This window comes from Citrobacter sp. MGH110 (genome assembly GCF_001037515.1).
Lineage (GTDB): Bacteria > Pseudomonadota > Gammaproteobacteria > Enterobacterales > Enterobacteriaceae > Citrobacter > Citrobacter portucalensis.
The window spans coordinates 3,371,226-3,458,368 of the sequence record NZ_KQ089830.1 but is presented as its reverse complement, the minus strand read 5'-3'; the positions used below and the strand labels follow the sequence as shown (position 1 = coordinate 3,458,368).

Annotated in this window: 78 protein-coding genes and 1 pseudogene (1 of these 79 only partly in view); 47 read left to right on the top strand and 32 right to left on the bottom strand. The window is 53.3% G+C overall.

The genetic code is table 11. The annotated features are described in order from the left end of the window. Positions 1-257 precede the first annotated feature (257 nt). Positions 258-695 (bottom strand): acetyltransferase, encoded by a 438-nt coding sequence (locus SK38_RS16200; RefSeq protein WP_003826501.1) that lies wholly within the window; start codon positions 693-695, stop codon positions 258-260. Between the two features lie 157 nt (positions 696-852). Here SK38_RS16200 and metA point away from each other — a divergent pair, with 157 nt between their 5' ends. The 4 genes from metA (at position 853) to aceK (ending at position 6,872) form a co-directional block, all read left to right on the top strand. Beyond that, positions 853-1,782: a homoserine O-acetyltransferase MetA gene (gene metA / locus SK38_RS16195; RefSeq protein WP_043018036.1), complete on the top strand. Its 930-nt coding sequence runs from the start codon at positions 853-855 to the stop codon at positions 1,780-1,782. A gap of 268 nt (positions 1,783-2,050) precedes the next feature. Continuing rightward, a complete protein-coding gene (aceB, locus tag SK38_RS16190) occupies positions 2,051-3,652 on the top strand; it encodes a malate synthase A (RefSeq protein ID WP_048236380.1) in 1,602 nt (533 codons plus the stop codon). Between the two features lie 31 nt (positions 3,653-3,683). Then, positions 3,684-4,988 carry an isocitrate lyase gene (gene aceA / locus SK38_RS16185; protein WP_003826506.1) on the top strand — a complete coding sequence of 435 codons (1,305 nt, stop codon included), beginning with the start codon at positions 3,684-3,686 and terminating at the stop codon, positions 4,986-4,988. Between the two features lie 102 nt (positions 4,989-5,090). After that, a complete protein-coding gene (gene aceK / locus SK38_RS16180) occupies positions 5,091-6,872 on the top strand; it encodes a bifunctional isocitrate dehydrogenase kinase/phosphatase (protein ID WP_003826508.1) in 1,782 nt (593 codons plus the stop codon). Positions 6,873-6,958: 86 nt separating this feature from the next. Here the strand turns inward: aceK and iclR are convergent, their stop codons facing one another. Next, on the bottom strand, positions 6,959-7,783 hold the full coding sequence (gene iclR / locus SK38_RS16175) for a glyoxylate bypass operon transcriptional repressor IclR (protein ID WP_003826510.1): 825 nt from the start codon (positions 7,781-7,783) through the stop codon (positions 6,959-6,961). Positions 7,784-7,978: 195 nt separating this feature from the next. On the opposite strand from iclR, the gene metH reads away from it, so the two are divergent. Both metH and SK38_RS16165 read left to right on the top strand, forming a co-directional pair. Continuing rightward, on the top strand, positions 7,979-11,662 hold the full coding sequence (gene metH, locus SK38_RS16170; RefSeq protein ID WP_048236378.1) for a methionine synthase: 3,684 nt from the start codon (positions 7,979-7,981) through the stop codon (positions 11,660-11,662). Positions 11,663-11,882: 220 nt separating this feature from the next. Further along, positions 11,883-13,514 carry a Na/Pi cotransporter family protein gene (locus SK38_RS16165; protein WP_048236377.1) on the top strand — a complete coding sequence of 544 codons (1,632 nt, stop codon included), beginning with the start codon at positions 11,883-11,885 and terminating at the stop codon, positions 13,512-13,514. Positions 13,515-13,576: 62 nt separating this feature from the next. Here the strand turns inward: SK38_RS16165 and pepE are convergent, their stop codons facing one another. The 12 genes from pepE to SK38_RS16105 all read right to left on the bottom strand — a co-directional run bounded on the left by pepE (position 13,577) and on the right by SK38_RS16105 (position 22,811). After that, positions 13,577-14,266, bottom strand: coding sequence for a dipeptidase PepE (pepE, locus tag SK38_RS16160; protein WP_048236375.1), 690 nt, complete (start codon positions 14,264-14,266; stop codon positions 13,577-13,579). Between the two features lie 110 nt (positions 14,267-14,376). Further along, on the bottom strand, positions 14,377-14,655 hold the full coding sequence (locus tag SK38_RS16155; protein ID WP_032942057.1) for an addiction module antidote protein: 279 nt from the start codon (positions 14,653-14,655) through the stop codon (positions 14,377-14,379). After that, on the bottom strand, positions 14,648-14,965 hold the full coding sequence (locus SK38_RS16150; protein WP_032942059.1) for a type II toxin-antitoxin system RelE/ParE family toxin: 318 nt from the start codon (positions 14,963-14,965) through the stop codon (positions 14,648-14,650). The genes SK38_RS16155 and SK38_RS16150 overlap by 8 nt, the downstream gene beginning before the upstream one ends. 263 nt (positions 14,966-15,228) lie before the next feature. Continuing rightward, positions 15,229-15,780 (bottom strand): AAA family ATPase, encoded by a 552-nt coding sequence (locus SK38_RS16145; RefSeq protein ID WP_008786891.1) that lies wholly within the window; start codon positions 15,778-15,780, stop codon positions 15,229-15,231. A 485-nt stretch (positions 15,781-16,265) separates the two neighbouring features. Further along, the gene (locus tag SK38_RS16140) at positions 16,266-17,078 is read right to left on the bottom strand and encodes a shikimate 5-dehydrogenase (protein ID WP_048236373.1); all 813 of its coding nucleotides are present in this window, start codon (positions 17,076-17,078) and stop codon (positions 16,266-16,268) included. 1 nt (position 17,079) lies between these two features. Beyond that, positions 17,080-18,303, bottom strand: a complete 1,224-nt coding sequence (sorE, locus tag SK38_RS16135) for an L-sorbose 1-phosphate reductase (RefSeq protein WP_048236371.1) — start codon at positions 18,301-18,303, stop codon at positions 17,080-17,082. A 68-nt stretch (positions 18,304-18,371) separates the two neighbouring features. After that, the gene (locus tag SK38_RS16130) at positions 18,372-19,196 is read right to left on the bottom strand and encodes a PTS system mannose/fructose/sorbose family transporter subunit IID (protein WP_003031641.1); all 825 of its coding nucleotides are present in this window, start codon (positions 19,194-19,196) and stop codon (positions 18,372-18,374) included. Between the two features lie 11 nt (positions 19,197-19,207). Beyond that, a complete protein-coding gene (locus tag SK38_RS16125) occupies positions 19,208-20,005 on the bottom strand; it encodes a PTS mannose/fructose/sorbose transporter subunit IIC (RefSeq protein WP_048236370.1) in 798 nt (265 codons plus the stop codon). Between the two features lie 65 nt (positions 20,006-20,070). After that, complete coding sequence (locus SK38_RS16120; protein WP_048236368.1) at positions 20,071-20,565, bottom strand: PTS sugar transporter subunit IIB; 495 nt, start codon at positions 20,563-20,565, stop codon at positions 20,071-20,073. Continuing rightward, on the bottom strand, positions 20,565-20,972 hold the full coding sequence (locus SK38_RS16115) for a mannose/fructose/sorbose PTS transporter subunit IIA (RefSeq protein WP_003031647.1): 408 nt from the start codon (positions 20,970-20,972) through the stop codon (positions 20,565-20,567). Before SK38_RS16115 ends, SK38_RS16120 begins: the two co-directional genes overlap by 1 nt. 9 nt (positions 20,973-20,981) lie before the next feature. Next, on the bottom strand, positions 20,982-21,788 hold the full coding sequence (locus tag SK38_RS16110) for an SDR family oxidoreductase (protein WP_048236367.1): 807 nt from the start codon (positions 21,786-21,788) through the stop codon (positions 20,982-20,984). 69 nt (positions 21,789-21,857) lie between these two features. Beyond that, complete coding sequence (locus SK38_RS16105; protein WP_032942077.1) at positions 21,858-22,811, bottom strand: sugar-binding transcriptional regulator; 954 nt, start codon at positions 22,809-22,811, stop codon at positions 21,858-21,860. A gap of 469 nt (positions 22,812-23,280) precedes the next feature. Here SK38_RS16105 and rluF point away from each other — a divergent pair, with 469 nt between their 5' ends. After that, positions 23,281-24,156 (top strand): 23S rRNA pseudouridine(2604) synthase RluF, encoded by an 876-nt coding sequence (gene rluF / locus SK38_RS16100; protein WP_008786901.1) that lies wholly within the window; start codon positions 23,281-23,283, stop codon positions 24,154-24,156. On the opposite strand, the gene SK38_RS16095 is transcribed toward rluF, so the two are convergent. Next, positions 24,153-24,425, bottom strand: a complete 273-nt coding sequence (locus SK38_RS16095; RefSeq protein WP_003826541.1) for a YjbD family protein — start codon at positions 24,423-24,425, stop codon at positions 24,153-24,155. The genes rluF and SK38_RS16095 overlap by 4 nt on opposite strands. A 191-nt stretch (positions 24,426-24,616) precedes the next feature. Here SK38_RS16095 and SK38_RS16090 point away from each other — a divergent pair, with 191 nt between their 5' ends. Further along, positions 24,617-24,973: a type II toxin-antitoxin system RelE/ParE family toxin gene (locus tag SK38_RS16090; protein ID WP_008786902.1), complete on the top strand. Its 357-nt coding sequence runs from the start codon at positions 24,617-24,619 to the stop codon at positions 24,971-24,973. Then, complete coding sequence (locus SK38_RS16085) at positions 24,970-25,308, top strand: helix-turn-helix domain-containing protein (RefSeq protein ID WP_008786903.1); 339 nt, start codon at positions 24,970-24,972, stop codon at positions 25,306-25,308. The genes SK38_RS16090 and SK38_RS16085 overlap by 4 nt, the downstream gene beginning before the upstream one ends. A gap of 13 nt (positions 25,309-25,321) precedes the next feature. Here the strand turns inward: SK38_RS16085 and rtcR are convergent, their stop codons facing one another. Beyond that, positions 25,322-26,908 (bottom strand): RNA repair transcriptional activator RtcR, encoded by a 1,587-nt coding sequence (gene rtcR, locus SK38_RS16080; protein WP_048236366.1) that lies wholly within the window; start codon positions 26,906-26,908, stop codon positions 25,322-25,324. A gap of 450 nt (positions 26,909-27,358) precedes the next feature. Between rtcR and SK38_RS16075 the strand changes: the two genes are divergently transcribed. Then, entirely contained in the window at positions 27,359-28,486 is a 1,128-nt protein-coding gene (locus tag SK38_RS16075; protein WP_048236364.1) for a slipin family protein, read from the top strand. 5 nt (positions 28,487-28,491) lie between these two features. Then, complete coding sequence (locus SK38_RS16070; protein ID WP_048236363.1) at positions 28,492-29,277, top strand: nucleotidyltransferase domain-containing protein; 786 nt, start codon at positions 28,492-28,494, stop codon at positions 29,275-29,277. Positions 29,278-29,319: 42 nt separating this feature from the next. Here the strand turns inward: SK38_RS16070 and lysC are convergent, their stop codons facing one another. Further along, positions 29,320-30,669 carry a lysine-sensitive aspartokinase 3 gene (gene lysC / locus SK38_RS16065; protein ID WP_032942084.1) on the bottom strand — a complete coding sequence of 450 codons (1,350 nt, stop codon included), beginning with the start codon at positions 30,667-30,669 and terminating at the stop codon, positions 29,320-29,322. Positions 30,670-30,983: 314 nt separating this feature from the next. Here lysC and pgi point away from each other — a divergent pair, with 314 nt between their 5' ends. The 5 genes from pgi to SK38_RS16040 all read left to right on the top strand — a co-directional run bounded on the left by pgi (position 30,984) and on the right by SK38_RS16040 (position 36,854). After that, entirely contained in the window at positions 30,984-32,633 is a 1,650-nt protein-coding gene (gene pgi, locus SK38_RS16060; protein WP_003826559.1) for a glucose-6-phosphate isomerase, read from the top strand. Positions 32,634-33,024: 391 nt separating this feature from the next. Next, positions 33,025-33,267 (top strand): exopolysaccharide production protein YjbE, encoded by a 243-nt coding sequence (yjbE, locus tag SK38_RS16055; protein WP_048236361.1) that lies wholly within the window; start codon positions 33,025-33,027, stop codon positions 33,265-33,267. 118 nt (positions 33,268-33,385) lie between these two features. After that, positions 33,386-34,024, top strand: coding sequence for a YjbF family lipoprotein (locus SK38_RS16050; RefSeq protein WP_048236359.1), 639 nt, complete (start codon positions 33,386-33,388; stop codon positions 34,022-34,024). Then, a complete protein-coding gene (locus SK38_RS16045; RefSeq protein ID WP_048236357.1) occupies positions 34,021-34,758 on the top strand; it encodes a capsule biosynthesis GfcC family protein in 738 nt (245 codons plus the stop codon). The genes SK38_RS16050 and SK38_RS16045 overlap by 4 nt, the downstream gene beginning before the upstream one ends. Continuing rightward, positions 34,758-36,854 (top strand): YjbH domain-containing protein, encoded by a 2,097-nt coding sequence (locus SK38_RS16040; RefSeq protein WP_048236355.1) that lies wholly within the window; start codon positions 34,758-34,760, stop codon positions 36,852-36,854. The genes SK38_RS16045 and SK38_RS16040 overlap by 1 nt, the downstream gene beginning before the upstream one ends. Before the next feature lie 97 nt (positions 36,855-36,951). Here the strand turns inward: SK38_RS16040 and SK38_RS16035 are convergent, their stop codons facing one another. Continuing rightward, complete coding sequence (locus SK38_RS16035) at positions 36,952-37,404, bottom strand: acyltransferase (RefSeq protein WP_008786912.1); 453 nt, start codon at positions 37,402-37,404, stop codon at positions 36,952-36,954. Between the two features lie 138 nt (positions 37,405-37,542). On the opposite strand from SK38_RS16035, the gene psiE reads away from it, so the two are divergent. Beyond that, complete coding sequence (psiE, locus tag SK38_RS16030) at positions 37,543-37,953, top strand: phosphate-starvation-inducible protein PsiE (RefSeq protein ID WP_003031674.1); 411 nt, start codon at positions 37,543-37,545, stop codon at positions 37,951-37,953. A gap of 45 nt (positions 37,954-37,998) precedes the next feature. On the opposite strand, the gene xylE is transcribed toward psiE, so the two are convergent. From xylE to malE, 4 genes are all read right to left on the bottom strand, one after another. Continuing rightward, entirely contained in the window at positions 37,999-39,474 is a 1,476-nt protein-coding gene (gene xylE, locus SK38_RS16025; RefSeq protein WP_032942091.1) for a D-xylose transporter XylE, read from the bottom strand. 324 nt (positions 39,475-39,798) lie between these two features. Further along, complete coding sequence (malG, locus tag SK38_RS16020) at positions 39,799-40,689, bottom strand: maltose ABC transporter permease MalG (RefSeq protein WP_003826575.1); 891 nt, start codon at positions 40,687-40,689, stop codon at positions 39,799-39,801. 14 nt (positions 40,690-40,703) lie between these two features. Continuing rightward, positions 40,704-42,248, bottom strand: coding sequence for a maltose ABC transporter permease MalF (gene malF, locus SK38_RS16015; RefSeq protein ID WP_008786914.1), 1,545 nt, complete (start codon positions 42,246-42,248; stop codon positions 40,704-40,706). Positions 42,249-42,380: 132 nt separating this feature from the next. Beyond that, a complete protein-coding gene (gene malE / locus SK38_RS16010; protein ID WP_003031680.1) occupies positions 42,381-43,571 on the bottom strand; it encodes a maltose/maltodextrin ABC transporter substrate-binding protein MalE in 1,191 nt (396 codons plus the stop codon). 360 nt (positions 43,572-43,931) lie between these two features. On the opposite strand from malE, the gene malK reads away from it, so the two are divergent. From malK to ubiA, 5 genes are all read left to right on the top strand, one after another. Further along, the gene (malK, locus tag SK38_RS16005; protein WP_048215134.1) at positions 43,932-45,041 is read left to right on the top strand and encodes a maltose/maltodextrin ABC transporter ATP-binding protein MalK; all 1,110 of its coding nucleotides are present in this window, start codon (positions 43,932-43,934) and stop codon (positions 45,039-45,041) included. Positions 45,042-45,132: 91 nt separating this feature from the next. After that, complete coding sequence (locus tag SK38_RS16000; protein ID WP_048236354.1) at positions 45,133-46,473, top strand: maltoporin; 1,341 nt, start codon at positions 45,133-45,135, stop codon at positions 46,471-46,473. A 113-nt stretch (positions 46,474-46,586) separates the two neighbouring features. After that, on the top strand, positions 46,587-47,534 hold the full coding sequence (gene malM, locus SK38_RS15995; RefSeq protein ID WP_048236352.1) for a maltose operon protein MalM: 948 nt from the start codon (positions 46,587-46,589) through the stop codon (positions 47,532-47,534). Between the two features lie 180 nt (positions 47,535-47,714). After that, on the top strand, positions 47,715-48,212 hold the full coding sequence (ubiC, locus tag SK38_RS15990; RefSeq protein WP_042313004.1) for a chorismate lyase: 498 nt from the start codon (positions 47,715-47,717) through the stop codon (positions 48,210-48,212). 13 nt (positions 48,213-48,225) lie between these two features. Then, positions 48,226-49,098 carry a 4-hydroxybenzoate octaprenyltransferase gene (gene ubiA, locus SK38_RS15985; RefSeq protein WP_003826589.1) on the top strand — a complete coding sequence of 291 codons (873 nt, stop codon included), beginning with the start codon at positions 48,226-48,228 and terminating at the stop codon, positions 49,096-49,098. A 55-nt stretch (positions 49,099-49,153) separates the two neighbouring features. Here the strand turns inward: ubiA and plsB are convergent, their stop codons facing one another. Continuing rightward, positions 49,154-51,574: a glycerol-3-phosphate 1-O-acyltransferase PlsB gene (plsB, locus tag SK38_RS15980; protein WP_008786919.1), complete on the bottom strand. Its 2,421-nt coding sequence runs from the start codon at positions 51,572-51,574 to the stop codon at positions 49,154-49,156. 170 nt (positions 51,575-51,744) lie between these two features. Between plsB and SK38_RS15975 the strand changes: the two genes are divergently transcribed. From SK38_RS15975 to SK38_RS15960, 4 genes are all read left to right on the top strand, one after another. Further along, positions 51,745-52,113 carry a diacylglycerol kinase gene (locus SK38_RS15975; RefSeq protein WP_003826594.1) on the top strand — a complete coding sequence of 123 codons (369 nt, stop codon included), beginning with the start codon at positions 51,745-51,747 and terminating at the stop codon, positions 52,111-52,113. 109 nt (positions 52,114-52,222) lie between these two features. Further along, on the top strand, positions 52,223-52,831 hold the full coding sequence (gene lexA / locus SK38_RS15970) for a transcriptional repressor LexA (RefSeq protein WP_003826596.1): 609 nt from the start codon (positions 52,223-52,225) through the stop codon (positions 52,829-52,831). A 131-nt stretch (positions 52,832-52,962) separates the two neighbouring features. After that, positions 52,963-54,282 carry an MATE family efflux transporter DinF gene (gene dinF, locus SK38_RS15965; protein ID WP_048236351.1) on the top strand — a complete coding sequence of 440 codons (1,320 nt, stop codon included), beginning with the start codon at positions 52,963-52,965 and terminating at the stop codon, positions 54,280-54,282. Positions 54,283-54,418: 136 nt separating this feature from the next. Next, positions 54,419-54,628 carry a CsbD family protein gene (locus SK38_RS15960; RefSeq protein ID WP_003031706.1) on the top strand — a complete coding sequence of 70 codons (210 nt, stop codon included), beginning with the start codon at positions 54,419-54,421 and terminating at the stop codon, positions 54,626-54,628. Positions 54,629-54,676: 48 nt separating this feature from the next. Here the strand turns inward: SK38_RS15960 and zur are convergent, their stop codons facing one another. Further along, positions 54,677-55,195: a zinc uptake transcriptional repressor Zur gene (zur, locus tag SK38_RS15955; protein ID WP_003031709.1), complete on the bottom strand. Its 519-nt coding sequence runs from the start codon at positions 55,193-55,195 to the stop codon at positions 54,677-54,679. 115 nt (positions 55,196-55,310) lie between these two features. Between zur and SK38_RS15950 the strand changes: the two genes are divergently transcribed. From SK38_RS15950 to pspG, 3 genes are all read left to right on the top strand, one after another. Beyond that, positions 55,311-55,799 carry a cupin domain-containing protein gene (locus SK38_RS15950; RefSeq protein WP_003031710.1) on the top strand — a complete coding sequence of 163 codons (489 nt, stop codon included), beginning with the start codon at positions 55,311-55,313 and terminating at the stop codon, positions 55,797-55,799. Between the two features lie 107 nt (positions 55,800-55,906). Further along, positions 55,907-56,905: a tRNA dihydrouridine(20/20a) synthase DusA gene (dusA, locus tag SK38_RS15945; protein WP_048236349.1), complete on the top strand. Its 999-nt coding sequence runs from the start codon at positions 55,907-55,909 to the stop codon at positions 56,903-56,905. A 133-nt stretch (positions 56,906-57,038) separates the two neighbouring features. After that, on the top strand, positions 57,039-57,281 hold the full coding sequence (gene pspG, locus SK38_RS15940) for an envelope stress response protein PspG (RefSeq protein WP_048236348.1): 243 nt from the start codon (positions 57,039-57,041) through the stop codon (positions 57,279-57,281). 179 nt (positions 57,282-57,460) lie between these two features. On the opposite strand, the gene SK38_RS15935 is transcribed toward pspG, so the two are convergent. Continuing rightward, complete coding sequence (locus tag SK38_RS15935) at positions 57,461-58,444, bottom strand: quinone oxidoreductase (RefSeq protein ID WP_008786924.1); 984 nt, start codon at positions 58,442-58,444, stop codon at positions 57,461-57,463. A 64-nt stretch (positions 58,445-58,508) separates the two neighbouring features. On the opposite strand from SK38_RS15935, the gene dnaB reads away from it, so the two are divergent. The 5 genes from dnaB (at position 58,509) to SK38_RS15910 (ending at position 63,922) form a co-directional block, all read left to right on the top strand. After that, a complete protein-coding gene (gene dnaB, locus SK38_RS15930; protein WP_003826610.1) occupies positions 58,509-59,924 on the top strand; it encodes a replicative DNA helicase in 1,416 nt (471 codons plus the stop codon). 214 nt (positions 59,925-60,138) lie between these two features. Next, on the top strand, positions 60,139-61,218 hold the full coding sequence (alr, locus tag SK38_RS15925; RefSeq protein ID WP_048236346.1) for an alanine racemase: 1,080 nt from the start codon (positions 60,139-60,141) through the stop codon (positions 61,216-61,218). Positions 61,219-61,346: 128 nt separating this feature from the next. Next, positions 61,347-62,540, top strand: coding sequence for an aromatic amino acid transaminase (tyrB, locus tag SK38_RS15920; protein WP_048227486.1), 1,194 nt, complete (start codon positions 61,347-61,349; stop codon positions 62,538-62,540). Positions 62,541-62,724: 184 nt separating this feature from the next. Next, positions 62,725-63,438 carry an acid phosphatase AphA gene (aphA, locus tag SK38_RS15915; RefSeq protein WP_003826615.1) on the top strand — a complete coding sequence of 238 codons (714 nt, stop codon included), beginning with the start codon at positions 62,725-62,727 and terminating at the stop codon, positions 63,436-63,438. A 127-nt stretch (positions 63,439-63,565) separates the two neighbouring features. Further along, positions 63,566-63,922, top strand: a complete 357-nt coding sequence (locus SK38_RS15910) for an MmcQ/YjbR family DNA-binding protein (protein WP_008786927.1) — start codon at positions 63,566-63,568, stop codon at positions 63,920-63,922. Positions 63,923-64,203: 281 nt separating this feature from the next. Here the strand turns inward: SK38_RS15910 and uvrA are convergent, their stop codons facing one another. Further along, complete coding sequence (uvrA, locus tag SK38_RS15905) at positions 64,204-67,026, bottom strand: excinuclease ABC subunit UvrA (protein ID WP_003826619.1); 2,823 nt, start codon at positions 67,024-67,026, stop codon at positions 64,204-64,206. Positions 67,027-67,277: 251 nt separating this feature from the next. Between uvrA and ssb1 the strand changes: the two genes are divergently transcribed. Next, entirely contained in the window at positions 67,278-67,802 is a 525-nt protein-coding gene (ssb1, locus tag SK38_RS15900; protein ID WP_003826621.1) for a single-stranded DNA-binding protein SSB1, read from the top strand. A gap of 66 nt (positions 67,803-67,868) precedes the next feature. Here the strand turns inward: ssb1 and SK38_RS15895 are convergent, their stop codons facing one another. Further along, a complete protein-coding gene (locus SK38_RS15895; protein ID WP_003826625.1) occupies positions 67,869-68,150 on the bottom strand; it encodes a YjcB family protein in 282 nt (93 codons plus the stop codon). 552 nt (positions 68,151-68,702) lie between these two features. On the opposite strand from SK38_RS15895, the gene SK38_RS15890 reads away from it, so the two are divergent. Then, positions 68,703-70,289, top strand: coding sequence for an EAL domain-containing protein (locus tag SK38_RS15890; protein WP_048236344.1), 1,587 nt, complete (start codon positions 68,703-68,705; stop codon positions 70,287-70,289). A 2-nt stretch (positions 70,290-70,291) separates the two neighbouring features. Here the strand turns inward: SK38_RS15890 and soxS are convergent, their stop codons facing one another. Beyond that, a complete protein-coding gene (gene soxS, locus SK38_RS15885) occupies positions 70,292-70,615 on the bottom strand; it encodes a superoxide response transcriptional regulator SoxS (RefSeq protein ID WP_003031731.1) in 324 nt (107 codons plus the stop codon). Between the two features lie 86 nt (positions 70,616-70,701). Between soxS and soxR the strand changes: the two genes are divergently transcribed. The 4 genes from soxR (at position 70,702) to SK38_RS15865 (ending at position 75,602) form a co-directional block, all read left to right on the top strand. Beyond that, on the top strand, positions 70,702-71,160 hold the full coding sequence (soxR, locus tag SK38_RS15880) for a redox-sensitive transcriptional activator SoxR (protein ID WP_003826630.1): 459 nt from the start codon (positions 70,702-70,704) through the stop codon (positions 71,158-71,160). Positions 71,161-71,768: 608 nt separating this feature from the next. Further along, positions 71,769-73,118 (top strand): guanine/hypoxanthine transporter GhxP, encoded by a 1,350-nt coding sequence (gene ghxP / locus SK38_RS15875; RefSeq protein ID WP_003826632.1) that lies wholly within the window; start codon positions 71,769-71,771, stop codon positions 73,116-73,118. 157 nt (positions 73,119-73,275) lie between these two features. Then, the gene (locus tag SK38_RS15870; RefSeq protein ID WP_003826634.1) at positions 73,276-74,922 is read left to right on the top strand and encodes a Na+/H+ antiporter; all 1,647 of its coding nucleotides are present in this window, start codon (positions 73,276-73,278) and stop codon (positions 74,920-74,922) included. A 188-nt stretch (positions 74,923-75,110) separates the two neighbouring features. Then, a complete protein-coding gene (locus SK38_RS15865) occupies positions 75,111-75,602 on the top strand; it encodes an REP-associated tyrosine transposase (RefSeq protein ID WP_032942104.1) in 492 nt (163 codons plus the stop codon). A 75-nt stretch (positions 75,603-75,677) separates the two neighbouring features. Here SK38_RS15865 and SK38_RS15860 read toward each other — a convergent pair whose 3' ends face one another. Continuing rightward, positions 75,678-76,568, bottom strand: a complete 891-nt coding sequence (locus SK38_RS15860) for a LysR family transcriptional regulator (protein WP_032942105.1) — start codon at positions 76,566-76,568, stop codon at positions 75,678-75,680. Positions 76,569-76,669: 101 nt separating this feature from the next. On the opposite strand from SK38_RS15860, the gene SK38_RS15855 reads away from it, so the two are divergent. Together SK38_RS15855 and SK38_RS15850 are read left to right on the top strand one after the other, a co-directional pair. Beyond that, positions 76,670-77,080, top strand: coding sequence for a CidA/LrgA family protein (locus tag SK38_RS15855; RefSeq protein WP_003826638.1), 411 nt, complete (start codon positions 76,670-76,672; stop codon positions 77,078-77,080). After that, a complete protein-coding gene (locus SK38_RS15850) occupies positions 77,073-77,762 on the top strand; it encodes an LrgB family protein (protein ID WP_003031745.1) in 690 nt (229 codons plus the stop codon). The genes SK38_RS15855 and SK38_RS15850 overlap by 8 nt, the downstream gene beginning before the upstream one ends. A 45-nt stretch (positions 77,763-77,807) precedes the next feature. Here SK38_RS15850 and actP read toward each other — a convergent pair whose 3' ends face one another. From actP to acs, 3 genes are all read right to left on the bottom strand, one after another. After that, on the bottom strand, positions 77,808-79,457 hold the full coding sequence (gene actP / locus SK38_RS15845; protein ID WP_008786931.1) for a cation/acetate symporter ActP: 1,650 nt from the start codon (positions 79,455-79,457) through the stop codon (positions 77,808-77,810). Then, positions 79,454-79,768, bottom strand: coding sequence for a DUF485 domain-containing protein (locus SK38_RS15840; protein ID WP_003031750.1), 315 nt, complete (start codon positions 79,766-79,768; stop codon positions 79,454-79,456). Before SK38_RS15840 ends, actP begins: the two co-directional genes overlap by 4 nt. Before the next feature lie 242 nt (positions 79,769-80,010). Then, on the bottom strand, positions 80,011-81,969 hold the full coding sequence (gene acs, locus SK38_RS15835; protein WP_003826645.1) for an acetate--CoA ligase: 1,959 nt from the start codon (positions 81,967-81,969) through the stop codon (positions 80,011-80,013). A 434-nt stretch (positions 81,970-82,403) separates the two neighbouring features. On the opposite strand from acs, the gene nrfA reads away from it, so the two are divergent. From nrfA to nrfF, 5 genes and pseudogenes are all read left to right on the top strand, one after another. Further along, positions 82,404-83,840: an ammonia-forming nitrite reductase cytochrome c552 subunit gene (gene nrfA, locus SK38_RS15830; RefSeq protein WP_003826647.1), complete on the top strand. Its 1,437-nt coding sequence runs from the start codon at positions 82,404-82,406 to the stop codon at positions 83,838-83,840. A gap of 44 nt (positions 83,841-83,884) precedes the next feature. Next, positions 83,885-84,451 carry a cytochrome c nitrite reductase pentaheme subunit gene (gene nrfB, locus SK38_RS15825; protein ID WP_003826649.1) on the top strand — a complete coding sequence of 189 codons (567 nt, stop codon included), beginning with the start codon at positions 83,885-83,887 and terminating at the stop codon, positions 84,449-84,451. Beyond that, positions 84,448-85,119, top strand: coding sequence for a cytochrome c nitrite reductase Fe-S protein (gene nrfC / locus SK38_RS15820; RefSeq protein ID WP_003031761.1), 672 nt, complete (start codon positions 84,448-84,450; stop codon positions 85,117-85,119). Before nrfB ends, nrfC begins: the two co-directional genes overlap by 4 nt. Then, the gene (gene nrfD / locus SK38_RS15815; RefSeq protein WP_048236342.1) at positions 85,116-86,072 is read left to right on the top strand and encodes a cytochrome c nitrite reductase subunit NrfD; all 957 of its coding nucleotides are present in this window, start codon (positions 85,116-85,118) and stop codon (positions 86,070-86,072) included. The genes nrfC and nrfD overlap by 4 nt, the downstream gene beginning before the upstream one ends. A gap of 8 nt (positions 86,073-86,080) precedes the next feature. Further along, a pseudogene (gene nrfF / locus SK38_RS15810) lies at positions 86,081-87,143 on the top strand (heme lyase NrfEFG subunit NrfF); it runs 1,167 nt beyond the window's last position.

Genomic DNA, 87,143 nt, shown 5'->3' with positions numbered 1-87,143 from the left:
TGCATACTGCCGGATGCGGCGTGCTGCCTTATCCGGCCTACAGGGGCTGGGCTGAATGTATTTTGTAGGCCTGATAAGCGCAGCGCATCAGGCAACACGTCTGCATACTGCCGGATGCGGCGTATCGCCTTATCCGGCCTACAGAGGCAGAGCTGAATGTATTTTGTAGGCCTGATAAGCGCAGCGCATCAGGCAACACGTCTGCATACTGCCGGATGCGGCGTATCGCCTTATCCGGCCTACAAAAGCTAGTCCTGCTACCCGCGTACGAGGTTGAGTAACGGGTACGGTCGTCCGAGATCGTCCACCTCTGTACGTCCCGTCACGCTAAATCCCATCTTCTTATAGAATCCAACCGCCTGCTCATTCTGCTCGTTAACGTTGGTTGTTAGCGTTGAACTCATTGATAAAGCATGTTCAATCAGCAGTTTACCAACACCACTACCACGCACATCCGGATCGACAAACAAAGCATCAATATGCTGGTCGGTCAGGAGCATAAAAGCGACGGGCTCATCCTGTTCTGTCACTGCAACCCACAGAGGGGCTTCTGGTAAAAATGAACGTACCAGCTCCTCCAGCTCAATCCGATAATCCGCAGAGAGGAAATGGTGCGTGGCATCTACTGAGCGACACCAAATAGAAACTAACTTATCTCCTTCGTCCTGACGCGAACGACGAATGGTAAGGTTCATAGCATTCTCCTTTTTTCTTTACTGCACTATTCTACAGCAAGGAGCCGTGAAACTTTCTCAACTTGAGGATGCAAGCTCGACATTCGCATGATTCCTGGGTATCTTCAGCTATCTGGATGTCTAAACGTTTAAACGTATGTTATGAGGTTATCAGGTTATGCCAATTCGCGTGCAGGACGAGCTACCCGCCGTCAATTTTTTGCGTGAGGAAAACGTCTTCGTGATGACGACATCCCGCGCTTCCGGTCAGGAAATTCGTCCACTGAAGGTGCTCATCCTTAACCTGATGCCCAAGAAGATTGAAACGGAAAACCAGTTCCTGCGCTTACTGTCTAACTCACCGCTGCAGGTAGATGTTCAGCTATTGCGCATCGATGCCCGCGAGTCACGCAACACCCCAACGGAGCATCTGAATAACTTCTACTGTAATTTCGAGGATATCTGCGATCAGAACTTTGACGGATTGATCGTGACCGGCGCGCCGTTGGGCCTGGTTGAATTTAATGATGTGGCTTACTGGCCGCAGATTAAACAAGTGCTTGAATGGGCCAAAGATCACGTTACCTCGACGCTATTTGTCTGTTGGGCGGTGCAGGCCGCGTTGAATATCCTGTACGGAATTCCTAAGCAAACCCGCACGGATAAACTCTCAGGCGTCTATGAGCACCATATTCTGCACCCTCATGCGCTACTGACGCGTGGATTCGATGATGCGTTCCTGGCCCCGCATTCCCGCTATGCTGATTTCCCTGCAGCGCTTATCCGCGACTACACCGATCTCGAGATTTTTGCTGAAACCGAAGAGGGAGATGCTTACCTGTTTGCCAGCAAAGATAAACGTATTGCCTTCGTGACGGGTCATCCTGAGTATGACGATCACACACTCGGCAGCGAATATTTTCGTGACGTCGAAGCGGGCTTAACGCCGGAAGTTCCCTATAACTATTTCCCGAAAGATGACCCACAAAACAAACCGCGGGCAACCTGGCGTAGCCACGGCAATCTGTTGTTCACCAACTGGCTCAACTATTACGTCTACCAGATCACGCCATATGATCTGCGTCACATGAATCCAACGCTGGATTAATCTTCTGTAGCAGACGATCCTTAAGCGTTTCAGCATGTTGAATCAGGCACCTTCGGGTGCCTTTTTTATTTCCGAAACGCACCTCATCGTGTAATTAAATTTTATTTATATTGTTATCAATAGGTTAATTGATAATTAAATTAAAAATGGAAATTGTTTTTGATTTTGAAATTTAAATGAGTAGTCTTAGTTGTGCTGAACGAAAAGCGCACAACGATCCTTCGTTCGCATTGGGGATGTGTTTGGATCAATGACGAGGAACTACGCAATGAATCAACAGGCAACGACAACCGATGAACTGGTCTTCACCAGGCCGCGTGGCGAACAGGAACAGCAAATTCTGACCGCTGAAGCAGTGGAGTTTCTGACTGAACTGGTGACAAGATTTACGCCAAAGCGGAATAAACTTCTGGCTGCACGTATCCAGCAGCAGCAGGATATTGATGACGGTAAGTTGCTTGATTTTATTTCGGAAACAGCTTCCATTCGTGAAGGTAACTGGAAAATTCGCGGAATTCCTGATGATTTACTGGATCGCCGCGTAGAGATCACCGGACCCGTTGAGCGCAAGATGGTCATCAACGCGCTGAACGCGAACGTCAAAGTCTTTATGGCTGACTTCGAAGATTCACTGGCTCCTGAGTGGAGCAAAGTTATCGACGGGCAGATCAACCTGCGCGATGCGGTCAATGGCACCATTAGCTACACCAACGAAGCGGGTAAAATTTATCAGCTCAAGCCTAATCCGGCTCTGTTGGTATGTCGCGTTCGTGGTCTGCATCTGCCGGAAAAACACGTCACCTGGCGTGGCGAATCTATCCCGGGCAGCCTGTTCGACTTTGCCCTCTATTTCTTCCACAACTACAAAACGTTGCTGGCGAAAGGCAGCGGCCCTTATTTCTATCTGCCAAAAACGCAGGCCTGGCAAGAAGCGGCATGGTGGAGCGAAGTGTTCAGCTATGCAGAGGACCGCTTTAACCTGCCGCGCGGCACCATTAAAGCGACCCTGCTGATTGAAACGCTGCCTGCCGTCTTCCAGATGGACGAAATTCTGCACGCCCTGCGTGACCACATTGTGGGTCTGAACTGCGGTCGTTGGGACTACATTTTTAGCTATATCAAAACGCTGAAGAACCATCCGGATCGCGTGCTGCCGGACCGTCAGGTGGTGACGATGGATAAACCATTCCTCAGCGCCTATTCGCGTCTGCTGATTAAAACCTGTCATAAACGTGGCGCATTCGCGATGGGCGGCATGGCAGCGTTCATTCCCAGCAAAGATGCGGAACGTAACAACCAGGTTTTGACCAAGGTAAAAGCGGACAAAGCACTGGAAGCAAATAACGGTCATGACGGCACATGGATTGCCCATCCGGGACTGGCAGATACCGCCATGGCGGTGTTCAACGACGTACTCGGTGAAAACAAAAATCAGCTGTTCGTGACCCGTGAAGAAGATGCCCCGATTACCGCAGAGCAACTGCTGGCACCTTGTGAAGGTGAGCGTACTGAAGAAGGCATGCGCGCCAATATCCGTGTCGCGGTGCAGTACATCGAAGCGTGGATCTCCGGTAACGGCTGCGTACCGATTTACGGTCTGATGGAAGACGCGGCCACCGCCGAAATCTCCCGTACCTCCATCTGGCAGTGGATCCACCACGAGAAGACGCTCAGCAACGGCAAGCCGGTTACCAAACCGCTGTTCCGTCAGATGCTGGCCGAAGAGATGCTGGTGATTCAGGACGAGCTGGGCGAACACCGCTACAGCAGCGGGCGTTTTGACGATGCCGCGCGCCTGATGGAGCAAATCACTACCTCTGATGAACTGATCGATTTCTTGACCCTGCCAGGCTACCGCCTGCTGGCGTAATCCACCACATAACAATATGGAGCATCTGCACATGAAAACCCGTACTCAACAAATCGAAGAATTACAGAAAGAATGGACTCAACCGCGCTGGGAAGGCATCACCCGTCCATATAGCGCGGAGGAAGTGGTGAAATTACGTGGCTCGGTCAACCCGGAATGCACGTTGGCGCAGCTTGGCGCGGCTAAAATGTGGCGTCTGCTGCACGGCGAATCGAAGAAAGGTTATATCAACAGCCTCGGCGCGCTGACCGGCGGTCAGGCGCTGCAGCAGGCGAAAGCCGGTATTGAAGCGGTCTACCTTTCAGGCTGGCAGGTGGCGGCAGATGCCAACCTGGCATCCAGCATGTACCCGGACCAATCGCTGTATCCGGCGAACTCCGTCCCGGCGGTGGTTGATCGGATCAACAACACATTCCGTCGCGCCGATCAGATCCAATGGTCAACCGGTATTGAGCCGAACGATCCTCGCTATGTCGATTACTTCCTGCCGATCGTTGCCGATGCGGAAGCAGGGTTTGGCGGCGTACTGAACGCGTTTGAACTGATGAAATCGATGATTGAGGCTGGTGCAGCGGCCGTTCACTTCGAAGATCAGCTCGCATCGGTGAAAAAATGTGGTCACATGGGCGGCAAAGTGCTGGTTCCGACGCAGGAAGCTATCCAGAAACTGGTGGCCGCCCGTCTGGCAGCCGACGTCATGGGTGTGCCGACGCTGGTGATTGCACGTACCGATGCCGACGCAGCCGATCTGATTACGTCTGATTGCGACCCATACGACAGCGAGTTCATCACTGGCGAACGTACCAGCGAAGGGTTCTACCGTACGCATGCGGGTATTGAGCAGGCGATCAGCCGTGGTCTGGCCTACGCACCGTATGCGGATCTGGTGTGGTGTGAAACCTCCACGCCGGACCTTGAGCTGGCGAAGCGCTTTGCCGATGCGATCCATGCGAAATACCCTGGCAAACTGCTGGCTTACAACTGTTCGCCGTCGTTTAACTGGCAGAAAAACCTGGATGACAAAACTATCGCCAGCTTCCAGCAGCAGCTGTCGGATATGGGTTACAAATACCAGTTCATTACCCTGGCGGGTATCCACAGCATGTGGTTCAACATGTTCGACCTCGCGCACTCCTATGCGCAGGGTGAAGGCATGCGCCATTATGTTGAGAAGGTTCAGCAGCCAGAATTTGCGGCAGCTAAAGACGGTTACACCTTCGTCTCCCATCAGCAGGAAGTGGGCACAGGTTACTTCGACAAAGTCACCACCATCATTCAGGGCGGAGCTTCCTCGGTGACCGCGCTGACCGGCTCGACCGAAGAATCGCAGTTTTGATTAATGCCCGGTGGCGCTGCGCTTACCGGGCCTACGAAGGGATGTAGGCCGGATAAGCGAACGCGCCATCCGGCATGACGTTGTGCCGGATGGGAGACATTGATGACGCGTGGCCTGGAATTACTGATTGCTCAGACTATCTTGCAAGGTTTCGACGCCCAGTACGGGCGTTTTCTGGAAGTCACCTCCGGCGCGCAGCAGCGTTTTGAACATGCCGACTGGCATGCGGTTCAGCAGGCGATGAAAAGCCGTATTCACCTTTACGATCATCACGTAGGTCTGGTGGTGGAGCAGTTGCGCTGCATTACTGACGGCAAAAGTACCGACGCGGATTTTTTACTTCGCGTGAAAGAGCATTACACCCGGCTACTGCCGGATTACCCGCGCTTCGAGATTGCGGAGAGTTTCTTTAACTCCGTTTACTGTCGGTTATTTGACCACCGCTCGCTGACTCCCGAGCGGCTGTTTATTTTCAGTTCTCAGCCAGAGCGCCGTTTTCGCACGATCCCACGTCCGCTGGCGAAAGACTTTTTTCCGGATACCGGCTGGGAGTGGCTGCTGACGCGTGTCCTTAGCGATCTGCCCCTGCGTCTGCCGTGGCAGAACAAACATCGTGATATCCACTACATCATCGAACACCTGACCGAAACCCTGGGAGCGGATGTGTTGTCGGGCTGCCATTTACAGGTGGCGAACGAACTGTTTTATCGCAACAAGGCCGCCTGGCTGGTCGGTAAGCTGATTACTCCTTCGGGGACGCTACCGTTTTTACTGCCAATCCACCGGACTGATGAAGGCGAATTGTTTGTCGATACCTGTCTGACCACGACGGCGGAGGCGAGCATTGTGTTTGGCTTCGCCCGCTCCTATTTTATGGTTTACGCCCCTTTGCCCGCGGCGCTGGTGGAGTGGCTGCGCGAGATCCTGCCCGGTAAAACCACCGCCGAACTGTACATGGCGATTGGCTGTCAGAAACACGCGAAGACCGAAAGTTACCGCGAATATCTGCTCTATCTTGCCCATTGCGATGAGCAATTTATTGAAGCGCCAGGGATCCGCGGCATGGTGATGTTGGTGTTTACGCTGCCGGGTTTTGACCGGGTGTTTAAAATCATCAAAGACAAATTTGCCCCGCAAAAAGAGATGTCTGCCGCCCACGTCCGCGCCTGCTATCAACTGGTCAAAGAACACGATCGTGTTGGGCGGATGGCTGACACCCAGGAATTCGAGAATTTTGTGCTGGAGAAACGGCAAATCGATCCGGCGCTGATGGCGCTGTTATTGCAGGAAGCCCCGGAAAAAATTACCGATCTCGGCGATCAGATTGTCATTCGCCATCTGTATATTGAACGACGGATGGTACCGCTGAATATCTGGCTGGAGCAGGTCGAAGGTCAGCAACTGCGCGATGCCATTGAAGAGTATGGCAACGCCATTCGTCAGCTGGCCGCCGCCAATATTTTCCCCGGCGATATGCTATTTAAGAACTTCGGCGTGACCCGTCACGGGCGTGTGGTGTTCTACGATTACGATGAAATCTGCTACATGACGGAGGTGAATTTCCGCCATATCCCGCCGCCACGCTACCCGGAAGATGAGATGAGCGCTGAGCCGTGGTACAGCGTATCGCCGGGAGATGTCTTCCCGGAAGAATTTCGTCACTGGCTATGTGCCGACCCGCGTATAGGGCCGCTATTTGAAGAGATGCACGCTGACCTGTTCAGCGCTGACTACTGGCGCGGCCTACAGACGCGCATCAAAAACGGTCACGTGGAAGATGTTTACGCCTACCGGCGTCGGCAGCGGTTCAGCGTGCGTTATGAAACCGACCGTAGGCCGGATAAGGCACTTGCGCCGCCATCCGGCAATGTGCGCCGTGCCTGATGCGCTACGCTTATCAGGTCTACAAATCAGCCCTAACCTTGGATAGCAGGCCGGGTAAGGCGTAGCCGCCACCCGGCAACCCCATCCTAGCGAAATCCACCGTACGCCAGCGTCACTTCTTTCGCCGCTTTGATCGCCATGGCGCCAAACTCGGTCACGCGATCGTCGGTAATACGAGAAATGGGTCCGGAAATGGAAATCGCAGCGAACGGCTCGCGGTGCTCGTCATAAATGCACGACGCCACGCAGCGCAGACCCAGCGCATGTTCCTCATCATCAAAGGAATAGCCGCGCTTGCGCGTCTGGGCCAAATCCTCTTTCAGATGCACTGGCGACACCAGCGTGGCGTGTGTATAAGCATGCAGGCCTTTACGGTGCAGCAGGCCAGTCACTTGTTCTTCGCTCAGTTGGGATAAAAACGCCTTACCCGCACCGGAGGCGTGCATCGGCAGTTTGCCGCCGATAGGCGCGGACATGCGCATCAGTTGGGTGCACTGCACCTGGTCGATAATAATGGCCTGATGATCGCTTTGATCCAACACGGCCAAGTTTACCGTCTCACCGGAATCTTCCATCAGCTTGCGCAGGATCGGATGGACAATCGCCAGCAGATTACGGCTTTGCAAAAAGCTGCTGCCGACGATGAACGCATGCGCACCTACGGCCCAGTGGCCTAATTCACCCACCTGACGGACAAAACCCTGCTGCTGCATGGTGGTCAGCAAACGGTGAGTCGTGGAGTTTGGCAGGCCAGCCTGCTGCGCCAGCTCGGTCAACGCCACGCTGCCGTTGGATTCCGCAATCCACTCCAGCAGCTTCAGACCGCGGGTCAGAGACTGAACCTGCCCGGTTGCAGGCGCAGTAGCGGCGGCGGGTTTTCTACCGCGTTTCGCGGGGACAGTGGCTACCATGGCAGACTCCTTTTCTGTATCGTGGAAATCATTTTCGTTTTATTCAATTATAATGCAAGAATTCCTGTACTGATCGGATGAGTGAAGCTGAACATGTCTCATGTTGGCCGTTGTTCTCTTTTCCGCCTCTCAGGTTTGTGCCAGTATGACCTGTTGAGTTTTTTTCGGTCTGGTTGAGCGTTGTCGGGAGCGAGTGTGAGCAGCAAAGTAGAACAATTACGTCAGCAGTTAAATGAACGTATTCTGGTGCTGGACGGCGGTATGGGCACCATGATCCAGGGATATCGTCTGAGCGAAGAGGATTTCCGCGGCGAACGCTTTGCCGACTGGCCGTGCGATCTGAAAGGTAACAACGACTTGTTGGTGCTCAGCAAACCGGAGGTCATCGCCGCCATCCATAACGCCTACTTTGAGGCGGGCGCGGATATCATCGAAACCAACACCTTTAACTCGACGACTATCGCCATGGCGGATTACCAGATGGAATCCCTGTCGGCGGAAATCAACTTTGCGGCAGCCAAACTGGCGCGTGCGGCGGCTGACGAATGGACGTCGCGCACGCCGGAAAAACCGCGCTACGTCGCGGGCGTGCTCGGCCCAACGAACCGTACGGCGTCTATCTCGCCTGATGTTAACGACCCGGCTTACCGCAACATTACCTTTGATCAGCTGGTGGCCGCCTACCGTGAATCCACCAAAGCGCTGGTGGAAGGCGGCAGTGACCTGATCCTGATTGAAACCGTCTTCGATACTCTGAACGCCAAAGCCGCTATTTTCGCGGTTAAAACTGAATTCGAAGCGCTGGGCGTTGAGCTGCCGATTATGCTCTCCGGCACCATCACCGATGCTTCCGGGCGTACGCTCTCCGGCCAGACTACCGAAGCATTCTACAACTCCCTGCGCCACGCCGATGCGCTGACCTTCGGTCTGAACTGCGCGTTAGGCCCGGACGAATTGCGCCAGTACGTGCAGGAACTGTCGCGCATTGCTGAATGCTACGTCACCGCGCACCCGAACGCCGGTCTGCCGAACGCCTTTGGTGAATACGATCTCGACGCCGACACCATGGCGGCGCAGATTCGCGAGTGGGCTGAGGCCGGTTTCCTGAATATCGTCGGCGGCTGCTGCGGCACCACGCCGGAACATATCGCCGCCATGAGCCGCGCAGTGGATGGCTTACCGCCGCGCCGCTTGCCGGAAATCCCGGTTGCCTGCCGCCTTTCCGGCCTTGAGCCGCTGAACATCGGCGACGACAGCCTGTTTGTGAACGTTGGCGAGCGTACCAACGTCACCGGTTCTGCCAAGTTTAAACGCCTGATCAAAGAAGAGAAATACAGCGAAGCGCTGGACGTCGCCCGTCAGCAGGTGGAAAGCGGCGCGCAGATCATCGATATCAACATGGATGAGGGGATGCTCGACGCCGAAGCGGCAATGGTGCGTTTTCTCAACCTGATCGCCGGTGAGCCGGATATCGCCCGCGTGCCGATTATGATCGACTCCTCGAAATGGGACGTTATCGAGAAAGGGCTGAAGTGCATTCAGGGTAAAGGCATCGTTAACTCCATCTCGATGAAAGAGGGGGTTGAGACCTTTATCCATCACGCGAAGCTGCTGCGTCGCTACGGTGCCGCGGTGGTGGTGATGGCCTTTGACGAGCAAGGGCAGGCCGACACCCGCGCACGTAAAATTGAGATCTGCCGTCGGGCGTACAAAATTCTTACCGAAGAGGTGGGCTTCCCGCCGGAAGACATCATCTTCGACCCAAACATCTTTGCTGTCGCGACCGGTATTGATGAGCACAACAATTACGCGCAGGACTTTATCGGCGCGTGTGAAGACATCAAACGCGAGCTGCCGCACGCACTGATCTCCGGCGGCGTTTCTAACGTTTCATTCTCGTTCCGTGGCAACGACCCGGTACGTGAAGCCATTCACGCGGTATTCCTCTACTACGCCATTCGCAACGGCATGGACATGGGGATCGTCAACGCCGGACAGCTGGCTATTTACGACGACTTGCCCGCCGAGCTGCGCGATGCTGTTGAAGATGTGATCCTCAACCGTCGTGACGATGGCACCGAACGACTGCTGGAGCTGGCAGAGAAATATCGCGGCAGTAAAACCGACGACACGGCGAATGCCCAGATGGCGGAGTGGCGCACCTGGGACGTGAAAAAGCGCCTCGAATACTCGCTGGTGAAAGGCATTACCGAGTTTATTGAGCTGGATACCGAGGAAGCGCGCCAGCAGGCTGCGCGTCCGATCGAAGTTATTGAAGGACCGCTGATGGACGGCATGAACGTCGTTGGCGATCTGTTCGGCGAGGGCAAAATGTTCCTGCCGCAGGTGGTGAAATCCGCCCGCGTGATGAAGCAGGCGGTGGCGTACCTCGAACCGTACATTGAGGCCAGCAAAGAGAAAGGCTCCAGCAACGGCAAAATGGTCATCGCGACTGTGAAGGGCGATGTGCACGATATCGGCAAAAACATTGTCGGCGTGGTGCTGCAATGTAACAACTACGAAATCGTCGATCTTGGCGTGATGGTGCCCGCGGAGAAAATCCTCAGAACGGCGCGTGAAGTGAATGCCGATCTGATTGGCCTGTCTGGGCTGATTACCCCGTCGCTGGACGAAATGGTCAACGTGGCGAAAGAGATGGAGCGTCAGGGATTCACTATTCCGCTGCTGATTGGCGGCGCGACCACCTCAAAAGCGCACACGGCGGTGAAAATCGAGCAGAACTACAGCGGCCCGACGGTGTACGTGCAGAACGCCTCGCGTACCGTTGGCGTGGTGGCTGCGCTGCTCTCTGACACCCAGCGCGATGACTTTGTCGCCCGTACGCGTAAAGAGTACGAAACCGTGCGTATCCAGCATGCGCGTAAGAAACCGCGTACCCCGCCAGTAACGTTACAGGCTGCCCGCGACAACGATCTGGCCTTCGACTGGGAAAACTACACCCCGCCGGTGGCGCACCGTCTGGGCGTGCAGGAAGTGGAAGCCAGCATCGAAACTCTGCGCAATTACATCGACTGGACGCCGTTCTTTATGACCTGGTCGCTGGCCGGGAAATACCCGCGCATTCTCGAAGATGAGGTAGTAGGAGAAGAGGCGAAGCGCCTGTTCAAAGACGCTAACGACATGCTGGATAAACTCAGCGCCGAGAAGACCCTGAATCCGCGCGGCGTAGTGGGGTTATTCCCGGCAAACCGCGTGGGTGACGATATCGAGATCTACCGTGACGAGACGCGTACGCACGTTATCAACGTGAGTCATCATCTGCGCCAGCAGACGGAAAAAGTCGGTTTCGCCAACTACTGCCTGTCTGACTTTGTTGCGCCGAAACTGAGCGGCAAAGCGGATTACATCGGTGCTTTCGCGGTGACCGGGGGGCTGGAGGAAGATGCGCTGGCGGACGCCTTCGAAGCCCAGCACGACGACTACAACAAGATCATGGTGAAAGCGATCGCCGACCGTCTGGCGGAAGCGTTCGCAGAATATCTGCATGAGCGCGTGCGTAAAGTCTACTGGGGCTATGCGGCGAATGAGAACCTCAGTAACGAGGAGCTGATCCGCGAAAACTACCAGGGGATTCGCCCGGCACCAGGCTATCCGGCGTGCCCGGAACACACCGAAAAAGCCACCATCTGGGAACTGCTGGATGTGGAAGCGCACACCGGGATGAAGCTCACCGAATCCTTCGCCATGTGGCCAGGCGCGTCGGTTTCCGGCTGGTATTTCAGTCATCCGGACAGCAAGTACTACGCCGTGGCGCAAATCCAGCGCGATCAGGTTGAAGATTATGCCTTCCGTAAAGGGATGAGCGTGGCGGAAGTGGAGCGCTGGTTAGCGCCGAACCTCGGCTATGACGCCGACTGATTCACAAAACTGTCATCTTTCTTTACAACAAACAGGGCGCTCAATGAGTGCCCTGTCTCTTTATTACGTTTAAACCCTTATACTGAAAGGGGGCCGTTGCCGGATGGCGGCGTAAACGCCTTATCCGGCCTACATAGGGATGATTTGTAGGCCTGATAAGCGCAGCGCCATCAGGCAAATGAGCCTCAAAAAACCATAAAAATAAGGAGAACCTGATTCCGTGTTAACTCTGTTACACCTGCTTTCTGCTGTATCTATGCTGGTTTGGGGTACGCATATTGTGCGTACCGGCGTGATGCGCGTCTTCGGCGCCCGTTTGCGTACCGTGCTCAGCCGTAGTGTTGAAAAGAAGCCGCTCGCCTTTTGTGCGGGTATCGGCGTAACGGCGCTGGTGCAAAGCAGCAACGCCACCACCATGCTGGTGACCTCGTTTGTTGCACAAGATCTCGTGGCGCTTACCCCTGCGCTGGTCATAGTGCTGGGTGCCGACGTGGGGACCGCGCTGATGGCGCGTATCCTGACCTTCGATCTCTCCTGGCTGTCACCACTGCTGATTTTTATCGGCGTGATCTTCTTTCTCGGCCGTAAGCAGTCCCGCGTGGGGCAACTGGGGCGGGTCGGTATTGGGCTGGGGTTGATTTTGCTGGCGCTGGAGCTGATTGTGCAGGCGGTAACGCCGATCACCCAGGCTAATGGTGTACAGGTTATTTTTGCCTCGCTCACCGGCGATATTATGCTCGATGCGCTGATTGGCGCCATGTTTGCGATTATCAGTTACTCCAGCCTGGCGGCGGTGCTGCTGACGGCCACGCTGACCGCGGCAGGCATTATCTCGTTCCCGGTGGCGTTGTGTCTGGTGATTGGCGCCAACCTCGGGTCCGGCCTGCTGGCGATGTTGAATAACAGCGCCGCTAACGCCGCAGCACGCCGTGTGGCGCTCGGTAGCCTGCTATTTAAGCTGGTGGGGAGCCTGATTATCCTGCCGTTTGTTCATCCGCTGGCCAATCTGATGGATGAACTGCCGCTGCCGAAATCTGAACTGGTTATCTATTTCCACGTCTTCTACAACCTGGTGCGCTGCGTGGCGATGGTGCCGTTTGCCGAACCGATGGCGCGTTTTTGTAAGCGCATCATCCGCGATGAGCCGGAGCTGGATGCACATCTGAAACCCAAACATCTGGACGTCAGCGCGCTGGATACGCCGACGCTCGCGCTGGCCAATGCCGCCCGTGAAGCCCTGCGTATCGGCGACGCGATGGAGCAGATGATGGACGGGCTGAAGAAAGTAATGCACGGCGAGCCACGTGAAGAGAAAGAGCTGCGCAGGATGGCGGACGACATTAACGTGCTGTACACGGCAATTAAGCTCTATCTGGCGCGGATGCCAAAGGATGAGCTAGCTGAAGAGGAATCGCGCCGTTGGGCGGAGATTATCGAAATGTCGCTCAACCTTGAACAGGCTTCCGATATTGTCGAACGTATGGGCAGCGAGATAGCCGATAAGTCGCTGGCTGCTCGCCGGGCATTCTCTGTCGAAGGGCTGAAAGAACTGGATGCGCTCTACGATCAGTTGCTCAGCAATCTGCAACTGGCGATGTCGGTGTTCTTCTCAGGAGATGTGACCAGTGCCCGTCGTCTGCGCCGCAGCAAGCACCGCTTCCGTATTCTCAATCGTCGTTATTCGCATGCGCACGTTGACCGTTTGCATCAGCAGAATGTGCAGAGCATCGAAACCAGCTCCTTGCACCTGGCGCTGTTGGGCGATATGCAGCGTCTGAACTCGCTGTTTTGTTCCGTGGCTTACAGCGTGCTGGAACAGCCGGATGAAGACGATGGACGGGATGATTTTTGAGTGAGGTGAAGCAGTAGGCCGGATAAGGCGAAGCCGCCATCCGGCATCAGACAACAAATCAACTAAAAGCAGTGGCCTGCTTCAACGGCAACCGCCTCTTCACCCGCTTTAAAGATGTACGTGGTGTTCGGGCCGCCGAGCACGGCCTGACCGTTACTTACCTTAATCCAGTTCCCCTCCGGCAATCCAATCACCGTCAGTTCCGGTGCCACAACCAGCAGCTCGCGAATCCGCTGTTCACGCGTTTCGCCTTTGTGGCCTTCCGGCAGCGCGTTGGTGAAGTGTGGGTTAATCTGCAGTGGGAACAGACCCAGCGCATCAAAGCCTTTTGGATCGACAATCGGCATGTCGTTGGTAGTGCGGATGGTCTGGCAGGCAAGGTTGGAACCTGCGCTCCAGCCGATGTACAGCGCACCGCGTTTGACGACATCCACAATCGGGGCCAACAGACCGCGCTCGCGGCTTTCTTTCAGTAACTGGAAGGTATTACCCCCGCCGACAATCACCAGCTCTGCGTTTTCAATAGCGGCAATCGGGTCGGCAACGGTATGAATACCCGTAACGTTGACGCCCATTGGCGCAAAGATGGCTGCCGTTTTCGCCGTGTACTCATCCCAGGTTTGCGTCACGCCAGCGAACGGAATAAACACCGCCGTACGGCGACCATTCAGTTGTTCAGCAATCAGCGGCAGCGCATGTTCCATCCAGCCTTTGCCCGGCAGCGTCGAGTTACTCAATAAAAGCAGTTCCATCATTTCTCCATGTAATCAGAAAATTACAAACCGCGCTAATGCTACCACTATCAGGCTAACGCCTTACTGATATGGCTCACGATGTTGGAAGGGGGAGACAGAAGCTGAGGCTATTTTTTAAGTGTCAATTCAATGCCGAGTACCTTCATCACTGCAAGGGTGGTTTTCAGCGTCGGGTTACCTTTCTCACTAAAAGAGCGATAAAGCTGCTCGCGGGATAATCCCGTTTCTGCCGCAATGTTCGCCATTCCCTTAGCGCGAGCTACCACGCCCAGTGCTTTTGCAATGTATGCTGCATCGCCTGTTTCGAGGGCATCGGCCATAAACACGGCAATTTCTTCATCATCAACCAGCGCAGTCGCGGGATCGTAGTGAGTAAGTTTATTCATGGCAGAAGATCTCCTGTGAATCCAGTGTACGGGCGAGCATTTTTGCAAGAGTAATATCGTTGGCTTGTGAGCTTTTATCGCCCCCACATAACAAAATGATGATGCGGCAACCTTGCTGTTTAAAGTAAATCCTGTAGCCAGGACCGTAAGAAATGCGCATTTCGCTGACGCCTTCCCCAACAGGTTTAACATCACCAGCTAAACCATTAGCCAGACGAAAAAGGCGTGTGGCAATGAGCGTTTTAGCTCTCCTGTCCCGTAGGTTTTGCTCCCAACGCCGGAAAACCATTGTCTGAAGAATTTCCATGATGACGTTCCATGTATTTTATAAACTACATTATGAATTGACAAGTTGAGACTAGAGAGTAAAAAAATGGGGAGTAAGGGGAAATGCTTGCTGGAGGAAACAGGAAAGTGTCTCGCAATAATACGTAGTTTTTCAGGATGCTGCGGTTGATACGAGAATCGATGATAGGGGATTGGGAGGGCTTTGTGCCAGGGGCGGAAGCTATATGTCCACTAGAATATGACAGATTCATGCATGGTGATTCACCACTACACGTAGTTGCCGTCTTAGCAGGGTTTTATCCTGGAAAGAATAAAATCCACTCGCTCTTCTACAGAAACACATGGTAATTCAATCAACTGATAGTCATACATACGGTATGTTTTTACCATTGCGTGATATGTCGCGATGGCAACATCGAAAGATTGTTTGCGCTCTGTGTCCTGTACATATATTTCACGCCAGGGTGGTGCAATAAATACGATTCGGTTATAGCGAAATTTCTCGATGGCGTTTTCCAGATGCCTCGGTATGGTAAGTTCAGAAAGACGTAAATAACCTACAACATCAGGAACACCACGATCAAAGAAGCAGGGTTGTGTATGCCCTTCCGCTTCATGCCACGAACGCATTTCCCAGGATAGCATCAGCTCTGCAAATGCAGTCTGGTTGGCCCACGGTAATGCATCGCCGCCGATGTTAACCTGGTCTTGGATCACACCTCTTCCAGCTTCTTTAGAACACCAAAACCCTCGTTTTATAATCGTATCAATTATCGTGCTTTTGCCTGACCCTGGGCCACCAGTCAGAATGAATCGATGCTGAAACGCTGAAGACATTGAACTCTCCCAAACCTTCTTAGACGCGATGATTTAGCAATTGATGGCGTACTTTTTGCGTATCGTCATATTACCTGCTGATGGCATGACTAACTACGTTTTATCCCCATTTTAATGTCCGCTATTCTCTCATTTCACAGGCCGATCTACTTTATTTCTCACTCGCCGAGGCGTTCCGCCATCTTGATTGTAGCCATCTCACTACTGAAGAAAATCTGGCGCTATCGTTTGGCTGTGAAGAGGCGCTGGCAGGGTTGTACCAGACGCTGAATTTTATGGGCGAAAGCCTGCTGACCATGGGGGGGAAGGTCAGGAACATTTTGCGTATGAGAGCATATGCCAGTTAGGACACAGTCTGGTCAACATCAGCCAATTGATTCCCGCGCTGGCGCAGTTGGAAGCGAAAGCTGACCAGCAACTGTTCGCTGTTGCATAGTACCTAAAATAGACAGAGCGCCCATCCCTGGCGCTCTGTTCCTGCTTCTTTACCCCGCCCGCGCAAATTCTGCCGCTTCGGCGATTAGCTCGTCATCCGGGCGTACGCCGGTGTACATGGCGAACTGCTCCACGGCCTGTAAGGCAATCACCTCTGCACCGCTGATGGTCTTTTTACCTAATTGCTGTGCCAGTTTGATTACCGGTGTTTCCGGCGGCAGGGCGACGACGTCAAACACCACGCTGGCGGCAGCGACCATCGCTTCGCTGTAGGCCAGTTCATCGCTCTCTTTACCGCCAGCCATGCCGACGGGCGTCACGTTGACCAGAATATCGCAGGTAATTCCTTCCGGCTGCGGCTGCCACTGGAAACCGTACTGTTTTGCCAGCGCCGGGCCGCTCTCCCGGTTACGGGCGGCGACGATCACATCGCGAAAACCGGCATCGCGAAATGCGGCGATAACCGCTTTACCCATTCCACCGCTGCCGCGGATCATGACGCGCGCGTGGTTATCAAGCTGGTGGCTTGCAATCAGGCTTTTTACCGCAATGTAGTCGGTGTTAAATCCTGTCAGCGTACCGTTGTCATTGACGATGGTGTTGACGGAATCAATGACTTTTGCGGAAGGATCGATGGCATCCAGAAACGGCATGCAGCTCTCTTTAAACGGCATAGAGATCGCACAGCCGCGAATCCCGAGTGCGCGAACGCCTTTCACTGCGGCCTCAATATCCTGCGTAGTAAAGGCTTTGTAGATAAAATTTAACCCTAACTTTTCATACAGATAGTTATGAAAGCGTGTGCCAAAGTTGCCGGGGCGACCGGCAAGCGACATGCACAACTGGGTGTCGCGGTTAATCATGTTAAATTTCCTCGGCGTGAGACAATATGTACTGTTCGGCTTCCTGCGACCAGATCCCCTGATGACGCTCCAGGATAGCGCGCAAGGCCGGATCGTCAATCTGGGTGAGCGCAGTTAACGGCAATGCTTTTCCGGTGTAAACCAGTTTTTTACCTCCACCGACCTGCGGCAGTTCCAGCGTTGTTTCACCTGCCGCATTCAATCCCAGAATGTGCGTCACCACTTTTGCCGCCTGAACTTTCTTCTCTTCGATCAGTTTTACCGCCGTGCGCATGTCGTCGGTATTGCCGCCAGATGTCCCAACATAATGGGTGAAGGCATAGTGCACGTCGTAGAAGTTAATCGGCGCGCTAAACTGCTTATCCTGCGGACCGGCAAAGAAGTTCATGCAACCATCGGCAGCCAGCAAAGAAGAGGCCAGCGTAACCAACTGTTCGTTGGGCACAAACACAAAGATGTCATCAAACCCGTGCCCGCCGCTCAGCGCCATCAAGGTGTCATAACCTGCATCCTGGGCGTGGAGATAATGGATCAACGTTTGTGGTTCTGATGGATAGTGCTTGCGGGCGTAGCTCAGCTTGTCGTTATTGGTGTCGGTCACCACCAGCAGCGCCGGGTTAACCGGACCATGCAGCGCGTAGTCGATCGCCAGTAGTCCCATCGGCCCGGTGCCGCCGAGTATCAGTGTACGCCCCTGCGGACGAATGCCCATATTGTGGTTATAAGTGCCTTCCTGTAGGTGATAGTTGGCGTTGAATGCGCCAATCACGCAGGACAGCGGCTCAACCAACGAGCCTTCAAAATAGGTTTCACCTTCGTAGGCTAACAGGCAGTCCTGCTCCATGACTTCATCAGGAATGATGACGTGCGTGGCTTCACCGCCTACCCACGGGAAGGAGTAGCCGGGGCAGTCCGGGCGATCCGGCAGTTGCAGGTTAGCCTGAATGACATAGCGCTGGCCGGGCTGAAACTTATGCTGCCATTTTTTGCCTACGGCAATGATATCGCCGCAAAACTCGTGGCCGATGATGATCGGGTTTGTAGCCACATCGTCCGGCACCTTTTTGTGGTTCTCGCCCTGGTTAGCCTCTTTCCAGGAAGAAAGGCACAGGCTGTCGGTTACGACTGAGGCCAGAATTTCATCGTCCTGCATTTCAGGAAGATCGAAGGTTTCCAGGCGCAGATCGCGTTTACCATAAAGGCGTAAAGCTGTTGTTGTTTGCATTGTTACCACCTCTTCCTCTTTCGAGGACTATTTGTTGAAGTTGCCCCGGCATCGCCGGGGCGAAAAAATCAGGACAGGAAGCCCAGCGCGTTACCGATAATTCCCAGCGCAAACAGGGCGAAGATCAGCCATACCGGGTTAATTTTCTTGTTGAGCAGACGCACCATCAGCAGCGTCAGACCCAGCGCCAGCAGGCCGGGGCAGAGTTGGTCGAGAATGTTCTGCACGGTCATGGTGACGGTGGTGCCGTCTGCGCCAGGCGTTTGCGATACCACCAGCGGCACGTTGATGCTGGTCCATTTGGTGACCAGTACCCCCATGACAAACAGGCCGAGAATCGATGCGCCTTCGGTCAGTTTCTGCAGCAGGTTGCCGCCCATGTCGCTGACGATATTGACCCCTTTACGAAAGCCAAGCTGTAAGCCGTACCACTTCATGGCAAGACGTACTGCATTGAAAATAAAGAAGAACAATAGTGGGCCGAGAATGTTTCCGGACAGCGCCAGCGATGCGCCGAGCGCGGCGGTAATCGGGCGCAATGTTCCCCAGACCAACGGGTCGCCAACACCGGCCAGCGGGCCCATCAGCCCAACTTTGATGCCGTTGATGGCACCGTCGTCAATTTCCGCACCATTGGCGCGAGCTTCTTCCATCGCGGCGGTCACGCCAATCACCGGGCCGCACACGGCAGGCGTGGTGTTGAAAAACACCAGGTGGCGTTTGAGTGCTGCAACCTGGTCCTCTTTCAGCGGATACAGGCGCTTGATGGCAGGGATCATGTCGTAGCAAAAGCCCAGCCCATGAATGCGTTCAAAGTTGAATGACGCCTGTTGCAGGTTGGAGCGAACAAACATGCTAAAAAGGTCGGATTTGGTCAGTTTTTTCTGTTCCATGGCTGGCTCCATTAGTCATCAAGCTGATCGAGAGCTTGAGAAGAGGCGGGTTGCGCCTGCAGTTCGGCTTTACGCCACTGTGGGTTCAACTGGATGTAGACCAGCGCGATAATCACGCCAACCCCACCGAAAGCCAGCAGGCTCAAATCGAGATAACCCCCAGCGATAAACCCGAGGAAGAAGAAGGGCATCAGGTACTTCACGCCCATCATGCGCAGCACCATGGCGTAGCCGACCACCACGATAAAGCCACCGGCAATCTGCAATCCGCGGGTGACGAATTCCGGAATGGCGTTGAGCATATTGCTGACCATATCGGCGCTGACAAACAGCGAGACGATTAATGCAGGAATGGCAACGCGCAGCGCCTGTACGCCGAGAGCGGAAACGTGCAGCATGTCGATGGTGCGAAAGCGGGCGTCTTCGGCTGCTTTATCTGCCGCGTGCTGGAACACCACGGTGATGGTACGGGCGAATACCGTCAGCACCTGACCTGCCGCCGCGACTGGCAGGGCGATGGCGATACCGGTAGCAATGCTTTGCTGACCGACGATAACCAGAATGGCGGAGATAATACTGGCGAGCGCCGAATCGGGAGACTGCGCTGCGCCGACGTTCATCCAGCCAAGAGCGATTAACTCCAGCGTGCCGCCGAGCATAATCCCGGTTTTTAAATCACCAAGGATTAGGCCGATAACGGTACAAGCAATTAGCGGACGGTGGGTCTGGAACTCATCCAGCACGCTGCCTATTCCGGCAATACAGGAAAATAGGAATATGGCGATAATTTGTAGGGTACTTATTTCCATAATATGTCACCTTGTGAATGTGATCATCCCTGCCTGTTAAAGTATAAGTACACAGGCATTTTTATTTATTCAGCGAACGATTGTTCTTCTATTTTTTCGAGAATATTAATAGATGGATCGGATGCGACAACGCGTAAATCCAGCGTAACACCCAGTTTATCTAACTCACGAAACGCGTGAATATCGTCGTTATCTAAAGAAACGGCTTTGGTTAATTGTTTTTTACCAGGCCGCCAGGCCATGCCACCAATATTTAACGTGGCGATTTTCACGCCTTGCTTGACCATTGCTAATGCATCCTGTGGGCGGGTAAATAGATAAAAAACGGTTTCGTTCTGGTATTGCGGATTATGGTAAACCGCGACCGCCTTTTCGATATTAACGACGTTCACTTTCATTCCCGGTGGGGCAGCCTGACGTAATAATGTGCGACGTACTTCATCGTTATAAACGTCGTCATTACAGATAATAATCCGTTGGGCATTCGCCACCTTCGACCAGACGGTGGTGACCTGACCGTGGATCAGGCGGTCATCAATACGAGCAAGGGTAATGTTCATCAGAAATCCTCTTCGGCCGTTTCCAGATGCTTCCAGACGACACAGGTTTGTTGAGCAATGGTCGTCAGGTGTTCGCACAGTTCATCCACATTCATACTGCTTTGGTTGTCTACCAGCTCCAGCGCCAACGGCAGTGATAACCCGCTAATGACCCGTATCGCCGGATTGTGCATCGCCAGCGTCGCGGCAGCATTCCAGGGACTGCCACACTGTAAATCGACGGCAATCAGCCATTCATCGCCAGTGTGAATGCTTACTAACTTTTTTAGCTTTTCCACAATGTCGCTGGCGTTCTCTCCGGGAACAAATGCCACGGCTTCAACGTTGGCATCACCGTAGACCATCTGTACCGATTCCAGCATGGCGCAGGCCAGTTTGCCGTGAGCACAGAAGATTGCATTGACCATAAAACCTCCTTAGCCGCGCGTTTTTCCGCCCGCAATGTTAGTGGTTACTCCGGTGATGTAACTGGCGCGCTCAGATAAAAGATAACAAACAAAATCAGCGACTTCGCTTAAGCGCCCTGATCGACCAATCGGGATCGCGTTCTTGGTGTAGCCCTCGCGCAGCTGTTCGACGGTGATGTTGCGGGTCCAGGCCAGCGCTTCTTCATACTCGGGGGTCCGCAGTCCGGTTTTTTCCAGAATGCCAGGTGCAATGCCAACTACACGGATGCCGTGTTTGCCCAACTCTTTCGACCAGGAACGGGTAAAACTATTCAATGCGGCTTTGGTCGCGGCGTAACAGCTTTGACCTTCAGAACCTTCCAGTCCGCTTTCGGAAGAGACATTCACAATCACGCCGTTACGCTGTTTTATCATTTGGCGTGCCGCTGCCTGCGACATTAAGAACACACCTTTCTGGTTGATATTAACCATTTTTTCGAAAGCAGCTTCGTTGAGTTCGTATTGCCCGGCGGGTGCTTTTTCATCGACCAGCAGACGCGGGAAATTAACGCCAGCATTATTTACCAGCCCATCAATACGTCCGTAGCGTTGGATAATTTCAGCGACAGTATGATTAACCTCTTTGGCACTGGAAATATCCGTTGGCCAGAAATGATACCCGTCATGGCTATCGTATTTACCTTCTCCGCCATGAATATCTGTCATTTGTACATTAGCGCCTTGCGCTAATAACTCTTCGACAATCGCCAGACCAATTCCAGATGCGCCACCGGTAACAATAATGACTTTGCCCTGCAAGTTTAACCACGTTTGCATAATAAACTCCCGATTCAGATAAGGGGATCCCACATAAAATTAATTATGGCAGGACCAATTAGAATTTATTTACTTCAACAATAATTCAGCGGTATGGCTGTTGGTAACTAAACAGTTAATATAATTCCCACGTAATGCGCCTAATATCCCACTGTATTTTTCTTCACCCATTGCAATGCCAATGGAGTAACGCGCCTGTTTTAATTTATTGGTTTCGATGGAGAGCGTCTTTTCACTCATATTGGTCTCTACGGTTACACCGTTGATATCGTAAAAGCGCGAGCAAATGTCTCCGGCAACCTGGCGGGCATGCAGGTCATCACTCTCTTCACTGCCGTAAAAAGCGTGCCAGTTGGCGCCATCACGTATCGCCGGAGATCCAATCCCGACCAGCGCGATGTCCAGATTATCCCAGTACGCAGAAATCGATTTAAAATGTCGTGACTGCATGATCCCGTTACGGATCAGCGGGTTTTCCAGCAGTGCCGGGAAATCTGCCAGGTGTGATTCCCCTTTGAGCTTTGCCGCAGCGCCGTAGGTCAGCGTATTGACATGGTAGCGGCTTTCAAGTTTGCCGGATGGTCCGCCGATAATCGGTACGCAGATCAGCTGGCGCGACTGGCTGGCAGGAGATAATCCTTCCACCAGTCCCCGTACCGCGCGGCCCCATGAGAACCCGATAATGTCCCCAGGTTCCAGTAAGCGTTCCAGCAACTGTGCGCCATGTACGCCCATCATATTAAGTTGTTCATCTTCCTGCTCGCTATCGCAGGAGACTACGACCGCCTCTTTCAGGCCAAATTTCTGTTTTAGCTGCTGTTCCAGCCACAGATTTTCGTTGTAGTCGTAATTAATGGCGATGGTGACGATACCCTGCTCGCGTCCACGTTTTAGTAACCGGCTGATCGTGGTGCGATAAATACCCAACTCGCGGGCGATTTGCGCTTGTGTCATATCCTGTTCGTAATACAGCTGCGCTATTTTTACGATCAGGCGGATATCATCGCTGTTTTCCGTCGCCATTTTTGGACTCCTGCACATTTGTGCAAATCACGAAATTGCCTTCTTGATCTGATATAACTCCATCTGTTCTCCATCTCAAAGCTATTTTCACTTATTTCAGCGCCCTGAAATGACCGATTGTGTTGCACATTTGATGTGGTGATGGCGCGTTGTCGGCACAGATGTGCATACCTCTCTAATGTATTGATTCTGCTTGTTTTCACTCAACAAAATTGCAGGGATGGATCGCTGACACTTTTGTGTCAAAAGGTGTGACGGATCACAAATAGCGCGTGGACAGTCGAACACGATTATTTTTTATCGTCCGCAAGGTAGGGTATATTTCGCTTTTAATACACAAAGTCATTCAAGTTGTATCAAGGCGGCAAGGGAGCGAATCCCCGGGAGCATAGATTGCTATGTGACCTGGGTGAGTGAGGGCAGCCAACGCAGAGACAGCTTGAAGGATGAAGTGTATACAGGAGAAACTATGCTGCCCGACTCATCTATCCGATTAAATAAATACATCAGTGAAAGCGGAATCTGCTCGCGCCGCGAGGCGGATCGCTTTATCGAACAAGGGAATGTCTTCCTGAATGGTAAACGCGCCACCATCGGCGATCAGGTGATGCCTGGCGACGTCGTAAAAGTAAATGGTCGGTTGATTGAGCCGCGTGAAGCGGAAGATCTGGTTTTTATCGCGCTGAATAAGCCGGTAGGGATTGTCAGCACCACCGAAGACAGCGAACGCGACAACATTGTTGATTTCGTGAATCACAGCAAGCGCGTGTTTCCAATTGGTCGTCTGGACAAAGATTCTCAGGGGCTTATCTTTCTGACCAACCACGGCGACCTGGTGAATAAAATCCTGCGTGCCGGTAACGATCACGAAAAAGAATATCTGGTGACGGTCGATAAGCCGGTCACTGATGACTTTATCCGTGGTATGGGGGCCGGTGTGCCCATTCTCGGTACCGTCACCAAAAAATGTAAGGTGAAGAAAGAAGCGCCGTTTGTGTTTCGCATTACGCTGATTCAGGGACTTAACCGTCAGATCCGTCGTATGTGCGAACACTTTGGCTATGAAGTTACCAAGCTTGAGCGTACGCGTATCATGAACGTTGGTTTGTCTGGCCTGCCGCTTGGTGAATGGCGCGACCTGACAGATGACGAACTGATCGATCTGTTCAAGCTGATTGAGAACTCGTCCTCAGAAGCCAAACCGAAGGCGAAAGCGAAGCCAAAAACCGCAGGCATTAAGCGTCCGGTGGTGAAAATCGAAAAATCAGCGGAGAAAGAGAAATCGCGCCCGGCGGCAAACGGTAAGCGTTTTACTTCGCCGGGACGTAAGAAGAAGGGACGTTAACGTCTGCCGCGCGTCGGCGTATTTGCTGACCAGGAAAACGATGCTTCCGCATCCGGTTTATAGGCCTGCTTTTTCTTCAACTGGCGGGCTTTTTTAGCTTCTGCTTCGCGCAAGGCCATCAGTTTATCGATGTACTCTTTCTTGATGCTGTTGGTCTCTGCGTTGGTCAGCAGACGACCATGTGCAATGCGCGCGCGGTCGAGCAGCGTTTTCAGTTCACGCTGTTCGCGCTCGGTCATCTCTTTTTGGGTAATGCGGGGGAGTGCCATAAGGGTGCCCTCTGTTAGCCGATATCCTCAGTGTACGGTAATTCGTGCAGAATAAAACTAATCCTGAAAGAGCCTCGCAAAATATAGCTTGTTGAAGTGACGGAATTTCTATTCTGATTTAGCGTAATGACAGGAAAACGTGTGGGTTACACATTTTATTGTTTGTATAAAATTTTATACAAGGATGTGTTATGCTTTCAATAAAGCGGGCCTTAAAGCCCATTGTCTGGATTGGCAGTTCATTTGATGATTTACGAAGCTTTCCTGAAGATATACGTAAAACCGCTGGTTTTCAGCTACATCGTCTACAGGCTGGATTAGAAGCTGCTGACTGGAAGCCGATGCCAGAGATAGGTCGAGGTGTTGAGGAGGTAAGGCTCAGGTATGAATCTGGCGCGTACCGAATCATCTACATTGCTCGCTATGCTAACGCGGTCTATGTACTGCATTGCTTCAATAAAAAGACGAAACGTACTTCTGAGCACGATAAACACATTGCTAAAGTTAGATATCGAACCGCTTTGCAAGAAGACAGGAATCAGAAATGAACAATACCGTTGATAATAAGGTTCGCCATGTAACCTCTCCGGATGTCAATATTTTTGCCGAACTGGGGTTTGCAGAAGCGGAAGCGAAGAGCTTAAAGCATGATGCTGAATGCGAGGTCGAACAACTCATTCGCCTGAAGCAGCAGTTGATGCAAGAAATTTCCGGATGGATTGATGAAAACCATCTGAAACAAGCGGAAGCTGCTGTGAAACTGAATATTTCCCGGCCCCGTGTTTCAGATGTTGTTAATCAGAAAACCAACAAATTTACCCTTGATGCGCTGGTCATGATGCTGGTGAAGTTAGGAAAACCAGTAACAGTTCAGATTGGGTAATATTAGATATTGCTTATTGTATCTGATCGCTGCGAACGCTTTCCCAGCTCAGCCCGAAGCGGGCGAGATATTTTCGCAATCGGTCTGCATCGTTAGGATTGGCTTTTTTCTGCCGTGAGACGGCAAACAGTTCGCGTCCGGCTTCCGACAGCGACGCGCTGCGGCGACACACTTCCAGCACCGTTTCTAACTGGCGGCGATCGAAAAGGTCAATGTCCATGTTCAGTTCCGGTTGCGAAGCGGTAATCTGCCAACTCTCTTTTAACAGCGCAATTTCTTCTTCGACAAGGGATAAGGTGATGCGTCCCTGTTCGGCAAGCGTCGCCATTCGCGCGATGGATGAACTTAGCTCGCGAAAATTGCCGCGCCACTGCGCCTGTGGGGAGCTGGCAAATGCCAGATAACAAGCACGTGCCTCTTTGTCGAAACGGATCTGCATCTGTTTACTGCTGGAAAAACGGTGTAGCTCATACTCGACGTTCGGAGCGATATCTTCCCGCCGCTGCGCCAGACCGGGCAGGGCGAAGTTCCACATATTGATACGCGCGTAGAGATCTTCGCGAAAACGGCCCTCGGCGACCCATTGCTGCATATCACGATGGGTTCCGGCAATCAGCTGAAAATCGCTCTGTACTTCTTTGTCCGAGCCAAACGGGAAAAAGGTTTTTTCTTCAATCGCTTTTAGCAGCATGGCCTGTTCGTCTAACCCCAGTTCGGCTATCTCATCGAGAAACAGCACGCCGCCATCCGCTTCTCGCAGCAGTCCGCTGCGCGCCGTGAGTGCGCCAGTAAACGCCCCTTTCACGTGACCGAACAACGTAGACATCGCGTTGTCGCCACGCAGGGTTGCGCAGTTGACGGCGACCAGTTTTCCCGCCACCAGATGCCGCGACTGGCGTAGCTGAAAAATACGTTTCGCCAGAAAGGATTTACCCGCACCGGTGGGACCGGTGAGCAGGATCGGGTCGGTCGAACGTAGAGCCACACGCTCAATGCGCTCGATCAGTTTATTGAAGGTGGCGTTGCGCGTATCAATCCCGGCCTTCAGAAAAGAGACTGACTGCTGCTGTTCGCGCTGAAAACGACTGGTGAGCGTGGCGTAGCGGCTTAAATCGAGATCGATTACCGAGCAAACGCCGGCGGCAACGGCCTCATCCGATGAACCGGCAGGTGCCGGACTGGTTTGCAGCAGGCTGGCGGGCAGGTAGCGGGCTTCCGTTAGCAGAAACCAGCAGATCTGCGCGACGTGCGTCCCGGTGGTGATGTGCACCAGATACTCTTCGTTTTCCGTATCAAAGCTGTAGTGGGTGGCGAAGTCGAGAAAGGCGGCGTAGACCTCTTCAAAATCCCAGGGGTCGTTAATAGTCACGGCATGCGGGCGTACTTCGGTGTCAGGTGAGAGCAGCGCGACGTCTTCAATCAACCTTTGCGCCATGCCTTCATCGCGTGGCTGGTGGAGCAGTTCCAGTCTGTCGACAGGGAAATCAGGCTGTTGGCACAATCCAACCGTGGGGCGCCACTTTTTAAACCGATTGGCGCGTTTACCGCGTTTGTCCAGCACCGTACCCAGTACGCCAATTACAACCCGCCGCTTTTTCATGGTTTATCCAAAAAGATAAGTTAAGAGATTAAAAGATAAAAAAATTAACCGAGTGAGACAACTGCCAATATTGGCGACAACAATTAAATTTATATAAATCAATTCATTAAAAATAAATTCTGACGATTTTCATTTCTGGCACGCTTCTGGCAATAACTCTTACGTCAATCACGCTGAAAACGCAGGGGGTTAAACCCCGCCGGCACGTCAGGAACGGCACAGGCTGTTTTCCGGGAGTGTTCCGTCAGCCGCTGACACACAGTGGGTTCGATTCCCAATTTCATCCTCCGAATGAAAACTGGTTGTTAATCATAGAAATAAAACGGAGCGATGCGCAGTTAGCACGCTCCAGAACAGGCTGCCGGTAAAGATGCCGTGCGACAGGCAAAAGGGAATTCCCCTGCCGCTTCGCCCCTGCACCCGCGCCTGACTCACAATAAGGAATAAAAAATGAAGAAAAAAATCACTATTCGTAAAGGCCAGCTTGGCCTGTTATCCCGACAGGGTGATTACTATCAGGTACTGGATGCAGGTGAACACCGTTTGCCATGGTTTAACACACCGGATGTTCTGGTGATCAATACCGATGGCAGCGAAATTCCGGAAGCTCTGGCGGAGTATTTACGTCGCTTCCAGCCTGCATGGGTGGAGCAGTACTGTGTGGTGGCCGATTTAACCGATACCGAAGCGGGTGCGCTGTATGTGAACGGCGTCTTGCAGGAAATTTTGCCACCGGGAACGCGCCGTCTGTATTGGCGCGCAGAGGAAGCACTGAAGCTGGTGCGTATGGATACGCGTCAGGTTTCGGTACCGGTTGAGGTGATGAATGCAGTGTTACAGCCACGACGTAACGGTACGGTGAAAGGTCGTGAAGCTATCTTAACGGTACAGGTTCCTGCGTGGCATGTTGGTGTGCTGAAAATTGATGGCGAAACCCAGACGCTGTTGCCGCCGGGGTTGACCGCATACTGGAAGGTAAACCATCTGATTGAAGCCGAAGTTGTTGATACTCGTTTACAGGTACTGGAGGTCGGTGGACAAGAGATCCTGACCAAGGATAAGGTCAACCTGCGTTTAAATCTGGCCGCAAACTGGCGTTATGGCGATGTGTTGCTGGCTTTTGGCCAACTAACCAAACCGCTGGATCACCTTTACCGCGAATTGCAGTTTGCCCTGCGGGAAGCGGTGGGAACGCGCACGCTGGACGAGCTGCTGGAAGATAAGCAGGTGATCGATGAGGTGGTGAGCGCACAGGTGAAAGCCCGAATGACGCCGTTTGGTATCGAGGTCGCTTCGCTCGGCGTGAAAGATATTGTCCTGCCGGGTGATATGAAGGCCATCCTGTCCCAACTGGTTGAAGCTGAGAAATCCGCCCAGGCCAACGTGATCCGCCGTCGTGAAGAGACTGCCGCGACGCGATCGCTGTTGAATACCGCGAAAGTGATGGAAAACAACCCGGTGGCGCTGCGCTTAAAAGAGCTGGAAACCCTTGAAAGAGTCGCTGAACGTATCGATAAAATCTCGGTGTTCGGGGGCCTGGACCAGGTGCTGCACGGCCTTGTGAACATAAAAGGATAAGAATAATGAGCAACAACACAGTGGACGGCGCGATGCGTGAAAGGGTATTGCGCCAGCTAAAAGAGGTTGAGCAGCGCTATGGCGTCAGGGTGCTGTATGCCTGTGAATCCGGCAGCCGTGGCTGGGGATTTGCCTCGCCGGACAGCGACTACGACGTGCGATTTCTCTATGTTCATCCGCCCGAGTGGTATCTGCGGATCGAAGCGCCACGAGATGTTATCGAGTTGCCGATAGATGATGAGCTGGACGTCTGCGGCTGGGAATGGCGCAAGGCGCTAGGATTACTGAAAGGCGCAAACCCTACGCTTATTGAGTGGCTGGATTCGCCAGTGGTCTATCAACAGGATGAAGTGACCGTGTCGGCGCTGAAAGCGTTGGTGCCCAAATGGTTTTCCCCGCTACGTGCCCGCTGGCACTACTACTCGATGGCGCGGAAAAACTTCCGTGGCTATCTGCAAGGTGACGACGTGCGATTGAAAAAGTACTTTTACGTCATTCGCCCGCTGCTGGCGGTGCGTTGGGTGGAGGCGGGGAAAGGCGTGCCACCGATGCGTTTTGCCGAGCTGCTGGCGGGAAGTAAACTGGATGCGCCATTGCGTCAGGAAATTGATGAGCTGCTGGAGCGCAAGCAGTGTGCGGGTGAAGCGGAATACGGCCCGCGCCGTCCACTGTTGCATGCGTTTATCCGCGCCGAGCTGGAAAGAGGAGAGATTCCGCCGACGTTACCGGATAGTCGGGAAGGCGATGTCAGGGAGTTGGACAGATTGTTATATGAAACGGTGATGCGGTGAAAATGCCCGATGGGACAAGAGCCATCGGGCGTTGGCATCTACTCACTCAAACAAATTATGGTGCAGCTTCTGTACCACCTGTTCGGCTTCAGTACCGGGCACCAGGAAGCACAGGTTATGACTGGACGCGCCGTAGCAAATCATGCGGATGTTGAATGGCTCCAGTACGCCGAACACCTCTTTACCCACTCCACAGGCTTTGGACAGGTCGTTGCCAATCAGTGCCACCAGCGCCAGGCCTTCTTCCACTTCAACCCGACACAGGGCAGACAGTTCCATCAGCAGAGACTGTGTTAACAGTGTATCGCCGGTGGAGGTCGAACCGGTGGTATCCAGCGTCAGCGCCACGCTGACTTCGGATGTGGTAATTAAATCGACCGAAATATTATGGCGTGCGAGGATGCCGAACACTTCCGCCAAAAAGCCGCGAGAGTGCAGCATATTCAGGCTATGCAGCGTCAGCAGCGTTTGCTTACGACGCAGTGCCAGCGCCCGGAACAGTGGTGGATTCGCGGTTTTATTGCATACCAGCGTACCGCCTGCTTTTGGATCCTTACTGGAGCCAACAAACACCGGGATATCGCTACGTACGGCAGGTAACAACGTTGCCGGGTGTAGCACTTTCGCGCCAAAGGTCGCCATTTCTGCGGCCTCTTCAAAGGCGATTTCATCAATACGCTGCGCCGCCGGAACAACGCGCGGATCGGTCGTGTAAATGCCAGGAACATCGGTCCAGATATCGACGCGCGTGGCGTGCAGCGCTTCGGCCAGCAGGGCAGCCGTATAATCGCTCCCGCCGCGCCCCAACGTGGTGGTGCGGCCTTTACCTTCACTGCCGATAAAGCCCTGAGTAATCACCAGACCTTCGCTCAGACGCGGGGCCAACTGGAGCGTTGCCAGTTCGGCCAGCGCCGCGACGTCAGGTTCTGCGCGGCCAAAACGATCGTTGGTGCGCATCACTTTACGTACGTCAAACCACTGCGCCTGCACGTTGCGCTCACGCAGGATCTCGACGAACAGCAAGGTAGACATCAGTTCGCCGTGGCTGACCAGTTCGTCGGTCAGCGCAGTTGAGGTCGCCAGTGACGCCGCTTCAGCCAGCGTGGTGATGTTTTCCAGCAGACGGTCGATCTCTTCACGTATCACGTTTGGATAACGCAGGCGTTCCAGAATATTGAACTGAATTTGACGAATGGCATCGAGTTTTTCGAAGCGCGCGGTTGGCTCCAGCCCTTCAGCCAGTGCGACCAGCAGGTTGGTGATTCCCGCAGAAGCGGAAAGTACCACTACACGGACGTTAGCATCAGAAAGTACTACATCAGCGCTGCGATTCATGGCATCAAAATCCGCCACGCTGGTACCGCCAAATTTGGAGACAACTACATCAGTCATAACTACCTCGTGTCAGGGAATGAATAGAGCGACCATGGCACATAAGGCAGAACAGAAACCGGTGCAGGCGCAAATGCAAATACCGTATTTATAAATAAAATGTGTAGCTTGCACTGTCAACGCTGGGATTATGCGGATTTTTCATGCTGCAACTGCGTTGAGTAACGGTACTAATAACAACGCTGATAACCGCTATACTTTTTAGCCACGTTTGGCGGATGCCCTGGCAATGGCATTAAAACAATCACACTTTTCTGTGACTGGCGTTACAATCGATCTCAGTCACAATTCTCAAAATCAGAAGAGTATTGCTAATGAAAAACATCAATCCAACGCAGACCTCAGCCTGGCAGGCACTACAAAAACACTTTGAAGAAATGAAAGACGTTACTATCGCGGATCTTTTCGCGAAAGATAGCGATCGTTTCACTAAGTTTTCCGCGACGTTTGACGATTTGATGCTGGTGGATTTCTCCAAAAACCGCATCACTGAAGAGACGCTGGCTAAACTGCAGGATCTGGCGAAAGAAACCGATTTGGCGGGTGCCATCAAGTCCATGTTCTCCGGTGAGAAAATCAACCGCACTGAAGACCGTGCCGTGCTGCACGTGGCGCTACGCAACCGTAGCAATACGCCTATCATCGTTGACGGCAAAGATGTCATGCCGGAAGTGAATGCTGTGCTGGAGAAGATGAAATCCTTCTCTGAAGCGATCATCTCCGGAAGCTGGAAAGGCTATACCGGTAAAGCCATCACTGATGTAGTAAACATCGGTATCGGCGGTTCTGACCTCGGTCCGTTCATGGTGACCGAAGCGCTGCGTCCGTACAAAAATCACCTGAACATGCACTTTGTGTCTAACGTCGATGGTACGCACATTGCTGAAGTGCTGAAGAAAGTGAACCCGGAAACCACGCTGTTCCTGGTCGCTTCCAAAACCTTCACCACCCAGGAAACCATGACCAACGCCCACAGCGCGCGCGACTGGTTCCTGGCGACCGCAGGCGACAACAAGCACGTTGCCAAACACTTCGCAGCGCTCTCCACTAACGGTAAAGCGGTTGGCGAGTTTGGTATTGATACTGCCAATATGTTCGAGTTCTGGGACTGGGTTGGCGGTCGTTACTCCCTGTGGTCTGCAATCGGTCTGTCCATCATCCTGTCCGTAGGCTTCGACAACTTTGTTGAGCTGCTCTCCGGCGCGCATGCGATGGACAAACACTTCTCCACCACTCCGGCTGAGAAAAACCTGCCGGTGCTGCTGGCGCTGATCGGTATCTGGTACAACAACTTCTTCGGTGCCGAAACTGAAGCGATTCTGCCGTATGACCAGTATATGCACCGTTTCGCGGCTTACTTCCAGCAGGGCAACATGGAATCCAACGGTAAATACGTTGACCGTAACGGCAATGCGGTGGATTACCAGACTGGCCCAATCATCTGGGGTGAGCCGGGTACTAACGGCCAGCATGCGTTCTACCAGCTGATCCACCAGGGCACCAAAATGGTTCCATGCGATTTCATCGCGCCGGCCATCACCCACAACCCGCTGTCGGATCACCATCCGAAACTGCTGTCTAACTTCTTCGCGCAAACCGAAGCGCTGGCATTCGGTAAATCTCGTGAAGTGGTTGAGCAGGAATACCGCGACCAGGGTAAAGATCCGGCAACGCTAGACCACGTTGTGCCGTTCAAAGTGTTCGAAGGTAACCGCCCAACGAACTCCATTCTGCTGCGCGAAATCACGCCGTTCAGCCTGGGTGCGCTGATTGCACTGTACGAACACAAAATCTTCACTCAGGGCGCTATCCTGAACATCTTCACCTTTGACCAGTGGGGCGTTGAGCTGGGCAAACAGCTGGCGAACCGCATTCTGCCAGAGCTGAAAGATGGTTCCGAAGTGAGCAGCCACGACAGTTCTACCAACGGTTTGATTAACCGTTATAAGTCCTGGCGTGCCTGATAGCACACACTTGTAGGCCGGATAAGGCGTTTAGCCGCATCCGGCATTAATGAAATAAAAAGCCGATATTAATATCGGCTTTTTTATAAGAATGCTCCAGGATATCTACGTTCTAACTTCATACCTTAATTGAGCTTAATCCTAAAATAATTTTATTAATGTTATTCAATTTCTGATGTTTTCGGATTTACCGGATATTGCATTTTAATTTTTATATTTTAATTTATTGATTTATTTGTCTTTGTTGTATTTTTTAATCATTTTCCCTTTCGTTATCTAATTATCCTAAATTCCCGCGTGGCGTAATTTGCACACTTTGGCTTGTGTATACTCGATCTCGCCCGAAATTCTTTTGGGTAAATCTCCATTCATACAATGAAGGGAATTTGTGATGAAAAAAGTTCTGAATGGCCTGTGGGCTATATCTGCGCTTGCGGCGACTTCTGTCTATGCCGCCCCCGTTCAGGTGGGTGAGGCGGCAGGGTCGGCTGCCGCGTCGGTTTCGGCAGGAAGTTCCTCCGCAACCAGCGTGAGCACCGTAAGTTCTGCAGTGGGGGTCGCCCTGGCGGCGACCGGTGGCGGCGATGGTTCTAATACCGGAACCACAACCACCACAACCACCAGTACCCAGTAATAAAGGTACGTTTAATTCTAACCACACTTCGGTGTGGTTATTTTGAATTGCCAAAAGTATGTGGGATTTGTAGGCCGGATAAGCGTTGCGCCACCCGGCAATAATGCGGAGAAACGTCGTGAAGCGACCAGCGCTCATAATGGTTTGCCTGTTACTGCAGGCGTGCTCAGCCACCACCGAAGGGTTGGGGCATTCGCTGTGGGATAGCGTGTTTGGTACTCCCGGCGTACAGATGACGGACGATGAAATCCAAAATATGCCCTACGCCAGCCAGTATATGCAGCTAAACGGCGGTCCCCAGTTGTTTGTGGTACTCGCATTTGCGGAAAACGGACAGCAGAAATGGGTGACTCAGGATCGGGCTATTCTCGTCACGCAGTATGGGCGCATTGTGAAAACGCATCTCGGCGGGGACAACCTAATTGAGGTGAATAATCTGGCGGCAGACCCACTCATCAAACCCAATCAGATAGTCGATGGCGCAACGTGGACCCGCACAATGGGCTGGACTGAACATCAGCAGGTACGCTATGCCTCCGCGCGATCGGTTTTCAAATGGGATGGCGCAGACACCATCAAGGTCGGCAGCGATGACACGCCGGTACGGATCCTCGATGAAGAGATAACGACCGATCAAACGCGCTGGCATAACCGCTACTGGATAGACAGTGAAGGGCAGATTCGCCAGTCGGAACAGTATCTAGGCGCGCATTACTTCCCGGTGAAAACCACGCTGATTAAGGCGGCAAAATCATGATCAAACGAGTCGTTATGGCGCTGCTGTTGAACCTGAGCGCAGCGTCTGTTTTTGCTGCGGGCAGCGTTAAGGTCTTTACCTCCGCCAGCGAAGAGCCAAAAACGCTGACCGGGGCCGAACATCTGCTCGACCTGGTTGGACAGCCGCGGTTGAGCAATAGCTGGTGGCCAGGCGCGGTTATCAGCGAAGAGCGGGCAACGACGGAGGCGGAACGTCAGCAGCAGGCATTACTGGCTCGCCTGGCGACGCTGGGCGCTGAAGAAAGCGGTGACGATGCTGCCGCTATCAACACATTACGCCAGCAAATTCAGGCGCTGAAGGTGACCGGCAGGCAGATGATTAATCTTGACCCGGATGTTGTGCGCGTCAGCGAACGAGGCAACCCGCCGTTGCAGGGCAATTACACGCTGTGGGTCGGAGCGCAGCCAACGCATATCACGCTGTTTGGCCTGCTAAGCCATCCGGGTAAACAACCGTTTATGCCCGGGCGTGATGTTGCCAGTTATCTCGATGGGCAAAGTCGGCTCAGCGGCGCGGATCGTAGCTTCGCCTGGGTTATCTATCCTGACGGGCGCACGCAAAAAGTACCGGTCGCTTACTGGAACAAACGTCACGTTGAGCCGATGCCCGGCAGCATCATTTATGTCGGACTCTCTGATGCTGTCTGGAGCAGCACCCCGGATGAAATTAATGCCGACATTCTTCGCACCCTGACCCAGCGGATACCCGAATAATGAGAAAAACTTACCTGCTCAGCTTACTGGCGCTGGGCGTAAGCGTTGCCTGCCACGGTGAAACCTGGCCCGCGCCCATTGGACCTTCGCAGTCCGATTTTGGCGGAGTGGGACTGCTGCAAACCCCAACCGCACGCATGGCACGTGAGGGCGAAATGAGCCTCAATTACCGCGATAACGATCAGTACCGCTACTACTCTGCGTCGGTGCAGCTCTTCCCGTGGCTGGAAACCACGCTGCGTTATACCGATGTGCGTACCAAAAAATACAGTAGCGTGGAGTCGTTTTCTGGCGATCAGACTTACAAGGATAAAGCTTTTGATCTCAAACTGCGGCTGTGGGAAGAGAGCTACTGGATGCCGCAGGTGGCGGTTGGCGCGCGAGATATTGGCGGAACTGGCCTGTTCGATGCGGAGTATATTGTGGCGAATAAAGCCTGGGGGCCGTTTGATTTTTCGCTTGGCCTGGGCTGGGGTTATCTCGGGACCAGCGGTAACGTCAGCAATCCGTTTTGCTCATACAGCGATAAATTCTGCTATCGCGATAACAGCTACAAGCAGGCCGGTTCTATTGACGGCAGCCAGATGTTCCACGGCCCGGCATCGCTGTTTGGCGGCGTCGAGTATCAGACGCCCTGGCAGCCGTTGCGTCTGAAACTGGAGTATGAGGGAAACAATTACCAGCAGGATTTTGCGGGCAAGCTGGATCAGAAGAGCAAGTTTAACGTCGGCGCTATTTATCGCGTCACCGATTGGGCCGACGTTAACCTCAGCTATGAGCGCGGGAACACCTTTATGTTTGGGGTCACGCTGCGGACAAACTTCAACGATCTGCGGCCAAACTATAACGACAACGCCCGCCCGAAATATCAGCCACAGCCGCAGGATGCCATCCTGCAACACTCGGTGGTGGCGAATCAGCTAACGCTGCTGAAATATAACGCCGGACTGGCCGATCCTAAAATTCAGGTGCAGGGCGATACGCTGTATGTGACCGGTGAACAGGTGAAATACCGTGATTCGCGCGAAGGGATCGAACGTGCCAACCGGATCGTGATGAACGATCTTCCCGATGGGATCCGCACGATCCGTATTACGGAAAATCGTCTTAACTTGCCGCAGGTGACGACCGAAACGGAGGTTTCCAGCCTCAAGCGTCATCTGGAAGGCGAACCGTTGGGCCATGAAACCCAGCTGGCGCAAAAACGCGTTGAGCCCGTGGTGCCGAAAACGACCGAGCAGGGCTGGTATATCGATAAGTCACGCTTCGATTTCCACATCGATCCGGTGCTTAACCAGTCGGTGGGCGGCCCGGAAAACTTCTATATGTATCAGTTGGGCGTGATGGGAACGGCGGATTGGTGGGTTACCGATCACCTGCTGACCACCGGGAGTTTGTTCGCCAACCTCGCCAATAACTATGACAAATTTAACTACACCAACCCGCCGCAGGATTCGCATTTGCCACGAGTGCGTACCCATGTGCGCGAGTATGTGCAAAACGATGTCTACGTGAATAACCTACAGGCCAACTACTTCCAGTCACTCGGAAACGGGTTCTACGGACAGGTTTACGCTGGCTATCTGGAAACCATGTACGGCGGAGCGGGGGCAGAAGTGTTGTATCGTCCGTTAGACAGCAACTGGGCGTTTGGTGTTGATGCCAACTACGTGAAACAGCGTGACTGGCGTAGCGCGCAGGACATGATGAAATTCACCGACTACAGCGTGAAGACCGGGCATTTGACGGCGTACTGGAATCCGTCATTCGCTCAGGATGTACTGGTGAAAGCCAGCGTGGGCCAGTATCTGGCGGGAGATAAGGGCGGAACGCTGGAAGTGGCGAAGCGCTTTGACAGCGGCGTTGTGGTAGGCGGCTATGCGACCATTACCGACGCCTCGCCGGATGAGTACGGAGAGGGTGATTTTACCAAAGGGGTGTACGTATCCGTGCCGCTGGATCTGTTCTCGTCAGGTCCGACCCGCAGCCGTGCGGCGATTGGCTGGACGCCGTTAACGCGTGATGGCGGCCAGCAGCTTGGACGTAAGTTTGGTCTGTACGACATGACAAGCGACAGAAGTGAGAACTTCCGTTAATCGAGCCGTTTGCCAGCCGGATGACGCTACGCTTATCCGGCCTACAAACTGCCTGTACTGCAGGCCGGATAAGGCATTTACGCCGTCAGCAGGCAAGTTACAGGCGACGCAATAATTTTGCCGGGTTTCCTGCATACACGCCTTTCTCGGTGATCGATTTGGTCACCACGCTCCCCGCACCGATGACCGCGCCATCGCAGATGGTGACCGCCAGAATGGTCGCTCCACTGCCGATTGAGACATCGTTGCCAATCGAAATTCTTCCCCAACTGTTGCGGTCGGCGTTGGGTTTTCCTTCGCGAAACATATCGTTGGCGAACATCACGCCATGACCGATAAAACAGCGGGCACCCAGGGTGACATATTCGCAGATGAAGGTGTGCGACTGAATTTTGCTGTCTGCGCCAATTTGCGTATTACCCTGGATTTCAACAAATGGCCCGACAAAAACGTTGTCACCCAATGTGCAATTGTAGAGATTTGCGGGTTCATAAATTACCACGTTCTCACCGCAGGTAACGTTGCGGACAGCGGATTGTCTTAGCTGCATACTTCATCCTGTGAAATGTGTCGTGACATTCATCATTCCCCGCTGACCTTTCTTGCACAAAACATAAACAAAAAATGTAGATCTCTGTCACATTTTTGCGTTATACATGAACCTCGCCACTGAGTAAGAGGTGCTGTTATGACGTCGCTATCTCGTCCGCGAGTGGAGTTTATCTCCACCATCTTACAGACCGTGTTGAATCTGGGACTGCTGAGTCTGGGCCTGATCCTGGTTGTATTCCTCGGGAAAGAAACGCTGCATCTGGCGGATGTGCTGTTCGCGCCGGAACAAACCAGCAAGTATGAGCTGGTGGAAGGGCTGGTGGTTTACTTCCTCTATTTTGAATTTATCGCGCTGATTGTGAAGTACTTTCAGTCGGGGTTTCACTTTCCGTTGCGCTATTTTGTTTATATCGGGATCACCGCGATTGTGCGGTTGATCATTGTCGATCATAAAGCACCGATGGATGTGCTGATCTATTCCGCGGCGATCCTGCTGCTGGTGATCACCTTGTGGCTGTGTAATTCAAAACGGCTGAAGCGAGAGTAAAAGACAACACGCCGCAATCGGGCTGCGGCGTGTTGCAGGTCAGGATTACTGCGCAGAGGCAGGCTGGGTTTTCTCTGCGGCAGGTTCCCACAGTTCTTCAAGTTCTTCCAGCGTTTTGCCTTTGGTTTCCGGTACAAACTTCCACATAAACAGCGCCGCCAGAATACCCATACAACCGTAAATCCAGTAGGAGAAACCGTTGTGGAAATGGGAAACCAGCCACGAATTTTTGTCCATCATCGGGAAGGTCCAGGAGACGAAATAGTTCGCCAGCCATTGTGCGGCCACCGCAATGGCGAGCGCTTTGCCGCGAATCGCATTGGGGAAGATTTCTGCCAGCAGCACCCAGCAAACCGGTCCCCAGGACATGGCGAATGCGGCGACGTAAAACAGCATCGACAGCAGAGCAACCAGCCCGGAAGCCTGGGTATAAAACGCGGTACCGAGGCTGAACATACCAATGGCCATGCCCAGAGCGCCAATAATCTGCAGCGGTTTGCGACCAAATTTATCCACCGTCATGATCGCCAGCACGGTAAAGCTCAGGTTGATCACGCCAACAATGATGGTCTGTAACAGTGCCACATCGGTGCTGGCTCCCAGCGTTTTAAACACCTCTGGGGCGTAGTAGAGCACGACGTTAATACCGACGAATTGCTGGAAGATAGACAGCATTACGCCGATGACGATAACGCCTGCGCCAAACATCAGCAGGCGACCACCGGTTTTACGACCATGGTCCAGAGACTGATTGATCTCCTGCATGGCCTGGGTGGCGAGGGTGCTGCCCATAATTTTGCGCAGAATACCTTCCGCCTGCTCGTGTCTGCCACGCGCCATCAGCCAGCGCGGGCTTTCTGGTACGGTGTACAGCAGCAGTAAAAACAGCAGGGCGGGAATACTTTCGGACGCAAACATATAGCGCCAGCCATCGGTATTCAACCAGTTAGCGTCGCCAGAACGGGCGATAAAATAGTTAACGCAATACACCAACAATTGACCAAAAATAATGGCGAATTGGTTAAATGACACCAGTTTTCCACGAATATGTGCGGGTGCCAGTTCAGCAATATACATTGGTGAGAGCATTGAGGCTAAACCTACGCCAATACCACCAATGATACGATAAATAACAAATTCGGGAACGTATCCGGCCAAATAAACAGGTACGGAATTATCAGGATTAATCGTCGTAAAGCCTAATTCCGGCCAGGCGGAACCAATACCGGAAATAAAGAACAGCAGAGCCGCGATTTTCAGCGAGTCCCGGCGGCCAAACCGGTTACTGCAATAGCCGCCCAGTGCACCGCCGATGATGCAGCCTATCAACGCACTGGCGACGCAAAAGCCCAACAGCGAGTTGGCGGCGGATTCACTTAAATGTTGTGGTGCGACAAACACGGTATTCAGGGATTCTACCGTTCCGGATATGACCGCAGTGTCGTAGCCGAATAATAGCCCTCCTAACGTTGCCACTAATGTAATCGAAAAAATATAACTGGAATTATATTGAGAGTTCATTCAGACCTGCCTTAGAGGATACAGCTCTTTTGATCAGTGTCGTGATGGTGAATTTAACAGGCAGGGAAGACAATTATCATTTTTTACATTGCAATTACGTTTTGTCTTTTCTGTGATCTTAATTCTGTTTGATTTATCTATATTCAGACAGGAAATAGAATTGCAGTGATGGAGAGCACGAAAGGAAATAATCGTAACAGTGATGCAAAATAACATAAAAAAAGGGCGCTCCGTAGAGCGCCGAATAACAGTCACAGGTTGGGATAACATAAGTTGAGGGTTGCAGTGGCATTGCCCGTTGCCGGGCAGGTACTTCGGTAAAACTTAACCTTTCACACCACCCGCGGTCAGACCGTTGACTAGCCAGCGCTGTGCCAGCAAGAACACCAGAGTGATCGGAATGGCTGAAAGTACAGCCGCGGCGGCAAAGTCGCCCCACAAATAGTTCTGTGGGTTGAGGTACTGCTGCATACCTACCGCAAGGGTATAGCTGTTCACATCACGCAGCAGCAGTGACGCGACCGGTACTTCGGTAATAGCGGCAATGAAAGACAGAATAAACACGACCGCCAGAATCGGAACGGAAAGCGGCAGCAGCACCAGGCGGAATGCCTGCCACGGCGTAGCGCCATCCAGCGCGGCCGCTTCTTCCAGTGAACCGTCGATAGTTTCGAAATAGCCCTTAATCGTCCATACATGCAGCGCAATACCGCCGAGGTAGGCGAAGATCACCCCGCCGTGCGTGTTCAGGCCGATAAACGGAATGTACTGGCCCAAGCGATCAAACAAAGCATACAACGCGACCAGAGACAGCACCGCCGGGAACATCTGGAAAATCAGCATCCCTTTCAGCAGGGTTGCTTTGCCCGGGAAACGCATACGGGCAAAAGCGTAAGCACAGGTGGTGGAAAGCGTCACGATACCGATCGCGGTAATGCTGGCCACTTTCACCGAGTTCCACAGCCATAACAGTACCGGGAACGGCGGTGGCGTCACACGGCCATCCGCGTGTTCAACGCTAAAGCCCAGCGCCAGTTTCCAGTGTTCCCAGGAGATGTTTTCCGGGATCAGGCTGCCGGTGGCAAAGTTACCTTCGCGCAGCGAGATAGCGATAACCATCAGCAGCGGGAACATGATCGCCGCGATAAAAATCAGCAGCCCTAAGTGCGTTGCGAATAAACGTAACTTTTGTGATTTCGGTTGGACCATAGCCATTGTCGTTATCTCCCTTAATCAAACTTCATACGTGTGGCTTTCAGGTTCACAATCGCCAGCGCACCAACCAGCAGGAAGATCAGCGTGGCAATCGCCGCCGCCAGACCGAAGTCCTGACCACCGCCGCCTTCAAAGGCGATACGGTAGGTGTAGCTCACGAGCAGGTCGGTATAACCGGCTGGTGTGGTGGTACCAAGACGGTCCGGACCACCGTTGGTCAACAGCTGAATCAGCACGAAGTTGTTAAAGTTAAAGGCGAAGCTGGCGATCATCAGCGGCGTCAGCGGCTTAATCAGCAGCGGTAGCGTAATCTTAAAGAAGTTCTGGAACGGACCTGCGCCATCCATCGCCGAGGCTTCATACAGGTCGTCAGGAATCGCTTTCAGCAGACCCATGCACAGGATCATCATGTATGGATAACCGAGCCAGGTGTTGACGATAATAATCATCGAACGCGCGGTGGTTGGGTCGCTGAACCAGGCCGGTTTGATGCCAAACAGCGCGCTCAGCATCATGTTGATTTCACCAAAGCTCTGGTTGAATAAGCCCTTGAAAATCAGAATCGAGATAAACGACGGTACGGCATACGGAAGAATCAGCAGGACGCGGTAAATCGCTTTGCCTTTGAGAGACTCCCACTGTACGAGACAGGCCAGCACCATGCCCACGGCAACGGTCAAAATAACGGTCAGTACCGAGAAGACCACTGTCCAGACGAAGATGGCGAAGAACGGTTTCTGGATGCCCTCGTCGGTAAATACGCGGGTGAAGTTATCCCAGCCGATGGCAACGGTGTAGCCCGGGCTGAGTTTTTCGCTACCCCAGCTACCGTCAGCGTTAATCGCCTGATAATAACCAATATCGTTGTTGGCGCGGTATTTTACGCCGCTCTGGCTGTTGGTGAGCGTACCGTCTTCAGCGAGCGTATAGAGTGGCTGCGTGCCGGAAAACTGGCGCAGCGAACTCATGGTAACTTTGCTTTCATCCGGCAGGATGGCGGTCAATTGGGTAAGCGCCTGGCGATTCTGCGTGATGATACGCAGCGTTGCACGTTCGCCTGCCGGCAGCGCCTCGGCTTCTTTCAGTTGCAGTTTCTGCTCGCCGCCAAATTTAAAGGCGTCAGAAAGGTAATTCTTGCCGGTTTCACCGTCGGTGAGGGCCAGTTGCCACTCATCACCCGCCGGATACAGGCCAAAGTTGTAGGTTTTCCCAGCCTGGTACGAACGATCCATCAGGACTTCCTGAGCACGTTCAAATGTCAGCTGATTGGTACTGCTGTAGTTGGTAAAAGCAATGGCGATTGTACAAATCAGTGGAAACAGGACAAACAGCCCCATACCGGCAACGCCCGGGTAAACATAGCGCCAGGCATAGGCTTTACGGTTAGCGAAAATATACAGGCCAGCAGAGCTTAAAATCAGCGTCATGATGGCAAACAGGTACTCCCCCTGAGCGTACATCAAAACAACAAGGTAACCGACCAGCAGCCCAAGCAGACCCATCACTGACCATTTCAGCGTGCCGCTTTGCCACCAGTGTTTCTTTTTAATGACATCCATGGGGTTCAATCCTCAACAACAATGAAAACCTGTTGGTCAGCGTGCCTGATGACGCTGCGCTTATCAGGCCTACAGGGTATGTGTAGGCCGGATAAGGCATTTATGCCGCCATCCGGCACGTTCACAACTGCATTACTTGGTGATACGACCCTGCGCGTCTTTCAGTGCGGCATCGACGGTCTGACGGCCGCTGGCTGCGTTGATCACTGCGGTACGAACGGCATACCAGAATGCGGACATCTGTGGGATGTTCGGCATGATTTCGCCTTTCTGGGCGTTATCCATGGTGGCGGCGATACGTGGGTCTTTCGCTAACTGATCCTGGAAGGATTTCAGCGCAACGGCGCCCAGCGGTTTGTCCTTGTTCACTTCATCCAGACCCTGATCGGTCAGCAGGTAGTTTTCGAGGAACTCTTTCGCCAGTTCTTTGTTCGGGCTTGCGGCGTTGATACCGGCGCTCAGAACGCCAACAAACGGTTTAGACGCTTTGCCTTTGAAGGTTGGCAGCAGCGTGACGCCGTAGTTGATTTTGCTCTTATCGATGTTGGACCACGCCCACGGACCGTTGATGGTCATCGCGGTATCGCCTTTGTTAAAGGCCGCTTCGGCGATGGAGTAATCGGTATCCGCGTTCATGTGTTTGTTCTTGATCAGATCAACCAGGAAGGTCAGACCCGCTTTCGCGCCAGCGTTATCCACGCCAACATCTTTCACATCGTACTTACCGTTCTCAAACTTGAACGCGTAACCGCCGTCGGCGGCAATCAGCGGCCAGGTGAAGTACGGTTCTTGCAGGTTGAACATCAGCGCGGATTTACCTTTCGCCTTCAGCTCTTTATCCAGTGCAGGAATTTCTTCCCAGGTTTTCGGTGGATTTGGAACGAGGTCTTTGTTGTAAATCAGCGACAGCGCTTCAACCGCGATCGGGTAGGCAATCAGTTTGCCGTTATAGCGTACGGCATCCCAGGTGAACGGATAGAGCTTGTCCTGGAACGCTTTGTCAGGCGTGATTTCAGCCAGCAGGCCAGACTGAGCGTAGCCGCCAAAACGGTCATGTGCCCAGAAGATGATGTCCGGGCCGTCGCCGGTCGCGGCAACCTGCGGGAATTTCTCTTCCAGTTTGTCAGGGTGCTCAATAGTGACTTTGATCCCGGTGTCTTTCTCGAATTTTTTGCCCACTTCAGCGAGGCCGTTATAGCCTTTGTCGCCGTTAATCCAGATAACCAGCTTACCTTCTTCAATCTTGGCGAGAGCCGAGGCGGAAAACATCATCGTCGTTAATGCAGACAATGCGAGGATGCGTGCGCCAGTTTTGATTTTCATAGTTCCCATCCTGTTTGGTGATTTTGCAGAGGTGGCTTAACGGTTACTAGTTTCTTTATACGACAACCTCTTTCCATCCTCCTTACCCCTACGCCCCACCCGCTCTTTATGTGATCTGTGTTACATAAATGTGAGTATTGCGTACTGGCGCACATAAAAACCCACCGATTTTTGCGGGCTGCATCACGAAATTCCTCTGAGGCTGGTGGCCCGGGTCTCAGACGCTGCTCTCTCATCCTCCCGCCTCCTCCCCCATAAAAAAGCCGGGGGGTGGAGGATTCACGCAGTCAAGGGATCGCGCATAGTCAGCCCATCATGAATGTTGCTGTCGATGACAGGTTGTAACGAAGGGAGAAGGGCATGGCGAGCGTACAGCTACGAAATGTAACGAAAGCCTGGGGTGACGTGGTGGTATCGAAAGATATCAATCTCGACATTCACGAAGGGGAATTCGTGGTGTTTGTCGGACCGTCAGGCTGCGGTAAGTCGACCTTGCTGCGTATGATCGCCGGACTTGAAACCATCACCAGTGGTGACCTGTTTATCGGGGAGACCCGGATGAACGACATTCCGCCCGCCGAACGCGGTGTGGGCATGGTCTTTCAGTCCTACGCGTTGTATCCCCATTTGTCTGTCGCGGAGAACATGTCGTTCGGCCTCAAACTGGCCGGGGCGAAAAAAGAGGTGATGAACCAGCGCGTGAATCAGGTTGCGGAAGTTCTGCAACTGGCGCACCTGCTGGAGCGTAAACCGAAAGCGCTTTCCGGCGGACAACGTCAGCGTGTGGCGATTGGCCGTACGCTGGTCGCCGAACCGCGCGTATTCCTGCTGGACGAACCACTGTCGAACCTCGACGCTGCTCTGCGCGTGCAGATGCGTATTGAAATATCCCGCCTGCATAAACGTCTCGGCCGCACGATGATTTACGTCACCCACGATCAGGTCGAAGCGATGACGCTGGCCGACAAAATTGTGGTGCTGGATGCCGGTCGCGTCGCGCAGGTTGGTAAGCCTCTGGAACTGTATCACTACCCGGCTGACCGCTTTGTGGCGGGCTTCATTGGTTCACCGAAGATGAACTTCCTGCCGGTGAAAGTCACGGCAACGGCCATCGATCAGGTGCAGGTTGAACTGCCCAACCGCCAGCAAATATGGCTCCCGGTAGACAGCCATGCGGTACAGGTTGGCGCCAACATGTCTTTAGGTATCCGCCCGGAACATCTGCTGCCCAGCGATATCGCCGATGTCACCCTTGAAGGTGAAGTGCAGGTGGTCGAGCAGCTTGGTCACGAAACACAAATTCATATCCAGATCCCCGCCATCCGTCAAAACCTGGTTTACCGCCAGAACGACGTGGTGTTGGTAGAAGAGGGTGCCACATTCGCTATCGGCCTGCCGCCAGAGCGTTGCCATCTGTTCCGTGAGGATGGCACTGCATGTCGTCGGTTGCACCAAGAGCCGGGCGTTTAAGGCCCCCATAAAAAAACGAAACGCAAAACCATTCGCAGTTTTAGAAGGTGGCAGCGTTTAAAGAAAAGCAATGATCTCAGGAGATAGAACGATGATTACTCTGCGCAAACTCCCTCTGGCGGTTGCTGTAGCAGCAGGCATTATGTCTGTTCAGGCAATGGCTGTGGATTTCCATGGTTATGCTCGTTCCGGCATTGGCTGGACAGGTAGCGGCGGTGAACAACAATGTTTCCAGGCAACAGGTGCACAAAGTAAATACCGTCTTGGTAACGAATGTGAAACCTATGCGGAAATTAAATTAGGTCAGGAAGTGTGGAAAGAGGGCGATAAGAGCTTCTACTTCGACACTAACGTTGCCTATTCCGTTGCACAGCAAAATGACTGGGAAGCGACCGATCCTGCTTTCCGCGAAGCCAACGTGCAGGGTAAAAACCTGATTGAATGGCTGCCGGGTTCCACCATCTGGGCCGGTAAACGTTTCTATCAGCGTCATGACGTCCACATGATCGACTTCTACTACTGGGATATTTCAGGTCCTGGTGCGGGTCTGGAAAACATCGATGTAGGCTTCGGTAAACTGTCTCTGGCTGCAACCCGTTCTTCTGAAGCGGGCGGTTCTTCCTCCTTCGCCAGCAACAGCATTTATGATTACACCACCCGTACCGCGAACGACGTGTTTGACGTTCGTTTAGCGCAGATGGAAATTAACCCAGGCGGTACGCTGGAACTGGGCGTTGACTACGGTCGTGCAAACCCGCGCGATGATTATCGCCTGGTTGACGGCGCATCTAAAGATGGCTGGATGTTCACCGCTGAACACACCCAAAGCATGCTGAAAGGCTACAACAAGTTTGTGGTTCAGTACGCTACCGACTCCATGACCTCTCAGGGTAAAGGTTTGTCTCAGGGCTCTGGCGTGGGCATTGATAGCAACTCCAACTTTGCTTACGACATTAACAACAACGGCAGCCTGCTGCGTATCCTCGACCACGGCGCAATCTCTCTGGGCGATCGTTGGGACCTGATGTACGTCGGTATGTACCAGGATATCGACTGGGATAACAACAACGGCACTAAGTGGTGGACCGTGGGCGTTCGTCCAATGTTCAAATGGACGCCAATCATGAGCACCTTGTTGGAAGTGGGCTACGACAACGTCAAATCCCAGGAAACTGGCGATACCAACAACCAGTATAAAATTACTCTGGCACAACAGTGGCAGGCTGGCGACAGCATCTGGTCTCGTCCGGCTATCCGCGTCTTCGCAACCTATGCTAAGTGGGATGAGAAGTGGGGCTACGACTACAACGGTAACCCATCTAATAACGCGAACTTCGGTAAAGCAGTTAAAGACGGCTTTAACGGCGGCTCCTTTGGCCGTGGCGACAGCGATGAGTGGTCCTTCGGTGCTCAGATGGAAATCTGGTGGTAATTCAGCATTAACTTGACGTAATGACCTAAAGAGGGGCGCAAGCCCCTCTTGATTACGGTTTAGCGCGCTATTGCCTGGCCACCGCTGAACCCATGCTATCTGAGGTGATAACAATGAAAATGAAGAAAAGTCTCGTTGCCCTTTGTTTATCTGCAGGGTTATTTGCCAGCGCGCCTGGCATCAGCCTGGCCGATGTAAATATTGTTCCGCAGAACACTACCGCGGCCCCAACCATTCCCACTGCGGCGCTGCAACAGTTAACCTGGACGCCGGTTGATCAATCCAAAACTCAGTCCACGCAGCTTGCCAATGCAGGTCAGCGTTTAGATGTTGCTGGTATTACTGGCCCGGTCGCGGCCTATAGCGTACCGGCGAATATTGGCGAGTTGACGCTGACGCTGGCCAGTGAAGTGAACAAACAAACCAGCGTATTTGCGCCAAACGTCTTAATTCTCGATCAGAACATGACACCATCTGCGTTCTTCCCCAGCAGCTATTTCACCTACCAGGAGCCCGGCGTGATGAGTGCCGATCGTCTGGAAGGCGTAATGCGTCTGACGCCAGCGCTGGGCCAGCAAAAACTGTATGTTCTGGTCTTTACCACAGATAAAGATCTCCAGCAGACCACGACCCTGCTTGACCCGGCAAAAGCCTACGCCAAGGGTGTAGGTAACGCTGTTCCGGATATTCCGGACCCGATTGCCCGCCACACCACCGACGGTCTGCTGCATCTGAAAGTTAAAACCAGCTCCTCCTCCAGCGTGCTGGTCGGGCCGCTGTTTGGTTCTTCCGGCCCTGGCCCTGTTATGGTTGGTAATACCGCCGCGCCTGCAGTGGCCGTTGCTGCTCCGGCGGCAGTCGTTGCTGCTCCGGCACCACAACCCGTGAAGAAAAGCGAGCCAATGCTGAACGACACGGAAAGCTATTTTAATCAGGCGATTAAGGATGCCGTGGCGAAAGGCGATGTTGATAAAGCGCTGAAGCTGCTTGATGAAGCGGAACGTCTGGGATCCAAATCTGCCCGATCCACCTTTATCAGCAGTGTAAAAGGCAAGGGGTAAACATCTCCCCACATTGTTGATTTTGCAACAACTGGTGCGTCTCCTGGCGCACCTTTTTTTATCCTTCGGTGCTAATTGTTACACTTATGTTGCCCTACCGATCACTTAATCGTGTTTGCTCACCCCGTAATGCCTTTTCTGCGATACAATGCCTTTAGGTTATAAATCGGAGAGTAAGGCATGCCACACCCTGCGTTAACGCAACTGCGTGCGCTGCGTTATTTTGATGCGATCCCGGCGCTGGACCCGCAACTGCTCGACTGGTTGTTACTGGAAGATTCCATGACCAAACGTTTTGAGCAGCAGGGCAAAGAAGTCACCGTCACGTTGATTCGCGAAGCGTTCGTTGGGCAAAATGAGGTGGCTGAAGAACTGACGCTGCTACCTAAAGAGTCCCGCTATTGGTTACGCGAAATCCTGTTATGCGCGGATGGTGAACCCTGGCTTGCCGGGCGTACCGTGGTGCCTGAATCTACCCTGTGTGGCCCTGAACTGGCTTTACAAAACCTGGGGAAAACCCCGCTCGGACGTTACCTGTTTACGTCATCGACATTGACCCGAGATTTTATTGAGATTGGCCAAGATGCAGCGCTGTGGGGGCGTCGTTCCCGCCTGCGGCTGAGCGGTAAGCCGTTGATGCTTACCGAGCTTTTTCTGCCTGCATCGCCGTTGTACTGAGAGGAAGATAAAGATGGAGTGGAGTCTGACGCAGAATAAGCTGCTGGCGTTTCACCGCTTGATGCGTACGGATAAGCCAATCGGCGCCTTACTGCTGCTCTGGCCTACGCTGTGGGCACTGTGGGTGGCGACCCCAGGCATGCCGCAACTGTGGATTCTGGCGGTTTTTGTCGCTGGCGTTTGGTTAATGCGCGCCGCCGGATGCGTGGTGAATGATTATGCCGACAGGAAATTTGACGGGCACGTCAAACGCACCGCGAATCGACCGCTGCCGAGTGGGGCTGTCACCGAGAAAGAAGCCCGAACGCTGTTTGTGGTACTGGTGCTGCTGGCCTTCCTGCTGGTTTTGACCCTCAATACGATGACCATTTTGTTGTCCGTTGCGGCATTAGCATTAGCGTGGGTTTACCCGTTTATGAAGCGCTATACGCATCTGCCGCAGGTGGTGCTGGGGGCGGCGTTTGGCTGGTCGATCCCGATGGCGTTCGCCGCCGTGAGTGAATCCGTACCGCTGAGTTGCTGGCTGATGTTCCTTGCGAATATTCTCTGGGCGGTGGCCTATGATACGCAGTACGCCATGGTTGACCGGGATGATGACCTGAAGATCGGCATTAAATCGACCGCGATCCTGTTCGGTCAGAACGACAAGCTGATTATTGGTATTTTGCAGGTAGGCGTGCTGGTGCTGATGGCGCTGGTGGGCTGGTTAAACGGGTTGGGACTGGGCTATTACTGGTCTCTGTTGGTGGCGGGCGCGCTGTTTGTCTATCAGCAGAAACTGATCGTTAACCGTGAACGTGATGCCTGCTTTAAAGCGTTTATGAACAATAACTACGTCGGCCTGGTGCTGTTCTTAGGCCTGGCAATGAGCTACTGGCATTTTTGATTTTGGCTTAGCCTGCAAAATAAAAAACCGGTCATTCCGACCGGTTTTTTTATGCTTACTCGCCCTGAGTGGCGCTCTCGATGGTCAGACGCACATCTGACGTGACCAGTTCGGCCAGCATCTGATAGATCTTCATCGTCTCTTCCGGTTCGGCATCTCCGGTATCGCTGATGAATCCCTCGTCACGCAGCGTCAGCACCAGAGAGCTGAACACGGCTTTATCGAAGAATTCCGGCGCGTTAATGCCGTGCAGCACTGAGAGGCGTTGCGCCACGGTGCGGCTCTCTTTCTCCAGCGTGCCACGGTTGATGGACGGGTTCGCGCTCAGCAGCCAGAAGGTAATGGCGTAGCGCTGCAACGTCTCGCGAGCACCTGCGGCCAGCAGCTGTAGCGTGCGGGAGCGGGCTGGATTGATATGCAGTTCGTCATCGGTCAGGGTGATGAGTCCCTGGCGCTGCATTTCGCTGGCCAGTTCGTCAATCACTCCGGCAAGCTCATCACGCTCCCAGCGTAAGAACAGCTCCGCTTTCAGCATCGGGTACAGCGCATCAATATGCTGCTGCAACGCGGCGCGTGAAATACGACGATGCTGAGTCACAATGGCTGCCATCAACGAAGGCAGAACCAGCATATGCGCAATGTTATTGCGGTAGTAGGTCATCAATACCGCCTGCTCGCGCGGCAGAATAATGATGTCACCGATGGTGTCTTTCTCGACCTCAAACTTGTTCATCTGCAAGGCGTGGTCGATCAGTTCACTGGCGCTCTGTGCCGGCACAGTCGAATCCGCAGCATACGGCACATTGCGCAGCAGGCTCAGGTAGCAGTCGAGTTGTTCGGTCAGCTGTTCACGGGTCAGAGAGCGCTGGCGGGAGGCCAGTAAAGCAGTACAGCACAGGTTCATGGCATTGGCCGCGCCTGCGTTGTTAATGCGCACCATCAAATCGGCGGCAATGTTATTCACCGTCGGCGTCAGCCAGGCCGGGCGGATAGACTCGATAGGGTCAATAGATTCACGCCACTCCGGCACATGCTGGTTGAGGTAAGTCATCAATGGCATTGGTTCACCAAAGTTGACGTAGCCCTGACCCAGATTACGCAGCTTGCTTAAGCCACGCAGCATTTGCGGCAGACTTTCTTTCTCTTTCGTCGCGCCACGCAGCTCTTTTGCGTAGGTGCCCACTTCCATTACGTGCTCATAGCCGATGTAAATAGGAACGAGGGTAATCGGACGTGTACCGCCGCGCAGCATCGCCTGAATAGTCATCGACAGCGTGCCGGTTTTCGGGTCGAGCAGACGACCGGTACGTGAACGGCCCCCTTCGACAAAGTACTCAACCGAGTAACCACGGCTGAACAGCTCGCCCAGGTATTCACGGAATACGGTGGAATAGAGCTTGTTGCCCTTGAAGGTACGACGAATAAAGAACGCGCCCAGACGGCGGAAAATCGGACCCGCGGGCCAGAAGTTCAGGTTGATACCGGCTGCGATGTGCGGCGGCACCAGACCCTGATGGTACAGAACGTACGACAGCAGCATATAGTCCATATGGCTGCGGTGGCACGGAACGTAAACGATTTCATGCCCATCGTGCGCCAACTGGCGTACACGTTCAGCATTGTGAACGTTAATCCCCTGATACAGACGGTTCCAGGTAAAGCCCAGAATACGGTCCGTCAGACGAATCATTTCGTAGGAGAAGTTGGCGGCAATCTCTTCCATCAGCGCAATGGCATTTTGCTGCGCTTTTTCGTGGGAGATTTTTTTACTGCGCGCTTCATCTTCTACCGCACGAGCGATCGCTTTTGAAGCTAACAGCTTATTAAACAGATCCTGGCGGGCAGGGAGGCGCGGGCCGACAGCGGCCAGGCGCTGGCGAGCAAAGTGCATACGCGCCACGCGAGCCAGCTTCTGAGCGATGATCTTATCCGTACCGTGTTCATCCGCCATACGGCGCAGAGAAACCGACGGGGAGAAGCGGACAAAACTGTCGCGACCCAGCCAGGACACCGCAAAGAATTTCTGTACGCCGTTTAGCATACGTAACGGCGGATTGACCTCGCCTTTCTCACGCCCTGGCGCACGGCCAAACATCACCGAAACCGGCACCATCTGCACATCCAGATCCGGATTGCTGCGATGCAAGTCGAGATAGTTGTGGAACAGCTTGATGGACTCTTCTTTCGGCGTGTAATAGGTGAATACACGCGGACCGCCGTGAATAAACACGTAGCGCGGTAACAGCGTTCCGTCTATCTCTAGTGGTTCCAGGGGATCGGGGAGGTCGTGCACCAGACATTGGGCACGCAGCGTCAGCAAGTCTGCTTTCGAATTGTACGGTAGGACGTACATAATGGGACGCGAAGTATCGAGTCCCAATTCCGGAGCAGGTTCTGCTGGAATAGACTTGCTTTTTACCAGGACGCTTAATGGTAAATTCAGTAATTTGTAGTAAATTCGTGGCCAGCCGGACATAAACGATGTAAAGCCTCTGGTTAATAATGCAAATGCGCTGCAAGGATATCAGAAAGTTTAGTGAATTTCTGTGGTATCCGGTCATACTTCGCGCTGCTTTGCCACACCCTGAACAAACGGGGTAACGTTACAATGACATTGACGCTAATAATGTAAAAAGGTTCTTTTTGATGGCCAATAATACCACTGGATTCACCCGAATTATCAAAGCTGCAGGTTATTCCTGGAAAGGTTTTCGCGCCGCATGGATTAATGAGGCGGCATTCCGTCAGGAAAGTGTTGCCGTCCTGCTGGGCGTCGCCATCGCCTGCTGGCTGGATGTTGATGCAATTACCCGCGTGTTGTTGATCGGTTCTGTGATGCTGGTGATGATCGTTGAAATCCTCAACAGTGCGATTGAAGCGGTAGTTGATCGTATTGGTTCTGAGTACCACGAACTTTCCGGTCGAGCGAAAGATATGGGGTCGGCTGCGGTATTGCTGTCTATTTTTGTCGCTCTAATCACCTGGGGCATCCTGTTGTGGTCGCATTTGCGATAAGGCTTCCACAACTGCATAAATCTCCTGTTTTTTGTGCAGTTTGCGGTTCCAAATTCGCCTTTAGCTGTATATACTCACAGCATAACTGTATATACACCCAGGGGGCGGAATGAAAGCGTTAACGGCCAGGCAACAAGAGGTGTTTGATCTCATTAGAGATCACATCAGCCAGACAGGTATGCCACCGACGCGTGCGGAGATCGCGCAGCGTTTGGGGTTCCGTTCCCCAAACGCAGCTGAAGAACACCTGAAAGCGCTGGCGCGTAAAGGTGTGCTGGAAATTGTATCCGGCGCATCGCGCGGTATTCGACTGTTGCAGGAAGAAGAAGAAGGGTTACCGCTTGTCGGTCGCGTGGCAGCCGGTGAGCCACTTCTGGCGCAGCAGCACATCGAAGGCCACTATCAGGTCGATCCTTCACTGTTCAAACCGAACGCCGACTTTCTGCTGCGCGTTAGCGGTATGTCGATGAAAGATATCGGGATTATGGACGGTGATTTACTCGCTGTGCATAAAACCCAGGACGTGCGTAACGGCCAGGTTGTTGTTGCCCGTATTGATGATGAAGTCACGGTTAAGCGGCTGAAAAAGCAGGGAAACAAGGTTGAACTCCTGCCAGAAAACAGCGAGTTCAAACCTATCGTTGTCGACCTGCGCGAACAAAACTTCACTATTGAAGGGCTGGCAGTAGGCGTCATCCGTAACGGTGAATGGCTGTAATTTTCTGTTGAATCCCTGTAGGCCGGATAAGACGATGACGTCGCCATCCGGCAACGTGCCCGGTAGCGCTGCGCTTGCCGGGCCTGCATCACATTGTCCAGTACGTCTAACTTCTTCTCAGGCCCTCCTGTATGCCTTTCTTTACCTCTTCTGATAAAGCGCTCTGGCACCTCGCCTTACCGATGATCTTCTCCAATATCACTGTTCCCCTGCTGGGACTGGTGGATACCGCGGTGATTGGTCATCTGGATAGTCCGGTCTATCTTGGCGGTGTTGCGGTTGGTGCCACGGCAACCAGTTTTCTTTTTATGCTGCTGCTTTTTTTGCGCATGAGCACCACCGGTCTTACCGCCCAGGCATTTGGTGCGAAAAATCCGCAGGCGCTGGCGCGCGCACTGGTGCAGCCGCTCATGCTGGCGCTGGGAGCGGGGTTGCTTATCGCACTGTTTCGTACGCCGATTATCGATCTGGCTCTGCACATTGTTGGCGGAAGTGAAGCGGTACTGGAGCAGGCCCGACGTTTCCTCGAAATTCGCTGGTTAAGCGCACCCGCCTCGCTGGCGAATCTGGTGCTGCTCGGCTGGCTGCTTGGCGTTCAGTATGCGCGTGCGCCGGTTATCTTGTTGATTGTCGGTAATATTCTCAACATTGTGCTCGATATATGGCTGGTGATGGGCCTGCATATGAACGTGCAAGGTGCGGCACTGGCAACGGTGATTGCTGAAAATGCCACCTTGCTGATCGGCCTGATGATGGTGCGCAAAGTCCTGCATATGCGCGGAATTTCGCTGGCAATGCTGAAGCAGGCGTGGCGTGGCAATTTCCGCCGTTTGCTGGCGCTTAACCGTGACATCATGTTGCGCTCGCTACTGCTGCAGCTCTGTTTTGGCGCAATCACGGTGCTGGGTGCGCGTCTGGGAGGCGATATCATTGCGGTTAATGCCGTTCTGATGACCCTGTTAACCTTTACCGCCTACGCGCTGGATGGATTTGCCTATGCCGTGGAAGCGCATTCGGGCCAGGCCTATGGGGCGCGAGACGGTAGCCAGTTGCTGGACGTCTGGCGGGCGGCCTGCCGACAGTCCGGTATTGTGGCTATTTTGTTTTCGCTGGTTTATGCCCTGTTTGGCGAGCAGATTGTTGCGCTGCTGACCTCGCTGTCGCAGATCCAACAGCTGGCCGATCGCTATCTTTTCTGGCAGGTGGTGTTACCGCTGGTGGGTGTCTGGTGTTATCTGCTCGACGGAATGTTTATTGGCGCGACGCGCGCGGCAGAAATGCGCAACAGTATGGCCGTTGCTGCCACAGGATTCGCATTAACGCTGCTGACTTTGCCGTGGCTGGGAAACCATGGCTTGTGGTTGGCGTTAACCGTTTTCCTGGCGTTGCGCGGGCTTTCACTGGCCTTTATCTGGCGACGTCACTGGCGTAATGGAACCTGGTTTGCCTGAGCGGGATGGTTAAAAATTCCGAATAGTAAATAAAATCCAGAATCACTGACTACACTTATTCTCACGTCCAGCAAAAACAGCATGTGTCTGGGCATGGCACTCTCGCTATTCACAACCTAACGATGAGGACTTGATGATGAATAAAGACGAAGTCGGCGGCAACTGGAAGCAGTTTAAAGGTAAAGTGAAAGAGCAATGGGGCAAACTGACCGATGATGATATGACGGTCATTGAAGGTAAACGTGACCAACTGGTCGGTAAAGTCCAGGAGCGTTACGGTTACGCGAAAGATCAGGCGGAGAAAGAAGTTAACGATTGGGAAAAACGTAATGATTACCGCTGGTAATTAACCCTTCCCTCCTGAGAGTACAAGGATGTACGCTCTCCCGCTTACCTAGCGCCCAACTTTCTTCTTCACCTGAATCGTATGGTCATGCTGGCACTCGCCAGGATGGCGGCAAGATTCAACTTCCACACAGGCCGGACACAGCCCGTGGGCTTCAATAACGTTATGCCGCAGTGCAAAGCCCATTTTTGCCGCCAGCGTATGCATAATGTCTTCCACGCCTTCCGCACACTCTTCTTTTACCACGCCACAGCGGTCGCAAATGAACATTGCGGAACTGTGGGTTGGCTGATCGAACAGATGACAAAGCACATAGCTGTTGGTGGATTCCACCTTGTGCACGAAACCTTGTTCCAGCAGAAAATCGAGCGCACGATATACGGTAGGTGGTTTAGCCTGTGGCTCAGTTTCCCGCAACAGGTCGAGCAGGTCATAGGCGCTGATCGCACCTTCCTGCAGGCTCATCAGGCGCAGTACTTCGAGGCGTTGTGGCGTAAGCCGCACGTTGCGTTGCGCGCAGAGTTTTTCAGCTTGAGCCAATAACTCTTGCGTAGTGGTTTTGTCCATTTGGCGCCTCGATTTGCGTGGAAGGTTAATCCCTTACTTTAACATGTTCTGCTTAAAACGCCGAGATCCACCGCGGTGTGCTATACCTGACGCATCGCAATACTGGAAAATAACCATGAAAAGACCCGATTGTATTCGCCACTGGCGTGAGGTTGAGGGGGCTGATGACTCCACTTATCCTGACAGCGATGAGCTATTTGCTATTGGCGCGCCGCTTGCCCGCAAGTTGGGGTTAGGACGACTCGGCATTCATCATGAACGCCTGCCGCCGGGTCGGCGTACCTCGTACCCGCACGCCGAAAGCGATGAGGAAGAATTTATCTACGTGCTGGAAGGTTATCCTGAGGCCTGGATTAACGGGTATTTATGGAAGCTGGAACCGGGCGACAGCGTCGGTTTCCCGGCAGGTACAGGCGTGTGCCATACCTTTATCAATAACACCAGTGAAGAGGTGCGCCTGTTAGTCGTGGGTGAGGCGAACAAAAAATACAACCGCATTTATTATCCGCTTAACCCGGTCTATGCCGCTACACGTGAGGATCGCTGGGTCGACCATCCGCCGCAGTTTTTTGGATCTCATGACGGAAAACCGGGGCGTAAATAGCTTTTGTTTAGGGTCAGGGGGAGTGAGCCGCGAGGATGTGGCTCACTATCGTAACGGTCTATGCTATAGTAGCGCCCCTTTTTTAACCGGATGCTTGAATATTCGCCATGCTGCCTGAATCTCAGTCTACCGCTTTTCCCGCTCATCGTTTTTCTATCGCGCCGATGCTCGACTGGACGGACAGACACTGCCGCTACTTTTTGCGCTTACTGTCCAGCCAGACGCTGCTCTATACGGAGATGGTAACCACTGGGGCAATCATTCATGGTAAAGGCGATTATCTGGCGTATAGCGAAGAAGAACATCCGGTCGCATTGCAACTGGGCGGGAGCGATCCGGCTGCGCTGGCGCAGTGTGCTAAGCTCGCTGAACAGCGGGGCTATGACGAAATTAACCTCAACGTGGGTTGTCCTTCCGACCGCGTACAGAATGGCATGTTTGGCGCCTGCCTGATGGGGAATGCGCAACTGGTCGCCGATTGCATCAAAGCAATGCGCGACGTGGTGTCGATTCCGGTAACGGTGAAAACTCGTATCGGCATTGATGACCAGGACAGCTACGAATTCCTCTGCGATTTCATCAACACGGTATCTGGTAAAGGCGAATGTGAGATGTTTATCATTCACGCCCGCAAGGCCTGGCTGTCCGGGTTAAGCCCGAAAGAAAACCGCGAAATTCCACCGCTGGATTATGACCGTGTTTATCAGTTAAAGCGTGATTTTCCGCATCTGACGATGTCGATCAACGGCGGCATTAAATCGTTGGAAGAAGCGAAAATTCATCTGCAACATATGGATGGCGTGATGGTGGGGCGTGAGGCGTATCAAAACCCAGGCATTCTGGCGTCCGTTGACCGCGAGATTTTTGCAGCTACCACCGAAGATACCGATCCAGTCGCCGTGGTGCGTGCCATGTACCCGTATATTGAGCGTGAACTGAGTAAGGGAACCTATTTGGGACATGTGACACGCCATATGTTGGGGCTGTTTCAGGGCATCCCTGGTGCCCGTCAGTGGCGTCGCTATCTGAGCGAGAATGCACATAAAGCCGGGGCAGATATTAACGTTCTGGAGCATGCGCTGAAGCTGGTGGCAGACAAGCGTTAAGTTTTCACCAAAAGTTAGTTAATTTCACCACGCCCTGCGCTTTGTCGCGGGGCGTTTTCTTTATAAATCAACGCATTATTTTTGGCATGTTTCTTGTAAAGCTATGGAGAGAATTTCATTTCGGGAGAGAGCCATGCTGGAACTACTTTTTGTGATTGGATTTTTTATCATGCTGATGGTCACCGGCGTATCTTTGCTGGGCGTTCTGGCTGCATTGATCGTAGCCACCGCCGTGATGTTTCTGGGCGGACTATTTGCCTTGATGATTAAACTGTTGCCCTGGCTGCTACTGGCTGTTGCCGTGGTGTGGGTGATCAAGGCGATAAAAGCGCCAAAAGTCCCACAGTATCAGCGCAATAACCGCCGGTTTTACTAAGGTATTGAGCGGTACGTCACAACCTGCAACATTGCCTTTAGAACCAAATAGGAATTGATTATCAAATCTGTCACTATTGCCAGGTTAACGAATTCATCGAGCTGTACCCTACATACAGCCGAACTAAAAAAAGAAAGGGCTTCCTGCGGGAAGCCCTAATTCTTTCTTTCCCCGTCATCTTAAGGAATTAGCAAACTCGATCCCTGCGTGGCACGGCTTTCCAGTACTTCATGAGCACGCTGTGCATCGTGCAGTGCGAACGTTTGACCAGGCGCGACATCCACTTTGATCACTCCGCTGGCAATCAGCGAGAAAAGCTCATTGCTGGCTTCGGTTAATTCGCGGTGATTGGTGATGTAACCCTGTAGAGAAGGACGGGTCACGTAGAGCGAACCTTTCTGGTTCAGAATGCCTAAGTTCACGCCAGTAACCGGCCCGGAAGCATTACCAAAGCTGACCATTAATCCCCGGCGCTGCAAACAATCCAGCGAGGCTTCCCAGGTATCTTTCCCCACCGAGTCATACACCACCCGCACTTTTTTACCGCCAGTTACCTCTTTCACTCGCTCAACAATGCTCTCTTCACGATAGTTAATGACCTGCCATGCGCCAGCCTGCAGCGCAATTTGCGCTTTTTGCGCACTGCCGACGGTACCTATCAGCTTCGCACCCAATGCTTTTGCCCACTGGCAGGCAATCATGCCGACGCCGCCCGCAGCCGCATGGAACAAAAACGGCTCATCAGGTTGAATTTCATAGGTTTTACGTAACAGATAAAAAACGGTTAGCCCTTTAAGAAACGAGGCGGCAGCTTGTTCAAACGAGATAGCGTTAGGCAGGATGGCGGCTTTATCGGCCGGAACGTTATGCACTGAGCTGTAGGCTCCAAGAGCAGACTGGGCGTACACCACGCGATCGCCAGCTTTAATGTGTGTTACTTTGCTGCCAACTTTGCTGACTACGCCGGCGGCTTCGGTACCCAGCCCGCTGGGCAGAGATGGCGGCGGATAAAGACCACTGCGGATGTAGGTGTCGATATAGTTGATCCCAATCGCTTTGTTCTCGACCTGGATTTCGTTTTCCGCCGGGTCTACGGGCGTAAACTCCACCGCCTTGAGTACATCAGGGCCACCATGCTTGTGAAATTCAATACGTGTTGCCATGCTTCCTCCAAAAGAAATGTGGTAATCTTTCGACCCAATCATTATCTCGGTAACTCCATTCACTATGGCAGGAAATAAACCCTTCAACAAACAACAGACTGATGCTCGTGAGCGCGATCCCCAGGTCGCCGGGCTGAAAGTACCGCCGCACTCGATTGAAGCGGAACAGTCGGTGTTGGGCGGTTTAATGCTGGATAACGAACGCTGGGACGATGTCGCCGAGCGTGTGGTGGCGGAAGATTTTTATACCCGACCGCACCGGCATATCTTCACGGAAATGCATCGCCTGCAGGAGATGGGAAAACCCATCGATCTGATCACACTGGCAGAGTCGCTGGAAGTTCAGGGACAACTGGACAGCGTCGGCGGTTTTGCTTACCTGGCTGAGTTGTCTAAAAACACGCCAAGTGCGGCGAACATTAGCGCTTATGCGGATATCGTCCGCGAACGCGCCGTTGTTCGTGACATGATTTCAGTTGCAAACGAAATCGCGGAAGCCGGTTTTGATCCGCAAGGACGCTCCAGTGAAGATCTGTTGGACCTTGCAGAATCCCGTGTCTTTAAAATCGCGGAAAGCCGCGCTAATAAAGACGAAGGCCCGAAAAATATTACTGACGTGCTCGACGCCACCGTCGCGCGTATCGAGCAGCTGTTCCAGCAACCGCACGACGGCGTCACCGGGGTGAACACCGGTTATGACGACCTCAATAAAAAGACTGCTGGTTTGCAGCCGTCAGACTTAATTATTGTCGCCGCGCGTCCGTCGATGGGTAAAACGACATTTGCAATGAACCTCGTCGAAAACGCGGCGATGTTGCAGGATAAGCCGGTTCTTATCTTTAGTCTTGAAATGCCCTCAGAACAGATCATGATGCGTTCCCTGGCCTCGCTCTCACGCGTAGACCAAACTAAAATCCGTACCGGTCAACTGGATGATGAGGACTGGGCGCGAATTTCCGGAACAATGGGTATTTTGCTGGAGAAACGAAACATCTATATTGATGACTCTTCCGGCCTGACGCCAACGGAAGTGCGTTCGCGTGCCCGTCGTATCGCCCGTGAACACGGCGGTATCGGACTTATCATGATCGACTACCTGCAGCTGATGCGCGTGCCGTCGCTTTCCGACAACCGTACGCTGGAAATTGCTGAAATTTCCCGCTCGCTGAAAGCGTTAGCGAAAGAACTGCATGTACCGGTGGTGGCGCTGTCGCAGCTTAACCGCTCTCTGGAACAACGTGCCGACAAGCGTCCGGTCAACTCGGATCTGCGTGAGTCTGGCTCCATCGAGCAGGATGCCGACTTAATCATGTTTATCTATCGTGATGAGGTTTATCACGAAAACAGCGACCTGAAAGGGATCGCAGAAATCATTATTGGTAAGCAACGTAACGGCCCGATCGGTACGGTGCGCCTGACGTTTAACGGTCAGTGGTCGCGCTTCGATAACTATGCGGGCCCACAATACGACGACGAATAAATCTCCGTCATCCTTCATGCTGCAGATGCGTTGACTACGCCCGTTCACCCCGGTCACTTAGTTTACTAAGCTCCCGGGGATTCTCTGGCTTGTCGCGTGACTCGGACTGCGTCCTCGCCCCTTCGGGGCCAGCGCAGGCGCTGTTCAAAAACGCCAAAGCGTTTTTGTCCTGCAACACGAATGATTTAGGAAATTCTTTTATTAAGGAATACAAATGCAAGCGGCAACTGTAGTTATTAACCGCCGCGCTCTGCGACACAACCTGCAACGTCTGCGTGAACTGGCTCCAGCCAGCAAACTGGTTGCGGTTGTGAAAGCGAACGCCTACGGCCATGGTCTGTTAGAGACCGCGCGAACGCTCCCCGATGCGGACGCTTTTGGTGTCGCTCGTCTTGAAGAAGCCCTGCGCTTGCGAGCGGGAGGGATCACGCAGCCCATCCTGCTGCTGGAGGGATTTTTTGATGCCTCCGATCTGCCGACTATTTCCGCGCAGCGCCTGCATACTGCCGTCCACAACCAGGAGCAGCTCGAAGCCCTGGAAGCCGCTAAACTGGCTGAACCCGTTACCGTCTGGATGAAGCTCGACACGGGTATGCATCGACTGGGCGTACGCCCTGAGCAGGCCGAGGCGTTTTATCAGCGCTTAACACAGTGTGAAAACGTGCGCCAGCCGGTCAATATCGTCAGCCACTTTGCTCGCGCGGACGAGCCTGAGTGTGGCGCGACCGAAAAACAGCTCGATATCTTCAACAGTTTTTGTGAAGGCAAACCGGGGCAGCGTTCGATTGCCGCGTCGGGTGGTATTTTGCTGTGGCCGCAGTCTCACTTCGACTGGGCGCGTCCGGGGCTGATTCTGTATGGTGTATCACCGCTGGAAAACCACTCTATCGGCGCTGATTTTGGCTGCCAGCCGGTAATGTCGCTAACCTCCAGCCTGATTGCGGTGCGTGAGCACAAAGCGGGCGAACCGGTCGGCTATGGCGGTACCTGGCAGAGCGAGCGCGACACGCGTTTAGGCGTGGTGGCGATGGGGTATGGTGATGGTTACCCGCGTGCGGCGCCGTCTGGAACACCGGTGCTGGTCAATGGCCGTGAAGTGCCAATCGTCGGTCGCGTTGCGATGGATATGATCTGCGTCGATTTAGGCTCCGAAGCGCAGGATAAAGCCGGCGATTCGGTGATTCTGTGGGGCGAGGGCTTGCCCGTTGAACGCATTGCTGAAATGACGAAAGTAAGTGCTTACGAACTTATTACGCGCCTGACCTCAAGGGTAGCGATGAAGTATATCGATTAGCAGCATGATGTGCCGGACAGGTGGTTACGCCGCCTTCCGGCAATATTCCTCTCAACATCCTCTCGATCTTCTCCCACTTCCGGTTTATTGTGTTCTTAACCCCTGCCTGTAAACCCGGAGAACCACACGTGTTTCAAAAAGTTGACGCCTACGCCGGCGACCCGATTTTATCGCTCATGGAGCGCTTCAAAGAAGATTCACGTAGCGACAAAGTGAATCTCAGCATCGGCCTGTATTACAACGAAGACGGCATTATTCCTCAGCTTAAAGCTGTGGCGGAAGCGGAAGCCCGCCTCAATGCCAAACCGCATGGCGCTTCGCTGTATCTGCCGATGGAAGGTCTGAACACGTATCGCCATACTATTGCGCCGCTGCTGTTTGGCGCAGAACATCCGGTTCTCCAGCAGCAGCGCGTCGCAACCATTCAGACGCTGGGCGGCTCCGGTGCGTTAAAGGTTGGCGCAGACTTCCTGAAACGTTATTTCCCTGATTCTGGCGTGTGGGTCAGCGATCCGACCTGGGAAAACCATATCGCGATTTTTGAAGGTGCCGGATTCGAAGTAAGCACTTACCCATGGTATGACGACACGACCAACGGTGTGCGTTTCAACGACCTGCTGGCAACGCTGAATACCCTACCGGCGCGCAGCATCGTGCTGCTACATCCGTGCTGCCATAACCCGACAGGGGCGGATTTAAGGCCTACGCAGTGGGATAGCGTTATTGAGATCCTGAAAGCACGCGATCTGATCCCGTTCCTGGATATTGCTTACCAGGGCTTTGGTGGTGGAATGGAAGACGACGCCTATGCGATTCGCGCCATTGCCAGCGCCGGATTGCCCGCTCTTGTCAGCAATTCATTCTCGAAGATTTTCTCCTTGTACGGCGAGCGTGTCGGCGGACTGTCAGTGGTATGTGAAGACGCTGATACCGCCAGCCGCGTGCTGGGGCAGCTAAAAGCGACGGTGCGTCGAAACTACTCCAGCCCGCCAAACTTTGGTGCGCAGGTAGTTGCCGCGGTACTGGGTGATGACGCGCTGAAAGCCAATTGGCTGGCGGAAGTTGAAGAGATGCGTACCCGCATTCTGGCGATGCGCCAGGAGTTGGTTAACGTATTGAATACGGAGATCCCAGGCCGTAACTTTGACTACCTGCTGCAACAGCGCGGGATGTTCAGCTATACCGGGCTTAGCGCAGCCCAGGTTGATCGTCTGCGCGATGAGTTCGGTGTATACCTGATCGCCAGCGGTCGCATGTGCGTGGCCGGGTTGAATCACGGTAACGTGCAGCGCGTGGCGAAGGCATTTGCCGCCGTCATGTAACCGACTTTGCAGGCCTGATAAGCGTCGCGTCATCAGGCCTGTTTTCCAATGTGATCGTGCTCCTTTTCCAGGACAAAACCAGAGAAAATCCTTCCTTTCCCTCCCCCTAAGGGGTAAGGTCAGATAGTTTTTTGACCAGTTGTTAATAAAAAAATGATAACTAACTGACTACTTAGGGAAAAATATGCGCAAGTTTACGTTGGCACTGAGTGCCGTTTGTTTATTGTTCACGCTAAATCAGCCAGCCCAGGCACTCGTTTCTTCTCCCTCTCAGCTCAATCCAGGCACTAACGTTGCAAAGCTCGCTGAGCAGGCTCCCATTCACTGGGTCTCCGTGGCACAAATTGAAAACAGCCTGACCGGACGTCCGCCGATGGCCGTCGGGTTTGATATCGATGACACTGTCCTCTTTTCCAGCCCAGGCTTCTGGCGCGGTAAAAAAACGTATTCTCCGGACAGTGAGGATTACCTGAAGAATCCGGCCTTCTGGGAAAAAATGAACAATGGCTGGGACGAGTTCAGTATTCCAAAAGAAGTCGCGCGCCAACTGATTGATATGCACGTGCGTCGCGGTGACAGCATCTTTTTCGTGACCGGGCGTAGCCAGACGAAGACTGAAACGGTGTCGAAAACGTTGTCTGATAACTTTCACATCCCAGCAGGAAATATGAATCCGGTCATTTTTGCCGGCGACAAGCCGGGTCAGAACACCAAAACGCAGTGGCTGCAGGATAAAAATATCCGCATGTTCTACGGTGACTCCGATAATGACATCACTGCCGCTCGCGACGTGGGTATTCGCGGTATTCGCATTTTGCGCGCCTCTAACTCCACTTATAAGCCGCTGCCACAGGCCGGTGCGTTTGGTGAAGAGGTGATCGTCAACTCGGAATATTGAGGACGCTGGCTGCGGATTGCTGTTTTTTTAAACAAATTTACATTGCTGGCTTTTACCTTTTGCGGACTTGCTGCACACTGAATAAAAGATGTTCTCATGAGGCAATATGCTGGTAAGGGGAATAAAGATGACGAATTCGGAGTTGCTGCAATACTGCATGGCAAAAACGGGCGCGGAGCAGAGCGTTCACAGTGACTGGAAGGCCACGCAAATCAAAGTCGAAGATGTGCTTTTTGCCATGGTAAAAGAGGTGGAAGAACGCCCGGCGGTGTCTCTGAAAACCAGCCCTGAACTGGCAGAACTGTTGCGCCAGCAGCATAGCGATGTTCGGCCAAGCAGGCATCTCAATAAGGCGCACTGGAGTACGGTGTATCTGGACGGCTCGCTGCCGGATTCACAGATTTATTATCTGGTCGACGCCTCTTATCAGCAGGCTGTGAACACGTTGCCGGAAGATAAACGCCGGATACTGACGCAGCCCTGATCCGTTTCGCCGGATGCGGCGCAAGCGCCTTATCCGGCCTACAGGTTTTATGCATATTCTGTGGTTCGTAGGCCTGATAAGCGCAGCGCCATCAGGCACAACTGTTGCCGGATGCGGCGCAAGCGCCTTATCCGGCCTACAGGCTTTATGCGTATTCTGTAGTTTCGTAGGCCTGATAAGCGCAGCGCCATCAGGCACAACGGTTGCCGGATGCGGCGCAAGCGCCTTATCCGGCCTACAAGCTTTATGCATATTCTATAGGCCAGACAAGTGTTGCGTAATTACAACAGCGGTTTGAGGAAGCGGGCCGTGTGTGAGGCTTCACACTCAGCGACCGTTTCTGGTGTGCCGGAGACAAGGATTTCGCCGCCGCCGCTACCGCCTTCCGGACCGAGATCGACAATCCAGTCTGCGGTCTTAATCACGTCCAGATTGTGCTCAATCACCACGATGGTGTTGCCCTGATCCCGGAGTTGATGCAGCACGTCCAACAGTTGCTGAATATCCGCAAAATGCAGACCGGTGGTCGGCTCATCGAGAATATACAGCGTTTGCCCGGTACCGCGTTTGGACAGCTCGCGCGCCAGCTTCACGCGCTGTGCTTCACCGCCTGAGAGCGTGGTAGCGGACTGACCCAGCCGAATGTACGTCAGGCCAACGTCCATCAGCGTTTGCAGCTTACGTGCCAGCGCCGGAACGGCATCGAAGAACTCACGTGCTTCTTCAATCGTCATATCCAGCACTTCGTGGATAGTCTTGCCTTTGTACTTAATTTCTAACGTTTCGCGGTTATAGCGCTTGCCTTTGCACTGATCGCACGGCACGTAGATATCCGGCAGGAAGTGCATTTCGACTTTGATCACGCCGTCGCCCTGACAGGCTTCACAGCGTCCGCCACGGACGTTAAAGCTGAAACGCCCCGGCGTGTAACCGCGTGCGCGTGACTCCGGTACACCGGCAAACAGTTCGCGCACTGGCGTAAACACCCCGGTGTAGGTTGCCGGGTTAGAGCGCGGCGTACGGCCAATCGGGCTTTGGTCAATGTCGATCACTTTGTCGAAATGCTCCAGGCCTTGAACGTCGCGATACGGCGCAGGTTCAGCCAGCGTCGCACCGTTTAGCGCCGTCTGTGCAATCGGGAACAGTGTGTCGTTAATCAGCGTCGATTTACCCGAACCGGAAACACCGGTAATGCAGGTAAATAAACCTACCGGCAGCGTCAGGGTGACATCTTTCAGGTTGTTACCGCGTGCACCGGTGAGCTTCAGCACTTTCTCTGGGTCAGCCGCAACGCGCTGTTTAGGCACTTCAATCTTGCGTTTACCGCTCATGTACTGGCCGGTCAGCGACTCAGGCACTGCCATGATGTCGTCGAGTGTCCCTTCGGCGACGACCTGACCGCCGTGAACACCCGCGCCCGGGCCGATATCGATAACGTGGTCAGCGGCGCGAATCGCGTCTTCATCGTGCTCGACCACAATAACGGTATTACCCAGATTACGCAGGTGGATAAGCGTACCCAGCAGACGTTCGTTATCGCGCTGGTGCAGGCCAATAGACGGCTCATCCAGTACGTACATTACACCGACCAGACCCGCGCCGATCTGGCTTGCCAGGCGAATACGCTGGGCCTCACCACCGGAGAGTGTTTCTGCTGAACGCGATAGCGTCAGGTAGTTGAGGCCGACGTTGACCAGGAACTTCAGACGATCGCCAATCTCTTTAAGAATTTTCTCGGCAATCTTCGCCCGCTGACCCGCAAGCTTCAGATTGTTGAAGAAATCCATTGCATGACCGATGCTCATGTCAGAAATCGCAGGCAGCGGCGTATTTTCAACAAATACGTGACGGGCTTCCCGGCGTAAACGCGTCCCTTCACAGCTGGCGCAAGGACGGTTACTGATGAACTTGGCTAATTCTTCACGTACAGCGCTGGATTCCGTCTCTTTATAGCGGCGCTCCATATTGTGCAATACGCCTTCGAACGGATGGCGCCGTACGGACGTATCACCGCGATCGTTCATGTATTTAAATTCGATATTCTCTTTACCGGAACCGTACAGTACCACTTTATGCACAGCAGGGTTCAGGCTGGCCCACGGGGCTTCAACGTCGAATTTATAGTGTTCCGCCAGAGACTTAAGCATCTGGAAGTAATAGAAGTTACGGCGATCCCAACCGCGGATAGCACCACCGGCCAGCGACAGTTCCGGGTTTTGGATCACCCGATCAGGATCGAAATATTGCTGCACGCCGAGACCGTCACAGGTTGGACACGCGCCCGCCGGGTTGTTAAACGAGAACAGCCGCGGTTCCAGTTCGCGCATGCTATAGCCGCAGATAGGGCAGGCGAAGTTGGCGGAGAACAGCAGCTCCTCCGCTTTCGGGTCGTCCATATCGGCAACGACCGCCGTACCGCCGGACAGTTCCAGCGCGGTTTCAAAGGATTCCGCCAGTCGTTGGGTGAGATCGTCACGGACTTTAAAGCGGTCAATCACCACTTCAATGGTGTGTTTCTTTTGCAGCTCAAGCTTGGGCGGATCGGAAAGGTCACAGACTTCACCGTCGATACGGGCGCGGATATAGCCCTGGCCTGCCAGGTTTTCCAGCGTTTTGGTGTGCTCGCCTTTACGCTCTTTGATCACCGGCGCCAGCAGCATCAGACGCTTACCTTCCGGCTGCGACAGGACGTTATCCACCATCTGGCTTACGGTCTGCGCTGCCAGGGGGACGTCGTGATCCGGACAGCGCGGCTCGCCAACGCGGGCAAACAGCAGACGCAGATAGTCGTGAATTTCGGTAATTGTACCTACCGTGGATCGCGGGTTATGGGACGTCGATTTTTGTTCAATTGAGATGGCAGGAGAGAGCCCCTCAATGTGGTCGACGTCCGGTTTTTCCATCAGCGACAGAAATTGACGCGCGTACGCGGAAAGGGATTCAACGTAACGACGCTGCCCTTCGGCATATAAGGTGTCGAAAGCGAGCGAAGATTTGCCTGAGCCCGAAAGCCCGGTGACGACAATCAGCTTGTCGCGCGGGATGACGAGGTTGATGTTTTTGAGATTATGGGTGCGGGCGCCCCGAACTTCGATCTTATCCATTCATCTTTCCCGGATTAAACGCTTTTTTGCCTGGCTGCATGGTGCTACCGGCGATCACAAACGGTTAATTATGACACAACCTGACCTGAATGGATATACAGTATTGGAATGCAAAACGCAGACGTCTGTGCAACAATGTCTGGCTGGAGTTGTTTACTGGAATCAACTTCGCAACGTAGTAAAAGCGCTATTGGAAATGCTACAATCCCGCGCTTACACTTATTCAGTAACGTTTTTCAGGAGACACGATCATGGCCAGCAGAGGCGTAAACAAGGTGATTCTCGTCGGTAATCTGGGCCAGGACCCGGAAGTACGCTATATGCCGAATGGTGGCGCAGTTGCCAACATTACGCTGGCTACTTCCGAATCCTGGCGTGATAAAGCGACCGGTGAAATGAAAGAGCAGACTGAATGGCACCGTGTTGTGCTGTTTGGCAAACTGGCGGAAGTGGCCAGCGAATATCTGCGTAAAGGTTCTCAGGTCTATATCGAAGGTCAGCTGCGTACCCGCAAATGGACCGATCAGTCCGGTGTAGAAAAGTACACCACAGAAGTTGTGGTTAACGTTGGCGGCACCATGCAAATGCTGGGTGGTCGTCAGGGTGGTGGTGCTCCGGCAGGTGGCGGTCAGCAGCAGGGCGGTTGGGGTCAACCTCAGCAGCCGCAGGGTGGCAACCAGTTCAGCGGCGGCGCACAGTCTCGCCCGCAACAGTCAGCGCCGGCAGCGCCGTCTAACGAGCCGCCGATGGATTTCGACGACGATATTCCGTTCTAATCCCACTGCGTTACGCTGAAAATAATGGCTACCTCAAGACTGGGGTAGCCATATGCAATTTTGTTATCAGTTCAACACCATCGGCCAATCTGGCGGTGTGTGGCTCATCACGTCAACCATTACGGTTTCAATGTTCTTCCAGATAGCGGACATATCCACCAGGGTTATGCCGAGCAATCCAGTCGCAAACCAGCAGGCAAAAACCAGCCCTAAACCGCTGCTAATGACGGCCAGGCCAATATAATCTGATTTACGAAAACGGATATTGAGCGTACTGGCTAAAAACATCAGCACCGCGCTGAGTAGTTGCCACCGCAGAAGAACCACGCCAGTTGTTATTGTCGCCATGAAAAACGTCCTCAGAAAGTCTGGATGCCCAGGACAGCGCGGGGGTGTTCACCGAGGGTGTGATACTCTGGCTATCGACGGGCAATAACATGAATGAAACATTGTTTCTGTTACATGATTTTTGTGAACTATATCACATCTGGTCGTTTGTTCACCAGTATTGGCCGTTATTTTTGTAGGCTTATAACCACTTCAAGTGTGTGGTTTTGTTTAATGAAGAGTTGATAATAAATAACCATGTTTTAAACATGCATTTAGTCTGCTTGTTATATTTATCCTAAATTAAACGTTAAAAAAAATTAATGAATTTCTTAAATGCAGCCAGGATAATGCTCATAAAAAATTACTCCGTGGGGATAATAACGTTATGAAATAAGCATAACTTTAAGTTTGCCTTACGGAAAAATAATATCATCATCAACTATTATCAGACTTTTACATAGAGAAGTCTGTTGCTAATACTGATAGATTCATGCAACTTAATCAGTCGGTGTTTATAGCATCCTGCCTTGATGGGTTCTGGCATATACGAAACAGGGAAATAGGGCTGACATGAATCACAGTGCGCGACGCAAGATGCTGAAGTTCCTGGGAACATTCATGGTGGTATTGTTCCCCGTGGTGCTGGCGATATGGTTTGCGCACATCCGGGCGATGACCGAAACCCATAGCCAACTCCGCTCTTTTGCTCAACTGGTGTTAAATAAAACAGAATTGGTGATCCTACAAGCTGATTTGGCGCGTGATATGGCCCAGTTGTATCAGGGTAAGATGTGTACCCCGGCACATCAGAAAAGTATGCTAAATATTATTCGCGGTCGTTTATATATCAGTGAGCTAATTTATGCGCAGGGCGATCACTTTTTGTGCTCTACGTCGATGGCGCCGCCTGTTACTTATATTATGCCGACAGCCGATTATAAACGTACGCCGGATATCGCCATCTATTACTACCGCGATACCCCTTTTTTCGCTGGCTACAGAATGACGTACATGCAACGCGGGAACTACGTCGCAGTCATCAATCCATTGTCCTACAGCGAAGTCATGTCAGATGATCCGGATCTCTCCTGGGGCGTGTATGACACAGTAACAGATACGTTTTTCTCTGCCAGCGAAGCGGCAAATATTGCGCAATTCGCGCCGCTCATACGCGGTGAAGCCTCGACCTTTCAACAAGACGATCGCTTCTACACCATCGTGCATTCAGAAAAACGTCCAATTGCGATTATTGTGTCGACCTCAGACAACCGCGTAAGTCAGATTTTCTATCACGAGGCGGCATTAACCATTCCCTTCGGGATTATCTGCAGCATCCTGATACTGCTAATGTGGTGGCGCACGCGCCAGGAATACTTATCTCCCCGGCGCTTATTAAAACGCGCGATCAAAAAACGTCAGCTTTGCCTGCATTACCAGCCGATCATTGATATTAAGAATGGGCAATGTGTTGGTGCTGAAGCTCTGCTGCGCTGGCCGGGCTGTAAAGGTGAGGTGATGAGCCCGACGGAGTTTATTCCACTGGCTGAAAAAGAGGGAATGATTGAGCGGATCACGGATTATGTCGTTGAAGAGGTGTTCAACGATTTGGGGTATTTTCTTTCGGCGCATCCTCAGCTTTCTATATCGATTAACCTTTCCGCTTCTGACTTTCATTCATCCCGATTGATTGCCCTGATTAACGACAAAAATCGTGAGTACTCCGTGGCGGCCCAGCAAATTAAAGTTGAAGTGACCGAGCGTGGGTTCATAGATGTACATAAAATGACCCCCGTAATCCAGGCGTTCCGTAAGGCGGGTTATGAAGTGGCATTTGATGATTTTGGCACGGGATATTCCAATCTGCATAATTTGTCAGCGCTGAATGTCGATATCCTGAAGATCGACAAATCGTTTATTAGCACGTTGTCCACTAACAGCACCAGTCACTTGATTGCCGAACATATTATTGAGATGGCACAAAGCTTACACCTGAAGACGATTGCGGAAGGGGTGGAAACGAAGGAGCAAATCGAATGGCTGCTTGAACGCGGCGTACAGTATTGTCAGGGCTGGTATTTTGCGAAGGCGCTGCCGCCGCAGGAGTTCATGCACTGGATACAACGGTCGCCCGCCATACTGACGCAGAGCGGGCAATAATCTTACAGACGATGGCGGTAGTCGCTGGGAGTACGATCAAATTCGCGGCGAAACACACGCGAGAAGGTTTGTTGCGACACATAACCAAGATCCATCGCGATATCAAAAATAGGTCGCTCAGTTGTCCGTAGTTCAACGGCGGCCAGCAAAAGTCGACGCTGGCGGATGTAGTCACCCAAGGTCTGGCGCGTCACCGTGCGGAACATTCTTTGTAAATACCACTTCGAGTAACCTGATTTTTTCGCCACCGCCTCAATGTTCAGCGGTTGATCGATATGTTCATCAATCCATTCAATAAGGGTCTGAATAATCTGCTGATGGGACATAGGGCTGCCTCTTTCTCAGTATTCGATTCGTCGTTTTGTCTGTGGGCGAGTATAATTCCTCAAGTTAACTTGAGGTAAAGCGATTTATGGAAAAGAAATTACCCCGGATAAAAGCGCTGCTCACACCAGGTGAAGTCGCCAAACGTAGCGGCGTGGCGGTATCGACCCTGCATTTCTATGAAAGCAAAGGGTTAATCAGTAGCATGCGCAACAGCGGCAATCAGCGGCGATACAAACGTGATGTGTTGCGTTACGTCGCGATAATCAAGATTGCTCAACGCATCGGGATCCCGCTGGCCACGATCGGTGACGCGTTAGGTGTATTACCTGAGGGGCATTCGCTTAGTGCCAAAGAGTGGAAGCAGCTCTCTTCGCAATGGCGTGAAGAACTGGACCGACGCATCCATACTTTGGTGGCGCTACGCGATGAGCTGGATGGGTGTATTGGTTGCGGATGCTTGTCACGTAGCGATTGCCCGTTGCGTAACCCAGGCGATCAGCTTGGCGAGCAGGGGACCGGAGCGCGCCTGCTGGAAGATGATTAATTGGTTTAAAATATGTGACGGGTATGAAGGATATAAAACTAAAGCGCCACAGAGGGCGCTTTAGTTTGGTTCCGGTCTTTGTCTTTCACTCTATCCCGCTGGTTCACGGGAGGGTTTCCCCCGACATCAACACCCCTCAGTCGAGCACATTAGGGGAGGTTCCGGCCTGTGTTGATAATGTAAGTGTAAGCCACCTCCCTCCATTTGCCAGTGAAATGGTGATTTTTTAGCCAAAAAATTTTACGCATCTTCACCTGTTTTCTTGCGCGAGTTGCGCGAAATAAACACGCCGATGTTGTAATAACTCCGCGAAATTTGTTGCCAAATTGCGCATTGACGATAACGTTTGCGCATCGACTGGTTATTTCTTGCGCGTTATAAGAAGAAATGAGTAAAAAGCGGCAAAGTTCAGTTGAAAACCAGCGTATGATCGCTAGATAATCGTTTGCTTTTTTTTACCACCCGTTTTTTATGCGCGGAGCTAAACGTTTGCTTTTTTGCGACACCCCTATTGACGCAAACCTGGCACATGGAGAAAACGTTTAGCAGGCAGTGGATTGTCCAGCACGCATAATGACGAAAAAATAAACTCTCAGGGGATGTTTTCTATGTCTACGCCTTCAGCGCGTACCGGCGGTTCACTCGACGCCTGGTTTAAAATTTCGCTCCGCGGCAGTACCGTTCGTCAGGAAGTCGTTGCCGGATTAACGACCTTCCTGGCCATGGTCTACTCCGTTATCGTGGTTCCGGGGATGCTGGGTAAAGCCGGGTTCCCACCTGCTGCTGTATTTGTGGCGACCTGTCTGGTAGCGGGCGTCGGTTCTATTGTGATGGGGCTGTGGGCAAACCTGCCGCTGGCAATTGGTTGCGCCATTTCTCTGACCGCATTTACCGCATTCAGCCTGGTGCTGGGCCAACATATTAGCGTGCCCGTTGCGCTGGGTGCGGTGTTCCTGATGGGTGTCCTGTTTACCATCATTTCCGCGACCGGTATCCGTAGCTGGATCCTGCGCAATCTGCCGCAGGGCGTTGCGCATGGTACGGGGATTGGTATCGGCCTGTTCCTGCTGCTGATTGCGGCAAACGGTGTCGGTCTGGTAATTAAGAACCCGCTGGACGGCCTGCCAGTTGCGCTGGGTGACTTCGATACCTTCCCGGTCATTATGTCGTTGATTGGTCTGGCGGTGATTATTGGCCTCGAAAAACTGAAAGTACCGGGTGGCATTCTGCTGACCATTATCGGTATTTCCGTGGTTGGTCTGATTTTCGACCCGGCCGTGCATTTCTCCGGCATTTTTGCCATGCCGTCTCTGAGTGATGAAAACGGCAATTCGCTGATCGGCAGCCTGGATATCATGGGGGCACTGAACCCGATTGTCCTGCCGAGCGTGTTGGCGCTGGTCATGACCGCTGTCTTCGATGCAACCGGAACCATCCGCGCGGTAGCCGGACAGGCGAATCTGCTGGATAAAGACGGACAGATTATCGACGGTGGCAAGGCGCTGACCACTGACTCCCTGAGCAGTGTGTTCTCTGGTCTGGTGGGTGCAGCTCCGGCGGCGGTTTACATTGAATCCGCAGCGGGTACGGCGGCAGGCGGTAAAACTGGCCTGACAGCGATCACCGTTGGCGTACTGTTCCTGCTGATCCTGTTCCTCTCTCCGCTCTCTTATCTTGTACCTGTGTACGCAACGGCACCTGCGCTGATGTATGTGGGTCTGTTGATGCTGAGCAACGTCGCGAAAATCGATTTCGCTGACTTTGTCGACGCGATGGCGGGACTGGTTACGGCCGTATTTATCGTGCTGACCTGTAACATCGTTACCGGCATCATGATTGGCTTTGCGACCCTGGTAATTGGCCGCATCGTTTCTGGTGAATGGCGCAAACTGAACATCGGCACCGTGGTGATCGCCATCGCGCTGGTGGCCTTCTACGCCGGCGGTTGGGCTATCTGATTCTGATTTCCTGACGATCCTAAAAACGGGTGGCTTTGGCCGCCCGTTTTCATTTTCAGAACACACTCGTTGTCTTTTGCGTTACTCTCAATTAGATAGAATTGAGGCACGACGCCTCTCATTAGCAATCATAAGAAACATCGCAAACAGGGAACGCATGGAAATCTTTTTCACCATACTTATCATGACCCTTGTGGTCTCGCTGTCGGGGGTATTTACTCGCGTATTGCCCTTCCAACTTCCTTTACCCCTTATGCAGATCGCCATCGGCGCCTTGCTGGCGTGGCCGACGTTTGGTTTGCATGTGGAATTCGATCCTGAGCTGTTCCTGGTTCTGTTCATCCCGCCGCTGCTCTTTGCCGATGGCTGGAAGACGCCAACGCGTGAGTTTCTCGAGCATGGGCGAGAGATTTTCGGCCTGGCACTGGCGCTGGTGCTGGTCACGGTGGTCGGCATTGGATTTATGATTTACTGGCTGGTGCCGGGGATCCCTCTCATCCCAGCCTTTGCGCTGGCTGCTGTGCTATCGCCAACCGATGCCGTCGCACTTTCCGGCATTGTGGGAGAGGGACGTATACCGAAGAAAATCATGGGTATCCTGCAGGGCGAAGCGTTGATGAACGACGCCTCCGGTCTGGTCTCTCTGAAGTTTGCCGTCGCCGTGGCGATGGGCACGATGGTATTCACCGTTGGTGGCGCAACGCTTGAGTTCTTCAAAGTGGCGATTGGCGGCATCCTGGCTGGTTTTGTCGTCAGTTGGCTGTACGGCCGTTCCCTGCGCTTCCTCAGCCGCTGGGGCGGTGACGAGCCGGCAACGCAAATCGTCCTGCTGTTCCTGCTGCCGTTTGCGTCTTACCTGATTGCGGAACATATCGGCGTTTCCGGTATCCTCGCGGCGGTCGCTGCCGGGATGACGATCACCCGTTCCGGGGTGATGCGCCGCGCGCCACTGGCGATGCGTTTACGTGCTAACAGTACCTGGGCGATGCTGGAGTTTGTATTTAACGGCATGGTCTTCTTGCTGTTAGGGCTACAGTTACCGGGAATTCTGGAGTCTTCTTTGGCGGCGGCCGAGGCCGATCCGAATGTTGAAATTTGGATGCTGTTTACCGATGTCGTGTTGATTTACGTGGCGCTAATGCTGGTGCGTTTTGGCTGGCTGTGGACCATGAAAAAGTTCAGTCTGCGCTTCCTGAAGAAAAAACCGATGGAGTTTGGATCCTGGACGACGCGTGAAATCATGATCGCCTCTTTTGCCGGTGTACGCGGGGCCATTACCCTCGCCGGTGTGCTCTCCATTCCACTGTTGTTACCGGATGGTAGCGGCTTCCCGGCGCGATATGAGCTGATCTTCCTTGCCGCAGGCGTGATCCTGTTTTCGCTGTTTGTCGGCGTGGTGATGCTGCCGATTCTGCTACAACATCTGGAAGTGGCAGACCACTCGCAGCAGCAGAAAGAGGAACGTATTGCCCGCGCCGCCACGGCAGAAGTGGCGATTGTCGCGATCCAGAAAATGGAGGAGCGACTGGCCGCGGACACCGAAGAGAACATCGATAACCAGTTGCTCACCGAGGTGAGTTCACGCGTGATTGGTAACCTGCGCCGACGCGCCGACGGGCGCAACGATGTGGAAAGCTCGATGCAGGAAGAAAACCTCGAGCGACGTTTCCGCCTGGCAGCGCTGCGTTCAGAACGCGCAGAGCTTTATCACCTGCGCGCCACGCGTGAAATCAGCAATGAAACGCTGCAAAAACTACTGCACGACCTGGATTTGCTGGAAGCGCTGTTGATCGAGAACCAATAAACGGTAGCACGATGTAGGCCGGATAAGGCGTTCGCGCCGCATCCGGCGAAAGATGTGCCTGATGGCGCTGCGCTTATCAGGCCTACAAAAAATTATCCATCATGTAATTTGCGAGCCGCTTTCCTGAACTGATCTGCTTGTCTTGTCGATTCCCTCTTTTCTCCATACGGTTGAGGAAAGGGGGAAACATGTCCAACTATCGACGAAATTACATCAATGGGGGAACCTGGTTTTTTACGGTAAATCTGCAGGACCGTCGAAGCCACCTTCTGACAGACAACATTCACGCGCTTCGGTGTGCAATCGCTGCGGTCAAAAAGGTTAGGCCTTTTCGCATCAATGCGTGGGTCGTTTTACCCGAGCATATGCATTGCATATGGACGTTACCTGGCAATGATGCGGATTATTCCTCTCGCTGGCGGGAAATTAAGAAGCATTTCACCCACTCATTGTCTTCCCGACATATCTGGCAATCTCGCTTTTGGGAGCACACCATCCGTGATGAACATGATTATCGCCAGCATGTTGATTATATTTACATTAACCCGGTGAAGCACGGTTGGGTAAAGCAGGTACAGGCTTGGCCTTTTTCAACATTTCATCGTGATGTGAGGCACGGTTTGTACCCGCAAGATTGGGCAGGTGAAATCATGGATTTTAATGCGGGTGAACGTGCCTGATGCGCTACGCTTATCAGGCCTACAACACCGGCATACCGATGTAGGCCGGATAAGGCGTTAGCCGCATCCGGCATTTTACGACGCTTGCGGTAGCCAAAACCCTTCACAGCATTTGAGCCACGCCTGGGCGCTGTGCGACAGATACACGCCTTCGCGCCAAATCATGCCCAACTGCCAGCGTAAGTCACTCTCCAGAGGGATCCAGCGCAACGTTTGCTTATCCAGCCGCTGGCAAATCGGCTCCGGTAAAATGGCAATCCCGACCCCGGCTTGTACCATTGCCGCCAGAAAATCCCACTGCCCGCTGCGAACCGCGATGCGGGGCTTGACGTTGTGTTGGCTAAACAGCTCAAGCAATTGGCGGCTCAACGCGAAATCTTCGTTGTAGATAAGCAGCGGATGTTCCGCCAGCGCCTCGGGGGAAATGGATTCGCACGTTGTCCACTGGCCGGAGCGAGGAACCAACACACAGAGTGGATGGCTAAAAAGCGGTAAGGTTGCCAGACCGCTCTCTTCTTCAACCGGCAGCGCGGTCATCGCGACATCCAGGTCACCGTTCATTACCGCCTGCTGAACGGTTAAGCCGCCAAATTCAGAGACCTTCAGCTCCACGCCGGGATAGCGCTGGCGAAACAGGCCGATCGGCCCGGCCATTAACATCCCCACCATGGGCGGGATACCGAGGCGCAGCACGCCCTTGTTGAGGTGATTAATGTCACTGAGTTCCGCTTCAAGCTGGCGAAACTCGGCAAGGATTGCCAGGCCGCGTTCGAAAACGACCTGCCCGGTGTCGGTTAACAGCAGTCGCCGACCGTCGCGGATTAACAGCGTGCAGTTAAGCTCGTCTTCAAGGTTCTTCAACATCTTACTGATGGTGGGCTGGGTGACAAAAAGCTTCTCCGCTGCGCGGGTAAAGCTCTGCTGACGAACCACCTCAACAAAATATCGCAGCGTTCTGATATCCATGATTATTCCTTAAGACTATGCCTGCAATGAGTTTAATTCATTTCAGTCCTGGAAGGGGGCTCTCTATACTGGCGCTCTCTATTTTTTAAGGACATACCCTCATGGCTGTGGCGATAAGCCGCGTGACGCCTGCCGTTATTCATCGACTCCAGATCCCCGTTCAGGTTCTGTTGTATGCAGGTCTCTTTGTATTTGCTCAATATCTTGTCTCCTGGCTGCATCTACCGCTTCCTGCCAACCTGGTCGGGATGGTGCTGATGCTGGCGTTAATTGTCTGCCGGGTTATCCCGCTGAACTGGATTCGCGCAGGTGCTCGCTGGTTACTGGCTGAAATGCTGCTGTTTTTTGTTCCGGCGGTGGTCGCCGTTGTGAACTACACGCAGCTGTTGCTGGTTGATGGCTGGCGTATATTTGCCGTGATTGCGATCAGTACGCTGATGGTGCTCGGCGCAACGGCGTGGGTGGTGGATAAAGTGTATCGCTATGAAATGCGCAGGCTAAACCGTGAGTAATTTCCAGCTAAGCGTATTGTGTCTGGTGATTACGCTGGGTATCTACTTTGCCAATAAGCGTCTGTATCGCCGTTTTCGTAAATTACCCCTGATGCCATTAGTTCTCACCCCGGCCCTGCTGGTGCTGATGCTGGTTTTCGGCCATATCTCCTGGCAAAACTATATTGGTGAATCGCACTGGTTGCTGTGGCTGTTAGGCCCGGCGACCATCGCCTTTGCCGTTCCGGTGTATGACAACCTTGCCGTGATTAAGCGTCACTGGATGTCGCTGACGGCGGGCGTGGTAACGGCAACGCTGGTGGCCGTCACCAGTTCCGTATGGCTGGCGCGCCTGTTTATGTTGCCTGATGAGATCCAACGTAGTCTGGCGGTGCGCTCCGTCACCACACCGTTTGCGCTGGCGGCGGCAGAACCGTTGGGCGGGCAGCCGGACCTGGTGGCATTGTTCGTGGTGGTGACCGGCGTATTTGGTATGGCGGTCGGCGATGTGCTGTTTTTACGGCTTTCCATTCGTGAAGGGATGGCGAAAGGCGCAGGATTTGGCGCAGCATCGCACGGCGCAGGCACGGCACGCTCTTATGAACTCGGTCAGCAGGAAGGGGTCGTTGCCAGTCTGGTGATGATGCTTTCCGGCGTGGTAATGGTGCTGGTGGCACCGCTGGTGGCGAGGCTGATGTTCTGAGAAAGGATGTAATCCTCCGGCCCGAAAGCCGGAGGAGAAGGGAAGTTAGTGCGCGCGACCTTGTTCTACGCCGTACCCGGTCTGGGAACGGATGAACTGAGCACGGAACTGCTCGCGTTCGCGGTTGCCTTCTTCTGAGTTGTCGGTGGCAGAGAAGAACCAGATCCCGAGGAATGCTACGCTGATGGAGAACAGCGCCGGATACTCATACGGGAAAATGGCTTTTTCGTGACCAAGGATCTGGACCCAAATCGTTGGACCAAGAATCATCAGCACCACTGCCGTCAGCAGGCCTAACCAGCCACCCAACATTGCGCCACGCGTGGTCAGTTTCGACCAGTACATAGAGAGCAGAATGATGGGGAAGTTACAGCTGGCTGCGATAGCAAACGCCAGGCCGACCATGAAGGCGATGTTCTGGTTTTCGAACAGCACGCCGAGCACGATGGCAATCACGCCCAGCACCAGCACGGTTATTTTCGAAACCCGCAGCTCTTCACGTTCGGTGGCGCCTTTGCGGAACACGTTGGCGTACAGGTCGTGAGACACTGCCGATGCGCCCGCCAGCGTCAGACCGGCAACCACCGCCAGAATGGTGGCAAACGCCACGGCTGAGATGAAGCCGAGGAACAGGTTACCGCCCACCGCATTCGCCAGGTGAACCGCCGCCATGTTATTACCGCCAATCAGCGCGCCCGCAGCATCTTTGTACGCCGGATTTGCACCTACCAGCATGATTGCGCCAAAGCCGATGATAAAGGTCAGGATATAGAAATAACCCATAAAACCGGTGGCGTAGAACACGCTCTTACGTGCTTCACGGGCATCGCTAACCGTGAAGAAGCGCATCAGGATGTGCGGCAAGCCCGCCGTACCAAACATCAGGCCGAGACCTAACGACAGTGCGGAGATTGGGTCTTTTACCAACCCGCCCGGGCTCATAATGGCTGAACCTTTCGGGTGTACCGCCATCGCTTCGGTGAACAGATTATTGAAGCTAAAGCCGACGTGCTTCATCACCATAAAGGCCATAAAGCTGGCACCGAACAGCAACAGTACGGCTTTGATGATCTGTACCCAGGTGGTCGCCAACATGCCGCCAAACAAAACGTACATCATCATCAGCACGCCAACCAGTACGACAGCGATGTGATAGTTCAGACCAAACAGCAGCTCAATCAGCTTACCTGCACCAACCATCTGCGCGATCAGATACAGCGCAACCACCACCAGGGAACCACAGGCGGACAGAATACGGATTGGCCCTTGCTTCAGACGATAAGACGCAACGTCTGCAAAGGTGTAACGACCCAGGTTACGCAAACGCTCAGCAATCAGGAACAGGATAATTGGCCAGCCGACCAGGAAGCCGAGTGAATAGATCAGCCCGTCATAACCGGAGGTAAAGACCAGCGCGGAAATCCCGAGGAACGATGCCGCCGACATATAGTCGCCCGCAATCGCCAGCCCGTTCTGGAAACCGGTGATGTTACCGCCAGCGGTGTAGTAGTCATTACGCGAACGTACGCGCTTTGACGCCCAGTAGGTAATGCCGAGCGTAAAGATGACGAAAATCAGGAACATGATAATCGCCTGCCAGTTGGTTGGCTGGCGTTGGACTGCACCGCTAATAGCATCCGCCGCGTTTGCGGCGAAGGGCAGCGTGGCGGCAAGCGCCGTCAGGACTCTCTTCATGATGCTTTAACCTCGTGCAAAACCGCATTGTTCAGGCGATCGAATTCACCGTTTGCCCGCCAGATGTAGATCCCGGTCAGGATGAAGGAGATAAGGATCACACCGACCCCAATCGGAATACCGCGGGTGACGCTGGTTCCCGCGTGTAGCGGAGTACCCAGCCAGCCCGGCGCAAAGGCAATCAATAATATAAAGCTGATATAAACTGCCAGCATGATGATGGACAGAATGGTGGCAAACCGTTGCCGTTTTTCTACTAACTCCCTGAAACGCGCACTGTCTTCTATCCGCTGATAAATTTGGTCATTCATCACAGAGCTCTCCAGAGGTCCCCCTGCGTCTTTCGTGCTACAGGTTCGTTGGCCGCACTCGCCCACCCCAGTCACATAGTGAACTATGCTCTTGGGGATGTGCTCGCTTGCCGCCTTCCTGTAACACGAAATCCTTTGGGGGAGGTTTTTTATATTTCCCTCCCGGTGAAGAGAGGGTAGGGTCAGATTTGTAGGCCGGATAAGACGCTTTCGCGTCGCCATCCGGCATTTTCAGGACTTTGTTATGATGGCATCGCGATGGCCTGCTTCTCTTCGAGCAGTTTCTCCACGACGCCAGGATCGGCGAGGGTCGAGGTATCGCCCAGATTGCTGGTATCGCCCGCCGCGATTTTGCGCAGGATGCGGCGCATGATTTTGCCGGAGCGGGTTTTCGGCAGTGAGTCGGTCCAGTGCAGCACGTCTGGCGTTGCCAACGGACCAATTTCTTTACGCACCCAGTTGCGAACCTCGGCGTACAACTCAGGTGACGGCTCTTCACCGTGATTCAGCGTGACGTAGGCGTAGATCGCCTGGCCTTTAATATTATGCGGAATTCCCACCACCGCGGCTTCGGCAATCTTCGGATGCGACACCAGCGCCGATTCGATTTCAGCCGTTCCCAGACGGTGGCCAGAGACGTTCAGCACATCGTCCACACGTCCGGTAATCCAGTAATAGCCATCTTCGTCACGGCGCGCGCCGTCGCCGCTGAAGTACATATTCTTGAAGGTAGAGAAGTAGGTTTGCTCAAAGCGTTCGTGATCGCCAAACAGCGTTCTCGCCTGGCCTGGCCACGAGTCGGTAATCACCAGGTTACCTTCCGTCGCGCCTTCCAGTGGATTACCTTCGTTATCGACAATCGCAGGCTGTACGCCAAAGAATGGACGGGTTGCAGAACCGGCTTTCAGCTCGGTAGCGCCCGGCAGTGGGGTGATCATGAATCCCCCGGTTTCGGTCTGCCACCAGGTATCGACGACTGGACATTTTTCGTTGCCGATCTTCTTCCAGTACCACTCCCACGCTTCCGGGTTGATCGGCTCGCCAACGGAACCCAGGATACGCAGCGACGAACGGTCAGTACCTTCAATCGCTTTGTCGCCTTCTGCCATCAGTGCGCGAATGGCGGTCGGTGCGGTATACAGAATATTGACCTGGTGCTTGTCCACAACCTGTGACATACGCGCAGGCGTTGGCCAGTTTGGTACGCCTTCGAACATCAGCGTGGTTGCGCCGCAGGCCAGCGGGCCGTACAGCAGGTAGCTGTGTCCGGTTACCCAACCCACGTCAGCGGTACACCAATAGATATCGCCCTGATGGTAATCAAACACGTACTTAAAGGTGGTTGCAGCGTAGACCAGATACCCGCCGGTGGTGTGCAGCACGCCTTTTGGCTTGCCGGTTGAACCGGAGGTATACAGGATAAACAGCGGATCTTCCGCGTTCATCTCTTCCGGTTGGTGTTCTGAGCTGGCTTTCTCAATAAGATCGGACCACCACAGGTCACGGCCTTCCTGCCACTCCGTTTTACCACCGGTACGTTTGAGGACGACCACATGTTCAACGGTCTTCACGTTCGGGTTTTTCAGCGCATCATCGACGTTCTTTTTCAACGGGATAGCGCGCCCGGCGCGTACGCCTTCGTCGGCGGTGATCACCAGGCGTGAATTGGAGTCGATAATACGTCCGGCGACGGCTTCCGGTGAGAAACCACCGAAGATGACAGAATGCACTGCCCCTATGCGGGCACAGGCCAGCATTGCAACCGCAGCCTCTGGCACCATCGGCATATAAATGGCCACTACGTCACCTTTTTTAATGCCTAAATCCAGTAGCGTATTGGCGAAACGGCAGACATCGCGATGCAACTCGCGATAGGTAATGTTTTTGCTTTGGGTAGCGTCATCGCCTTCCCAGATGATGGCGGTACGATCGCCATTTGCCTGCAGGTGACGGTCAAGGCAGTTTGCGGCCAGGTTCAGGGTGCCGTCTTCGTACCATTTAATAGACACGTTGCCTGGTGCGAAGGAGGTGTTCTTCACCTGGCTGTACGGCTTGATCCAATCAAGAATCTTTCCTTGCTCGCCCCAAAATGTGTCGGGTTCGTTAACGGATTGCTGGTATTTCTCTGCGTACTGCTCCGGATTTATCAGGCAACGATCCGCAATGTTTGCGGGAATAGCGTGTTTATGTATTTGGCTCATGGCTTTTGTTCTCCTTGTAGGATGTTAATAATATGTCTCATAAACGTTAAATGTAGGGGCTTTGAGAGTTTTGTTTAGTATTTGCGCGGCAGATCACGCAATAAACGAATTGTGCAAATTAGCGACAAACTGAATTTTGAAGGGAACTAGCAAAAATTGATTAAATCTCGCGATAACATGCAGTTATCTAAAGGATTGTTGAAAAGGTGATCTGTCTCTGAATTAGACAAAAGAGTGAGAGATTAGAGGGGTGTTATAACTCTAAAGTGGTATTTTACATACACTTACAATTGATTAAAAACAACATTTTCAGTGTGGTTTCTTGTTACAAATAGGGTGGAGCAATGTCATGACAGTATTCGTGTGGTTGCTGTTGTGGAAAACAATAAAAGAACCGCCATTGCAGATAATGGCGTCATCTGGATGAGACCCCTATGGCAAGGATAAAATCACGCGTACGCCGTTTCTTCAGCCTGTTATTACCTTTATTATTTATTTCTGCTGTTCACGCTGAACAAACTTCTGTACCTGCAAAAACCGTCACCGTTGAAGCGAAGAATGAAACCTTCGCACCTCAGCATCCCGATCAATATCTCTCCTGGAAAGCCACGTCTGAGCAATCAGCCCGTGAAGATGCACTGGCAGAAGATCCGCGTCTGGTGATCCTGTGGGCGGGATACCCATTCTCGCGCGATTACAACAAACCGCGGGGACACGCGTATGCCGTGACCGATGTCCGTGAAACCTTACGTACCGGCGCACCAAAAACGGCAGAAGATGGTCCGTTGCCGATGGCCTGCTGGAGCTGTAAAAGCCCGGACGTAGCGCGTCTTATCCAGAAAGACGGTGAAGATGGCTACTTCCACGGTAAATGGGCGCGCGGCGGTCCGGAAATTGTTAACAACCTCGGTTGTGCGGATTGCCATAATACCGCGTCACCAGACTTCGCCAAAGGCAAGCCAGAACTGACCCTGTCGCGTCCTTATGCAGAACGCGCGATGGAAGCCATCGGTAAACCGTTTGAGAAAGCCGGTCGCTTTGACCAGCAATCCATGGTCTGCGGCCAGTGCCACGTGGAATACTACTTCGACGGTAAAAACAAAGCCGTTAAGTTCCCGTGGGACGACGGCATGAAAGTCGAGAACATGGAGAAATACTACGACAACATTGCTTTCTCTGACTGGACCAACTCTCTGTCTAAAACGCCGATGCTGAAAGCGCAGCACCCGGAGTATGAAACCTGGAGCGCGGGCATTCACGGCAAGAACAACGTGACCTGTATCGACTGTCACATGCCGAAAGTGCAAAACGCGGAAGGCAAGATCTATACCGACCATAAGATTGGTAACCCGTTCGACAACTTCCCTCAGACCTGCGCGAACTGCCACACCCAGGACAAAGCGTCCCTGCAAAAAGTGGTCGCCGAGCGTAAACAGGCTATTCATGACCTGAAAATCAAAGTTGAAGATCAGCTGGTTCGTGCGCACTTCGAAGCGAAAGCCGCATGGGATGCGGGCGCGACTGAAGCGGAAATGAAGCCGATTCTGGAAGATATCCGTCACGCACAATGGCGTTGGGACCTGTCTATCGCCTCACACGGCATTCATATGCACGCCCCGGAAGAAGGCCTGCGGATGCTGGGTAGCGCAATGGATAAAGCTGCCGACGCGCGTACCAAACTGGTCCGTCTGCTGGCGACCAAAGGCATCACGCATGAAATTCCGTTGCCGGATATCTCGACCAAAGAGAAAGCCCAGGCGGCGATTGGTCTGAACATGCAGCAAATCAATGCTGAGAAGCAGGACTTCATCAAAACGGTGATTCCGCAGTGGGAAGATCAGGCGCGTAAAAACGGTCTGTTAAGCCAATAACCCCATTTCGCCCCGCAAGGGGCGGATAACTCAACGGAGTGAATATGAGCGTATTACGTTCGTTATTAACTGCTGGGGTGCTGGCGTCAGGCTTGTTATGGAGCCTGAGTGGAATCACTGCCACGCCAACGCCGCAGGAGTCGGATCAACGCTGGACGGTTACCCAACAGCGTAATCCGGATGCCGCCTGTCTGGACTGTCACAAGCCGGATACCGAAGGCATGCATGGTAAGCATGCGGAAGTCATCAACCCGAATAACAAACTGCCGGTCACCTGCACCAACTGTCACGGCCAGCCGTCACCGAACCACCGTGAAGGGGTGAAAGATGTGATGCGCTTTAATGAGCCGATGTACAACGTGGAGCAGCAGAACAGCGTCTGTATGTCCTGTCACCTGCCTGAGCAGCTGCAAAAAGCGTTCTGGCCGCACGATGTCCATGTAACCAAAGTGGCGTGTGCCAGCTGTCACTCACTGCATCCGAAGCAAGACACGATGCAAACGCTGAGCGATAAAGGACGGATCAAGATTTGCGTCGATTGCCACAGCGATCAGCGTAACAATCCGAACTTTAACCCGGCGTCGATTCCGTTGCTTAAGGAGCATCCATGAGTTGCTCTCGTCGCCAGTTTATCACCGGCGTCGGCGCGCTGGTGGCAGTGAGCGGGACGGCGGGGCGCGTTGTGGCGAAGACGCTGAACATCAACGGCGTGCGTTACGGTATGGTACATGATGAGTCATTATGCATCGGCTGTACGGCCTGTATGGATGCTTGTCGCGAAGTCAACAACGTGCCGGAAGGCGTATCGCGTCTGACGATTATTCGCAGTGAGCCGCAGGGGACGTTTCCTGATGTGAAGTATCGCTTCTTCCGTCACTCGTGCCAGCACTGCGACCACGCTCCCTGCGTTGACGTCTGCCCGACGGGGGCATCGTATCGTGATGCCGCCAGCGGCATTGTGGATGTGAACCCGGACCTTTGCGTTGGCTGCCAGTACTGCATCGCCGCGTGTCCTTATCGCGTGCGCTTTATCCATCCGGTGAGCAAAACGGCGGATAAATGCGATTTCTGCCGGAAAACCAACCTGAAAGCGGGCAAACAGCCCGCCTGCGTTGAGTCATGTCCGACGAAGGCGCTGACGTTTGGTAATCTGGACGATCCCAACAGCGATATCTCCCGTTTGTTGCAGCAGAAAACGACCTACCGTTACAAGCTGGCGTTGGGTACAAAACCGAAGGTCTACCGCGTTCCCTTTAAATTTGGGGAGGTGAGCCAATGACATCCGCTTCTGCATTTCATTTTGAATCACTGGTGTGGGACTGGCCCATTGCCATCTATCTGTTCCTGATAGGTATCTCTGCCGGACTGGTCACGCTGGCGATTCTGCTGCGTCGCTTCCATCCGGAGGCGGGCGGTTCGGACAGCACGCTGCTGCGCACTACTCTGGTGTTAGGGCCGGGGGCGATTATCCTCGGTCTGTTGATTCTGGTGTTCCACCTGACGCGTCCATGGACCTTCTGGAAACTGATGTTCCACTACAGCTTCACTTCGGTGATGTCGATGGGGGTCATGCTGTTCCAGTTGTACATGGTGGTGTTAGTGCTGTGGCTGGCAAAAATCTTTGAAAAAGAGGTGATTGCCCTGCAACAGCGCTGGCTGCCGCGGTTAGGTATCGTGCAGAAAGTATTGACGCTGGTCGCGCCGTTTCATCGCGCGCTTGAGACGTTAATGCTGGTGCTGGCGGTCCTGCTCGGGGCGTACACCGGTTTTCTGCTGTCGGCGCTGAAATCTTACCCGTTCCTGAATAACCCGATCCTGCCGGTGCTGTTCCTGTTCTCTGGGATCTCCTCCGGCGCCGCGGTGGCGCTGATCGCCATGGCGTTACGCCATCGTAGCAACCCGCACAGTACCGAAGCGCACTTTGTGCATCGTATGGAAGTCCCGGTGGTATGGCTGGAGATCTTCCTGCTGGCGGCGTTCTTCGTCGGTCTGGCGCTGGGCGATGACGGCAAAATGCGCGCGCTGGCGGCGGCACTGGGCGGTGGATTCTGGACCTGGTGGTTCTGGCTTGGCGTGGCTGGGCTTGGGCTGATACTGCCGATGCTGCTAAAACCCTGGGCCAACCGCAGTTCGACGTTTCATGGCGTGCTGGCAGTCTGCGGCGCCAGCCTGACCGGCGTACTGCTGCTGCGTTTTTTTATACTCTATGCGGGTCAGCTAACCGTTGCGTAAGGTGATATCTGGACGTTCTCCTTCCTGAAGCCGGTTTTCTGGCGCTGTTATTAAGCCTTGGGGTCAACGTGTTGACCCCGCTTGCCGTGTTGGTGGGTGTCCGCCAGCGCTGGCAAGGGGTGATGCGCCTTGCAACGGTGGGCGTGTGGGCGCAATTTACCCTGCTACTGCTGGCTTTTGCCATTCTGGTATTCTGCTTTTTGACCAGCGACTTTTCGGTGGTCTACGTTGCTCAGCACAGCTACAGTCTACTGCCGTGGGGATTAAAACTGGCGGCGGTGTGGGGCGGTCATGAAGGATCGCTGCTGCTGTGGGTGCTGTTTCTTTCCGGCTGGAGCGCGCTGTTCGCTTTACGCTATCGGCGTGATACCGACGCGCTGTTTCCGCTGACGCTCAGCGTCCTTTCAATGATAACGGCCCTGCTGCTGCTGTTTGTGGTGGTATGGTCCGATCCGTTCGTGCGCATCTTCCCGCCTGCCATTGAAGGGCGCGACCTTAACCCGATGCTGCAACATCTCGGGTTAATCCTCCATCCACCTCTGCTGTATCTGGGTTACGGTGGTTTGATGGTGGCGGCAGGTGTGGCGCTGGCCTCGCTGCTACGTGGTGACTTTAATGCGCAGAGCGCCTGGGTGTGCTGGCGCTGGGCGCTGCCCGGCTGGTGCGCGCTGACGCTGGGAATTATCCTCGGCTCCTGGTGGGCCTACTGCGAGCTGGGCTGGGGCGGCTGGTGGTTCTGGGACCCGGTTGAAAATGCCTCCTTATTACCCTGGCTTTCCGCTAGCGCGCTGCTGCATAGCCTGTATATCACGCGCCAGCGCGGAATCTTCCGCCACTGGTCGCTGCTACTGGCGATCGTCACGCTGATTTTATCGCTGCTTGGGACGCTGATTGTACGTTCCGGCATTCTCGTTTCGGTACATGCTTTCGCGTTGGATAACGTCCGCGCCGCGCCGCTGTTTGCGCTGTTTACCGTGTTGAGTCTGGCGTTGCTCGGGCTGTACGCCTGGCGGGGCCAGCAAGTCCGGCAGAATGCGCGTTTTGGCGGTTGGTCACGCGAGATGCTGATTC

What these genes read in the sequence shown, in the direction of transcription:
- actP (WP_008786931.1), bottom strand. Translation starts at nt 79,457, where the DNA reads ATGAAGAGAGTCCTGACGGCGCTTGCCGCCACGCTGCCCTTCGCCGCA.
- SK38_RS16000 (WP_048236354.1), top strand. Translation starts at nt 45,133, where the DNA reads ATGATTACTCTGCGCAAACTCCCTCTGGCGGTTGCTGTAGCAGCAGGC.
- malF (WP_008786914.1), bottom strand. Translation starts at nt 42,248, where the DNA reads ATGGATGTCATTAAAAAGAAACACTGGTGGCAAAGCGGCACGCTGAAA.
- SK38_RS16105 (WP_032942077.1), bottom strand. Translation starts at nt 22,811, where the DNA reads ATGGCGACGGAAAACAGCGATGATATCCGCCTGATCGTAAAAATAGCG.
- acs (WP_003826645.1), bottom strand. Translation starts at nt 81,969, where the DNA reads ATGAGCCAAATACATAAACACGCTATTCCCGCAAACATTGCGGATCGT.
- SK38_RS15950 (WP_003031710.1), top strand. Translation starts at nt 55,311, where the DNA reads ATGAAAAGACCCGATTGTATTCGCCACTGGCGTGAGGTTGAGGGGGCT.
- SK38_RS16075 (WP_048236364.1), top strand. Translation starts at nt 27,359, where the DNA reads ATGAAGAAAAAAATCACTATTCGTAAAGGCCAGCTTGGCCTGTTATCC.
- ubiC (WP_042313004.1), top strand. Translation starts at nt 47,715, where the DNA reads ATGCCACACCCTGCGTTAACGCAACTGCGTGCGCTGCGTTATTTTGAT.
- pepE (WP_048236375.1), bottom strand. Translation starts at nt 14,266, where the DNA reads ATGGAACTGCTTTTATTGAGTAACTCGACGCTGCCGGGCAAAGGCTGG.
- ubiA (WP_003826589.1), top strand. Translation starts at nt 48,226, where the DNA reads ATGGAGTGGAGTCTGACGCAGAATAAGCTGCTGGCGTTTCACCGCTTG.
- aphA (WP_003826615.1), top strand. Translation starts at nt 62,725, where the DNA reads ATGCGCAAGTTTACGTTGGCACTGAGTGCCGTTTGTTTATTGTTCACG.
- SK38_RS16045 (WP_048236357.1), top strand. Translation starts at nt 34,021, where the DNA reads ATGATCAAACGAGTCGTTATGGCGCTGCTGTTGAACCTGAGCGCAGCG.
- SK38_RS15910 (WP_008786927.1), top strand. Translation starts at nt 63,566, where the DNA reads ATGACGAATTCGGAGTTGCTGCAATACTGCATGGCAAAAACGGGCGCG.
- SK38_RS16095 (WP_003826541.1), bottom strand. Translation starts at nt 24,425, where the DNA reads ATGGCACTCCCCCGCATTACCCAAAAAGAGATGACCGAGCGCGAACAG.
- rluF (WP_008786901.1), top strand. Translation starts at nt 23,281, where the DNA reads ATGCTGCCCGACTCATCTATCCGATTAAATAAATACATCAGTGAAAGC.
- SK38_RS16070 (WP_048236363.1), top strand. Translation starts at nt 28,492, where the DNA reads ATGAGCAACAACACAGTGGACGGCGCGATGCGTGAAAGGGTATTGCGC.
- psiE (WP_003031674.1), top strand. Translation starts at nt 37,543, where the DNA reads ATGACGTCGCTATCTCGTCCGCGAGTGGAGTTTATCTCCACCATCTTA.
- SK38_RS16140 (WP_048236373.1), bottom strand. Translation starts at nt 17,078, where the DNA reads ATGATTAACCGCGACACCCAGTTGTGCATGTCGCTTGCCGGTCGCCCC.
- ghxP (WP_003826632.1), top strand. Translation starts at nt 71,769, where the DNA reads ATGTCTACGCCTTCAGCGCGTACCGGCGGTTCACTCGACGCCTGGTTT.
- SK38_RS16040 (WP_048236355.1), top strand. Translation starts at nt 34,758, where the DNA reads ATGAGAAAAACTTACCTGCTCAGCTTACTGGCGCTGGGCGTAAGCGTT.
- aceK (WP_003826508.1), top strand. Translation starts at nt 5,091, where the DNA reads ATGACGCGTGGCCTGGAATTACTGATTGCTCAGACTATCTTGCAAGGT.
- SK38_RS16085 (WP_008786903.1), top strand. Translation starts at nt 24,970, where the DNA reads ATGAACAATACCGTTGATAATAAGGTTCGCCATGTAACCTCTCCGGAT.
- uvrA (WP_003826619.1), bottom strand. Translation starts at nt 67,026, where the DNA reads ATGGATAAGATCGAAGTTCGGGGCGCCCGCACCCATAATCTCAAAAAC.
- dinF (WP_048236351.1), top strand. Translation starts at nt 52,963, where the DNA reads ATGCCTTTCTTTACCTCTTCTGATAAAGCGCTCTGGCACCTCGCCTTA.
- iclR (WP_003826510.1), bottom strand. Translation starts at nt 7,783, where the DNA reads ATGGTAGCCACTGTCCCCGCGAAACGCGGTAGAAAACCCGCCGCCGCT.
- malM (WP_048236352.1), top strand. Translation starts at nt 46,587, where the DNA reads ATGAAAATGAAGAAAAGTCTCGTTGCCCTTTGTTTATCTGCAGGGTTA.
- nrfB (WP_003826649.1), top strand. Translation starts at nt 83,885, where the DNA reads ATGAGCGTATTACGTTCGTTATTAACTGCTGGGGTGCTGGCGTCAGGC.
- aceA (WP_003826506.1), top strand. Translation starts at nt 3,684, where the DNA reads ATGAAAACCCGTACTCAACAAATCGAAGAATTACAGAAAGAATGGACT.
- pspG (WP_048236348.1), top strand. Translation starts at nt 57,039, where the DNA reads ATGCTGGAACTACTTTTTGTGATTGGATTTTTTATCATGCTGATGGTC.
- lysC (WP_032942084.1), bottom strand. Translation starts at nt 30,669, where the DNA reads ATGACTGATGTAGTTGTCTCCAAATTTGGCGGTACCAGCGTGGCGGAT.
- SK38_RS15960 (WP_003031706.1), top strand. Translation starts at nt 54,419, where the DNA reads ATGAATAAAGACGAAGTCGGCGGCAACTGGAAGCAGTTTAAAGGTAAA.
- nrfD (WP_048236342.1), top strand. Translation starts at nt 85,116, where the DNA reads ATGACATCCGCTTCTGCATTTCATTTTGAATCACTGGTGTGGGACTGG.
- malK (WP_048215134.1), top strand. Translation starts at nt 43,932, where the DNA reads ATGGCGAGCGTACAGCTACGAAATGTAACGAAAGCCTGGGGTGACGTG.
- SK38_RS16155 (WP_032942057.1), bottom strand. Translation starts at nt 14,655, where the DNA reads ATGAATAAACTTACTCACTACGATCCCGCGACTGCGCTGGTTGATGAT.
- SK38_RS16145 (WP_008786891.1), bottom strand. Translation starts at nt 15,780, where the DNA reads ATGTCTTCAGCGTTTCAGCATCGATTCATTCTGACTGGTGGCCCAGGG.
- aceB (WP_048236380.1), top strand. Translation starts at nt 2,051, where the DNA reads ATGAATCAACAGGCAACGACAACCGATGAACTGGTCTTCACCAGGCCG.
- SK38_RS16125 (WP_048236370.1), bottom strand. Translation starts at nt 20,005, where the DNA reads ATGGAAATAAGTACCCTACAAATTATCGCCATATTCCTATTTTCCTGT.
- soxS (WP_003031731.1), bottom strand. Translation starts at nt 70,615, where the DNA reads ATGTCCCATCAGCAGATTATTCAGACCCTTATTGAATGGATTGATGAA.
- SK38_RS15890 (WP_048236344.1), top strand. Translation starts at nt 68,703, where the DNA reads ATGAATCACAGTGCGCGACGCAAGATGCTGAAGTTCCTGGGAACATTC.
- alr (WP_048236346.1), top strand. Translation starts at nt 60,139, where the DNA reads ATGCAAGCGGCAACTGTAGTTATTAACCGCCGCGCTCTGCGACACAAC.
- SK38_RS16200 (WP_003826501.1), bottom strand. Translation starts at nt 695, where the DNA reads ATGAACCTTACCATTCGTCGTTCGCGTCAGGACGAAGGAGATAAGTTA.
- metA (WP_043018036.1), top strand. Translation starts at nt 853, where the DNA reads ATGCCAATTCGCGTGCAGGACGAGCTACCCGCCGTCAATTTTTTGCGT.
- SK38_RS15895 (WP_003826625.1), bottom strand. Translation starts at nt 68,150, where the DNA reads ATGGCGACAATAACAACTGGCGTGGTTCTTCTGCGGTGGCAACTACTC.
- SK38_RS16035 (WP_008786912.1), bottom strand. Translation starts at nt 37,404, where the DNA reads ATGCAGCTAAGACAATCCGCTGTCCGCAACGTTACCTGCGGTGAGAAC.
- zur (WP_003031709.1), bottom strand. Translation starts at nt 55,195, where the DNA reads ATGGACAAAACCACTACGCAAGAGTTATTGGCTCAAGCTGAAAAACTC.
- malG (WP_003826575.1), bottom strand. Translation starts at nt 40,689, where the DNA reads ATGGCTATGGTCCAACCGAAATCACAAAAGTTACGTTTATTCGCAACG.
- SK38_RS15870 (WP_003826634.1), top strand. Translation starts at nt 73,276, where the DNA reads ATGGAAATCTTTTTCACCATACTTATCATGACCCTTGTGGTCTCGCTG.
- plsB (WP_008786919.1), bottom strand. Translation starts at nt 51,574, where the DNA reads ATGTCCGGCTGGCCACGAATTTACTACAAATTACTGAATTTACCATTA.
- nrfA (WP_003826647.1), top strand. Translation starts at nt 82,404, where the DNA reads ATGGCAAGGATAAAATCACGCGTACGCCGTTTCTTCAGCCTGTTATTA.
- SK38_RS16110 (WP_048236367.1), bottom strand. Translation starts at nt 21,788, where the DNA reads ATGCAAACGTGGTTAAACTTGCAGGGCAAAGTCATTATTGTTACCGGT.
- ssb1 (WP_003826621.1), top strand. Translation starts at nt 67,278, where the DNA reads ATGGCCAGCAGAGGCGTAAACAAGGTGATTCTCGTCGGTAATCTGGGC.
- SK38_RS15855 (WP_003826638.1), top strand. Translation starts at nt 76,670, where the DNA reads ATGGCTGTGGCGATAAGCCGCGTGACGCCTGCCGTTATTCATCGACTC.
- dusA (WP_048236349.1), top strand. Translation starts at nt 55,907, where the DNA reads ATGCTGCCTGAATCTCAGTCTACCGCTTTTCCCGCTCATCGTTTTTCT.
- malE (WP_003031680.1), bottom strand. Translation starts at nt 43,571, where the DNA reads ATGAAAATCAAAACTGGCGCACGCATCCTCGCATTGTCTGCATTAACG.
- SK38_RS15840 (WP_003031750.1), bottom strand. Translation starts at nt 79,768, where the DNA reads ATGAATGACCAAATTTATCAGCGGATAGAAGACAGTGCGCGTTTCAGG.
- SK38_RS15860 (WP_032942105.1), bottom strand. Translation starts at nt 76,568, where the DNA reads ATGGATATCAGAACGCTGCGATATTTTGTTGAGGTGGTTCGTCAGCAG.
- soxR (WP_003826630.1), top strand. Translation starts at nt 70,702, where the DNA reads ATGGAAAAGAAATTACCCCGGATAAAAGCGCTGCTCACACCAGGTGAA.
- SK38_RS16130 (WP_003031641.1), bottom strand. Translation starts at nt 19,196, where the DNA reads ATGGAACAGAAAAAACTGACCAAATCCGACCTTTTTAGCATGTTTGTT.
- sorE (WP_048236371.1), bottom strand. Translation starts at nt 18,303, where the DNA reads ATGCAAACAACAACAGCTTTACGCCTTTATGGTAAACGCGATCTGCGC.
- SK38_RS16120 (WP_048236368.1), bottom strand. Translation starts at nt 20,565, where the DNA reads ATGAACATTACCCTTGCTCGTATTGATGACCGCCTGATCCACGGTCAG.
- SK38_RS15935 (WP_008786924.1), bottom strand. Translation starts at nt 58,444, where the DNA reads ATGGCAACACGTATTGAATTTCACAAGCATGGTGGCCCTGATGTACTC.
- dnaB (WP_003826610.1), top strand. Translation starts at nt 58,509, where the DNA reads ATGGCAGGAAATAAACCCTTCAACAAACAACAGACTGATGCTCGTGAG.
- SK38_RS15975 (WP_003826594.1), top strand. Translation starts at nt 51,745, where the DNA reads ATGGCCAATAATACCACTGGATTCACCCGAATTATCAAAGCTGCAGGT.
- rtcR (WP_048236366.1), bottom strand. Translation starts at nt 26,908, where the DNA reads ATGAAAAAGCGGCGGGTTGTAATTGGCGTACTGGGTACGGTGCTGGAC.
- xylE (WP_032942091.1), bottom strand. Translation starts at nt 39,474, where the DNA reads ATGAACTCTCAATATAATTCCAGTTATATTTTTTCGATTACATTAGTG.
- SK38_RS15865 (WP_032942104.1), top strand. Translation starts at nt 75,111, where the DNA reads ATGTCCAACTATCGACGAAATTACATCAATGGGGGAACCTGGTTTTTT.
- SK38_RS16090 (WP_008786902.1), top strand. Translation starts at nt 24,617, where the DNA reads ATGCTTTCAATAAAGCGGGCCTTAAAGCCCATTGTCTGGATTGGCAGT.
- nrfC (WP_003031761.1), top strand. Translation starts at nt 84,448, where the DNA reads ATGAGTTGCTCTCGTCGCCAGTTTATCACCGGCGTCGGCGCGCTGGTG.
- pgi (WP_003826559.1), top strand. Translation starts at nt 30,984, where the DNA reads ATGAAAAACATCAATCCAACGCAGACCTCAGCCTGGCAGGCACTACAA.
- lexA (WP_003826596.1), top strand. Translation starts at nt 52,223, where the DNA reads ATGAAAGCGTTAACGGCCAGGCAACAAGAGGTGTTTGATCTCATTAGA.
- SK38_RS16115 (WP_003031647.1), bottom strand. Translation starts at nt 20,972, where the DNA reads ATGGTCAATGCAATCTTCTGTGCTCACGGCAAACTGGCCTGCGCCATG.
- yjbE (WP_048236361.1), top strand. Translation starts at nt 33,025, where the DNA reads ATGAAAAAAGTTCTGAATGGCCTGTGGGCTATATCTGCGCTTGCGGCG.